This window comes from Marinococcus sp. LNHM4E3-1 (genome assembly GCF_056034405.1).
In genome coordinates this window covers 115,344-228,730 of record NZ_JBQLID010000002.1, presented here as the reverse complement: position 1 = coordinate 228,730, position 113,387 = coordinate 115,344, and the positions used below count along the sequence as shown (strand labels likewise).

The window sequence follows — 113,387 nt, the reverse complement described above, 5'->3', positions numbered from 1 at the left end:
TCTCCTGTTTTCGGTTCATCGAGTTCTGCTTCTGTATGCTGAATGGCGCCAGCTTGTTCACTGACTACCGCTGCTTGAATTTTCATTGTTATCCCTCCTGCTTGGTTCTTCCCGATAGAACGCAAAGGAAAACCGAGTCTAGAAGTGAACATTCATCCAATTTTTACCTTCCAAATACCTTGCCACAAGCATACTTGAAACGTTATCACCCGCAACGTTTACAGTTGTCGCAGGAGGATCAACAACAATCCCGATAGCAGTAATAATAGGCAGGGCTTCAATAGGCAGGCCGTAGAGCGTAATAATCATAATTTCTCCAATAAACCCTCCGCCGGGCACCCCGCTCATCACCATTCCGCTGAGCAGCGCAATGCCGATCGCAGTTAAATATGTATCTAACCCGGTAAATTCCATTTGAAAAACACCGAATACAAAAGCTATTTTTAATATAGCTGATAAGCAGGAACCATCCATATGTATGGTAGCTCCGATAGGAAGTATCGTTTCTCTTATATCTTTAGGTACTCCGGCATTTCTGGCTGCGTTTAAGTTCACCGGCAGAGATGCTACGCTGCTGGCTGTACCAAGTGAAGTTACCGCCGGTGCAAAGATATTTTTCCAAAAGCGGCTGAATCCCTGCTTTCCTCCGGCCACCCAGGCATAAAAAGAAAAACCAAGAATAAAATACAAAATAGCTACCGGGTAATAAACTGCTACTGCTTTAGCGTATTCTCCGATCAATTGTGGGCCGTATTCCCCTACCAGAGCTGCAAAATAAGCACCTAGCCCAATTGGGGCGTAATAAAGAACCAGAGCCACTATTTTCATAAATACTTCCGACCCGCTCTGTAAAAACCGTGCAAAGGGCTTTCCAGCTTCCCCCGATAAACCTGTAGCTACGCCGACAAGCATCGCAAAAACAATAAGAGCGAACATATTTTCAGTTGAAAAGATGTCTATAAAATCAGAAACTGTGAATGTCTCTACAAGCTGATCAGCAAACGAACCCTCTTCCTCCTGCTGAGATGGCTGCTCTTCGCTTACACTTACGTTTTCTGCAGGCGGAAAAACTACAACAGCCGCCAGCATAAGGCAGGAAGAAATAATGCCGGTTATTATAAAAACAATCATCATTGAACCCAGAATACGACCAAGCCGCTTCACCGAATCCATGACCGCTACGGCTGAAGCAATAGAAAAAAACACCAATGGTACTACAATAGTAAACATCATATTTAAAAATAAATCACCGAGAGGCTGAACCACCATGGCGTCTTCGCCCCAAATAAAACCCGCTATGCTTCCAATGATAATAGCAATAAGCATAATTACCGGAAACCGATATGCTTTCCAGGACCCCATGCTTTCACTTCCTTTCCTTTTAAACTTTAAGATAATAAATAATATTATTTATTATAAGGAAAGCTGAAGTGGAAAACTATGGAACTTTAAACATTTTTTATTTTTTTTAAAAAACAAACCATCCAGTGCTCGTCATCGTATCCTTCTTCTGTTTTCATCGCTTCTTTTTCTGTCGAAAAAACAGAAAATCCGCAGGCTTCGTACAGGCGGACCGCATGCTTATTTTTACTCACTACGGTTAACTGCACCTGTTCCACCCCGTCTTTATCTGCCTGCTTCAAAGCAGCCTCTACGAGCCTGCCTCCAAACCCGTATCCCCTGAACACTGGCTTTACATACATAGCGAGAATCGTCGCTTTATGCTGAAGCTTCTGCATTTGCATCGGGAGCAGAGTGATGACACCCGCAAGCTCGCTTCCGACTTCTATGCCCCATGTAAAAGACCGGCTTCCTTCCAGCCTTTCTTTATATTTTCTGACCAGGTCCGGGTTCTGTTTTTCCTCTTCCAGGGTGGAAGCAAAGGCCTCCGGGCTCTCCTCCAGGGCCTTCATCCGAAGCTCTGCGTATGCTTCAGCGTCTCCGCCTCCTAAGGCCTTCAATTCTGCTTCCTGCACTCCTCTCACCTCCCGTTCTCTTTTCCGAAGTCCTTCGCCGTAAAGTCTCCTCCTTTTTTCGGATGACTCCCTGCCTCTACTCCACCAGCGTAGTCTTCTGCATTCTCCCGTGGCTCGTAGCCAATCTCTTTTGCCCGTTTGTTTTCAAACCTTGCCCGGGTGTTATTTGAAATGCCGTAAACAATCAGATACTCAGGCACTGAGCACGTGAGCGCTGCTTCAAATAATCGCTCTGCATCACGGGGGCTGAACCAGTTTTCCAAATCGTGTTCGGATGCCGGCCGGTCCTGAAAATTACAGATGCGCACTCCAATGCCTTTTAAACCAAATTTGTCGTGATAATAACGACCGAGCGCTTCCCCGTAAGCCTTACTAACCCCGTAAAGTGTGTCAGGGCGCACTGGTGAGACTTCGTCCACCCATTCATCCGCCGGATAAAAGCCGACCGCATGGATGCTGCTTGCAAAAATCAACCGTTCCACGCCGGCCTCCGCCGCCGCCTCCATCACATGAAACGTACCTTTTATATTCGCCTGCTCAATGGATTCAAAGTCCACCTCAACCGGTATTCCTCCCAGATGTATGACCGCATCCACCCCTTGCATCAGATCGCGGACCTCTGCTTTATTCGTAATGTCCGCTTCCTTGAATGTTTCTTCGCTTGTTAAATCCTCCGGAGTTTTCGTGTCTGTCAGTACAAGATCAAAACGCTTTGACAGGTAGTTTCTCAGCACAGTGCCGATTGTACCCGCAGCTCCCGTAAGCAATACCTTCTTCATATGTAAGTCTCCCCTTTCATGTCATATTCTTTTATAAACCTTTTCCTTTTATTTGAAACCTATGGCAGGCACTTTTTTTGCTTTTCCTTTGTTTATTTTTTATCCTCAAGGAAAGACTTTATATAAAGAAGGGATACGTTATGGCTATCGAACACTTCCATTTAACGGCGGAGTGGCCCGGCGGCCGCAATGCCGTCGGCTCTATTGATGCCGGCCAATTGAAAACGAATATTTCCATTCCCGAAGAAATGGACGGCCCGGGCGTTGGCACTAATCCAGATGAAATGCTCTTGGGCGCCGCAGCTACATGCTACATCATCACACTCGGTGCCATGCTTGAACGGGCAGAGCTTCCGGTCGACTCCATGGCGCATACGAGCGAAGGCCGCGTAGATGTCACGAACGGCGTGTTTACGTATAAAGAAATTATCCATCGCCCGGTGATCACCCTCGAAGCCGGCGCTTCCGACAAACAGATGGAAAAAGCGCAGAAGCTGATTGAAAAAGCAGAAGCAGGCTGTATGATTTCCCGGGCCATCCAGGGGAACGTGGAGCTTACGCTCGAACCAACGCTCCGCCGCACAGATAAAGCCCGTACCTGAAAAGGCACGGGCTTTTTTATGCAAGCTCTCAGCACTGCTCGAGCAGATTGGTGAGTTCGTATACGACCAGCCGCTGATAGTCTGCGTCATCGCCGTATCTGGAAAAAATACTTTCGTATGCTGCCGAGCGTTCATCTGCGTACGTTTCATCATTTTCTGTCAGTCCGAGACTTTTGAAATGCTTCATCGGCTCCTGAATAAAAGCGGGCCTCGGTCCCCAGCTGAAATAAACCTTTCCGTGTTCATCAGAAACTACCACTTTTGGCACTGACGTGCCGCCAAGCGTCCGGAATTGATCGATAAAATCCGGGTGTTCCTCCTGAATAAACACTTCCACCGGAATACCTGCTTTCCGCATCACTTCCACGATTACCGGAAAGTTCCGGTGCACATCCCCGCACCAGTCGGATACAAGAATAGCACAGTGCAGATCATCCCGTGACTGCAGGGCGAGCAGCTTATCCTCCGGGTGATGCTTCCAGGAAAAAGCAGCCTGCCACGGCTCCATTTTCTCCCGGTACGTGGGGCGCATGTGTTCAACAAAATCATCTACGGCCAAACCACGGCCTGTTTTATCTGAAATATCAAATGCGGATGGCATAATTATCGTCCTCCTTGATAGTTCTCTACCTCAGCCGCCGTTTCTTTAAACAAATGTATTCTGGATGTAATTCATGCTTATCTGCACACTTTCAAGCGGCTTACGCCTCGAAGCGTCCTGCTCCACGATCTGCCAGGAAGCCCCGGCTTCCTCTGCTTTTTTCATAATCGCCTCAATATCCATTTTGCCTTCGCCCAGCTCAGCAAAAAACTCCTCGCCGTCGGCGGTCATATCTTTAATATGCACAAGCGAAAGCCGCTCCCTCAGCTGTTCCATCCAGGCAAAAGGGTCTTCCCCCGCCTTCTGCACCCAGTATGTATCAAGCTCTACCTGCACGTGCTCCGGTTTCATTTCCTCCAGCATCACTTCAAACGGCAGTCGCCCTTCGAGCGGAAGCAGTTCAAAATCATGGTTATGATACGAAAATGTGATCCCTTCCTTCCGGCATGCTTTTCCGATCCTGTTCAGCTCCTTTGCCGTCTGCTTATAAGCTTTCAGATTCGAACGTTTTTCTTCTTCGAGATATGGACACACAATGTGGCGGCACCCAAGCGCCAGATGCTTTTGTATTACGCTGTCCAGCTCATCCTGCAGCTGTTCGAGCGGTACATGGCTCGAGACTATCTGAAGGCCAATATTCTTCATTGTTCCCGCGAGCTCCTCCGTACCGAAGCCTCCGCTTTGACCGGCCAGCTCCACCGCTTTGTATCCCATGGTCCTCACCTGCTGAAGCGTTCCGATAAAATCCTCTTCAAGCTCATTTCGAAGCGTGTAAAGCTGCAGTGCGATGTTCATAGATTCATCTCCTTTTGGTAAACGTTTACATATAGTATATACGGTTTTGCCGCTCTATACAAAAAAGCCTCCGGAACAGAGTCCGGAGACCTTTCTCATTACGCTTTTTTTGCTTTGGATAAACCGTTTCTAAGGCCTGTCTTTTCACAGAACGACTCGTATTCCGTATTCCAGGCAGTATGCTCATTCGGGGAAAAAGCGTTTACCTTCACTGCTTCACGGATATACTTCCGCGCTTCGTGGCGGTCCTTGATTTTTCCGGCAGCGGTCAGCTGCACGGTAACATTACCGAGGGCACTCGCTTCCTTCGGCCCGACCCACACGTTACGCCCAAGCGCATTTGCTGTAAACTGGGAAAGATGTGTATTTTTTATCCCGCCACCGACCATATACAGCCCGGAAAATGACTGGCCGGAAAGCTGTTCCGTACGTTCGAGCACGTAACGGTATTTCATGGCCAGACTCTCCATAATGCACCGAACAATTTCCCCCTTCGTTTCAGGGATTTCTTGGCCGGTCTCCCGGCAGTAATGCTGGATTTGAGAAGGCATGTCTGCCGGATGCAAAAACTGGAGATCATCCGGATCGATAAATGACTGAAAGGCCGGGGCTTCTTCCATTTGGGCAAGCAGTGCTTCATGGGAAACATCCTCGCCGCGCCAGACACGCCGGCATTCTTCGAAAATCCACAGCCCCATAATGTTTTTCAGCAGCCGGAAGGTCCGCTCCACACCGCCTTCGTTGGTGAAATTCCATTCAAACGCTTCCGGAGTCGTAGCAGGCTCTTCAATCTCGGTGCCCATCAGCGACCATGTGCCGCAGCTCAAATAGGCAAAGGAGGAGGATTCAGCCGGAACTCCGGCTACCGCTGCCCCTGTATCATGTTCGGCGCTTGTGAAGACAGGTATTGCCGGCACCTGCAGCTCCTGCTGCAGATCCTCACGCAGCTCTCCCACCCGGGTACCCGGCATCACTACATCAGGCATCCACTCCCGCGGCACGCCGATAGCTTTTAACAGCTCCTCGTCCCAGTCCATTTTCCGGGGGTTAAACAGCTGGGTCGTGGTCGCATTTGTAAATTCACTTTTCATTTCTCCCGTTAAAAAGTAGCGAAGCAGGTCAGGGATCATTAAGAGCGTCCGCGTTTCCTTTAAAACTGGGGAATCGGCCTTCACCATCGCTTCAAGCTGATAAATAGTGTTAAATGGCAGAAACTGAATGCCGGTGCGTTCAAAAATAAATTTTTTGCCGAGACGCTCCGTTACCTGCTCCATTACTCCGTCTGTATGAGGATCGCGGTAATGATACGGGTGGCGCAAAAGTTCCCCGTCCTTCCCTACACAACCGAAGTCGACCGCCCAGCTGTCGATGGCGATGCTTTCAATGTCCTGGCGCTCCTCGTAAGCAGCACGAATGCCTTCTTTTAATTCATGAAAAATGCGGTAAATATCCCAGTGAAAACGGCCATTCACCCGCACCGGTTCATTTTTAAAGCGGTGCACATCCATGGTTTCAAGCCGTCCGGCTTCGATCCAGCCAAGCACAGCTCTTCCGCTGCCTGCCCCTAAATCGAACGCGAGTACACTCACCAGCTGGCACCACCTTTGCCGCGGGAGAGAATTTTTTCCCCATAGCCGCTGGCGTGATAAGCGTCCATCGGCTTCACCGAAGCTCCCGCTTCTTCGCGAAACGCTTCGAGCAGCGGTGTAACGTCGGCTTCAAAGGCAGACCGGATCGCGCGTTCAGCACCGAGAACGTCCTGCTTCTCCTGAGCGTTTCTCAGCTCCTCCAAATTCACCAGGCACGCCTTGGCATACATCGTCTGAACGTTTTCAATCGAACGGATCATGGCCGGGATTTTTGGTTCCAGGTTATGGCACTGGTCGAGCATATACGCGATGTTCTCTGCGTTTTGACGAACCGCTGGATCCGGGTCCTCTTCAGCCTGCACAATCTGCTGCAGAATTAAAAATACTTCATACGGGTCATGCGCGCCGACAATAAGATCATCATCTGCATACTTGCGGCTGTTAAAGTGAAAGCCGCCCAACTTCTGTTCGTCGAGCAGGTACGCCACAATGTGCTCGATATTAGTCGCCTGCGGATGGTGTCCGGTGTCCACCAGCACTTCCGCTTTGCTGCCAAGCTTGTTGGCTGCGTTAAATGCCATGCCCCAGTCTGCAAAATCAGTATGATAAAATCCCGGTTCGAAAAACTTGTATTCAATCAGCATGCGCATCGAATCGTCCAGTGCATCATACGTGCTTTTCAGTCCTTCAAGCATCCAGTTTTTCCGCTTTCGAAAGTCCGCCTGCCCCGGGTAGTTGGTACCATCGGCAAACCAGAGGCTTAACACATTGGAATCTACTTCCCGGGCAATGTCAATGCATTCAAGCAGATGATCGAGCGCCTTCCGGCGGATCGCCGGGTCCGTATTGGTTAAGCTGCCGAATTTATAATCGTCATCCTGAAACAGATTAGGATTCACAGCTCCAATACTCACGCCAAGACCTTCTGCGTGCGCTTTCAATTCCTTGTAATTATCTACTTTATCCCACGGAATATGAATCGCAACTGAAGGGCTTGACCCGGTGTGCTTATGCACCTGAGCGGCGTCCTCTAATTTTTCAAAAGGATCTCGCGGTATGCCTTCCTGCTGAAATACTTTAAAACGGGTGCCGGAATCTCCAAAACCCCAGGAAGGGGTTTCGACCTGCAGCTTCTGCAGCTTCTTTTTCACCGCTTCGAGGTCAATGCCCCTTGCCTGCTGCTGTTCTTCGAATAATGTATAATGACGATCACTCATGTGTTATCCTCCTATCTCTATTTCAAAAGCGGGACGCACCGAAGCCGTACCGCCGTCTGTCTTCTTTATTCAGGAGGGGCACGCCCGCCGGAGAGCGGCAGGCAGCTCCTTGTTTTCGTTTAGCGTGTAAAGGCCGCTGGTACACCGCCGTCTACGGTCAGCATGCATCCGGTCGTTTTTTCTGATTTTGATGAAGCAAAGAAAGCAATCGCTTCTGCAATATCCTCCGGATAAATATTAACCAGCAGCGTTGTACGTTTACGGTAATGTTCATCCAGTTCGTCAGCTTCAATACCGTAGGCCGCCGCCCGTTCTTCCTTCCACGAAGAGGTCCAGATTTTCGATCCCTGCAGCACTGCGTCCGGCAGAACAGAGTTCACACGGATACCGTACTCGCCGCCTTCTGCTGCGATGCAGCGTGCAAGGTGGGTTTCAAGCGCCTTTGCCGAGCTGTAGGCTGCCGCATTTTTTCCGGCATATACAGAGTTTTTAGACCCAACAAAGACCATATTCCCTCCGGCCCCCTGGGCTTTCATCTGAGTAAATGCTTCACGGGCCACCAGGAAGTAGCCGGTACCAAGCACGTCCATATTCAACTGCCACTGCTTCAGCGTCGTTTCGTCGAATGGGCTTGAAGAAGCCAGACCAGCGTTGTTCACGATGATATCCACGCCCCCGTACTGCAGAGCCGCTTCTTTAAAGGAAGCCGCGACAGCTTCTTCAGAGGTAACATCCATTGCTACAGCATAGGCTCTTTCTTCTCCGTATGCCTGCGTATATTCCTCCGCTTTTTCCTGCGCGCCCTCGGCATTTAAGTCGGCAATCACGACATGAGCACCGTCGCCTAGTAGTTCTCTGCAGGCTGCCGATCCGATACCGCCGGCTCCTCCGGTAATAAATGCCACCTGTCTCGAGAATTCTGCTTCCGGCGGAGCGAGAGAAAGCTTATACAGCTCAAGCGGCCAGTACTCCACGTTATAGGATTCATTTTCCGACAGGGAAACGAAAGAACCGAGAGCGGTGCTTCCTTTCATTACAGCAATCGCCCGGTGGTAGAGTGCTCCACTTACGTTAGCCATCCGCTTATCCTTGCCGGTATTGACCATACCTACGCCCGGAATTAAAATGACGCGCGGCGCCGGCTCAAACATCGTGTCGCCCTCATTTTTGTTTCTTTCAAAGTACTTGGTGTATTCCTGCTTGTATGTCTCGATGCCTGCTTTTACTTTTTCAACCAGAGCGTCTTCTCCCTCGGATGGCTTCCAGTCAACAAACAGAGGCGTTCGTTTCGTGTGCACGAGGTGATCCGGGCAGGCAGCTCCGACCTGGGAAAGCTCAGGTGCGTCTTTACTGTTCACAAATTCAAGCACTGCTTCGTCGTCCGAATAAGAAAGGATCATTTTTTTATGATCGCTCACTGCTCCGCGGATAACCGGCATTACTCCGGCAAGCAGTTCTTTGCGTTCTTCCTCCGGCAGCGCCTTTGTATGTTCGCCTCCAAACACCGTTTGCTGATTTTCCTGAGTTTTTACAATGTAGTCCTCTGCTTTCTGAATTACTTCGATGGTCTGATCGTAGCTTTCTTTCGATGTTTCTCCCCATGTGACCAAACCGTGTTTTTCCATCAGTACCATTTCTGCCTTCGGATTATTTTGTACGCCTTCGGCGATCATTTTGGATAGTGTAAAGCCCGGACGTACATACGGCACCCAGACAAACCGGTCCCCGAATATTTCCCGGGCAATATCCTTGCCATTGTCTGCGCAGCAGATACTGATAATGGCATCCGGATGCGTATGATCCACATGCTTAAAAGGCAGAAAAGCGTGGAGAAGCGTTTCAATGGATGAACGCGGATGGCCCGGGTCGATCATGCAGTGACGCAGGTAGGCTACCATTTCCTCGTCAGGCATTTCTTCGCGCTCCATTAACGGACGGATATCTTCCATACTCAAAGCGGTAAAGTGTTTTTCTTCCATGGTCGCAAGGTCCGAGCCGCTTCCCTTTACCCACATTACTTCAATGTCCCGGCCCCGGAAATCTTTTTCCGTGGTCTTCAAAGACGTATTTCCTCCGCCCCAGTTACATACCGAACGGTCCTGCCCCAACAGGTTGGAACGATAGCGAAGCTGTTCTACGCCGGTCTTGAACCTGGATGCTTCATTTTCATTCCAGAGGTTTTTCACCTTTTTAACGTTTGTAATCATTCTTCACCCTCCATTAATCTTCTTTAAGCGTTTTCATACACCTATCCTATCACAAACTACGGCAAAAACAAACATAAAACAAAATAAAACAAATAAAATCCACTATAATTTTCGTCGTTTTCACTTTCAATTTTTAAAACTTATTTTATTAGTAAAGCAGCCCTGCTTTACGCAGAACTGCTTTGCAAGCTGTCACTCCACCAGGCCGAACAGCCTTGGCAGGAACAAACTGATTTCTGGAATAAATGCCACTAAGACCAGTGCTGCCACAAGCGGCACATAGAACATCATCAGCTTTGGTATAATCTTTTCAATTGATACTTTGCTGACACTGCTGCCGATAAATAGTACAGTTCCGATTGGAGGCGTCGTAACCCCGATCGCAAGTGCCATTGCCATAATCATTCCAAAGTGTACCGGATGAATCCCCATCTCTGTGGCCACCGGGAACATAATTGGGGTGAAAATCAGCAGGGCTGGAGCGACGTCCATAAACGTGCCGACAACTAACAAAATTAAAAGCATAATAAGTAATAAAATAATGGTGTTATTGGTAACCGACAGCATCGCATTAGTGATCGACTGTGGAATTTCCGCATACGCAAGCACCCAGCTCATCGCCGTCGATGCACCGATCAAAAGCAGAATAATGCCCGAATAGGAAACAGTCTCTTTCAAAATCTTTGGAAAATCAGAAAGTGAAAGACTTCGGTAAATCAGGCAAAGCAGAAGTGCATAAAATACTGCTACCGCCGCACCTTCCGTTGCTGTGAATATTCCGCCGGCAATACCGCCGATGACGACTACAATCAAAAACAAACTAGGCACAGCCTGCCATACGATTTTTACTGCTTCACTGGCTCCCGTTTTATCAGCAACTGGATATTTCGCCCGCTTGGCAAGAATGTAAGCAACAATTATTAACAGTCCGACCATCAGGAGCCCCGGCAGATACCCGGCGATAAACAAAGCTCCGATCGACGTTCCGCCAGTTAACAGCGAATAAATAATCGGCATACCGCTTGGCGGGATAATCAGCCCGGTCGGTGCCGAAGCAATGTTAACCGCCGCAGAATAAGAAGAAGAATAGCCTTCTTTTTCCTGCTGAGGATGCATGATTCTTCCCATCGAGGCAGCCGCAGCGATCGCTGAGCCCGAAATAGCGCCAAACAGTGTGTTACCGATAATGTTCGTATGCGCAAGCGATCCGGACATCCTCCCGCCGATCAGCTTTGCCAGGTTAATCAGCCTAAGAGCAATACCACCATTGTTCATAATGCTTCCCGCAAGCATAAAGAATACAAGCGCGAGAAGCACGGTGCTGTCCACCCCGGTAATTAACTGCTGGGACACCGCAAGAAGCGACGCGTCCACGGATAAAATCAGCAGAGCCGCTGCGAATGTTGCGGCTGCGATACTTACCGCGATCGGTACGCCAATAAATAAGAATAGGAAAAACAATCCAAATAATATAACGCCAGTCCAAACAGCTACATCCATTTATGATCCCCCTTTTCTTCAATACGGGGCGTGTCCACTTCCCGGCGGTTCATCATGTTGTAAATTTGATAGAAAATAACGATGACCCCGCTTACCGGAAGTATGCCGTAAATCAATCCCATTGGAATTCTTAAAATAGGAGAAAGCTCCGCCATTGTTGCATTTGCAATCGTATAGCCGCCAATCACCAGAACAAACAATGCAAAACCGATGACAATCAGATCAATCAGCCACCGGAGCCCCAGGTGGGCTTTTCCGGTGATTTTGTCTCTTAAAAAGGAGATGGCCAAATGCTCGTCCTGACCAAATGCATACGCTCCTCCTAAAAAAGCGATCCAGATTAATGAAAAACGCAGTACTTCTTCTGTAATAATACTCGGATCTCCAAGTACAAATCTCGTAAATACCTGCCATATCGCTGCTACAGTCAGAAATATAACCAGGGCGCTTGTAATAACTAAAAGCACCATGTCGATACTCTTTTTTACTGCCTGCATGTTCCCCACCCCTTACCTGTCCACTTATTCTTCCATTGCTTCAATTTCACTGATCACGTTATCAACGTCCGGATTTTCCGATCGTCGTTCCTCAATAAGAGGCTCCACCTTTTCCCGGAATGGTTCCTGATCAGGATAAGAGAACTCCACGCCCATTTCCTCTTCCGCCTGCTGCATGCTTTCTTCAATCATGTCATCCCAGCGTTCGTTGTGCGTTTCCGTCGTTTCCTCCCCGGCTTCCTGAATGGCCGTACGTTCTTCCTCGCTTAACTCCTGCCATGTCTCATCACTCATAATGAGAAAGTCTGGTATACGTGTATGCTCATCAAACGAAAACTGTTTTGCCACTTCACCGTGATTGGCGTCGGTCAGGGCAATCGGACTGCTTTCTGCTCCGTCGATGACCCCTTGCTGCAGGGAAGTGTAAACTTCAGTTGCTGCTAATGGTGTCGGTGACGCACCGAGCATTTCCATCGTTTCAATCGAAGTAACGTTCGTCATCGTCCGGATTTTCAGCCCCTGGAGGTCCTCCGGGCTTTCTACTTTCGTATTCCGCGTATAAAAGCTCCGTGCCCCTGCATCGTAATAAGTGATGCCGCGAAGCTGGGCTTCCGATAAATCATTGTACATTTCATCAATTGTATCCGTTTCCATAAATGAGCGGAATTGTTCGTTACTCGAAAATATATACGGCAGACTGAAAACAGAGAACTGCTGATCAAAGCTTTCGACGACCCCACCGTTCACCTTGGCGAAATCAATCACTCCGTTCTGCACCAGCTCCATTACCTTCGTTTCCCCGCCAAGAACGCCCTCTGCGTAAATATCCACCTGTACGCTTCCGTCAGTCTTTTCTTCCACTTTATCGGCAAAGTCTTCAAGGCTTTGGTATACAGGACTTGCATCGTTGTGAATGTGTGCAAGTGTTAATGTTTGTGTTTCTTCTGCATTCGCTTCTGTTGCTTCTGAGGAATTACTTCCACTTCCACCGCAGCCCGCGAGTGTCAGCAGTGCCGAAGAAGTTAATGCTATCGTTCCGGCCCGTGCCCATTTCCACTTTTTCATATAAGAAACCCCTTTCTATTTTGTCAGCAAGGAAACATCTGATCTCTACTGCTTTGTTATTATTTTAAGCGCTTTCAAACTATAAGTCTTATTAAATTAAGAAATTCACTCCCGATTTCAGAACAAAACAAAGTAAGTATGCTTAAATTCATTAAAAAACAACTCTATTAGAGTTGTTTTTTCTTGGCTATTATATGTGCAATCGAAAGGTCGTAGAACTTTGAAATTGTTTTTCTGCCTTCAGATATGCAGTCGGTTTTACTAAATGAGCAAAATCCACCGGCAGCTGCTGGGTCTCGATGCAAATCCCGCGGTGCTTTTCTTTAGGTCCCGCTTCAAAATCCTGTTCAGGCACGTTGTTTGATGTATACACGACAGCTCCAGGGGCGCTTGTAATAATATCAAGCCGCCGTCCTGAAGCCTCATCCCATAGGCTTGCCTGCGGTTCTTTTTCTTCTTTGAGAATGAAGAAATGGTCAATGCCACCAGCTACATCACGCACCTGCTCATGGGAGCTGTCGATATGTTCGCCAAGCGGCTTACTTCCGTTTAGTTCAAAGGGCGTTCCTGCCGTTGGCAGCAGTTCCCCTGTAGGAATCAGCTCACTGTCAAGCTCCAGCACATCCGATGCGTGAACCTCAGCATACTGTTCTGTGACCGGAAGCTTGTTATTTCCACTCAGATTTATGTACATATGCTGGGTCGGACTGAACCAGGTATCGGTATCTGACTCTCCCTCGTATTCGACGGTAAAATCGCCGCCGGCCTCCACAGTATATGTGACAGATGCTTTCACGTTCCCGGGGTAGCCATCGGTGCCGTCTGTTCTGCTAATCGAAAGACGCACCCATGCCTGCTGTTCATTTTCGCCGGTGTCTGCTTCCCAGTAAACATTGCCAAAGCCGCCGTCTCCTCCGTGCAGATGATGCCTGCCTTCATTTCTAGTCAGGGCGTGCTTTCTGTCCGCTGCAGTCATCTGCCCTTCCTTGACGCGTCCGGCAACCGGACCGACGACTGCGCCAAGAAAAATACTGTCCCGCTCGTACTGTTCCGGTCCTGCATAGCTGAGCAGAATATTTTCTTCGATGCCGTTACGGTCCTTCGCCCATATCCGTTGAATTCTTGCTCCGAAGTTCAGCAATTCGACCCGTGGGCTTTTTCCTTTTTGGATTATCCATTTCCGCATTTTCTGGTGCTCTAGCTCTTCTTCCTGAATCATGCTTTTGTCCCCCTTATATAATGCATATTCAATACGGATAGCGGATGGGGTTAATGCTCATCATTTTCTTTCCCCGTGCCCAGGAGGCTGGAGTTTCCCCTGGAAGCTTCCGCTCAGCGTAGCAGGTTTCAAGCACCTCTGCGAGTCCCGGAACATACGTTAAACCGAGGGAGACGTCTACCTGTTTATCCTCCTCCGCAAATGCATAGCTTTCCGGAAATGCCTGATGCACGCTTTCGATGGTCAGCAGATGAGAGTAAGAGGCTTCCAGACCGCAGCGGATATCCTGGGAATCCCCAAGCACCGCATCGATACACACATCAAGTTTATGCATATGCTCACTCTCAGGATCATTATAGCTTTTTTCTGCCCCGCTGTGCCACAATGCTTTCATCGGGCTGCCCCATTCATAGGAAACTACCGCCTCCTCAAACTCCATATAAAAAGAGGGGTTCACTTCTTTTTCAACCGCATGTGAAGCGAAGAATGTCAGATCTACATCTTCATCAGTTACCGCCCGTAGTGCACAAGTATCAAATGTCTCAATCGGGTTGGCACGGTACACTTCCATCTCCAGCGTGTTTATTTTTGCGCTTTCGTTTTTCGTAATCCCAAGCACGTAAAATAAATTGTGCATAAAGTGAGCTGTCGCGTTATTTGCCACGCTGTCAAAAATCGGGGCGCCGCCTCCGCCAAGCTTTTTCCCCGCCCAGCTGGAGCGGCCGTAATAGGCATCGTTCCGCGGCCAGAGCACCAGGGCGCTTCCGTGCAGCGGCCGGCCGAATTTACCCGTCTGAATATCTTCCTTGAACTCGAGCACAGCGTCACTAAACGACCAGTTAAAGCCGACTGCTAAAAATTTTCCGGTTTCGTCGCGCACCCGGCGCATTTCTTCCGCTTCCTCCCAAGACGCCGACGCCGGTTTTTCGCAGAGCACGTGACTTCCCGCCCTCATTGCTGTCACTGCCTGGCCGGCATGAAGATGAATAGGTGTCGCAATTACTGCCAGTTCAGCTTCCTTTTCGGCGTAAAAAGCCTCAAGTGATTCATACACCGGGATGCCTGCTGCCTGAATATCCGGATAAAAGGAGCTGTTTTCCGGAAAAATGTCGACCACGCCTACGAGCCAGGAAAGGCGGTTTTGTTCTTTTAATGTCTGCAAATATAATTCCCCGTATCCTGCTGTTCCTGCCAGGACAATCCGGCATGACTGTTTCATTTTTACCACTCTCCTGCTACCGCTTAATCTGTACTGCCTGCTTTTGTGCCTTCAGGCTTAGCTCCGCCGCTTTAAACGCATGTTCCTGCGGCATGGCTGTAGCTGTTCCGCGCACAACGTCCTTTGCCAGCCGGAAAAAGTAAGGAAATCCCACTTTTCCTTCTACATCGTATTTTCTTTCACCGCCCTGATTAACCAGGTACAGCCGCTCGCCACGCGAGCTGTCTGTAAGGTCCACGTATTTTCTGAGCTCTATATACCCTTCTGTGCCCAGAATAATTGTCCGTCCATCCCCCCAGTTGCTCAGGCCGTCCGGGGTAAACCAGTCCACTCGAAAATAGTGTACCGCTCCGTTATCTCCCCGGAAATGGGCGTCGCCGTAATCCTCAAATTCCGGATGCTCCGGGTGCGCCATATTCGCTGCTGTACTGCTGAGCACCTCTGCGTCACGGGCACCGCTAAACCAGAGAAACTGTTCAATTTGGTGGCTCCCAATGTCGCATACAATGCCTCCGGTCGGCTCTTTCTGAAAAAACCATTCCGGGCGTGAATTTATATTCAGCCGGTGCGGCCCAGTGCCAAGTACCTGAATGACTTTCCCGATCGCCCCACTTTCAATCAGCTGTTCGGCAAAGCCGGCGCATTCCACCTGCAGCCGTTCGCTGTAAAAAACGGCCCAGTTTAGCCCTGTGGCTTTCGTTTTCTCCTCCGCCTGCTGCAGCTGTTCGAGGGTCGTAAACGGGGCCTTAGCGGAAAAGTAATGTTTGCCGTGATCCATCACCTTGAGGCCAAACGGTCCTCTTTCTGCAGGAATGGCGGCGCTTGCCACCAGATGCACCTCCCCGTCCTCCAGAATCTGTGAAAGTGATTCTGCAATTTTGACTTCCGGAAAACTCTGTTGAAATACACGTACCTTTTCCGGGTCATTGTCCCAGACCCATTTGATTTCCGCACCAGCGCTTTTCATTCCATGGCACATGGCATAAATATGACCGTGCTCAAGACCAGCAGCGGCCATCGTCAACGCTCCTTCTTCCACAGCACTCTCTTCGTGGTGCATCGGCTCAAAATTCGTGTGTTCAGACGGCTTCGACATTAAAATATCTCTCCTTCTACGCTGTAACATACGACAATAGCGGCAAGCCTTACGGCCCCGCTATTATCGGTTTAAACATAGATATGATAAGCTTCTTTCATCTGCTTTAAGGTTTGCTCCCCGGGCTGGTCCCAGATGGCCTGATTAATAATTTCCACTTCTATCGGTCCATTGTAGCCCTGTTTTTCAACCGCCTTGCGGATGCGTGGAATATCAATGACGCCTTCCCCCATCATACTGCGGCCCTTGAACATATCCGGCAGTGGCACACTCCAGTCCGACACGTGAAAGCCCAAAATAGTTTCACCGGCGCGTTCAATTTCACCGTACAAAAATGGATCCCACCAGACGTGGAATACGTCTACGACGACGCCAAGATGGCTGCTGCCCACCTGCCGTTGCAGCTGATTGGCCTCGCCAAGGGTAGTAATTACCGAACGGTCTGCCGCATACATAGGATGGAGCGGTTCAATACCAAGCTTTACCCCGTACTGCTCTGCAACTGGAAGGACTGCTTCAATTCCTTCGCGCACCCATTCCCTGCTCTGGATAAGATCTTTATCCGGAGAGGGCCCGCATACGAGAACCAATACGTCAGTTCCGAGTTCGGCAGCCTCTTCCACCGCCCGTTTATTGTCATCGATGCGCCGACTGCGTTCTTCCTTATCAGCGGCTGGAAACATTCCACCCCGGCAAACGCTTGAGACCTGCAGGCCATTGGCGTCGATAATTTTTTTACTTTCCTTTAAGCCTATTTCCTGTATTTTGTGCCGCCATACGGAAATCCAGGGGATGTCCTGGCTGGCGCATCCTTCGGCGGCCTCCTTCAGCGACCAGTTTTCCGTAGTGATCTGATTCAGGCTTAGACGATTCATATCAGGAGATGCCATTATTTATAAACCTCCTTTGCCTGAAGCCCGGCAAGCTCAAGTACCGGCTTCATGCGTGCTGCAGCAAGCTCCGGATCCCGGAAGACCCTGGCTTCGTCGGCCAGGCGGAATAATTCGCTGAAATGAAACACGGAGCGGGCACTTTCAGCACCGGCAATCATACGGAAGTGCGGCTGATGGCCATTCAAATAAGCCAGGAACACCACGCCGGTTTTATACGCAAATGTCGGGTGCTGAAAAATGTGACGGGCAAGCGGAACAGTCGGATCCATAATTTCGTGATATTTCTTCATATTACCTGCATCGAGTTCCTTCAGTGCAGACGCTGCTGCCGGGGCGATCGCATCAAAAATACCAAGCAGCGCATGGCTGTATCCCTGCTCGTCTCCTTCAATCAGACTCGGATAATTAAAGTCATCACCAGTATACATTCTAACGCTTTCCGGCAGCCTCCGACGCATCTCGATTTCTTTTTGATCATCCAGAAGCGAAATTTTGATGCCTTCGATTTTGTCTGCATGCGTATGAAGCACACGCAAGCACACTTCCATTGCTTCATCGACATTGTCTGAGCCCCAGTAGCCAGCAAGATTCGGATCAAACATATCTCCGAGCCAGTGCAATATTACCGGTTCCTTTACCTGCCCCAGAATTTTACCGTAGACGTATTCATAATCCTCTGCTGACGAGGCCGCTCTGGCAAGAGCCCGGCTGGCCATCATAATAATTTTGCTTCCGGCCTGCTCCACAAAGGAGCACTGCTCTTCGTATGCTTTCACCACGTCGTCAATGGTAACATCCGGCCCGGGCTCCAGATGATCGGTTCCGGCTCCGCTGGCCATGTTCCCGCCCACACTCTTAGCTTCCCGGACCGAGCGGGTGATCAGTTCTTTAGCGTCTTCCCAGACCAGACCCATGCCCCTTTGAGCGGTGTCCATCGCTTCTGCCACCGATAGACCGAGAGACCAAAGGTAATGGCGGTATTCCATCGTTTTATCCCAGTCAATTGCAGGATGGCGGACCGGATCGCTGCTTCCAAACGGATCCGCTGTTACGTGCACGGCGGAGTAAGCTACTCTGGAAGTGAATTCGTTTTTCGAAGGAGCCGACAGCGCTTCTGTCTGCCTCAATTCATACCGATACGTACTACCGTCTGCCTTCGGTAAATAAATATAGTTAGTCATCAGCTGCGCCTCCTTATATATTCAGCTCCGGTACATCCAGCCAGCGTCGCTCTTGAGATGACTGCAGGCCAAGATCGGCCAGCTGCATCCCTTTCGCTCCTTCAAGAAGATCCCACGGGAAAGCTTCGTCCTGATGAACGTGCTTTAAAAACATTTCCCACTGGATTTTAAACGCATTTTCAAACAGCTGGTTGTCCGGTACTTCTTCCCACTGATTCTGAAAATCGATCGTGTTTTCAAGGTCAGGATTCCATACAGGCTTTGGTGTATTCACCCGGTGCTGGGTCTTACAGTTTCTAAGACCGGCTACAGCGCTGCCTTCGGTCCCATCCACCTGAATTGTCAGCAGGTCATCACGGTCGACCCGCACTGCCCACGAGGAGTTGATTTGAGCTGTGATGCCGCCTTCAAGCTCCATCGTTGCATAGGCAGCGTCATCCGCCGTTGCTTTATACGTATTACCTTCCTCATCCACACGCTCCGGAATATGCGTTTTAACCGAAGCAGAAACCGATTGTACCGAGCCGAATAATTCATCAAGCACGTAGCGCCAGTGCGGGAACATGTCTACTACGATACCGCCGTCTTCTTCTTTTTTATAGTTCCAGGACGGGCGCTGGGACTCCTGCCAGCCGCCTTCAAATACCCAGTAGCCGAACTCCATGCGGACCGAGAGTATTTCCCCGAAAAATCCGGAATCGATCAGCCTTTTCAGCTTCAATACGCCCGGCAGAAAGAGCTTGTCCTGCACGACCCCGTTTTTAACTCCTGCTTCTTTAGCCAGACGAGCCAATTCAAGTGCACCTTCCATCGAAGTGGCTGTCGGTTTTTCACAGTAAATGTGTTTGCCGGCCTCAATCGCCCGTTTAATGCCTTCAGCACGTCTGGAAGTCGTCTGCGAATCAAAGTAAATAACATTATGTTCGTCTGCAAGTGCTTCATCCAGGCTGGTCGTCCATCGTGCAATACCATGCTCTTCCGCAAGCGCTTTCAATTTTTCTTCGTTTCTGCCTACTAAAATAGGGTCCGGCATGATGTATTCACCCTTATCAATCTCGACGCCTCCCTGTGCGCGGATAGCTGCAATCGAGCGGATAAGGTGCTGCCTCGTCCCCATTCTTCCGGTTACCCCGTTCATAATAATCCCAATAGTATGTTCTGCCATCTTGATCCTGCTCCTCTCTTAACTGATTACTACCCAGTCTAGAGAGAAATGTATGCGCTGTCTTATTAGTTGCAGACGTTCATTCTCAGATTCGGAAATGATTTAATCTTTATGAAGAAGTGTTTTTGCGATTTTTTTGTGTCGCCCTATACATATTCGGCGGGACGCCAACATGTTTTTTGAATAAACGATAGAACGTGGATAACGATTCGAACCCTACTTCAAAGCAGATTGATACTATGTCTTTATCGCTTTCCACAAGCAGCTGTTTGACCAGTCCGAGGCGGACCTCGGTCAAATACTGCATTGGTGTCCGTTCGTAGTATTCTTTGAAAATTGTCTGCATATACCGCTTACTCATTCCCATACGTAAAGCTATATCTTCCGCGCTTTCAATATCATAATAACGAGTCTCAATATATTGTCGAAGACGATCAACCCTCAGTTTATTCGTATCCCCCGGCCCATCTTCCTGATTGGAGCGGGCAAGCGTGCATAGGAGTTCAGCAATATGGATTTTAAGCGCCATCTGCCATAGCTGATCGCCGTGCGACTGCTCGTAAAGCATTTTTCGCATAATCTGCCGGAGCTCACTGCTGTCAATAGCGCTGAAGGACTGCACGCGGGCCTTCCCAAAAACGCTTGGAATCAGCTGCATACGCACGTCCTGGCTGAGTCCCCCGGCATCGAATTCGAGCACTAGCACTGTCATATGTGAATCCGCCCGGATAGAATGTTTTATACGCGGAGGAATAATAAGAAAGGAATCTGCTGTAATATCATATACCTCTCCATCCAGTTCACAAGCGCCATCACCATCGAGTACGTATAAAAGTTGATATGTTTCATGAGCATGAGTAGCGACCGTGTCTTTTTCTTTGTGCTTACTTTCATATAATGAAATTACTGCGTCTTTGTTTCCATTTTGCACACTTATCCCCATCCTATAAATTAATTAAGGAATAACATTTTACCTATATACTTTTTATCATATCACAACGATTCCAAGCTTGACCCTTTCATTCTTTCACAGTTTAAGCTTTAACTATTTAATTTACTTATTTTACACTAATAATTGAATTATGCATTTTCAAAACAAAAAACTTACTTGTATTAAAATTTTATAAAATCCGATTTTAATTATTTTAGAAAGAATTCACAAAGTTTTATCGTTTAAATAGCGCTCAATTTTAAGCATAAAAATACACCCTCACTGCTATAGTCAATCTAGCAGCCAGGGTGTAAAGATTACTTTTATTTTAGACTTTATACTCAATCGTATATAAGTGAAGGTAAATATGTCGACATTCCTGGCGTGAAGGTAATTACAAGCAACGCTATTATCATTACTATAATAAAAGGAAAAGTTCCATTTATAACAGTAGTAAGCGGCGTTTTTCCTACTCCAGCTGCCACGAATAAATTTAACCCAAAAGGTGGCGTAAGCATGCCGATCGCCAAATTAACGATCATTATGATACCAAAGTGAACGGGGTCTACTCCCAATTCCATTACTATCGGAAGGAAAAGTGGAGCCATTATAAGCACAGCTGCACTTGGGTCCATAAACATACCTACAATTAACAACACAGCAATAATAATTAACATAAGCATGATAGGATTTGAAGCAAAATTAAGTGCTTGGCTTGCAATTTGGTTAGGAATTTGTTCTATTGTCAGATACCAGCTGAAAACTTGGGCGCTTGCTATTACCAGCATTACCATTGAAGCAGTAATAACCGAACGTCTTGTAACCTGAAACAAAACGCGGATATTAAGTTCTCTGTATACAAAAAATCCTATAGCCATACTGTATACAATTGCCACTGCAGCTGCTTCGGTGGGGGTGAAAACTCCAAAGTATATGCCCCCGAGTACAATGATAGGCATGATTAGTCCCCAGAAAGCATCTATCGAAGCTTTTGCCACTTCTTTAAATGGAGCACGAGCATCTGGCACATGACCTTGATATTTAGCTATGATAAAGCTTACAATAATTAACACAAATCCAATGAATATCCCGGGTATAACCCCAGCAATAAATAATTCACTAATCGATACTTCTGCTATCACTCCATATACAAGAAGCGTAATACTTGGAGGTATGATAATACCAAGTGAGCCTGCTGCACAAATCAATCCAACTGCAAATTTAGTAGAATAATTTGCTTCTTTTAGAGAAGGAATCATAATCCCGCCTACCGCAGCCACCGTAGCTGGACTGGAGCCGGAAAGAGCAGCAAAAAACATCGAAGAAATCACGCCCGCAATAGGCAGTCCCCCAGTGGTCCAACCTACAATCTTTCTGGCCATATTGATGAGCCGTTTCGAGGTTCCTCCAGAGAGCATTAAATCGCCGGCAAAGATAAAGAAAGGAATCGCCATTAGAGTAAATGAATCTAGACCAGCAAACATATTACGGGCCACATTATCAAGGGATCCCCCAGAATCAATAATGGCATAAATGCTTGTTAAACCCAGCGCAGCTGCAATCGGCGTGCTGAGAAGCAGAAGAACTACAAAGAGAATAATCCCGATCATTTCGCGTCCTCCTGCCTCTGTTCGACATTTGTCCATCCCTTATGCAAGCGCTTGCCATCCCACCATATGTTTTGAGAGAATCTAATAATCATCAAAGAAGCTCCGACCGGGATTGCTAAGTAAGGAATGTACATGGGAATCTGCAGTGCCGGAGTGTAATTCGAAAATTGTATTACATTTTGTATTGTTTGCACACCTGAAATTAAAATTAATACACAAAAAACTATAGCCATTAGTGAAGCTGCGATTTCTAAAATTTTTTTAGCACGGAAAGGGACATAAGAAGTCAATACATCTACTTTAGCATGCGCTCTTTCACGAACAGCCATGCTGCTTCCCACAAAAATAAACCAAATGATTAAATACCTGGCCATTTCCTCCGACCACATAATTGAATAATTAAACACATAACGCATTACTACTTGAATAAAAATAAGAGCAGTTGCTATTAAAAGTGAGAAGAAACCAAAATATTCTTCTAAATGGTTAAGAGCCTTGTTAATTTTATTCATGAATCGCCCACCCTCACACATGACTTCAATACGATTATGAAGGAGAGACAGATCTCTCCTTCACTTTTTATTATTCTTCGACAGCATCCAATATTTCTTCGCCGCCTTCTACGGTTTCTACGTATTCATCATAAACGCCTTCGCTGGCTTCAATGAATTCTTCTTTTTCTGATTCTGTTAATTCTGAAATTTCAATGTTTGCTTCTTCCAGCGTTTGGCTATATTCTTCCTCCAGCTTTTCTGACTGTTCCCACTGCCATTCGGTAGTTTCTTGAGCTACTTCTTCTACTGTCTTCTGTAAATCTTCAGGTAATTCCTGAAAATATTGCTCGCTGATTACAAGTGGATAACTCATGTAACCATGCGAACTATAAGTCATGTAATCCTGCACTTCATAAAATTTTTGCGAAACGATATTTGATAACGGATTTTCCTGTCCATCCACTGTGCCCTGCTGTAAAGCTGGGTATAATTCAGAAAAGTCTACCGAAGTACCACCGGCTCCCCAGGCTTCAAACTGCGATTCTAAGAGGGGACTCTGAGAAACCCTCATAGACAGCCCGTCCATATCATCCAAACTTTCAATTGGACGCCTTGAATTCGTGAAGTGTTTGAATCCACCATCCCAGTATCCAAGAGCCCTTAAATCTGCTTCCTTCAGAGATTCGTTTAGTTTGTCTGCTAACTCTCCGTTCACTTGAGCTTTCGCATCATCCCTATCTGAAAATAAGTACGGTAAATCAAATACTTGAAATTCTGGAGCAAAGGAAGGCAAAACTCCTGTGAATGGTGCGTTCATCTGTAAAGTACCTGATTGCATCTGCTCAATTATTTCCCGGTCGCTTCCGAGCTGGGAATCTGGATGAATTTCTACTGCCATCCGTCCATCAGTTTCTTCTTCAAGCAATTCGCCGAAATGCTCAGCAGCCTCGCCCTTCGCCGTAGATGGACTAACCACGTGTGCAAATTCAATTACATATTCTGCATCTTCACTGGAAGAATTCTCATTTTCATTTCCCTCACTTCCACTATTACCGTTGTCACCATTGCTTTCTTCACTGCTTAAGCCACAACCTCCTGCCACCAGCACTGTACTTAACACAATTGAACTCATCCACCACTTTTTCATTTTGTTGCCCCCCTATTTATATCCCGATTCAATTTAAACTTTATTTCTTGTATTCACCATAATCGAAGCGCTTACATTTTTCTTCTCAATTCAAGTTTTTTATTCTCATTTTCAGAATAAGAAAGATTAGAATAACTCTTCACAATTATATTTAAAATAAAAGTTCCAGAGAGCTTTATCCACTCCCTGGAACTTTTCTACAGCACGTACTTACTCAGTGCACGCTGGACATCGAAAATATTATCATCGTTTCGAAAGGTCTTGGCTACGGGCTCTGCAGTGCTGCCCACCCATATTTTTAATTCACTGTCCAAATCAAACGTGCCGGCAGTTTCTACGCTGTAGTGGGTGATGCTCCGGTAAGGAATCGTGTGGTATTCCACCTTTTTCCCGGTGACTCCCTGCTTGTCGATCATAATCAGACGTTTGTTTGTAAATACCATTAAATCCCGATACAGTTTAAAAGCACTTTCTACCTGTTCGCCTGCCGTTAACCATTCCCGAAGTTCTTCCTCCACCTTTTTTGAATCCGCTTCAGAGGCGTTTCCCATCAGTGCATCAAACAATCCCATAGTACGATCGTCTCCTTTTCCAGTATGCATAAGATGAATAGATGCTGCACCTTTAGTGTATCACTTTCTGCGGGCAAGTTCCCGTGCCTGCCTGACCCTTCTGCTAAATGAATCGCCGCTGTAAACGAGGACACTTCCACGGTAAAGACGAACGCTGAACCAGGCCGCCGCTGCCACCAGAGCAAGAGTGAGGCCGATGCTCAGGCCCATCTGCCACCACGGAACGTCTAACGCATTCGTTCTCACAAACATTGTAAACGGAGTGAAAAAAGGAATGAAGGAACTCGCAGTCACGAAAATATTCCCCGGAGCAGCGAGTCCGAAGTTTGACAGAACAAACGCCCCTACGAGCAGGAATGTCAGCGGCTGACTGAAGTTCTGGACTTCTTCCGTTTTGGCTTCCATCGACCCGACCATTGCGTACAGCGTTCCGTAAAGGACGATGCCAAGAAGCAGGAACACGGCGGCATATATCCATGTGGAAACAGCGGCTCCGCCAGCCGAGCTGATAAGCGAAGTGATATCATCGAGCCCGGCCGCGTTCACATAAATTACGGCTGTTACCGCCACGAGGGCCATTTGGAAAAGCCAGATGGCTGATACTCCGAATGCCCGGCCGAACAAATGCTGAACCGGCGACGCACTCGAAATAAGAATTTCCATCACGCGCTGCTCTTTATCCTTGGCAATCTGCATCGCAATCATAATTCCGCACATCAACGAATAAATGTAAATCACAAAAACGACTGCGTAGGAAAGAAGATTGAACCCTTCTTCGGAGGAGGGTTCCCCGCTTCCTCCGGCCCCATCTGTACTTTCTGCAATTTGCACAGGCGAGGTAATATTTTGGACCTCTTCCCCTGTAATACCGAGTTCATGTGCGTATTGAGAGACATGCGCCTGCTGGATGCCAGCGGAAAGGGCGTCAGTCGTTTCTCCCGTCTCTTCATCGGTATACAAATTTCCATTATATCTGTTTCCGCTGTTTTCAAAGATCAGGTAGCCGTCTGTTTCCCCGTTTTCCCATGCATTTTCTGCCTGTGCTTCCTGTTCATAAGGCAGAAGCTCTATACCAGCCGCTTCCCCCGGAACCTGAAGAGAGTCACTGTCATTGACGACAGCCAGGCTGCTGATATCAGCTTCCCCGTCTCCAAAAAAGTCGATAATTCTGGGCAGACTCAGGGCAATAAGCACAACAAAGAGCATAACCGCCGTTGATACAATAAATGATTTTGCCCCTGCCCGTACCCGGAATGTATGAGCAAAGATTCTCCACGTATTACGCATCGCTTTCACCTATTTTCTCTTTGAAAATCTCTTCGAGCGACGGGGGCTCCATCCGGAAGATGCGTACGTCTCCATATGTAAAAAGCTGCTGTAGAATATCCTGGGATCTTGCTTTTGTGTCCGTATAGATGTGCATTTTTTCCCCGGCGGCACGCACCTCTCGGACCCCTTCCCACATCCTGACCTCTTCCGGCGGGCAGGAAGCTTCAGCGACAATCCGGTTATGATCCATGCGTTCCTTGATTTCCCCGAGGCGTCCGCTCAAAACATCTCTGCCTTTTTTAAGCATAACGAGCTTGTCGCAGATCTCTTCCACGTGCTCCATGCGATGACTCGAAAAAATGATAGTTACTCCGTCCCGGCGCAGGTTCTGAATGGCTTCCTTTAAGATATCTGTATTCACCGGATCGAGCCCGCTGAACGGTTCATCAAGGATAAGAAAATCTGGGCGGTGGACGAGTGCAGCGATCAGTTGAATTTTTTGCTGATTGCCCTTCGAGAGCGTGTTTAATTTCTGTTTCTTTTCCTTTTCAAGCTCAAACACTTCGAGCCAGTATGCCATCGAAGTCTTTGCTTCCTTCTTATTCATGTTTTTCAGGCCAGCCAGAAACTGCAGCTGCTCCACCTGTTCTTCCGCAAACAACCCCCGCTCTTCCGGCAGGTAGCCGACCTGCTCAAGCGGCAGATGATGGACTTTTTTGCCATTCCATTCCATTGTTCCGTCTGTACGCTCCATCAGACCGAGCAGCATACGGAAAGTAGTCGTTTTTCCAGCTCCGTTCTGACCAATCAAACCGAGACTTTCTCCGGGCTGAATGGAAAAAGAAAGCTCATCAACAGCCTGCTTTTCTAAAAACCGCTTCGATAAATGATTTACTTCAAGCATATACGACCTCCTCCGGGGTATGAAAACTTCTCTTCCATGATAAACAATATAACATCCATTTTATACCACAAATTCCCAAATAATCTTTTTCGAAGACAGACCCTGGCATTAAAAGGTTCGACAAAAAAAGCTTGTTCCCTTTGTGCTTGTTTATTGAAATTAAAGGTAAGCGCTTATCTTTCAGATGGAATTGGTTTATGATGGAAGCAGCTGTTTTTTACGCAAATGATTGATTTTTTACATAAGGATGATAGCTATGACCATTACAAAGCGTGATCACGCGCTGTTTTTAACTGCGGTTTTTTGTTTCTGGTTCGCGACCTATGTATACGTACCGGTATTTAGCCTGTATTTGGAAAACAGCAATTTCACCTACACCGCTATCGGTATTATTCTCGGTGCCTACGGGGCAACGCAGGTGCTATTGCGCTATCCACTCGGCATTCTTTCTGATGCTCTAAAGGGGCTGTTGAAAAAACTGCTGATTGTTGGATTTGTCAGCGGATTCGTCAGCGGCGTGCTGCTCGTCTTATCTGATTCTTTTGCAGCAGTTTTTACCGCCCGGCTGCTTGCCGGGGTGACCGCCTCGATGTGGGTAATGGCGACAATTATGTATTCCCGTTACTTTTCTCCTGACCAATCTTCGAGAGCGATGGGCATCCTGCAGCTTTTAACGGTTTTCACCCAGTTTATCAGCATGATGTTCAGCGGCTACCTGGCTGATTTATTCGGGTTTACAGCGCTGTTCTGGATTGCTGCAGTTTTTTCTCTTATCGGCATTGGATTTACGCTGTTCACAAAAGAAATTCCGGTACAAAGCAAAACCGGGCCGTTGAAAATTCGTTCTTTAATCAGCCGTACTCTTCGTCTGCATGACCTGCGCTGGATTACGTGCGCGAGCTTTATCGGTCATTCTATTATTTTCATGACCATTTTCGGCTTCACCCCGCTGTATGCTTCTTCGATAGGCGCTACCGAGCGGACGCTGGTTATTATTTTTATCGCCTTTTTTGTTCCACACCTTTTAGCTTCTCTGTTTTTATCTTTTTACACCGTGTCGGTCCGTATGCACAAGCCGCTCCTTTATGGCTCCTTTCTCACAGGGGCAGCAGCGCTTGTGTGGATGCCGTCGACCGCGTCTTTATGGGAGCTTAGCATGAACCAAGCAGTGCTTGGACTCGCCCTTGGAATTGTGCTTCCTCTGCTTTTGGGAATGGTTGTCCAGGTGAGCCCCGGTCCGCTGAAAGCGAGCGCGATGGGATTCTACCAGTCGTTTTACGCTGCCGGAATTCTGCTCGGTCCGGTTGTCGCAGGCTCTGTCGCCGAACAGCTCTCCCTTTCGAGTGTTTTTTATTTCGGTGCACTGCTTGCACTCGCTGGGCTTTTCATTACCCGATTGATCCGTTTTCATGTTCAGACAGACGGGGAAGGTTCCCCGGAATGAATAAAAAGCCGTTTCCTGCCCGGGAAACGGCTTTTTTCACCCTAAGAAGTACCCGGCCACCGCCGCCAAAATCCCCAGCGCATAGCTCCCAACTCCGTACAATAAAGCATTTATTCCTTCGCCCGCTTCTATTTTTTGAATGATTTCCATATTAAAGGTGGAAAACGTCGTAAAGGCGCCTAAAAAACCGATGCCAATGCCCGCTGTTTCTGTAATCCCCGCTTCACGGGCAACGATCAGGCCGAGAACAAACGACCCCGATACGTTCACAAACATCGTGCCAAATGGGACTACCCGGTGCCACCCGTTTTCTTTGGACCATGAAACTAGAGCGGCGCGGGCAGCAGCTCCAAAAGCTCCTCCAAGAGCGACAAGCAGCCATGTCATCAGCTTTTCCTCCTTCCTGCGCGGTAACCAATACCTGCAGTTACAAGTCCGCCTGCGGCACTGACCAAAACGTAAATTCCTGCTGCAAGCAACGCATCGTTTTCGATTAACTGAATGGTTTCCACACTGAACGTCGAAAAGGTGGTAAAAGCACCAATAACCCCCGTACCTACTACAGCCTCCCACATAGACGGCCATGCTTTCCGCTGTATAATTCTTGAGGTAAACCATCCAAGTAAAAAGCAGCCGGTAATGTTTGCAGCCATTGTTCCCCACGGAAATACACCGGGAGCCGCTGCAAATAACCGGTCTACAAGGTAACGCAACAGGCTGCCAACAGCCCCGCCAACGGCCATCCATACGTACAGTCTCATCTCTTTTCCCCCTTATTAACGCAAAAAATCCTGTCTGCGCACGTATCCCGTGGACAGACAGGAGTCATCAGCCCTTTTCAGAGCGGTTTCGGCGAACTCCATCGCCATCATTTCTGCACCAGTATACCATAATCTTACACTCAGGATTGATATTTTTATGAACAGGGAAAACAAAAATCAGGGGGCGTGGTCGCTATGTTTATTGTTTTTCAGTTTATTTTAGTTTTTCCTTTTCTGCTGCTGCTGTTCGTTGCTCTGATGATCGGTTTGAAAGAAGACATCCGTACCTTAACCTTTACCAGGCAGCAGGTAGAAGAAGACACCTCCGGCATCATGTTCGTCTTCCATGCATTCGAAAAAAGGGTATACGAATGGACAAACTCCCTATCCCCTCTCTGGCAGAACATTGTCCGCCGCCTCGTTTTTCTCGTCCTCGCTCTTCTTTGTGCAGGGTGCATCTATCTCATTTTATTTTAATACAGAAAGGATACTTATCATGAAACGATGGCTTCTTGCAGCAATTCTTCTTCCTGCCGGCATTCTGCATTTTACCTCACCGGAAAAATTCGAACGTATTCTGCCGCCAAAAGCCCCCTGGAGAAGGGCCGTAGTATATGGATCCGGAGCAGCAGAACTAGTTTTAGGCACAGCTTTTACAGTGCGGAAATGGAGTAAATACGCCGGCAGACCAGCAGCCATCTTTTTTATACTTATTTTTCCGGCTAATGTGTATATGGCTGTCAACAAGATTCCTCTGCGTCCAAACGGCAGAGCCTATCCGCTTTTATACTGGCTGCGTCTTCCTTTGCAGTTGCCGTTGGTCCAATGGACACTTGCATGCAGCAGAAATGAACGCTGATATAAAGAAGAAGCCGCCGTCTCCCAAAAGAAGAACGGCGGCTTTTCATTTACAGTTTTTTAGCCGTCGCCGAGCGGTCCCTCGGAGCAATGGCAGGTGGGAGTATCGGTTTGTTCTGCTTTCTTCGCATACGCCGGTAATACTTAAATATGGCGTAGCCTATCATCGCACCGATCGTATTCAAGATGATCGAATCAATATCAGCCACTCTCGTCGGGTAACCGATAATTAAGTTAATGCCAAACTCCATCAGCTGTATGGAAAAGGATAAAAGCGTACCAATGGCAAAAGCCCAGATAAAGTGAATGTCATCACTGATCAGTATGCCAAAAAAGATTGGCAGCAGCAGGTACAGCAAAATCTGCCCTCCTATTACCCCTAACCATGTGCCTTCCTGAAACGACTCTACAATCGTATAGAATGGTAGAAACTGATAATATTCCCCCAGCTGAAGGCCGGGGCCGAGCGTTCCTTCATAAGGTGCCGGAATCAATGTAAAACGAACAATCGTTGCCAGGTAGATCATAAATACCGCAGCCAGAATTTTTCTTCCTATCGGGTCATGGCTGCGCCGGAACCAGAAAAACAAAAATGTTATTACAATCAAAATCAAACCAATGGTGATCCATAAAAACGGATCAATAAACAGTCCTGTCATTCTTTCACTCCCCTCGTCTGACGTACAAAGAAATCCTTTTTATCCAATACCCGTAATTCGTCTGATATATGAGAAAACAACTAAATTTTTTCTTTGCATATCCATGACAATTCGGTGAACCGATTATTCTTCAAACAGCGGCTTGGTCTGCTCTACCACATATTCACTGCCGCCACGGTCCTCAACGTTTTGAATCATCGAAGTAATTAATAAGTCCTCCTCTTCATTATCGTACGCCACAAACCAGCCGTTTTCCGTACCTTCCTCTTCACCGGCCTGCTTCAGCTCCGCCGTGCCGGTTTTGCCTGAAATCGAAATATTTTCATTCACAGGCTCATACGCAGAGCCACGATCATCCTCCACGACGCCTTCAAGCCCTTCCTGAATCGTTGAAATGCCGCTTTCAGGTACAACGTTTTCCTCCCAGACTTCCCGCTCAGAAGAAGCGAGCAGCTGCGGGGCAAGCATGTCTCCCTCGTTCGTAAAGGCTGTAAATGCCGAAGCCAGATGAACCGGAGACATCTGCATCTGCCCCTGGCCGTAGCCGGTGTCAGCAAGCAGCACTTCAGAATCGAGACCGTCCGAAGCAATCGTCGACTCCCCTATTGGAAAATCATATGGAATCTCCTGATTAAAACCGAACCCTTCCAAACCAGTGGTGAAATCTTCTGCTCCAGTATTCAGCGCTGTGCGCGCAAAATAAATATTATCCGACGTAATTAACGCCTCGCGCAGGTTCACCTCACTCAATGCATCGTCCACCCGGGTCACTGAATAGCCGCCCCAGGAGCTGTCAGGCTGCCATTCAAGGCCTTCGATTGTCATTTCTTCATCCGGGGTAATGGCTTCATTACTCAGACCAATCGAAGCGGTAATAGGCTTCACCGTTGAACCAGGAGCGTACGTGCTGTTGAATTTAGCAGCACGCGGACGGTTCTCGCTGTCATTGAAATCATTCAGCTCATCTTCCGGCCAGCCGTAAATGTAATTGTTTGGGTTGTAGGAAGGGGCACTGACCAGTGCCAGCGTATCGCCGTTCCGCGGATTTAGTGCTGCCGTAGCTCCCACATCCTCCTCTATCTGCTCGTAGGCACGCTCCTGCAGCGACGTATCGATGGTCGTCTCCACATCTTCCCCGGCGACCGCTTCTTCCTCTGCAATCACGTCGTCCTCCGAAGTAGAGATCAGCATGCCCGGCTCACCGCGCAGCCGGTCTTCATACACATATTCAAGCCCGGCCTTGCCAATTTCGGACGACTGTGTATACGTGCCGCCCCGTTCTTCAAGCTCTTCTCCTGAGATATTTCCAGTATAGCCTGTTAAATGAGCAGCGGCCTCCTGTTCCGGATAATACCGCTGGTTTCCGACTTCAGAAAGCTGGACCCCTGGAAGATCCTCCACTGCTGACGCTGCTTCTTCATCATCAGGAGAGAGGGTCTTTACCGGCACCGAGCTCTCGTCTGAAACCCAGTCCTGCTCGAGCGCCCCGGTAATATCCTCTTCCGGCATATCCAGTTCTTCTGCAATAGTGGAAATGGTATCATCCTGCTCTTCTCCCATACTGCCAGGCACCAGACTTACTCTGGTCGTTTCCACATTCGTTGCAAGCGGATCACCGCCTTCCGCCAGAATTTCTCCGCGTTCCGGCTCCGTCCGTTCTACATTTACCGTTTCTTCCCATCCCAGTTCTTCAAATATGTACGAAGGAGACCAGTCCAGCTGCCATTCCTCTCCGTCGTCCTCTGTTTCTTCAAGCACCCAGGAAGCTTCCTTTTCAAAGGCAACATCGCCTGCACTCGTCGTCATGCTTACGGAGAAAGGGAGCGTTGTTTCTTCTTCCCCCTCAGCGTCTTCACCGGCCTCGCCGTTCTGAATATTCAGTTCTTCAGCATTTGTATCCTCGTAAATTGTTTCGTGCCGGTTAATAAACGTTTCCTCGTCAATCTGCTCGCGAGCCTCTGAGCTTAAATACCCGTACATTTCTTCGAAATTTTGGTTGTTCCATGCGTCTGTAAATTCCTGCATTTTGTCCTCCGCACTCTCGCGGTTATTGCAGGCACTGAGCCCTCCAAGGAGGACTATAGCGCCCGCTGCTACAGCCGTCTTTTTCATCTTTCCCCTCCGTTCTCCGTTTCTACAGCCATATTTTAACATAAGTCAGTTTCAGGCGCCGGGTTCGGCTACAGCTTATAGGAACGACTCCCCTTCCGAACACGGACAGCCCGTGCACCCTGCTTTCCGGCATACTCTTTTCTCTGTTTTCTCACTCTGGTTACATGAACCTGGTGAGCTAGAGCTATGACCGGACGAATAAACATCTGAAGGCTCCCGATCACAAACAGCCAGGTACCGTAAAATGTGGTCGTCTCTGAGAAAAATAAAAAGCTGCCGACTAAAAAAACGAGGGCAAGCAACAGGTCATTGATATGATAAATCAGCTGATATACTTTCGTCACACGCAGCTCATAGCCGCCAAATACAAGATCAATATTTTTTCCCAACGTTTTTCACTCCTTTTTTACTCCTTCTGATTCCCTCCCTCCCGCCTTCATAACATAAAAATCACCCGCCACAGCGCAGGTGATTAAATATAGAGCGAGAAAAACCATATAAAAGCAAGAAAACCTGTCAGTATAAATCCGTTACGAATAATTTTTGCCTGGCGTGCATTTTTATTTTCACTTCTGCTGAACCTTCCTCGTCGATGCACCCAGAAAAGCGTCAGATAAAAGATCAGACAGAAAATAACAACCGCTGGCATTAGTATGGACCGAAAGAAAAACTCTGCTTCCATTCCCAGTTCCTCCATGTGTGCCTTTTCTCTTACTATACTGCTAATACAGGGGCGGAAACAACCATGTACAGGCTGCAGGAAACTGGGAAATGAAATACTTTCTGTCATGCATAGCCTTCGGTTTTATATGGAGCGCCACCTGATTTTCGAGCTGCTTTCGGAGAAGTTCATACATCATCTGCGTTCTCGGCACCATGTAGGGTTCAATAAGCGGCTGCCCGCTCCCTTCCCACTCTCCCACATACAGATATACGTAATGGCGCAGGGTAAGAGAGAGTCTATCTTTAATAAAAGACCCCATCCCTTCATACCAGAGCGAAGCAGAAATCAGGCCAACCTTGTGGAAGACGTGGGGATACAGATCGGCAATATAAATTGACACAAGCCCTCCAAGTGAAGCTCCAATCAACCCGGTATGTGAAGCCTCTGTTCTCACCCGGTATTTTTCGTTAATATACGGACGGATGCCATTAGTCAGTATGTATGCGTATTCTGTACCGAGACCCTTAAAATCCGGATGGTGCAGAGAGAGCGCCTTTGAAGGCCACGGTGTGTATTCATGAATACGGCTTTTCGGTTCCACACCGACCATTACTACTGGCTGCATATATCCCGCTTCCATCAGAGCTTCCCACACACTGCCCGACTCCCGGAATAAATATGCCCCGTCCTGAACATAAATAACAGGATAACGCTTCTGTTTATTCCGGTGGTAATCCGGAGGCAGGTATACATATACATCGCGGTCCATAATCTGATGATGAGTGATTGTTCCTCTCATGACCTGCCCCCTTTCTGCTGCATTTTTCCAATTACTTCTTTTTTACCGGTGTCTTTTATCTCATTAGCAACAGGTTAATTGAAAAAGATTATCATTGTCAAATAAAGCGCACAAAGTTTACCACGCAGGCAAAAAGGGTATTTTATTTTATCTTGTATATTTAGCCAGTGAAGGAGGATTTGCTTAGAATGGGACATTATGTAGCTGTAGAAGAAGATGTGCATATCTATGTGGAGGATATCGGTGAAGGAACGCCGGTTGTTTTTATACACGGCTGGCCGGTCAATCACAAAATGTACGAATACCAGATCAATGAGCTGCCGAAGCACGGATACCGGTTTATCGGCATCGACCTCCGGGGATACGGCCAGTCCGACAAGCCGTGGAACGGGTATGATTACAATCAGATGGCTGATGATGTTAAGGGAGTCATTGACGCCATGGGGCTCGATAGCTTTGTCCTGGCCGGTTTTTCCATGGGAGGCCCGATAGCCCTTCGCTACATGGCCCGGCATCAGCAGCAGGGAGTTTCTAAACTGCTTCTGCTTGCGCCGGCGGCTCCAAGCTTCACGCAGCGGGAAAACTTTCCGTACGGCATGGAGAAAAAAGACGTGGATGGCATTATTGATAACCTGAACACCGACCGGCCGAAAATGCTCGAGGATTTCGGAGGTATGTTCTTTGGCAGTGACGATGTTTCTGATGTATTTAAAACCTGGTTCCACGGCCTGGGGATGGAAGCCGGCAGTTATTCGACGATCCATTCAGCAGAAGCCCTGCGGGATGAAGATTCCTTTGAGGATCTTTCTTCCATCACGGTCCCTGCCGAAAGCTTTCACGGAAAAAACGACCAGATCTGCCCGTATGAATTTTCCAGCGAGCTTCAGAAAGGAATCAAAGACCTGAAGGTCGTTCCTTTCGAAAACAGCGGCCATGGCCTTTTCGTAGATGAAAAAGAAAAGTTCAACCAGGAGCTGCTCCGTTTTCTCAAAGAGTAGTACAACGATCAAAGGACACGCAGGCAGCGTGTCCTTTTTCTATAATAAGTGACGCTCGAGGTATGACCGCAGCATTTCCGGAGGCTTTCCGGTGAGTCTCTCCACATCCGAAGTAACCTCTCCCATTAATCCCATCGAAGCCGCTTCATACAGAGAAGCGTTCACACTTCCAAAGCCGGAGCCGTCATCGTATGTCCGGGCAAATTCCTGAACCTCCATTGGTTCATAACGAATGCGTTCTCCTGTAATGTTAGAAAGCAGCTCACACAACTCTTCCATCGTATACGCCTGTATCCCGGTCAGCGTATAAACACCTTCGTGTCTTTCAGGTGCTGCAGCTGCAGCAGCTATAGCCTTAGCCAGATCCCTTCTCGAAATAAAGGAAATAGCTCCTCTTCCTGCAGGATAAGGAAGCCTTTTGGTCCGAACCAGTTCCTCCGTGTAAGAAATCAGCGGGTCGGCATACACTCCATTGCGAATAATCGTTCCGGCCATTCGGCTCATCGCAATACGCCGCACAGCATAGCCGAAAAATGGGCTCATATGGAAGGGGTTGTTCCAATGGTCTGCCGTGAATCCGATAAACACAAACTGCTTTACTCCAGCCTGTTCCGCCGCTTCAACAGAAGTCTTAAATTCTTTGATCCGCTGTTCGGATGGGTGCGTAATGCTCGGGATATAAAGCACAACATCCGCATTGTGAAAAGCCGCCGCCTGTTCGTCAAACGAATAGTAATCCATTTTTTCTATGTTAATATTCTGCTCTCTGAACACCCCTGCTTTTTCGGGACTCCGCACTCCCAGAGTCACCTGTTCCTTTGGGACAAGTTCAAGCAGTTCTTCCGTTACTTTTTCCCCGAGGTGTCCCGTGGCTCCCGTAATAACGTATTTCATACCTTCACCCTCTCAGCCGATTTTTTCTCCGGTCTTCGTTTCGTGATCTGTTTGCAGAAGAGTCACCCCTTCGTCCGTATAAACGCCCAAAATTAAGCATTCTGAAGTGAATGAAGCAATTTTCATTGGAGGAAGATTCACAATACCAATCACTTTTTTCCCTTCCAGGTCATTTATTTCATATAAATCTGTAATTTGAGCACTGGACTGCTTCACTCCCACTTCTTCTCCAAAGTCCACCCATGCCTTATACGCCGGCTTTTTCGCCTCTGGAAATTCTTTTATCTGTACAATCTTTCCTACTCTGATATCCAGGTCGTGAAAATTTTCAATAGAAGCCATCGAAATACCCTTCCTTTCTTTACTTTGATTATGTATCATCGTATCATAAGCGGTTATATTATTTGTAATATCCTGGTACATTTTCGGCTGGGAAACTCATTCGAGGTGAATTGACGTGCGGCGTTTTCTAACATTTTTGCTCGGAATTATTTTAGGTGCCGCCATGAATATACCTATTATCAGCATTGCCCGTTTTTCTGCTGAGTTATTTATCGGGCAGGGGTACTGGCTGATCGGCATCGGGGCATCGATTGTCCTGTGGCTTGTATTTAATCTTCCATTCATTCAATGGTTCGCTGCTTTTGCTGTGCGCTGGAGGTGGATGAACCGTATCGGCATTGGCCTGCTGATGATCGGTGTAGTCACTATGTTCCAGCTGAATAGCGGTGAACTGTTCTGGTATTACATAGAAATTGGAGTCATCATGGCCGCTTCCCTCTGTCTTTTGGTACAGATTATTTTCACTCCGAAGAAAAGACCCCCACATGTGAAGTCGTAAGCTTCCGGCAGATAGCCGGGAGTTTTTTAATGCTCGAACAGAGAACCAAAAATTGTCCGGAAGAGCCCCCGGGATTTCCCTGTCATGAACGTCTCACAATATATTTTTGCCTTCTTAGAAAAAATTGGATGATTGAATCCACACACAACGGGTATCATATATTCCGATGCCACTTATCATTTTAAAGTAACTAACGTTATGGCAGAAACAGCTTATAGAAAAAAGGAGCGATACACGTCATGACAGAACTTCAAGGTAAAACGTTTATTATTACAGGAGCAAGCAGCGGCATCGGCAGAGCAACTGCTAAAAAGCTCGTCGAAAACGGCGCTAACGTAGCACTTGCCGCCCGCCGTCTCGAACGCTTAAACGAAATTAAAGAAGAGCTTTCCGATCAGCCTGGCGAAATCATCGTCAAAGAGACTGATGTTACTTCCCGTGAACAGATGGAAGAGCTCGGACGTGAAGCAGTAAATCACTTTGGCAAAGTATACGGCCTCTTTAACAACGCCGGCCTAATGCCGCTTTCTTTATTGAAAAACCAAAAAGTGGATGAGTGGGACCAGATGGTGGATGTAAACATTAAAGGTGTCCTTTACGGCATCAATGCTATCCTTCCACACATGATTGAAAATAATGACGGCCACATTATTTCCACATCCTCTGTAGCTGCCCACCAAATCTTCCCTGGCAGTTCCGTCTACAGTGGTACGAAGTTTGCCGTGAAGGCTATCATGATGGGCTTAGAACAGGAAGTAGCCCAAACTAACATTCGTACGACTGCCATCTCTCCAGGCGTGGTTAATACAGAGCTGACTGAAACTATTACGGATAAAGAAGTAATGGAACAGTTCGATTCAGTACTGAACGTGCAGCAGCTGAATTCAGAAGATATTGCAGAAGCAGTATACTATGCACTTACCCAGCCGGCTCACGTGGACGTCAATGAAATTGTCGTTCGCCCGGTCGATCAGCCGTAAAATCATGAACGTATTTAAGCCTCTGCTCCGTATTCGGAAGCAGAGGCTTATTTTTTTCGCAGTCTTGCAGCCCCCACGCTCACGCCGGGGCTGACCATCACATGAGCGGGACGGCCGTCTGACTTCCCGAACCCACCGGCTGTAAGCAGTCCGTTTTCTTCTTCCATATACTCCCCGCGATACAGCTCCCACGGCTCGTGTAAGACGTCCCCGTACCATACCTGTCTGTTTTTGGCCGTGTAAAAACGGTACCTCTCAGCAAGCCAATTTTCGAGCGAGCCAGCTGCAGCCGGCAGCTGTTCTCCTGTCGCCCGGTACCTGGCACGAAAGCGGACGTTTCCCGATCTCCGGTGGTGATTCCAGTACGTCCAGCTTTGATGACGGCGGATTGAAAAGCGTGCCTGGTAGTACGGTATAGCAAAATTCCGTCGTGCTATCCAAACACCGAGCGGAGAGGCAGCATCTAAATTATAAAAGTAAATGCCCGGCACCCCGTCTACACGTACATACGTACGCAGGTTTAATTCCGGGAAGTTCAGGCCAGTCCAGACTGGCAGAAAAAACGGGCGGATATCGTGCATCGAAAACGAAACCACCCCTACATACGCCTTCCCCCGAAACGTATCTACGTCCATACGATCCGGCAGAGTGCGGGCCACTTCACCGGGGTCTTTTTCCCAATGTGCAAACAGGGCGTCTCTCCATTTCATCCGTATCAGCTGCGGCTCTTTCATCTCTTCCCCTCTCTCTTCCTTTTCGTTTTATTCCACCCAATATACTACGGTTTGTCGCTGCTTTAAACATAAGTGGCTTCAGCTGTACTATTTTTTCTGCTTCTTATTTTCCTCTCCAACAGGGTTTATGATACATTGAAGGAAGTTTATTCTTCGTAAAGGAGCTTATATATGGAAGACGCCAGAATGAAAATGTTCAGCAGCATGCTTTTAGCCATTTCTGCATTACTTGTTATCACCACTGATATTCTTCTGATTGTTACAGCCATAGTAGTGAGCGGCGGTATTTCGTTATACGTTTATGCCGGCCTTGTTATTACCGCTCTATGGGGCGTTGGCCTGGCGGCTCATTTTAAAGCCCAGAGCCGGATAAGCTTTCTTATCTTTTTTATTTTAACGGTGCTTCTGCTGATTAATCTGTTCAGTGGCATTTTAACGGGGCCGGCAGTAGAATTTTCATAATAAAAAAAGGCCGTTCGCGCGGCCTTTTTTTATTTCCCGGGAAATATTATTTTCTTCTTTTTTTAATGCCCCATAATGCTGCTAATATAAGCGAGACCACCGATACCGCGGTCATCCACCAGAAATAAGGCGGGTAGTACGTGAGAGAAAGGTTGTTTTCCCCTTCTTCAAGCGGAACGGCAGTAAACGCCCCGTTTGCTTTTTCAATTGGCACGCCTTCTCCGTTTACTTTAGCTCTCCAACCTTTTTCATAAGGAATTGGCATCACAGCGTACGCATCTCCTGTATCGTTTTCAATAACTGCGTCAACTTCATTACCGTTCACGTCTACATCCCTGGCGTTCTCCTCTGCTTGGGCGTTGGCCTCATTTAATTGTTCATACGTTTCTCCGTAAACGGCGAGGTCTTCAAGATGATATTCTCCTTCAGGCATCCGGATCTCTATGACGTTGTCCTCAGGATTTTCCACGCGGATTGTTAAATCATTTTCATCGGTGCGGTACAGCGAATCTCTTGCCTTGCGGGAGGTTTCAAATTCGTTTACGTTCATCCGGAAAAAACCAACGCCGGGCTCCTGGCGGAGGAGAAAATCCACGTAGTAATCCTCCACGTTTTCATTCTCCGGCACTGTAATATTGAGTCCGCCCTCTTCCCCATTTACCTTAAGCATTTCGTTCTCGTAGGTGCCATTTACAGCTTCAACATTTTCACTGGCAATGACAGACTCTTCCCTCGGAAATTCGGCCGCTTCGTCCGGATCCTCGAGGATTACGCCATTCAGCATGGCATGCTCTTTTTCAAGCGGTGCTGCTTCTTCCGCGTCTTCATAGGCGTATACCTGTCCTGTGGTCCGCACAAACGGCAGCACATTTTCATTCTGGTAAATAATATAGTCATCATTTCCTACAAACGGAGTAAACCCGTACGGTACATTTTCGTCCCCGTCCTTTTCAAACATCGCGTATTCCCCGCGCAGCAGGCTGTAAATGTTGGCCCTTCGCCCGAAGTCCGAATAACGGCTGATGCTCTCCCTGCCAAGATCGATCTGAAGGTCATTGTAATAAAACATAAGTATTTCTTCATTTAAAATACTTGAGTATGCCCCCGCCCCGTAAAAATCCAAATAAAGCGGCGTATTCGTGCGCTGTGGGTCCTTGATCCATGTAGTTCGGGACAGAGCGTCCGGGTCCTCCTGCGAGGCTTCATCCAGCAGTTCGATTTGATCTGCGTCCATGTACTCCTCACTCATGAGAAATTCCTGCGTCGTGCCGCTCATGCTTCCGCGTTCAAACAGTTTTTCGTACTGGTACTGGTTCGCGACCACCACGCTCGTAATAATGGCAAAAACGGCAGTAATGATTCTTTTGCCGCGTACATCCGTAACTGTTGTTACGATAAATGCCACCAGGGAAATGATGATCATACCAGGCGTCAGCCATCCGCTCCAGTGATCGATGGAAAAATCGGCATCCAATAAATAAAACAACACGTACATGCCTGTCGCAAAAATAAGCGAAGGCAAGAGCTCCCGCCAGTCGAGCTTGCGGATATGCTGAATACCTGCTGCCACTGCCCCGGCAAGTAAAAACGCAGCGATATACTCAAACCGGTTCCGCGGCGCGGAAAAACCGTTAAATACGCTCCCTATCAGCGGACTGTAATGAAATACGATAAATACAAGCGAAAGAACCGTAAACAGCACAAACCGCGGATCCTTATACAGCTGTTTCCAGACTGCAAACACTAAAAAGATGGTCGGCACAATGAGAAAACGGCTGTCAAGCAGAATATTGCTTGTATTATCAAACAATACGATCTCCTGTTCAAAGTCCGGCCGGTAATTGTTAAAGTAGCCGTAAATGCCGGCGAAAAAGCCGGTCAGGCCGATGCCGAATCCAAGCAGAGAGCTGCCCCCGAAATAAAGTATCTGTTTACCTATTTTTGTTTCTCCAGGTGTAAGTCTGATCAGCCACCTGGCCAATATATAAATACCGATAAAAATGAGTACGATATAGGAGAAGTAGAAGTTCGAAAAGACGGTAGCTGCGAGGGCAAAAATAAACAGCAGCGGTTTTTTCTCCCGAATAATTTTTTCCACGCCAAATACGAGCAGCGGGAGCCAGATAAAAGCATCCGCAAAAAATTCCCAAAATGCCGTGTGACGGAAATACATTACACACGTGGCATACAACAGGGCTCCTGTCATGGCAGGTACACGGTCGAGCTTCATGTAGCGAAAGCAGGCGTATGCTAAAAAGGAAACGAGTGTCATCCGGGCCATGCTGATAAAAATGACGGCCTCCGTCCAAAAAGCGGCGTCCGGCTCACGAATCAGCCCGACCAGCTCCAGCATATACACCACGGCCATCTGAAAATAAAAGAACAGGTTCGTTGAATAATAGTAACCCAGCTGGGTAAACATACTGCCGCCAAGTCCAAGCTGAAAGGAATAAAAAAATTCACCGCTCGTGAAATGGTCATACAGCAGCTGCTTAAACGGGCCCATCTGGTTCAGGCCGTCATTCGGCCCGGCCATGTACGTATCGTTGGTCCATTGGTATAAGAAAAATGCATGCGCCGCGATGACTGCCAGAATCACCGCTGCTATAACCCCCCATATATGCTTGTGCTTCAACATTCTCTCCCCACGCTATCTTTTTAGTATTTTCCCCGTGACAATGAAAGTGATTGGTATAGTAAAAATCACCGCTCCCAACGGGGCGATAGTACTGTTAATACTCAGCCATTCCACAAATATATATGCAAAAACGGATGAAGCCCCTACGTTTACTATCTGGGTCAGCGGAAATTGAAAAAACTTCTTCCATGTCGGCCTGACTTTGTAAGTAAAGTATGTATTTAAAAAGAAAGAAATGACAAAGCTGATAAAAAACCCGGTAATATGGGCGATCATATATGGTACCGAAAGCACCACGTGAAGCAGTAAGTAGGCGGCGTAATAGTTTAACGTATTCATACCGCCCACTAAAACAAATCTGGTAAACTCATTATTCAACTGTTTCATGCATCTCGCCTTTTCGTATTAGATTCCTGCACCAAATAGTGCGGGCGCCTTTTCGTTTCATAGTAAATGCGTCCGATATACTCCCCGAGCACGCCAAGGCTCATTAGCTGCACGCCCCCTAAAAACAGTATAGCGGAAATAGTCGTAAAATAACCCGGCACTTCTATTCCCATCCTCAGAATCTGCACAAACGTAATACCGATATAAACCAGCGCAAGCAGCATCACGACCAGGCCGGTATACAAACAGACACGCAGCGGACGGTTATTAAAGGAAATCATGCCGTCAACGCCGTAATTCAGCAGGCTCGAAAACGACCATTTGGTTTCGCCCTCCTGACGCTGAACATTTTCGTAGTAAACCGTTTTGGACGGAAAGCCGATCCATGAAAAAAGCCCCTTCGAAAAACGGTTGGCTTCACTCAGGGATAGCAGGGCGTCCAACGCCCGCCGGCTTAAGAGGCGGAAATCACCGACGCCGTCTTCAAGCTTCACATCCACCATTCTGTTAATAAATTTATAATACATCGATGCCATACCGGAACGGAACTTGGAATCTCCTTCCCGGTTCCGTTTTGCAATCACCTGATCATAGCCTTCTTCGTATCCTTCAATCAGTTCGAGAATCACCTCGGACGGATGCTGCAGGTCAGCGTCAATGATTACTACAGCGTCCCCGTCCGCATGATGCAGTCCGGCAATCAGTGCTGCTTCTTTTCCAAAATTACGGGTAAAAGAAACGTAGCTTACATTTTCATGCATCCCGGCAAGCTCTCTCATCTTTGTCAGTGTCCGGTCCGAGCTTCCATCATCTACATAAAGTGCCTCTATTTCATAGGGCAGATGCCCTAAATGGTTCTGCAGTGATTCATATACAGATACAATGTTGTCCTCTTCATTAAACGAAGGAATTACAATTGATATCTTTTTCATTCCATTTCCTCCCTGGCCCCTTCATCTCCCACTGTTTACACAGTACTTTCATATCGTACCCTTCTCTGTATCTTTTGTATCACTGTAGAGGGCTAAAAAAATCTCAAAAATTATGTGATGGACGCATATATTCTGCTTTCCGGGCGTAAAAAATAACATCCGGCCCGCCGCGTCCGGCATCCACCTCCTCTATCCATACATTATCAAAAACGGGTTTCAGACTGTTTTCAAAAGCCCTGGAATAAGAAGCACTCCAAAAAGCAGCAACTCCCCCGCGCCGGAGCGCGGCGTAAACCGTTTGAAGTCCTCCCGCCTCGTACATGTGATGGTTGTCTTCCCGGACAAGCCAGTCAGGGCCGTTATCTGTATCCATGCAAACAGCGTCCCAAAGGTTGTTTGTGCTTTTTTCCAGAAACACCTGAAGGTCTTCCTCTACGATTTGTGCTTTACTGTTTTCAAGAGCCCCTCCGTTCCATTCCAGAAAATACAGGCGGTTCCACTCAATAATGTTTTTCTCCAGTTCCACAACGGTTACATGAACCGTTTCTGCATGCTGCACCGCTTCGTGGAGTGAAAAACCGACACCAAGGCCTCCAATCAGCACCGACTCTGCTGAATAAGCATGATTCAGCGCTCCTTGCACCATCCGCCGCTCCGACTCTCCGTTGTGTGTCGCCATCAAAAATGTGCCGTTACTTATGACTTCATAATGCCGGCCGCGGCGCTGCAGCTGCAATTCTCCGCTTTGGCCCTGAACGTTTGCTATTATTTCTCTATTACTGTTCATTCAAGCTTACTCCTTTCCCGCCCGGCAAGTATATTTCATATTTGCAAAACCAGAAAAAAAAGGTACGATTAAAAAGTGTGCAGAATTTTATCACCTATGAAATTTTCATTTATTTTTGAATGATCTGTTTACTATTTCAGCAAAAGACCAGGAGGTTGTTTGTATGCTCGGCGCCATTGAAGCAGGAGGAACAAAATTTGTCTGTGCGGTCAGTGAAAACGGCCGTGACATAAAAGAACGCATTTCCATCCCGACTACGACACCTGATGAAACTATGCAGCAGGTGTACGATTTTTTCCGTGTTTTTTCTATCGAAGCTGTTGGTATTGGTTCTTTTGGTCCGATTGATATTAATACAAAAAATGATACATACGGCTATATCACCACAACGCCAAAAACAGCATGGCAAAACTTTAACATTCTCGGAGACGTACAAAAACACCTTGCTGTGCCGGCAGGCTTCACCACCGATGTTAATGCGGCGGCGCTCGGTGAATGGAAGCACGGTGCCGGCGCTGGAAAGACGAGCTGTCTGTATATGACAGTCGGCACCGGCATCGGTGTTGGTGCGGTTATTAACAACAATATTCTTGAAGGCCTGAACCATCCGGAAGCCGGGCACATTATGGTCCGCCGGCATCCTGAGGACCATTTCACCGGCACGTGCCCTTACCACAGTGACTGCCTTGAGGGACTTGCTTCAGGGCCCGCCGTGGAACAGCGCTGGGGAGAAAAGGGCAGCGCACTCACCTCCCGCCCGGAAGTATGGGACCTTGAAGCTTATTATCTTGCTCAGGCAATGATGAATTACATTCTGATTCTCACCCCCGAGCGGATTATTATCGGCGGCGGCGTGAGCAAACAGCCTTCCCTGCTCACAAAAGTACAGGAACAGACGCAGCAGCTTCTGCAGGGATACGTTCAGGACCCAATGATTACTCATAATATCGATCAATATATTGTTACTCCGGGGCTCCAGGACGGTGCGGGCATCACCGGCGGATTTGTGCTTGCTGCTCAGGCGCTCGAAGACGCCCCCAGCTAAAGGCAGACAGTTCCAGGACACAAATACTCGTTTATACTTCCTGTACGCAGGTTGAAAAAGAAAGGAAATCAACTGAGTGAAAAGACATGTCTTGCTACTGATTACCGGTTTACTCCTTATTCTGGTTGTACTCGGATGGAACAGCAGGCAAAATTCTCTTCCCGAGGTGGAAGCAAGCGAAGTCGTCGAACAGAACAGCCTTCACCCTGTTGTGGAGGAGCGAAAAAATGAATGGATCCAGCGTGCAGAACAGCAGGGAATCGAAGTTGTCGTAACGGACGAATACCGTTCGGTGGAAGAGCAGGATGCTTTATATGCCCAGGGCCGGACTTCACAGGGAGAAATTGTCACGCAGGCCCGAGGCGGAGAATCATATCATAATTACGGCCTTGCCGTTGATTTTGCTTTGCGTACACCGGACGGAGAGCTTGCCTGGGATATGGAACGCGATGACAACGGTAACGGAGAGGCAGACTGGACGGAAGCTGTGGAGATCGCTAAGGAGCTCGGCTTTAGCTGGGGCGGGGACTGGCTTGGTTTTAAAGACTACCCCCACCTTGAAATGACCTTCGGCCTGAGTCTAGAGGAGCTTCGTGCCGCTGAACAGCAGAATACGTAATTACCATCGTCCGGCTCGTTGGCCGGACGATTTTTCTGGTTGGACAGGTTAAGTTTCTGCCAATTTGTGGTATACAGCTGTATTACCCTATATCCTGAAAGGAGCCCTCTGTAATGACTAAAACCGCCCTGATCGTAGGAGCGACCGGCATCATAGGCACAGTATTTTAAAACATATTTCATCGCTCGAAGACTGGACCGCTGTAGGCATTTCCCGGCACCAGCCTGAAGACATCCACGGGGCCGATTATTACGTGGAGGCTGATCTCTTAAAGGAAGAAGAAATAATGCAGGCACTTCAGGATGTGCCTGCCGTCACTCATATTTTTTACGCAGCCTATCAGGATTATGATCCACTCTCCAAAGAACAGATCACAGTTAATACCAATATGCTCCAAAGCGCCGTCCAGGCCGTGGAAGCGACTTCCGACCGGCTCCAGCGTGTCGTATTGATGCAGGGAGCCAAAGTGTACGGTGCGCACATCAGCGCTTTTAAAACCCCGGCACGGGAAAACGACCCGCGCCATATGCCGCCGAACTTTTATTACAATCAGGAGGATTACCTGCGAAACCGCCAGAAAGGAAAAAGCTGGTCGTGGACAATTTTGCGTCCCGACGTGGTATGTGGCTATTCGGTAGGCACTCCCATGAATTTAAGCATGGTTATTGCTGTTTATGCCTCTATTTCTAAAGAACTCGGCCTCCCCCTTCGTTTTCCGGGAAAGGATGTTACCTACCGATCACTTGCCCAGGTGACCGACGCCGGCCTGCTCGCCCGCTGTTCCGTATGGGCTGCGCTGCATGAACCGTGTGCATTTGAGACGTTCAATATTACCAATGGTGACTTCTTTCGGTGGGAGCACATGTGGCCGGTCATCGCCGAGGAATTCCAAATGAACACCGGGCCCGTGCAAACAATTACACTTTCTGATTTCATGCCGCTGCAGCAGGATCTATGGGAGGAAATGCAGGAAAAATACAGTCTGCAGAATATTCCATTTGAGAAACTGGCCGCCTGGCCATTCGGTGATTTCATTTTCAATGTAGAGTATGATGTGATGTCTGATACTAATAAAGTAAAACAGTTTGGTTTTACTGAAGTCGTGAACAGTGATGACATGCTCCGGCAGCTGCTTCGTGAATTTCAGGAGCAGCGGCTGATCCCGGACTTCTCAGACTAAACTGCCGCTTGCCTGAAACCCCCATCCGGCAGAAGCTGGATGGGGGTTTCATCATTTGCCAATATGCTTGTGTACAAACGCCCTCATGTAATGCATCGCTTCCTGCCCGTCTTCCTCGAGCGGAAACTGATTGATAAATCCGTGAATGGTACCATCCACCCTGTGGTGATGCACCTCTGCATTTGCCTCTTTCAGCTGACGCGCCAGTTCCTCGCCTTCATCCCGAAGCACATCATATTCTGCCGTTATAATAAGAGTAGGAGGGTTTTCCCGCTTATCTTCATCCCGCATCGGTACAGCGAGCGGATCTCTGCGTTCATCCCAGGCCGCTAAGTAATGCGCCCAAAAGTCGCCTATATTTTTGGCCGTCAGGCCGTATCCCTCACTAAAACGATGATACGATACGTACGCCGGATCCTCCTCCCGGTTGTAAAAATCAGCGACAGGATACAGAAGCATCTGTCCTTCAAGGTATGTCTGCTCTCTTCGGAGCAGCGTAGAGGCTGCATAGACAATATTTCCTCCAGCGCTGTCACCGCACAGGTAAAACCGGTCCTCTGTATTCGGCCATTCCCGGTACTCGGAAAGCACCCAGCGAACAGCGTCCAGGCAGTCGTATACTCCTGACGGAAACGGGTGCTTCGGCGCAAGCCTGTAGTCCACCGCTACAACATACGCCTCCAGTTCGTTGGCAAGCACCCGGCAGAAGGTGTCATGAGTTTCAAGGCTCCCTACGGCAAATCCGCCGCCATGAAAAAAAATCACTACAGGAAGCGGCTCTTCAGATGCTGGTTTATATCTGCGCACGGTCAGGGTCCGTCCTTCTAAATCAATATCTTTATCCAAGACTTCAGCTACAGCAGGCCGTTCCGACGGAGCTAAGGTCATTTCGTTTCTTCGTCTGCGTTCATCGACTACTTCCTCCACCGTTTCCACCTCGAAAGAATTGTTCTGCTCCAAATATTTCTTTACATGGTCTCGAAGTTCCATGATTTCTGCCCCCTTCTTTCTATACAACCAATACCCTGAATTTTGATTACCTACCCCTTCTTCATTTTCGTATCCATTGACGATAACTGCCTGAAGTTATATAGTTACGCTAACATAATGACTATGGCTAAAGTAGGGGTAAATGTATGGAGCCTATTATTCAAGTGCACGATCTGCGAAAATCATTCAAAGACATGGAAGCAGTCAAAGGCATTCATTTTGATGTCGCGCAGGGCGAGATATTCGGCTTTCTCGGCCCGAACGGTGCAGGAAAAAGCACGACTATCAACATGATCTGCACGATGCTCGCTCCCACTTCCGGAAGCGTTACCATTAATGGATATGACGCATTTAAACAAAAAGCAAAAGTCCGTGAAAGCATTGGCATCATTTTTCAGGAAAATACACTCGACGAAAAATTAAGTGCTCTTGAAAACTTAAAGCTTCACTGCCGGTTTTACCGTGTGCCTAAAAATAAACGGGCAGAACGTATTCAGGAAGTGCTTGAAATTGTAGATCTGGTCGACAATCAAAAGAAAAAAGTAGAAGAATTCTCCGGCGGGATGAAACGAAGGCTTGAAATTGCCCGCGGCCTGCTGCACTATCCGAAGGTTCTTTTTTTGGACGAACCCACTGTCGGTCTTGACCCCCAGACGCGGGCCCATATTTGGGAGTATATTCTCCGCCTGAAGGAAAAGGAAAATATTACGATATTTCTTACCACCCATTACCTCGATGAGGCAGAAATCAGTCACCGTATCGCTATTATGGATAAAGGAACTATCATCGCCCTTGATACGCCGGAGCGCTTAAAGAAGCAGGTTGGCGGAGACGTCATTGAACTCGGCACCGAGGATAATGACACTGTCGCTAAGCAGCTGCAGGCAGCTATGCCGGAAGCCGAAATAAAACAGGAAGCAGGCATTCTGCGTATCCAGGTACCAAGCAGCGACCAGTTTATATCCACTTTTCTGCAGCAGATCCCCGTCCCTATTACGAGCCTGAACATACGCCGGCCCACGCTTAACGACGTATTTTTGTCTTATACAGGGCGAGATATTAAAGCCGGCCCCGCCTAAGAAAGGAGATCATACATATGGAAGGTATTTTTGCCATCTGGCAGCGGGATTTAATGAAATTCATCCGGGATCGCCCCCGTCTGCTTGGATCTTTTGCGATGCCTATTTTATTTTTAATTATTTTTGGCGGGGGCTTCAGCGGAACGATGGAAAATCTGGTGATGAATCAAACCTCTGAAATCGAAGATTTTAATTACCTTACGTTTATTTTTCCCGGGATTGTCGCCATGACCCTTTTAATGACTTCAATTTTCTCTTCTTTATCAGTTATCCAGGATAAAGAATTCGGCTATATGAAAGAAATTCTCGTGTCCCCGGTCTCCCGGGTGAACATTGCCATCGGTAAAATGCTCGGGGCCTCTACGGTTGCGTTTATGCAGGGCGTGCTGATGTTTATTTTAATCCCTGTTCTAGGCGTAACCTACGAATGGAGCAACGTACTGGCTGTGCTGCCAATTATGTTTCTGCTTTCCTGCACGCTCGCTTCCCTTGGCCTGCTGATAGCAAGCCTGCTTCGCTCAACGCAGGGGTTCCAGCTGATTGTGCAGGTACTCGTGTTTCCAATGGTGTTTCTTTCCGGAGCATTGTTTCCAGTAACGAATATGCCAGCCTGGATGGATATCCTTGTTAAGGTTAATCCTGTCACCTACGGCGTAGACGCTATGAAAAAAGTAATGACCGGCGCCGGAGATCTCCCGGTCGCCGCCCAGGATGCACTCGGACTGAGCCTGCAGCTGTTCGGGCGTACAGTAACAGTGGCAGAGGAACTGCTCTTTTTAATTATTTTCACTTCTATTCTGATCGCGCTTGCCACCATCAGCTTCCGCAGAGCCAATGCCTGAGCGGCGGCTTCACGTCTGTTCTATAAATTCCGTCACCAGCCGCTCTACAATATCCGGCTGCTCATGAACTACCCAATGCGTGGCATCGGATACAAAAATCAGCTCTCCGGCACGGCAGTATTCAAGACTTGTCCGGGCAGAGGCCTTCGATAAAAAGGCGTCTCCCACACCCCAGATAATCCGTACTGGCGGAGTCACGTGACTTGATTCCACAATATCCTTTGGCCCTTTTCTCATCCCTCTGTACCAGTTGATCATGGTTGTGGCCGCATTCGGCTGCGACCATGCTTCTTTATATTTTTCCAGATCCTCCCCGGTAAAAGCTCCGGGCCTGCTCGTTTTTACGAGTCCGTTGGCAAACTCCTCAAAGTCATTATAGGCAAGCAGCTTTTCCGGCAGTCTCGGAAGCTGAAAAAAAAGCATATACGAGCTTCTCAAAAGCTGCGTGGGATCTTTTTTCATGCTCGCCGGCATAGCAGGCAGGTGTGGAATATTGATAGCAATAAATTTCTCCACGTATTCCGGCCTTGAGGCTGCCGTGTACCACCCGACCGCTCCGCCCCAGTCGTGGCCGACGATCACTGCTTTTTCCCGTCCCAGTGCTTTGATGAGCTCTGTCACGTCATCACGCAGCTCGTCCAGGGCATAAGCTTCAATTTCAAGCGGCTTGCTGCTTTGATTGTATCCGCGCTGATCCGGCGCCGCCACCCGGTATCCACGTGCTGCAAGCGGTCCGATTAAATGTCTCCACTCATACCAAAACTCCGGAAAGCCATGCAGAAGCACCACAAGCGGTCCCTCCTCCGGCCCAGCCAGTGCCGTGTGTAAAGAAACGCCGTTTACCGTTATTGTCTCAAAGCTGATATTCTGCATACGTACTGCCCCCTAGTTGTTTTTCCTGAATAAAGCTTTTGATGAACTGCGTAACGAGCTCCGGTTGTTCATGATGTACCCAGTGCGTCGCTTCTTCAATAAAAACCCCGTTTCCATCGCTGCAGTATTTCAGGCTCTCTTTAGCAGCAGCGGTGCCCAAAAACCAATCATGCATACCCCAGATCATACGCACGGGCACATTGATAGTTTCTGTACTCATCGCTTCTGCCGGCCCGAATGGGATTGCCCGAAACCAATTGAACATGGCCGTTACGCTGCCGGGCTGAGACCAGGCAAATTGGTATGCGTCCAGGCCCCGCTCTGAAAACGCTCCGGGACAGCTCGTCACAGTCAGGTGAGCTTTCAATGCAGCGTATTGGAACATGGCAGCCGCTTTGTCAGGGAGGGCGGGAAGCTGGAAGGCCGCCATGTAATACCCTTTGAGCAAGTCCATTGGACGGGTGAGCATTGTCCTTGGCATAGCTGTTAAATGCGGCATATTAACAGGGATAAACAACGAAATGTATTCCGGACGGGTAAGTGCCATATACCAGCCTATTGCCCCGCCCCAGTCATGCCCGGCTATTACGGCTTTTTCTCTTTTGAAGTGAAAAATGAGGCCGATGATATCATCCCGGAGAGCGTCCATTGTATAGGATGCTGTTCCGGAGGGCTTGGCGCTCAGGTGATAGCCCCGCTGATCAGGTACCACAACAAAATAGCCCTCCTCCGCCAGGGCGAGCATCTGCTTTTCCCAGGCTCTCCAAAATTCCGGGAAGCCGTGCAGAAGGATAACCATTTCTCCGTCCTTTGGGCCCGCAGCAGCGACATGAAGACGAATGCCGTTCACATGTACATATTTAAATGATAGTTCTGCCATCAAAAACCTCCTTCACTCTATGAGTTTCTTTACCCGTAAACGCTTTGTTTCAATGGTGAAATTCTATATGCCGCTATAAATGACAACAGCACCTGTCCGTGTAGACAGGTGCCGTTGTTTTTACATTTGGGCAGTTGGACGTACGACAATTTCATTAACCGATACTTCCGCCGGTTCTTCAATCGCATACCGAATGGTGCGGGCAATGCTTTCTGAAGAGATCGCGTTTTTATACAGCTCATCTACGCGTTCTTTCACCTGATTATCCGATATCGTTTCAGTAAGCTCCGATTCCACAGCCCCAGGTGAAATAATGGTAGAGCGGATGTTGTTTTCCGGCGATTCTTCTTTACGAAGCCCCTCCGAAATAGCGCGCACAGCGTATTTCGTTCCGCTATAGACGGCACCACCCGGAGATACCTGATGGCCAGCTACTGAGGAAACATTAATAATGTGGCCTTCTTTTCTTTCTCTCATGTAGGGCAGCACGGCACCAATACCGTAAAGTACGCCTTTAATATTCACATCGATCATCTGATTCCAGTCTTCAAACTGCCGGTTCCGGAGCATCGAAAGCGGCATCAGCCCCGCATTGTTTACTATAACGTCAATTTGGCCGTACGTTTCATTGGCAAACCGGGCAAGTTCGTCCATCTGCTCCTGGGAGGTGACATCCACTACTTTATAGGCTGCAGTACCGCCGTTCTGTTCGATATCTTTCTGAAGCTGCTGGAGACGTTCCTCGCGGCGGGCAGCCAGCACTACTTTAGCTCCCTTAGCGGCTAATTCCTTAGCCGCTGCTTCACCGATACCGCTTGAAGCACCTGTCAGTATAACTACTTTTCCTTCAACCTCTGCCATGTTATTTCCTCCAATGCTTTTCTGAATTGATCACCTACTCTATATACCCGCCGCACTATAATCGTAACCTTTACCGTTACCTCTTAACTGCAGACATTATATGCGAGACGATTTCTCTTCATTTGGTCCATCAAAAAAAGCCCCCGTTTCCGGGAGCTTTTTCAGTTCCATTATTCTGCATGCCAGCGGACTAATAAAGCTGATTGTGCCAGACCGCCGCCAAATCCATAGATAAGCACGAGGTCACCTTTCTTCAGTCGGCCGTCCTTCTGTGCTTCCCGGAGAGACAACGGAATCGTAGCAGATGAGGTATTGCCGTAATATTCGAGGCTCGTCAGCGTCTTTTCCACTGGAATACCGGTACGTTCGCAAATCGACTCGATCATTCTCATGTTCGCGCTGTGCGGGGCAAACCAGTCGATGTCCTCAATCGTCACTCCTGCATCACTAAGAAGCTTGTCGATACCTTGAGGCACTGTCTTAACCGCCCATTTGTAAACTTCCCGTCCGTTCTGGACCACATAACCATCCGGATCCACTTCGTGGCCGCCAATCTGGTTGGACAAATCGGTGCAGTACAGGTACTCTCCTTTTTTTCCGTCCGAATCCGTGAGGGCCGCAAGAAAGGAGGGGCTGCTTTCGTCCGCTTCCACAAGAGCGGCACCGGCGCCGTCCCCGAACAAAATACATGTGGCACGGTCCGTGTAGTCTGTAATTTTGGAAAGTGTTTCAGCGCCGATCACCAGCACTTTACGGTGAAGACCGGAGGTAATCATACCATCTGCCACGTGCAGTCCGTAGGAAAAGCCCGCACAAGCAGCGTTTAAATCAAAAGCGCCTGCGCCGGAAATGCCAAGGCCGGCCTGCACGAGAGAGGCAACACTCGGCGTTTTATGGTCCGGCGTCAACGTGCACACAATAATCAAATCCACGTCGTCAATCGTCTTGCCGCTCACCTGCTGCAGCTCTTCCGCTGCTTTCAAACAGATCGTGCTGGTGAATTCGTCCTCTTCCGTGATTCTGCGTTCTTTGATGCCGGTGCGGGACGTAATCCACTCGTCGTTTGTTTCCACCATTTTTTCCAGATCATCATTCGTCAGTCGTTTTTCCGGAACAAAAGATCCTAATGCTGTAATTGAAGCTTTTGATTGTACCATCGGTATGTAACCCCCGTTTTATGTATAATTATCGCCAATTCGCTTTGATTTTCGTTGAATCCCATACTTAATTTATATTATCACAAAACCAAGGCTTATGCCTCCTTTCCTTTGTTCGCATCATGAGCCCATAACAGGAAAAACCCCTCCTTTTTTATAAGGAAGGGTTATCAGGCTATTTTTTCACTTCTGCCTGCTCGTGTTTTTGAATCAGATCTGCTGTCAGCTGTCCGGACAGTGTCACCATTGGTACACCACCGCCGGGATGCGTGGACCCTCCGGCAAAATACAAATTGTCATATATTCTGCTTTTCGCCGGCACTTTGAACCCGCCGTTCACTTTTTGATCAGAGGCTACGCCGTAAATCGAGCCTCCGTTAGCGCCGTAGAGTTCTTCAAGGCCTTCCGGAGTGAAACGGTATTCAAACTCGATCGACTCCCGCAGGCCGTCCAGTCCGTTTCGCTCTAATTTATTCAAAATTGTCTCCTGGTACTTATCCCAGTCAAAGGATTTTTTCTGCTTGGCATCCATCGGAGGTACATGCGTCAGGACGAACAGATTGTCTTTTCCTTCCGGCGCCTGGGTCTCATCCGACCGGGCGGAGATACCAATATACACTGTCGGGTCATCAGCTGGAACCTTTTCTTCGAATACCTGCTTGAATTCAAGCTCAGGATCCTCTGAAAAAAAGAAATTGTGATGGTGCAGACCGTCGAATTTTTTATTCACCCCGAGAAGCAGCACGACACCGGAAACAGTAGGAATAAACGTTTTGCTTAGCTTTTTGGATTCTTTTTTTGCCTTCGTTTCCGAAGGAGCAATCGTATTGTAGGCCGGAATTGCTTCAAGGTTCGAAACGACAACATCCGCCTCATACTTGTCTCCATCCTCTGTTTCCACACCAGTCACCCGGTCGTTTTCCACCAGCAGCTGGCTGACCGGGCTGTTCAGATGAATATCAACCCGGAGCTCCTGCATCAGGCGTTCCATACCCTCGGCAATTTTGTACATGCCGCCCTTCACATAATGGATGCCGAGCCCAAGCTGAACATAGACAAGCTGGTTTAAAATAGCTGGCGCTGCGTATGGATTGGATCCGACATACATAATGAAGAAGTTGAACATCTGCTCGAGGTATTTGTTGTCAAACTGTTTATGCGTCGCTTTGGCCACCGTATTCAACGGATCCATCTTCATTAAGTCACCCAGCGTGTGGTGACTTTTCAAATCCTTTAAATCTTCGATGCTGTATTTATAAAAGCTTTTCATGCATAATTCATACATTTCTTCTGTATAGGATAAAAATTCTGTTATTTTACGGCTAGGCTGATCCGTTACTTTCGCTGCCTCTTCAATCATGCCGGGCAGATCGCTCGTAACATTCAGTGATGTTCCGTCCTCGAAAAATGTTTTCCACTGCGGTTCAACCCGTTCTACCTGTATGTAGTCATCAAGGTAGCGGTTCGCGCTGTGGAACAGCTGTTCAAGCACCCATGGCATCGTCAGGATGGACGGTCCGGTGTCAAAGGTGAATCCTTTGCCGCTGCGGCGGTTTAATTTGCCGCCAAGATTTTCATTTTTCTCCAGTAACGTTACCTCATATCCATCCGTCTGCAGCCGGATAGCTGCGGACATGCCTCCAAGGCCTCCGCCAATGACAATTGCTTTTTTCTTCAAATAGCACACCTCCGTGAATTAGTACAAAAATGGAATTAGCCGGTTTCTCTGCCGGCACCATAAACGATACGTATCGCCGTGCGTTTGACGCAGCATTTCTTCTTCAATACGGATTCGGTAAAGAAGTGCCGGCACCATGACTCCTGTACTTATGACTGCTGCTCCGGGGCTATTCATGAATAAGCAAAAGCCAAGTACAATGAAAAATAAAGCGGTATAAAGCGGATGGCACAAACGACGGTACGGACCGCTGCTTACCAGGCGGTCCCCGTTTCTGACAGAAACGTCTCTGCTGAACTGGTCCCGCAAATGAAGAATTCCCCAATACCGAAGGCCAATACCGGCTCCGTACAGACAAAGCCCGGCAGCCTGCAGCCAAACTGAGGAGAGGCTGAGAAAACCAGTCTCGCCAAATACCACTGCTGTCCCCATCGACAAAATAATAGCCGCAAGTATCCAGCGGAACGAGCGTCGTTCAGTAAGCTCCGGCTCTTTTGAGGGAGCCTTCTGCCTGAATAAAAAAAATTCGGCGATCCAGAAGAAGGTGGCAACCACAAATATTGTATCAATCAGCACCATGGTTTTACCTTCTCCCTTCACGCCTCAGTTTCTTTTTACACTCGTTACCATTTCCCCCTTCTGCGCTGCCGCTAAACCAAAAGGCCCTTCCAGTTGTTCATTTACTTTTACGCCTGCACCGCCTTTTTAGTTACAGGCTTAGCTTTCATCAGCAGATCGACAATATGCACCGTATCAATTTCTTCTTCGAGACCTTCACGCTGTACCCCCAATTTCATCTGGAGCATACAGCCCGGGTTGGTCGTGACAATTCCCTCTGGGCGCTGCCGCTTAACGTCTTCCATTTTCACATCCAGAATATTCATTGCATCTTCGTGCTGCGTAATGTTATAGATGCCTGCCGAACCACAACAGAAGTCAGGCTGATCGAGCTCTCTAAGCGTTACCCCCGGCACTGAGCGGAGCAGCTGCAGCGGTGGTTCTTTTACCTTCTGCACATTCGTCATATGACAGGAAGGCTGATACGTATAGGTTTCCTCGACCTTTCCGGTAAACTCCAGGCCGTCAAGCTCCACCAGTACTTCTGTAATGTCTCTCACCTTCTCGGAGAAAGCTTTCGCCCGCTGCTCCCACTCCGGGTCGCCGGCGAACAGCTCCCCGTATTTATGGAGCTGGGCTCCGCAGCCCCCGGCGTTGTTTACGATATAATCAACTGGCTTTTCTTCAAAGGCCTGTATATTTTCCCTGGCAAGCGTGACAGCTTCAGGCTCTTTACCTGCATGGGCGTGCAGCGCTCCGCAGCAGGTCTGCGCCTCCGGAAGCTGCACTTCCGCTCCAGAAAGCCGGAGCAGCTCCATCGTTTTTTCATTTTGCTTAAAAAATACGCTGTCCATTACACACCCGGTGAAAAATGCGACCACTGCCTTCGCCGGGCCATCCGGGTGCAGACGATTTTTCCTTGCATGCCTCTCTTTAGGCGAGGGGGCCGATGGCAGCACCTGCTCAAATTTACCGAGATGAAGCGGTGCCGCAGACATTAAATTCAGCCCCCGTGCCGCTTTTTGCAGACCACTCACCTGGTACAGCCATGTTGCATTTCCAAGCTGATCCATCCATGCTCCAGAAGGAAAGAAGGAGTGAAATAAAAAATTTTCGGTCTTTTGCTGTATGAACGTTTTTTCTTCATATTCATCGATCACATGCTTCGCACTTTCAAACAGCTGGCCGTACTGTACATCAGTCGGGCAGACGGTCGTACACGCCATGCATCCCAGGCATTTGTCGATTGGCTGTTTTAAATCCTCCACTGATGCTTTTCCTTCTGCAACCATTTTGATTAAATTAATACGGCCGCGCGGGGAATGCGTCTCGCGCTCCATTGTTTCGTATGTCGGGCAGACAGGAAGACAGTAGCCGCACTGCACACAGTCAAAGGTCAAATCGTAGCGCAGCATGTCTTTTAGTGTATCAGCCATCACGCAGCACCAGCTTCTGCCCTTTTTCTGCGAATATTTTCCCCGGGTTCATAATGTTGTTTGGATCCCAGGCTTCTTTGATCCGTTTTAGCATTGATACTCCCACCTCTCCCATTTCCTGTTCCATAAAGGGGGCTTTCATCGTGCCAATACCGTGTTCTCCAGAAAGCGTGCCTCCAAGCTCCAGGGCTGCCCGGAAGATTTCCGCCACCGCTTTTTCAGCGCGTATCATTTCTTCTTCATCACGCTGGTCGCACATAATATCCGGATGCAGGTTGCCGTCCCCGATATGTCCAAACACGACGAGCTCCACCTGATAATCCTCTTTGATTTGCTTCAGCCGTTCCATCATTTCCGGGATCCGGCTTCTTGGCACTGTGGCATCTTCGGAAATTTTTGTCGGTTTGATCGTCGCAATTGCCGGCGACACAAGCTTTCTTGCACTCCACAGCTTCTGTGCTTCTTCATCGCTTTCGGCTGTAATGATTGGATCTGCTTTTAACTCCTCGAGAATGTGCTTCACCTGTTTGGCTTCTAATTTAATTGTCTCAGGATGGCCGTCGAGTTCGATCAAAAGCAGTGCTTCCGAGGCAGTGGGCAGACCTGACGGGCGGTACCGCTCAACGGCTTCAATGCAGGCCCGGTCCATAAATTCCATTTTTGCCGGAAGCACTCCTGAGGTGAGCGTTTTGGAGATAGCCTTCCCGGCTGTTGCCATGTCTGTAAAGGCAGCCATCATCGTTTGTACGGCCGGAGGCTTTGGCACCAGCTTGAGCGTCGCTTTTGTAATTACTCCAAGCGTCCCTTCGGAGCCGACGAGCAGCTTGGTTAAATCGTAACCGGTTACATTTTTAATGGTACGACCGCCTGTGTGCATCACCTCGCCCTCCGGGGTAACGATTTCAAGACCAATTACAAAATCCTTGGTTACTCCATACTTCAGCCCTCTCGGCCCCCCGGAATTCTCAGCCAGATTCCCACCAATTGTTGATACGTGGGCACTGCTTGGATCAGGCGGGTACATTAAACCGTAATTTTCGGCAGCCGTATGAATATCAGCCGTCAGCACACTCGGGGTGACGACCGCAATCAAGTCATCAGCGAAAACGTCAATTTCCCGGGGCCATTGCGCCATATCCAGCAGGATTCCCCCCTTAACCGGCAGCGGGCCACCGCTCAGACAGGTGCCCTGCCCCCTGGGCGTTACAGCCAGTCCGAACCGGTTGGCAATTTTCATGATCGTCTGTACTTCTTCGATCGTTTTAGGCTGTACAACCACCTCCGGCAGATGCTCGCCAAAAGAGGCATCAAAGCTGTAGCTGTAACGGTCGGCAAGCTCTGTAAATACCCGTTTATCACTTAAAAGAGCACGCAGCTGTTCTTCCCATTCATGCAATACAAGCAGCTCCTTTCTCCCTTCTCTTTAACAACTTATCATTATCGTACTCCCCCGCCCGGGTGAATGCAATATTCTGACAAAAGAAGGCCGGGACTGCCCGCAAGCAGTCTCCAGCCTTCACAGTTTCCCATTCAAGAACTGGGCTTCTCCCAGTCCGAAGCTCCAGTCCGCTTCTGTGTTATCAGTGATTGACACCATCACGTCCTCCGGAGCTATAGAACAGCGGTCCTGCAGGTTATTGGCAATTTTTTTATACAGCTGTTTTTTCTGCTCTGCTGTACGTGTTTTACTGATCACCTGAATAACTACAATATTATTTGTCCGTTCAAAGCCGAGCCCGGTATCTTCAATATACATTTCATACGGCTTATGCTGATTAATTATCTGATAGCGGTCTCGTTCCGGAACTTCAAAGCTTTCTACGACTGCATCATGTATGGCGTCTGCGACCAATTTTAATTCTTCTTCCGTGCGTCCCTCGATAACATCCATTCGTATTAACGGCATCGTAACCCTCCTTCAGGAAATTTCATTTTATTTTGACTTCAGAAGCTTTGCCTGCGCTGCCAAAAATATTCCTATGCTTTAAAACGTTCGCTTTGGCTCCCTTCATCTCGCCCTAATGCAGGTCAAATAGTTTTGATAGACTCTCTTCGAGGTGCACGTATCGTTTACCTGCACCGTTATCTTATTGAATGTCGATGCTCACTTTTTCGTTTGTGCAGCTGATACCGCTTTCACAAAATTATAAAAATATAGTTAAGCGCTTAACTAATTATAAACACATTCAACTGGCTATTCAATACTTCCCTGCATATAAAAAGACTCCGAAGGGGATCTTCGGAGTCCAGGCATTATTCTCTTGCCGATTTGTTAATATCTTCATCCATGTTTCCGGTAGATCCGATCGTTGGAAGATCGCTGTCGCTGTACTTGGAAGCATCGGTAGCGCTCTGATACTCTTTTGTTTTAGTATCATTATTATCGTCAGAACCTGCAACTTCGTCTTTAGCTTCTTTTACCTGGCTGCCGGCTTCTTTTAATTCTTCCCCGGCATCCTTTGCCGTGTCGCCTACGCCTTTCAACTCTTCGCCAGCTTCTTTCGCTGTCGATACTACTTCTTCTGAGTCATCCTTCACTTTTTGCACCTGGGCGATCAGATCTTTGCCGTAATTATTATATACCTCCTGAAGCTGGGTACCAATTGTTTTTGCCAGCTCTGTAGCGTTCTGGATACGTTCCATGAAGTCATCCTTATTCACTGCATCACTGTTTTTGGCATTTTCCTTGTACTGACTGGCCGTTTCTTTTGCCTCTGAAGACTTTTCCTTCACCGTGTCACGGGCTGAACGATTTAGAAATACTGCCCCGATCCCTGCAATGATTACAGAAGCTATAATAATTGGTAATTTACTGTTTTGCTGCTCTGGCATATGTTTCTCCCCTTTATTCTCAGTATCCTTCGTTAATAGAACCTATCTATTCCTTACCTTTATCTTTTCTTTAGTAAACGTGAATTTCTGCGGAAATGTACACTTATTCATACGCCCTGAGAAATGTTTAGCTTTTGGTTACAGGTGAAATATGAAAGAGTGTGCTGAAATTACAAAGGAGTGACGTTTAAATGGCAATGAATCGTGTAACACTTGGAAAATCTGAAGTCACTGTAAACCCTCTTGGCCTTGGAACCAACGCAGTAGGTGGACATAATATTTATCCTGACATGCTCGATGAGGAGCAGGGAAAAGCGTTAACCGCGACTGCCATCGATAACGGCGTGGCTCTCCTGGATACAGCTTTTATTTACGGACCGCGCCGTTCAGAAGAACTTGTCGGTGAAGTAGTAAAAGAAAAAAACGCCCGTGAAAAAGTAGTTATCGCGACAAAAGCAGCCCATAAATTTCTCGATAATGGGGACACTGTGATGGACAACTCTCCGGAATTTTTAAAACAATCCGTAGATGACGCACTCCGCCGCCTTCAAACGGATTATATTGATTTGTTTTATATTCATTTTCCGGATGAAGATACACCGAAAGATGAAGCCGTCGGTGCTCTGCAGGAAATGAAGGAAGCCGGAAAAATCCGTTCCATCGGCGTATCAAATTTCACTCTGGACCAGCTGAAGGAAGCAAATAAGAATGGGTATGTGGACGTAGTACAGTCCGAATATAACCTATTGAACCGTGAAGTGGAAAAAGACATTCTTCCATACACTGCAGAAAACAACATCACCTTCGTTCCTTATTTTCCACTTGAATCCGGGCTGTTAGCCGGAAAATATGATGAAAATACGACATTTAACGATATCCGTGCCCAAAAGCCTAATTTCCAGGGAGAAACATTCAAAGAAAATCTCCGTAAAGTCAATGAAGTGAAAAAAATCGCTGATCAAAAAGGCGAAGAAACAGCCCACGTCGTTCTCGCCTGGTATCTGCATCAGCCTTCGGTTGACGTTTTGATTCCAGGAGCCAAAACCTCTGATCAAGTAGTCAATAACCTGAAAACCTCCGATGTGGAACTGACGAAAGAAGAAGTAGAACACATCAGCAGTATTTTTTCATCAGGAAAGCTTTTCGAGAGTCGCCTCTCCGGCCACCCCGTCTGCAGTTAGTTCTTCATACTTCTGGAAAGCTTTCACCGACGAGGTGGTGACTGAACCGTAAACCCCGTCTGTTTTCCCGCTGTGAAACCCTTCCTGCTGGAGAGCCTCCTGAAGCTCCTCCACCTCTTCTCCCCGGTCTCCTGGATGCAGCGTTTCACTCCCCAGAGAGGCATCGGCCTGTGCAGGTACAAATAATAATAAAGCAGCGAGCATGAACGCTGATATTCCTCTTTTCATTACAATCCCACGCTTTCTATCGTCTGATCCTATTTTATTGTAAGCACGGGGCCCGGACAGAACAATGGCTATTACAGAGTTGTAAACAATACGTAACCCTCTGTTCATACGTGTAATTTTATAAACTTTCCCTGCCGGACTGAATTAGAGCACACCGTTTCTGCTGAACGGTGTGCTCTAAGTATAATTTAGAAGCTCCCGGCCCCGATGTAGCGCGGAGCCCAGTATGAATTACTCATGCTGCTGATGGTGACGCCTGTCGAGGATCCTGCGTGAATGAATTGATTATTTCCAATATATATTCCATTGTGCGAGGCTCCCGCTTTGTAGGTAGTGAAAAATACCATGTCGCCTACCTGCGGGCTTGACACTTTTTTACTCGCAGCATACTGCTGGGCCACCGTACGTGGAAGGCTCGTTCCATTTTGCCTGTATACATACTGGGTGAATCCGCTGCAATCGAACCCCCTTGTCGTCGTACCTCCCCATACATAAGGCACACCTATAAACTGTTTCGCTGCATTTATCAGTCCCGATACACTGCCTGAAGAGCCTGAGCTTACTTTTTCCGGAGAGGAGCTCGTGCCGCTTTTCACCGAAGAATCGCTTAATGCTTTCCATGTATTAGAACCAACGATGCCATCAGCGCTCAAACCAGCTGCCCGCTGCAGGGCCTTTACTGCCCCTGCTGTCTGCGGACCAAACTGGCCGTCCGCTGTGCCCGAAAGAAATCCTTTGCTTTTAAGCGTCTGCTGCATACTTTTTACATTGCTTCCCGTATCTCCCTGACGGAGCGTTTTAGATGAGGTGCCGGAAGAAGATGTATCCGGTTTGGCAGCACTTGAATTATTATTTTTATCCGAGGCTTTAAAGCTGCTTAACGCTTTGAACGTATTCGGGCCGGCTACACCGTCAACGCCGATCCCGGCTGCCTTTTGAAACGCAATGACTGAAGACTTCGTGGCCGGGCCGAACTCTCCGTCGAGCGATCCAGCATGAAAGCCTTTACTTTTCAATTTTGTCTGGAGATCCCGGACATCGCTTCCTGAAGCACCTGCCTTTAATACACTTGAAGATGAACTGGAGGAACTGCCAGTATCTTTCGAGCTTTTTTCGGGCGAAGCTTGGTTTTTGTTTAAGCTCATTTTGGAAAATGTATTCGATCCGGCTATACCATCAGAGGTGATACCCGCTGAACGCTGAAAGGCCTGCACGGATCCTGCGGTCGCCGGTCCGTATATCCCATCCACCGAACCGTTATGATAGCCATTTCCCTTTAACCAGTCCTGCAGTTCTTTAACTTCCGAACCCTTCGAGCCCTGACGTAGTGTTTGATCACCTAACGCAGCATCTGCTGCAGTCGGAGCTGCAAAAACTACTGTTGCCGCAGCAACAATCGCTGCTGGATATGCATATTTTTTCATACATTTTCGCTATAAACTTTTGTACCGCTGCTCTGAATAAGCGCAATGCGAAAAGCCCGAGCGAATCCACCCCCCATTTGATCATGTGCTGCGATGCCTGACTCTACTGTTGTGTATAAAGTAGTATATAAGTGCCAGGGGGCATAGACAATATACTCAATACATTTGTATTGAAACTGTAACATTGGGATAAATAATCATAATATGGAAATTTAAAGTGTCTTTAGTATCAAAATTAGTTAACTATCAAGGAATTTCATGATTAGCATGCTGCGAAGGCACATTTGAATTATTATTAAGTGCCTATTAGTTAATTCCTATTTTTCTTTTTCTGATGTTAAATATTCTTCCACTGCTTTTACTACCTCTTCCGTAGAAGCCCTGCCTCCAAGATCTTTCGTAACCGTTCCTTCTTTGATGACATATTCCATAGCGTTCATTAATGTTTGCGCTGCCTTGTTTTCTCCGAGATGCTCAAGCATCATTTGAGCTGTCCACAGCTGGCCGATTGGATTTGCCAGTCCCTGCCCTTCAATATCCGGGGCGGATCCATGCACCGGCTCAAACATAGATGGATATTTTCCATTTATATTAATATTGGCGGCCGGCGCAATACCAATGCTCCCCATCAAAGCGGCGCCAATGTCTGTCAAAATATCTCCGAATAAGTTGCTTCCGACAATAACATCCATTGTCTCCGGCTTGGTAACAAAGGCTGCTGCCAGAGCGTCAATGTGCTCTGCCCTGGTCTTTATTTCAGGATGGCTTTCCTTCACCTCGTTAAACACTTCATCCCAAAATGGCATCGAAAACACAATCCCATTGGATTTCGTTGCAGAAGTTACATGCCCGCTGCGGTCTTTTGCCAGCTGAAAGGCATATTCCATGGCTGCCTTTACTGCTTTTTTGGAAAATACGTTGTTTTGAATCGCAATTTCGTCTTCCCCTCTGTACATTCGTCCTCCGACTTCGCTGTACTCACCCTCGCTGTTCTCTCTGACCACCATTAGATTGAACTGGTTCGGATTCGCAAGCGGAGAAGCAAGCCCTTCAAACTGGCGGGACGGCCGAACATTGATCTGCTGCTCGAAGCCGCGGCGAATATTAATTAAAAGCCCCCACAGAGAAATATGATCCGGAACGAGATCCGGATGACCGACCGCTCCTAAAAACACGGCGTCAAAAACTTCAAGCTGCTCCAGCCCATCCTCTGGCATCATTCTTCCATGCTCAATATAGTAATCGCAGCTCCATGGAAATTCTGTGACACGAAGCTCAAAGTCTCCCTGCACTCTCTCAAGCGTTTTTAACACTCTCCATGCAGCCGGTACAACTTCTTTGCCTATTCCATCTCCTGCAATTGACGCAATCGTATATGTATTCATTTCTTCATCTCCTTTTTAGTGTATGCACTTTCATTTTTCCATTTCTTTATACGTTTGTCATCTTTTCTTTCTATGTCTACTTATGCTTTTAGTAGCAAATGCCTTTTTTGATTAAAAACAAACTTCTAATTTAGAAATTATTTCTAAATTCAGAAACGACATTCCTCCTATTACTTACATAGGACTTTTCAGCCATTCAAACGTAAAAAAGAGCCTTTTATCAGGCTCTTTCACGTACAAGATGAATAACATCTTTCCATGCTGCAGCGGCTGCTCCTGTTGGAGAGGACGCGCCTCCGGAAACGAGGAGCCTTCCCATCGTATCTGTGGAAAAAAGCACTGCTTTCTCGGCACCGTCAACGTTGAAAAAAGGATGCTCCACTGGAAGCAGCCTGGGTTCGATGGAAACCGTGGCTCCATCCGCTGTCTTTTGCGCTTTCCCAACTAGTTTCCACTTTGATTTCCCCTGCTCCGCCTGCTTCCATTCAGCCTCGGAGAGCTGGTCCAGACCACGCACCGCAATACTTTTCCAGGTTACTTCCTTCGCAAGGCAGGCTTTGGTCAGAAAATACATCTTCAGCGCCGTATCTTTTCCCCCGATGTCCTCAGAGGGGTCTGCCTCGGCTTTACCTTCCTTTTTTGCTGTTTCCCACGCCTCCTGCAGCGTAATATTTTCAGCCGCGATCCTTGTCGCAATCATATTGCTGGTTCCGTTCAGCAGTCCTTCGATTGTATGTATTTCCGCTCCGGCTAAGCTGTACAGAGCTGTGTCCACAGTCGGGAGAGCAGCAGCTGCCGCTCCGCTGTATTTTATTGATCTTCCGGACGCTTCAGCAAGCTCGTGCAGATCGTCCCAGGCATAGGCAAGCGCTCCTTTACTGACGCAGACCACGTCCACCCCATGCTTTAACGATGACTGTATGAGCGGCAGGCCCGATCCTCCGGTTAATATATCAGTTTCTGCTGCATCAATGAATATATCAGCCTGGCTGTCCGCCCACAGCTGGTCTACATTTCTTGGCGGCAGCGAGCCGTCATCCACACGGCCGGTTTCCTCTTTTACTTCCAGCAGTTGTTTTAGATCCAGTCCGCCGCTATGCACTACAGCCCCGCTTCGGTCGAGCACAGCAGTAATTTTTATATGTACCCCGTACATGCGCTCCCATTCTTTTTCTTTATTCATCAATACACGGACCGCTGCTTGTCCAACAGCCCCAAACCCGGATAAAACAATATTCATGCATTTTCGCCCTCCCCCTGGCTTTAAAGCCCAGATGACTTTATTATACTAGAGAATTTTTCAGTAATGAGCACCTTTTTTGAATAACAATACGCAGGAGGCGTATAATTTTCTATGACCCAATTACCAGCAGGACGTGTCATATAAAGGAGAGATTTTCATGCCAGCATTTAAAGATATGCCTCTTTCAGTATTAAATTTATCCCCGGTAAACGAAGGGGAAACAGCGGGAGATTCATTTGCAAAAAGCCTCGAGCTGACTCAGCATGCCGAAAAACTCGGCTACAACCGCTTATGGGTCGCTGAGCACCATAACATGGAAGGGATCGCGAGCTCGGCTACTTCTGTACTACTCAGCTACCTGGCCGGAGGAACGTCAAGCATCCGTCTTGGCTCGGGAGGTATTATGCTTCCGAACCACGCCCCGCTCGCGATTGCTGAACAGTTCGGCACACTCGAAAGCCTGTATCCGGGACGCATTGATTTAGGTCTCGGACGGGCGCCGGGGACAGATCAAACGACAGCTGCAGCCCTCCGCCGTCATGTAAACAGCGGAGAAGACTTTCCAGCCCGTCTTGAAGAGCTGCAGAGGTATTTCCAGGATCCAGCTAATATGGCCATCCCTCCGCAGGTAAAAGCCGTGCCGGGCGCAGGCCTGGATATTCCAATCTGGCTGCTTGGCTCCAGCGGATTCAGTGCCCAGCTTGCCGGACAGTTGGGGCTTCCGTATGCATTCGCCGGCCACTTTGCAGCCGAGAATATGAAAGCAGCCCTGCAGCTGTATTTGGATTCTTTCCAGCCGTCTGAGGTACTGGATGAACCCTATGCCATGACCGGGATCAATGTGATCGCCGGGGAAACAGATGAGGAAGCCGACTACCTTGGTACTACAATGAAACAGCAGTTTCTCAGCTTAATACGCAATCGTCCGGGGAAAATACAGCCACCGGTAGAAGATATGGACGCACTCTGGACGTCCCAGGAAAAAGCGATGATGGCACGCTGGGACGCCGGCACGATCCAGGGCGGACCAGAATCCGTACGCCAGCAGCTCGAAGATTTTTCTTCGAGCGTTCCGGTTCATGAAATTATGATCAGCGGCAGTGTGTACGATCAGACGAAACGCCTTCGTTCCTATGAGCTCATTAAAGAGGTACAAAAACAATCAACCGCCACTACAGCTTCGATTTAATAAAAAAGGCCGCGCCTGTTCGCTTTACGGCAACAGGTGCGGCCTTTTTTTATTTCGGGCGTTCAAGCGTAAACAATTCCCCAAGCTTGGAATAATCATTTCCTGCCAGACGTGCGACCGGCTTCAGCTTATCGGGAAGAATATAATTGTGTTCACTGTCATATACGCCCTCGGAAACATGGATACATATAATTTCTGCAAATATGACATCCTGAGTAATTTTTCCTTCAGCATTTTGAAGCGGTACGTGCTTATGCAGCCGGCATTCAAAGCGGATATTTGCTTCTTCGATACCCGGTACTTCCACCATTCTGCTCGGCACCGTATGTAGAACAGTGTGCTCGAGTTCATTTTCCTCCGGCGGGAGCGTGGCTGCTGTAATGTTTAAATCCTCTACAATACCTTCATCGCTTATGTGTACCACCAATTCCCCGCGATCTAAAATATTTTTTGCACTGTCCTTTGGTTTCCCTTCTTTTCTCGTAATAGATATCATTAATACCGGCGGGTCCGGACTTACCGCATTAAAAAAGCTGAACGGTGCTGCGTTTAATGTTTCGTCTTCTGCCATTGTGGTGACAAAGGCTATCGGGCGGGGGATGACCGAACCGGTCAATAGCTTATACACTTCTTTTACCGGCAGATCATCTGGATGCAGTTCATGCATAGTATACAGTCTCCTTTTTTCGAATATTTTATACGTATTCCCCGCCAGAGTCCATTTCAAAAGAACTGCCGGAAATAATTTCCCTTGGAATTTTGCATGCAGTTGGTATAATAAAACAGTGCGTCTAAAGGAGAGTATAAACATGATAGGAAAAATTGCCTCTACGGCTGTATATGTAGAAGATCAGCAGCGGGCAAAAGAATTTTGGACAGAAAAAATAGGATTTGAGGTCCGGCGCGAAGACCCGCTTGGGCCAAACGCGTACCGGCTCGAGGTAGCAGCCCCTGGAGCGGAAACAGCACTGGCTATCTACCCTAAATCCTACGTTATGAACTGGCAGGAGCTGAAGCCATCAATTGTTTTTGAATGCGACAACGTGCACGCCTCCTACCAGTGGATGAAAGCCCAAAATATTGTTTTTGATGAAGAACCAACAGAGATAAATGGAATTACTTATGCAAGCTTTCGCGATGAAGACGATAATGTGTTTCTGTTAAAAAGCTGACAAGCGCTGCCGATACGGCAGTGCTTGTTTTATGCTTCCTTCCAGTCATCAGCAGTCATACCGTACACATCGACATCCTCGTAGCGGCTCCATTTCCAGACGTCCTGGCGCAGCGTGCCTTCATAACGCATGCCGATTCGCTTTAACACTCCGGCCGAAGCCTGATTTTTACTCATAACAGGAGCTGTCAGCCGGTTCGTTTTTAATGTGTGGAAGCTGAAGTCGCGTACCAGCACCGCTGCTTCACTCATATAACCGTTCCCCCAGTAATCCGCCCCGAGCCAGTACCCAAGCTCGCCGCGGCGGTATTCAGGCTGCACGCGCACCGTAATGTTTCCCATTAATTCATCTTCATCTTTTTTAGTAACAGCAAACGGGAAACGGGAGCCTTCTTCCATCCAGGCTGGATGATGTCCGATCCACCACCGTGCATCTTCCTCTGTATACGGGTAGGGGAGCTCCAGGGTCGTTTTTGCAATACGGTAGTTGTTGGCAAGCTCTGCTAATACATCTATATCTTTTTCCGAAAAAGGCCTTAAAAGCAGCCGGCTGCTTTCTAGCTGCACGATGGTCCCTCCCTCTATGATTTTCTCATGGTCATCTCAGCCTGGCCCCGGTCAAAACGAAGGTTTGCAAATGCCCCGTTAATAAACGTCCACTGCGGGGGCATGTGGCCAATATCAGCGTCATACCAGACAGGAAGGCGGCCGCCGAACAGCTCCTTCAGGCTGTCCTCCATGGTAAAACCTTCTGTATCATTGTATCCTTCGGGCCGGCCCAGAAGTATGCCGGCAGCGTTGTCCAGCCACCCGGCCTGCTGCAGCTGCCAGAGGGAGCGGTGCATTTCTGCTGCATCCATGCCTGTAGATTCCAGGTACCAAATGACTTTTTCTGAACGCCACTCCTGTACCCGGTCCAGAGGAGTGCCGACAAGACGCGGGAGCGTATTCAGGCAACCGCCGAGCAGACGACCACTCAATTCATCCGTATTCGCCCCTTCAAGATGCTTCCAGGACGTCTTTGTATCGAGCACAAATCCTGAGCCGGGCTGCTCAAACGCCTTCTTCCAGGACGACTGATAATACGAGCTTGAGTGCTGATAAATGGCTTCGCCCAGCGGAGCTTTTAAAGCCCGTTCCCATTTTTTTGTCACGTCGTCCCAGATAGGCGCAGCCAGATCAAACAGATTCGTGCCATGAGCCGAAGCCGTTCCGGTCATCATCGTGTAGGCAAAGGCAAGTGTACTCGTATCAGAGTATCCTAGTATCCAGGTGGGCGGCAGTTCACGAAGCCATTCCCATTCCAGCAGGGGCAGAATATCTATAATTCTTTCCCCTCCCCACGGAGGCATCACTACTTGTACCTCCGGGTCTGCCAGTGCCATCATCAACTCCTCAGCTCTTTGAAAACGATCTGTACTTGCTGCCTTTTGCTGCCTCCAGGCCGTTTCTCCCACCCGTACGTGAAACCCTCTCGTACGGACTTTTTCTACTGCCTGCTGAAGCACCCCGTGTAAAGACGCAGGTACTCCGCTCGACGGAGCTGTTACATAAATGGTATCTCCCTTTTTTAGAGCTTCAGGGTACTTCATACTCCACCTGCTTTCTTTACCTGATTTTTTTCATAAGCACAGTGTGCCGCCATTTTTATTCAACAGAATATTGGGAAAAATTTTTAGCTGTGGTACAATAACCAAATATTATATTGAAGGTGGTCCTCATAAATGAAAGCTATTTTGCTGGGCCTTACAGCAGCCCTCTTTTTTTCTGTCACATTTGTTTTGAACCGTTCGATGGAGCTTTCCGGCGGCCACTGGACCTGGAGCGCGTCGCTTCGTTATTTTTTTATGCTGCCCATGCTTATCGCAATCGTCGGAGCACAGAAACGGCTTCGCCCCGTCTTTCATCATCTCCGCGCCCGTCCTTCCGAGTGGCTTCTTTGGAGCACAGTCGGTTTTGGACTCTTTTACGCCCCCATAGCCTTTTCCACCGTCTATGGTCCTGGCTGGCTTGTCGCCGCCACTTTTCAAATTACCATCATTGCCGGGTCGCTGCTTGTGCCTTTTTTACATAAAACATCCGGATCGAAGCAGCGCATCCCGCTCCAGAGCGTACTAATCTCTTTAGTGATTCTTGCGGGAGTGTTTATTATGCAGGCTGAACATGCTTCAGCGGTGCCGCTACTGAATGTCTGGCTCTGTGTTCTTCCCCTTCTGCTGGCTGCCTTTGCCTATCCGCTTGGCAACCGGAAAATGATGCACGTGGCCGGAAACGGACTCACTACTTTCCAGCGGGTGCTTGGCATGACTATTGCGAGCATGCCCTTTTGGATTATTTTAGCATTGTATGGAGCTTCCGTACACGGACTTCCCGGCAGGTCTCAGATTTCCCAGTCCTTCATCGTTGCTGTTTCCTCCGGAATCATTGCTACTGTCCTGTTTTTTTACGCCACAGAACTAGTGAAAAACGATACTGCTAAATTAGCTGGAGTCGAAGCGACTCAGTCTGGGGAAGTGCTGTTTGCCCTTATCGGTGAAATGCTTCTGCTTCATACAGCAGCACCTTCGGCCTTGACGTTCTCCGGCATTGCGCTCGTGCTCGCAGGCATGATTCTTCACAGCCTCCGCGCCGCCTTGGCAGCGAGGAAAATGAAAACTGCAGATATATAAGAAGCTCCGCCTGTTTCCAGGTGAAGCTTCTTTGTTTAATACAGCCTGATTTTTTTCAGATCAAAGGAAGGGATTAATTCTTCTTCCATCGCCCGTCCAAGCAGGGTTTCCACAGCGGCGTACCCGTCCTCACCAAGCTTGCGGGTGAATTCGTTAACATACAGCTCGATGTGGGACTGAGCCACCTCCGGTGACATCTCCTGAGCGTTTTCCATGACAAAATCACTTGATGCCTCCGGGTGCTCCCAGGCGTATTCCACAGAGCGCCGGGCATTATCTGCGAGCGCCTGCGTATCTAAATGGCGGCGGGCAATGATCGCTCCAAGCGGAATTGGGAATCCCGTGTCCCTTTCCCACCAGCTGCCCATATCCTCTACAAGCGACAGGCCATAATTATGGTACGTGAATCTGGCTTCATGAATGACAAGGCCGGCATCTATTTCGCCGTCCCGGACTGCCGGCATAATATCATCGAAAGGCATCACTTTAATTTCTCCAACACCTTCAGGAATCACTTTGGATGCCCATAAACGAAACAGCAGATAAGCTGTGGACCGTTCACTCGGAACCGCTACCGTTTTTCCGATCAAATGCTCGGGCGTTTTTTCGCCTTTTGTTAATACTAAAGGGCCGCAGCCGTACCCAAGGGCACCACCGCTCGGAAGAAGAGCATAATCTTCAAGCACCCACGGAAGAGCCGCGTAGGAAATTTTCATCACTTCCGGCCCTTCTTTGTTTGCAGCCCAATGGTTAGTGATATCAATGTCTGCAAATGTGACCTCCGGAGCTTCTGTATCTTTTAACAATCCATGCGTCCAGGCATGGAACACGAACGTGTCGTTCGGACACGGGGAAAAAGCTATTTTCATGATGATGTAACCTCCTGCAATATAAGTACAGCCGATCGCAGAGAATCCAGTGCTCCCGGTATGTTCCAGGCGTCCCTGTCTCTTGGCCCGACTTCATTTGATATGGCGCGTAATTCCATTACCGGAATTCCGAAATAGCTGGCGGCCACTGCCACGCCGTAGCCCTCCATTGCTTCTGCCGCAGCATCTTCATATAAAAACGCCCGCTGATTCACCGTTGCCTGTGTACCGGTTACGGTTGACACAGAAAGCACCGGGGCTTCAACAGCTGAAATCCCCTGTTCCGCAAGACGCCGGACTAACTCAGGCGTGTATTTTTTTTCTGCCTGGAAACGTGTCGGCCCCAGCCCAAGCTTTTCCAGCGGAGCAAATCCTTCCTCTGTTTCTGCCCCCATATCCGCGGCGACGATTTCGCTGGCTGCCACAATATCACCCAGCCAGGCTTTATCCGGAAATGCACCCGCAATACCGGCGTTTATAACTAGATCATAGTCTTGTTCAGCAAGCAGCAGCGATGTCCGGACACTCATCTGTGCTGCTCCGACACCGCCTACCTGCACCTCCCAGGCGTCTTCTGCCTCCACTGCTGCCTGCAGGGCTTCTTTTTCTGCCTCTACAGAAACCATTACCAGTACAGATGGTTTTTTCTCCATGCGCTTCCCTCCAAGCCATAATCAAGCTTCTGCTGCCCGCCTATAAAAAAGACACGAGCGCAGATGGCTCCTGTCATTTTATTATGAACCTTTTACCGCAAAATTTCCAGAAATGCGGTAACCACCGGCAGGGGAATTAACGCAGCTTCTCCCACTCCTCTTCGAGCATGCTCATCTCCACAAGAGACCAATAGGTGTTTCCTACAAGACGAAGATCCCGTTTTACCCCCTCGCGCTGAAAGCCGGCACGCTCATAGCAGCGCAAAGCGGAAGCGTTAAAATCAAAAACTCCGAGCGCCACCCGGTGCAGCTGCAATTCGTCAAAAGCGATCCGGCACACCTCCCGGACCATCCACTGCCCGAGACCCACACCGCGCATCGTTTCCTCTCCCACGAGCACCTTGCCTATCCGCCCGGAACGATCGTGGTAGTTAATGGCCCCAAGCGATATGTGACCGACGGGGACACCTGTCGTTTGATGCAGGGCAGTATAGACAAGCCGTTTAGGATTATCTCCCTCCTGCTGTCTGCGGTAATCATCGAGCTGCTCTGCATTCAGCGGGTATGTAAAAGCTTCTCCGCTCCACTGCTTTAAAAAATCGGCCGACGGCACCCACTCGATTAACCTGTCATAATGCTCCCGCTTAAAGGGTACCAGTTTCACCTCAGCAATCGCGTTATTCAATCCAGACACCTGCCCTGTGTTAATATTGTCTGTCTATCATATGCGATACAGATAACCGCCCGCAACCGTCTTCAAACAAAAAAACCGGCGCAGACAGCGCCGGTTTCACTTAAGATGCTTCTTCTTTATTTAAGGAGGCGAATACGTCTATCCCTTTAGCTTCGAGATATTCGATCGCTTTTCGCACAGGCAGCTTTCCGAGTCCGAATTCATGCTGAACCACTTCTTCGATTTCTTCAATCGACTGCAGATCTCTTTTTTCCGTAGTTCCGTCTGGATGATAAATGCGCATCCGGTTATTTTTCAGCGTAATGTTTCGCGTTGGCTGCCACATCTGCAGTCTCAACAGCGACATAAACATAGCGTCTTCCCGGTGGGAATGCTCTACCATATCGTTAAGATATTTCTGGCTTCTCGGCTGGTCAGCGTTAAATACCCACTGATCTTTTGTCAGCGTCCCTTTTATATATCGTTTAAATTCATACAACTGGTTTTCTTTATCCACCGGACTGATGACAATTTTTTCATCATGATACATATAAATATTCCGGTCGGACCTCTCCAGGCGCACCGGTGAAAAAATCGGTGCCGAAACGGCACAGTCCACGAGAATACGCTCGCCCTGCAGCCTGACAACAGTCGCAATGTGTTCCGGACCCATGTTAATGTTGTAAGCATCAAAGCCTAAATCCTGAAGTATAGCCGCCACCTTCTGATTAACGGTAAAACACGTTCCGCCGAACTTGTATTTTTCGAAATTATCGACAAAGCTCTGCGTGTCCGGCGTGTAATTTTTCCAGGAATTTTCCCGGTGGTATATTAGTTTGCTCGCATTTTCAAATGGAAAAGTAAACAAGTGAGCGTTCATAATTTTGGCCAGATAAGAAAAAGAAGGTTCCTCCACCGTCAAACGTAGGGATTTCAAATAGCGCTTCGTACTGCTTTTAACCATGTTCACCACTCCTATTTATCTGGATTATCTAAATATATCTTTTATTGTGTTCCTGCTTGGATTTTTATCATATCATTATTTTCTGAAAATTTCGAGTAATTAGAGGGTGATATAGAAATTACTTTGTCATATTTTCTATCATTACCCTTTCTTGTTTATATTATTCCTACGTATTTTTTCGATAAAACCTATTCAGAAGAAAAAATATGTTAAATAAATTCACATAAAATGAAAAAGAAGCCGTTTAACGACTTCTTTACTGCTTTGGCACACGTATTCCTAAAGCTGTTACAAAGCTGGCAGTGTAAATCAAAGCGAGAACACCGAAGGCCCATTCGACAGACACAGCCTGGCTTACTGCGGTGCTGAGCACCGGCCCGATACTGGCACCGATAAATAAAATAAATGTATACAGCGACGTTGCAACCCCTCTCACTTCAGCACCCACCTGGTTGATGAGCGCAATAATCGCAGGAACGATTAAACCAGCTCCGACCGTAAACAGTACGCTCCATGTTACAAGCAGCCATAAGCTGTCGGTCGCGATCATCAGCAAAAGTGAGAGCGCTCCGATACCGAGACCGGCGCGAAGGATAAACGGAGTGCCGACATGCCTGCTCCATTTCCCTGTGAAAAAAGCAACACTGATGCCTAGCAGCCCCGTGGCCCGGACGTATAAAATGTCGCCCTGGCTTAGTTGGAATGCGCTCTGCAGGTACTGCCCGAGCGAAGAATACATCCCCACAAAAACCATCAGCACCGAAAAAGTGACGATAAAGCAGAGCAGCAGGCTCTTGTTTCTGGCCGCCGTCTGCAACTGCGAGAAAAAAGACGGCTTACTGCCCGTTTTTCCTTTCGACGGATCTACCGGAAGCAGACGCCACATTAAAATAAAGGTGAGCACATACACAACACCGAGCAGCAAAAAGGCCCAGTGCCAGCTGGCTGCCTGAATGGCGGCACTGCTCCACGTCTGCCCGAAAATCCCGGCAATTAAAAAGCCGGCGCTGATAAACCCGATAACCGAACCTCTCTTAGCCGGTGCAAACATATCTCCAATGTAAGCGAGAGCCACTGGAGAAAATGAAGCCGCCGCGAGTCCCTGGAGAGCCCGGCCGATAAGCAGAGCAGAAAAGGTCGGCACCCAACCGATCAGCAGGGTGACAACAGCGAGCACAAGCAGACCCGTTACGATCGTACGTTTTCTCCCCGCCCGTTCCGATAACGGTCCGTACAGCAGGCAGCCAGCTGCAAAAAAGATGGAAAAAACACTCCCTGCCCAGGCAGCTTCCCCGGCAGAAATGCGAAATGCTTCCGAAAAAGTTGGTATCAGCGGTATTGTCATGTACAAACTCGACATCACAATCAGCCCTGACCAGAACAAAAGCCCGGTCGTCAATCGTTCGGAGCGGAGTTCACTTGTTTCGTACTGCATATGCTTTTCCTTCTTTCAAGTGATATTTTTCCATTTTGGAATTTCGTTTCATTTCTTCCGGCAAAAGGAATAGAAACGAAGAAATTAAAGGAGGTAAATACTATGTATGACGCGATCGTAATCGGGAGCGGTTCGGCGGGCATGACCGCTGCAGGAAACTTAAACGGAGCCGGATGGAATACAGCAATAGTGGATGAACGTCCCTACGGCGGCACCTGCGCCCTGCGTGGATGCGACCCGAAGAAGGTGCTCATCCATGCTTCAGAGGTTCTCGACCAGGCCCAGCGCCTGCAAGGCCTTGGTCTTGAAGGCAATTTATCCATCCACTGGGAAGATTTAATGAATTTCAAGCGCACGTTCGTCCAGGGCGTGCCGGAAACTATCGAACAAAGCTTAAAAGACAGCGGGATCGACACCCTGCACGGACGCGCCCGTTTTATCGACCGGGAAACGATAGAAGTAGGTGGCCGCCATATTAAGAGTAAAAAATTCGTGCTCGCCACCGGCGCAAGCCCTGCCACTCTTCCGATTAAAGGATCTGAACATATGCTCAGCAGCGATGATTTTCTCGAACTCGATCAGCTGCCATCAAGCATTGTTTTTATCGGGGGCGGTTATATTTCCTTTGAATTTGCCCACCTTGCCAAACGGGCGGGAGCCGATGTTCATATTCTACAGCGCGGAGATCGTGCATTGAAAGGATTTGATACTGAGCTTGTCCAAAAGCTCATTGACTACTCCGAATCGATCGGTGTGCATGTACACCTGCATACCGAAGCAGACGAAATACATCCCGAGAGTCAAGGCTATCAGGTTTATACGAATACAGAATACACCTTTTATGGCGATATTATCGTTCATGGCAGTGGCCGTACACCGAACGTACAAACGCTGGATCTGGAAAAAGCAGACGCTGCCTATAATAAAAAGCAGGGTGTGACTGTAAATGAATATCTGCAGAGCACGACCAATGAAAATATTTATGCTGCCGGCGACTGCGCCGATACAGCCGGCAGCCCGTTAACTCCATTAGCCGGCTTTGAGGCAGGCTGCGCATCCACCAACCTGCTCGAAAACAACAGTACGCCCATTCAATACGGACCGATCGCTTCTGCAGCATTCACCGTGCCCGGTTTAACAGCGGTAGGTCTGACAGGCGATGCTGCCTCCGCCCGCGGACTTTCTACAGTTACTGAAGACGTCAGCTCGTGGTTTACGTACAAGCATAAAAATGAAAAAACAGCTTTTGTAAAATTAATTATTGATAAAGAAAAAGATACCGTTGTTGGTGCCCACGCATTAAACAGCGATGCTGCCTCGTTCATTAACTATATGACGCTTGTCATCCAGCACGAAATCCCGGCGAGCTCTTTATCCCGGACGATGTTTGCTTACCCGACCAATGCTTCGGATCTTCAGTATTTCGTTTAGCTTTTCCTGGGAAAAAATACATGCCGGGCTTCAAAATGGTCATGACTGAGGTCGAGCAGCCCGTATGAGAACATCGCCGCTTTACGCTTATCTGTCGGTGACCCCGGGTTAAACATCAATGTTTTTCCAGCATACCGCAGGTAAGGAATATGGGAATGACCGAAAATAATAATATCCTTTTGGCCGGGGGCAAACGCTTCTCCGGCCCTTTTTTCAGTTGTCCCTTTTTCGCCGTGCCCGTGCACGATACCTATACGCCACCCTTCAAGCACGACTTCCTCCTTTTCATTCACGATATCTTTCATATCGTCTCCGTCCACATTTCCATATACTCCCGTAAGCGGAGCATACTGTCTTAAATCTTCCCACACGCCCGGGTCCTGCCAGTCTCCGGCATGAATAATATAATCAGCCTCTGCAAACTCCTTATAAAGCTCCTCCGGCCACTTTTTTGCCTTTTTCGGCATATGGGTATCGGCAATCACCAGTATTCTCATCCAATCCTCCTCATAAAAAAGAGCTCCGAGTTTCTCGGAGCCCCGTCTCTGTTATTCCGGATATTCCTGTGCCTCTGTGGAATTATCGGCTGGCGTATTCGGCTTGCGCACAATTGCCATAATGCCTGCCACCACGAGCAGGACAAAATGAACAATTGCAAACAAGCTGACTGCTATAAAGCCCGCAATCGCCGCAAGGAAAAACAAAATGCCGGAAGCGACAGAGCGTTTATTGCGCTTCAACAGAAAGACGCCTATCACCGCCAGGATTGTTGCGACCGCTGAAAAGATAATCAGGCTGATTCCCAGATTTGTAGCCTGCGCAGCCACCTCCTGAGCATTCAGCGTCTCTCCTGTTCCTTCCTCCTGAATCATCTGATTTGCTTCCTCTATCGCAGAGACGTCCACAAATAGAAAAATAATTCCTAAAACGATGCCGAGGCCGCTTAAAACAGCCGCAATAATTCCAAGCACTTTTTCTGCCGTACGTTTCACCATAGGCGCACACTCCTCTTCATTTACTTTCAGTTATTTTGTTCCCTGTCTATACCGGGATTCAAACAACCTTCGTTAACCGGTTACGCTGATTTCTCTTTTTTTGAACATCCACACCGCAAACCCCATAAAAATCAGCCAGTACACAATCAGGACGACAACGGAAAAACCAAGCGTCATACTCTCCACCGGCGGTCCACCACTTGTAAAGTACTGATTCAGGTTCGTGTTTGCAAACAGCAGGTACTTCGGCCAGTCGTAGGCAATAGCCAGAGTACTTGTTACACCGGCGCCCACTACGTATAACAGAACACTGATGGCAATCGCCATCGCTTCACTCCGGAAAATGGCTGAAATGGCAAAAGCCAGTGTCGCAAGCATGACAAAATTCACTGAGCCGGTCAGGTAATCGATCGCAAGGGCAAGCACCTGCGGCCGTTGTTCGACCTCTCCGTCCGTGTAGATTAACTGGGTGGAAGGTTCACCAAATCCAAAGAAAAGAGCTCCCAGGATAAATGAGGCCCCGAAAAGCAGAGCGAGCATTGCAATAGCATAAAGGATCACTGTGAGGTATTTGGACGTTAGTATCTTAATCCTGGACGGCGGGCGGACCAGCAGCAGCTTAATAGTCCCGCTTTTAAACTCAGAGGAAATGATCGTAGCCGCTACAATAATAACAAAAATACTCAGCAGATCGAGCAGCCCTGCGTTCGTGCTCATGAACGACCAGACGCTTTCCCCTGTCGCGCTCTGCGGCGGGAGATCATTTTGAATACGGTATTCGTCTTCCGCAATTCTCTGCTCGTAGAACTCCGCTGCAGCCCCGCTGTCCTCGAGCGCCTGCTGATCTTCTTCAATCCGTTGCTCCAGCTGAGCTTTCCACTGCTCTTCAGACGGTAGCTCTTCCGCTGACGGCTGATTAGTGAGGGAATAAATAAGAACACCTACCACTCCGAGCAGCAGAATCGCCGTCATCACCCATGTACTGATACGCCAGAACAGCTTCATCCATTCGTTTTGAATCAGGCGGATCATGAGGAGCCCTCCTTCGACGTTGCTTGAAGAAACCGGTCTTCGAGCGTTTGTTTGTCTTCTTTTGCTTCGTAAAGGTCAAATCCGGCTTCTATGACATAGCGCAGCAGGGCAGGGACATTCTCTTTTTCTATGTAGATCGTCAGCCGTTGGTCTGCTTCTTCTATTTTCAGATCCGGATAAGCTTCTTTCACCACCTGCATGGCAGCCTCCAGCTTCTGCGGACCTACATCAATCTGGTAAGGAAGCTGGCGCCCTTCTTCTTCTGAGACGCGCTGATCTTCAATGTTAATCAGCTTACCGTCCTGGATAATTGCGAAACGGTCGCACATCAGCTCCATTTCTGAGAGCAAATGGCTCGAAACAAGCACAGCAAGCCCTTCCTCCTCGGCAAGCCGGCGCAGGTAAGCCCGAACCATTCGAATCCCTTCCGGGTCCAGGCCGTTAGTTGGCTCATCCAGAATCAGCAGCTTCGGCCGGTGCAAAAGCGCCTGGGCGATACCGAGCCGCTGCTTCATTCCTAACGAAAACGTCCGCACTTTTTTCTTTTTCACATGCTCCAGCTTTACAAGTCCGAGCAGTTCGTCAATGCGTTCGTGATCCACCTTGCCATTCATCCTGGCAAAATGGACCAGATTCTTTTCCGCTGTTAGATGATTGTACATTTCCGGGTTTTCCACGATGGCTCCAACCTGTTTAATCGCCTTCGCGTATGATTTTTGGATGCTGTACCCGTCGATAAGAATATCTCCGGACGAAATAGGGGCTAGTCCGACCATCATACGGATCGTCGTCGTTTTTCCCGCGCCGTTCGGTCCAAGAAAGCCAAAAACCTCTCCCGGCTCGACAGAGAATTTCAGATCTTGAATGATCTGTTTACCGTGAATACGCTTATGTACATCATTCACTTCTAAAATCGATGACATGGTTTCCTCTCCTTACTTATAGGCATTCAACCCGTTCATTTTCCTATTTTTGGAATGTATATGTCAATGTTTTCTTTCGTTTTTACGTAATACATGTCCTGGCGTTTCAAAAAGCCGGCGTCCGCTGTATACGGTACCGGCTTTAAGGGAAGCTTTCTTATTTACTGAATGTCAGCTGTTTTTTCCATCTGCGGCTGATCAGCTTGAAATTTTGATACCACTTCCGCGCTTCCTGCTCCTCGAGGTCCCATTCAGCCCCCGCTGCAAGAAACAGCTCAACTGCATCCTTCCAGCTGCTCCATCCTGCAGCATCGCTGTGAAAAAGCAGATAACCATCCGGCCGTACGAGCATAGATTCCCCCGGCCCAATTAATTGCCTGAATTCCCTGCTTAAATGCCTTTCACTCCAGCATAAAATATCATCAGGCTGTCCCATCGTCGGTGTCGGCGCGACTAACGCAGGCTGTACCATGCTGCCAAAATACGGCGCGGACTTACGAATCCACCTCTTAATAAACGCATATTCCTTATCAATCCGGCTGCCGCTTGTGCGCATCACAAATAAAAATTTTCCTTCCTGCAAATGCTCATATAACCTGGTTTTACGGTTCTCAAAATCCGTTAATGCTGCATCAGGCACTCTGTCTCCTGGATGCAGTACGCCTTCACGCCTGAGCTCTTCCTTCAACGGCGGTGCCGACGCCCGGTATCTCACAGACAAATGCGACAGTCGGCGGATAAAGGCCTCCGGGAGCTGTTCAATCATCTCCACCATTTTCAGCGTTCGGTTTCTTGCCTGCACAGCAATCGGCTTTTGCACAGTCAGGCTTCGAACCGTCCAATCCGTCGTCCGGTTAACTTTTCTTGCGACTGGAAGCCGTTCAGTCTCATATGACTTAAGCAGTGTTTCCGGGCAGGCCCTTGCACATACCATTCCAAGCTTCCAGCTTAAATTAATGCTGTCCTGGATGCCTAGATTCACACTCTGGCTTGTCATCGGGTGATGAGCATGTGCCGCTTCACCGACTAAAAACACGTCCCCTGCCCGAAACTCTTTTGCCTGATGAAACACAGCCTGCTTCGACTGCACCGTCACCGCCTTTTGCATTGACAACGGGCGGCCAGTGATTTTTTGATAGAGCCCCCGCAGAGAAGCTTCCGTATTTTTAAGGCGGGCGTCTGGGTTGTCGCGGTCGATCATCATGATTCTTGCCTGGTGACCGGGAAGGTCTGCGGCAAACATAATTCCTTTTTTATTAAACATCATGGACGGAGCATTGTTTGTCATCCGCTGCTCTGTATTAATATCTGCCATTATTAATTCAGAGCCGCCCTCCATTTTGCATTTAATGGAAGCAAGCTCCCTGACAACACTTTCAATCCCGTCGGCCCCGACGACATAATCAGCAATTATCCGCTCCTCCATATTATTTTTTTCGATTAACGCTTCTGTTTTTAAACCATTCTGCTTCAGCTGCGTAATGCGCGTGCCCCATTCCACAGATGTTTTCACTAACGCACGCTGCAGGACACGCTGTACATCACAGTTAGCGAGCGACAATACATATGGATACAAAGATTCTTCTTTCAAAAAATCGAAGGAGGGAGTAAAAATCTTTTTTCCTTCGTAATTGAATTCCAGTGAATGATAGGGTATACCTATCTCCAGCAATGGCTTTGTCAGTTTAATGCTTTCTAGCATTTCCAGCGTCCGCGCATATAGAAGCAGTGCTTTTGGTTCGTGGGCAGGGGACTTTTTAGCTTCAAGCAGTCGGACATTTACATCATAGCGTTCCAAAGCCCGTGCCAGCACAAGTCCTTCGATGCTTGTACCGGCGATAATAATATTCGTATGACTCGTAACCATCTCTCCAGCCCCCATCCTCTTAAAGCTCTTTATGCACTGTAACCCGTTTTGGTTCATACCCGATTTTTTTATAGAAGGCTTCTGCTATATAATTCTGTGCCAAATAGTCCAGCTCAAGCCTATCTGCCCCGTAGTCCCGCGCAGCATATTCCGCCTCTTTCATTAAAAAAGCTCCGACGCCCTGGCCCTGGTGTTGATCCTTCACTACAATCTGGTAAATGTAGCCGTAGTGCGAGGGACGTTTAAAATCGCTGCCTTTTTCTTTGCGAAGCTCAAGCCAGACGTACCCCAGCGGCTCTTCGTCTTCGACAGCGATAAAAAACATGTGGCAGTCGTCAGCGAGCTTTTTTTCAAAATATGATTGAGCCGACGGCTGATCATAAGGGAAGAAAAGTTCAGGATGAAGGTTTACGTGCCATTCGTGCAGTGACTGATTTAACTGGCTGAGCAGCACCGGGTCTTCTGTTCTTTTAATGTACATAACCACGCCCCCTATTCAATATCCTGCGCATTCTTTTTCCTTTGATACCTTCTTGTCTTACTTTTCCATATCCTTCTACGGCCATTAAAAAGATTCTCCGGACATGAGCAATCCAGGATTTTTACACATCTTCCGAACGAAGCTGTATAATCATGTTACCATTATTATACAAATTTTTGCGCGTAATTTCGTTGTTCACGATATTTTATGTTAAAGTATAAAAGGTTTATGCTTTTAACCTCGTCTAGTAATGGGAGGACACAACATGTTTTCAATGGTCGCAATTGACTTGGACGGCACTCTTTTAAACAGCGAAAACCAATTAGATGACAAAACGATACAAACACTTGAAACAGCGGCCGGAAATGGCCTTGATATCGTTATTGCTACAGGCAGAGCCCACTTTGACGTATGGAATATACTTAAAAACACTTCTCTTCACCCGTGGGTGATTTCTGCGAACGGGGCTGCTGTTCATTCTCCCGCCCGTGAGTTGTATATCTCTGTGCCACTTCCAAAGGAGACAGGGATGGAAGTACTTTCATGGCTGCATCAGCACGAATTCTATTATGAAGCGTTTACAGAAAAAGCAATCTACACTCCCCACAACAGCCGGGAGCTGCTTCAAATCGAGCAGGACCGTATTAAAAGCGCCAATCCTCATGCAGATACAGCTTCCATGCAGAAGGCAGCGGAACGGCAGTACAGCCAAACTGGATTTTCTTTTATTGAAAGCTATCTCGATCTGCATGATATGAACGTTTCCCTGTATAATATTTTGGCGGTCTCTTTCATCGAAGAAAAGCGCCAGACAGGCATTGACCACTTTAAAAACCGGGAAGATTTAACCCTCGTTACTTCAGGTGATCATAATTTTGAGGTTGAACATACGGGAGCTTCGAAGGGGCTTGCGCTTGAAAGACTTGCTACAGAGCTTGCTGTACCGTTAAAAGATACTGCCGCCATCGGAGACAATTACAATGATATCAGTATGCTAAAAACAGCCGGCTATGCCGTCGCTATCGGAAACGCTGTGGATGAAGTCAAAACCATTAGCGACCATATTGTTGGCACAAACGACGAGCACGGCGTTGCGGAAGCTATTACATACATGCTGAATTCTTAAACGATGCATTTTTTCATCTGTCTTTATCATACCACGTGCTGAAACATTTTCGTCTTTCTTTTCAAAATATAAACAGAGGCGCTGAAACTTCACTGCATAAGCCGGGTTCCGAAGAATTTCTTTGGATCCCGGCTTTTTTCATAAAAAAATCCCGTGCCTGAAAAGGCACGGGTGCAAGTTGTGAGTGGATGATGCATAAAATTAAAATTGGTGATTGCGCAAACGGTGATACTGCTTACGCTTCTTCTTGCGGTACTTTATAGCCGAGTCCTTCTGCAATGCGGCGTCCGTAGTCTGGATCCGCTTTGTAGAAGATTTCTAATTGACGTTTAATAATTTCATCCTTGCGGACTGGTTTCATGTGGCCCACAAATGCATCAACGAGACGCTGCTTTTCGTCCTCGCTCATCATGCGGTACAGGTCGCCTGCCTGCGTGTAGTGATCGTCGTCAGGATAAGGTGTGCTTGCAACCTTGCCTTCTACATCAAACGGGCTGATTTCTGCTGCCGCGTCTTCAGTAGGACCACCGTAGCTGTTCGGTTCATAGTTTTTCGAACCGCCGCCGTTGTCATCTGTACGCATAAAGCCGTCACGCTGATAGTTGTTTGTCCCGCTTACTGGTTTGTTAACCGGAATCTGCTCATGGTTCGCCCCTACGCGGTAACGGTGAGCGTCGGAGTAAGAGAAAAGACGTCCCTGCAGCATTTTATCTGGAGAAGCCTCAATGCCAGGTACGAAGTGTCCCGGAGAAAACGCAGCCTGCTCTACTTCTGCGAAGTAGTTCTCAGGATTTTTGTTTAATGTCATACGGCCGACTTCAATACGTGGATAGTCTTCCTTCGACCAGATTTTAGTTACATCAAACGGATCCCATTTGTACGTGAGTGCTTCTTCATAAGGCATGATCTGTACATACAGTGTCCAGGAAGGATAATCTCCTGCTTCAATAGCATTGAATAGATCTTCTGTATGATAGTCCGGGTTTTCCCCAGCTATTTGATTTGCTGTTGGCTCGTCAAGGTTTTTAACGCCCTGATCACTGACAAAGTGGTATTTTACCCAGAATGCTTCTCCCTGGTCGTTGACCCACTTAAATGTGTGACTGCCGTAGCCATTCATGTGGCGCCACGTTGCCGGAATACCACGGTCACCGTGCAGATACGTGATCTGGTGCAGCGACTCTGGAGAAAGGGACCAGAAGTCAAATGCCATATCCGGATCTTTCAGGTGCGTCTGCGGGTCGCGTTTTTGTGTGTGGATGAAATCCGGGAATTTAATAGCGTCACGAATAAAGAAGATTGGCGTATTGTTACCTACGAGGTCGTAGTTACCTTCTTCTGTATAGAATTTCACGGAGAAACCGCGCGGGTCACGTACTGTGTCCGCTGAACCGGATTCGCCCGCCACTGTGGAAAAGCGGATGAACATTGGTGTTTCTTTGCCTTTTTCGCTTAAGAAATCAGCTTTGGTATATTTAGAAATTTCATCGTTTGTCACTTCAAATACACCATGAGCACCGCCGCCTTTTGCGTGAACGACACGCTCAGGAATGCGCTCGCGGTTAAAGTGAGCAAGTTTTTCTAAAAGGTGTACGTCCTGAATAAGAGTGGGACCTCTGGTGCCTGCTGTCAACGAGTTCTGGTTATCTCCTACTGGAGCACCTGAACCGGTTGTTTGTACATTTTTACGATCAGCCATGCTTTCATCACCTCTTAATTATTTTCATATTCCATATGATAACATATCCCACATAAAAATCAATATTATTTTATAACAATTTTAATCTGGGAAATAGCTTTTCAAACCTTTCACACCTTAAAAACAGCTTAAACCCTTCAAAAACCATTATTTCTATCGACTCAATTGAATATCTGCCTCTTCAATTGAAAATCACAGCGGCTCTCCGGCGTTCTGAGCAAAAGAGCAGGCCGATTCGTTTAGTAAACGTGCTCTTGCTCTTTTTATCGGCTTTATTTCAAAAATTCTCTGACTTCTTCTACGAATCGTTCATGCTCTTCAACGTTTATGCCGTGACCCGAATGTTCATATTCCACAAACCGGCACGAAGGAATCAGATCAGCTATTTCCCTCCCGTATTCCGGCGGATTCAGGCCGTCGTATTTTCCGCTGATCACAAGTGAGTCCGCTTCTACAAAAGGAAGCTGGTCCCGGAAGTCAAACCCCTTTAAAGCATCAGACGCTGCCTGCTCTTCTTCGGCATTCAGCTCGACAGCACGGTCTTCGATCTGCTTTGACCAATCCTGTACCTTGCCAATATCATGATAGATATACATCGAGGCTTTATTTAGTTTTTCACGGTGGGAAAGACCGCTCAGCTCGGCTTCATGCTCAGCAAACAAGCGCGCCGTGGAAGACGTTTTTCCATGTGCTTTCGGTGCTGTTAACACAAGTTTCGCCACTCTTTTTGGAGCTTCAACAGCTACACCCTGAGCTATATAGCTCCCCATTGAAACACCGACCAGGTGAGCTGATTCAATACTGAGCTCATCCATCATGTGCAGTACGTCCTGTATATGATCTTCCAATGTATATGCTTCAGGCTTGTCTGACCTGCCGTGCCCTCTCATATCAAGTGCTATAACGCGAAATTGGTCTTTCAACTGATCCATTTCACGTTCAAACATCGTGTGATCTCCAGTCAGTCCGTGCAGAAAAATAACAGGATATCCCTGGCCCGCTTCTTTATAATACAAAGTGACTTTGTCCGCACTGCTCATCGTCGACATCTCTTCCATCCCTTCTAAATATCACATTGGGAAAATTGTACCATAAGATATTTCCGGGGTGTTAGTTGAACGTTGCTCTAGTCAATCCTCGCTTGTGAAATACCCCTCATTTAACGCTTCATGCCACCAATGAGCAAAAATTTCTTCTGCAGCAGGGCTGCTGTTTTTCCATGTCTGTGCCCGGTTCTCCACGTCCTGCGGCCGGACACCGTTTTTTCTCCAGGAAGCTCCGTTGGTAAAAATATTCTGTCCCATAGCCTGCATCCGGTCAAGCGAACGGGCAAAGTCTGCCTCGGTACTCTTTTCCTTTTCAAATTCACGCCATCTTTCCATGTACCAACGCCCGAGCTCAGTCGGAAGCCTGCTTTTTATCTTTTCCGCTGCCTGCCATTCCCTTTCTTCCTGATCTTTTTTACCCTCTTCGTTATACGCAAACGTATCGCCGGCATATATTTCCACCAGGTCGTGTATCAACAGCATTTCCACTACTTTCGCAATGTCCATATCCGGATCAACCTCCCGATACAAAAGCAGGGCATACATGCATAAATGCCAGCTGTGCTCTGCGTCGTTCTCCCGGTCGCCATCCTTCTTTAATGAAGCACGCTGAATGGATTTCATTTCGTCAAACAGTTCCAGTGTTTCTAAAATAGAAAATAGCCTGGCATTCACGGCCCAACCTCCTTATACAACCTGTTTTCTTTCTTCAAACTATTGTACACTAACATTAGATGGAAAAAAGATACATTAAGGAAAGCGGGGAATGATCATTATGAATCCCAGGCAGCTGTCAGCTTTGCTTACTGCACCCCGAAAAACGTACCGGCAATTAAGCGATCATCCAAAGCTTCACTCCACCGCCCTTTGGATCGTTATCATTGCCGGAATGTCTCAGGCCTTTGCACAAAACACCCGGGAAACGGCACCGCTTGAAACGGATTCCGCTTTTTTTACGTTTCTGGCAGCAACCGGTATTATCGCCGCGTTCCTTATATTTCAAATTGTCACTTTTTACTTGAATGGACTGATCCTAAAGCTCGTTATTTTGATATTCCAGGGCAGTATGAACGCCCGGGAAGCCCGGACTATTTACGGACTCTCCCTTTTTCCGCAGGCTATCATTTTCCCCCTCATTTGTTTACTATACATCGGACAACTTGCGGGCAATGATGACACGGCTACGATGCTTACAGCCATCGCCGGGGTTCTCACAGCCGCTGCTTCTATTTGGACTATTGTCACCCAGGTGAATTTAATTTCCGCCGCTGCCGGCTTCTCCGGCGGTAAAGCGTTCGGGGCATTTGTAGTGTTTGCCCTGTTACTGACGCTTCTCATTTTTATTATAGTTATGCTTTTAGCTTTGATAGCTATTTTCTTCTTCGGCGTCTTCTCCAGTTAATCAACTAAAACAGCTGCGTTTTAAAATAGACGCAGCTGTTCGTAATTAACTGTTTTGTAAACCTTGCCACGACCTCCCGTTACTTCTCCCGGACCGTAAAATTCCGAAGCTGTAACTCCCAGAAGCCGGACAGGATCTCCCCCGGAGACCCCTTCCTCGAGTAAAAGACGCAGAGCCTCGAGGAGCTCCGCACGATCATTGCTCGGGTGCTCGAGCGTGGACCGGCGGGTTATCTGCTGAAAATCAGCAAATTTTATTTTCAGCACAATACATTTGGCTCTTATGCCGTCCTTTTTCAGCCTGGCCAGCACCTGATCAAGCAGCTCTTCAATGACTGGAAGCATATCCTGCACAAGCAGAAGGTCCTGCGAAAGCGTCGTCTCTTTTCCGAGCGATTTCCGCTCCCTTTCCGGATTCACCAGACGTTCGTCGATTCCCCGGGCCTGACGGTAAAAAACATGACCCTGCTTATGAAACAATTCCACGAGCCTTGCTTCGCTCAGCTGCTGCAGGTCTTCCCCGGTTGCGATGCCGAGTGAATCAAATTTTCGTTTGGTTACCTTTCCCACTCCGCGAAAATCACCAATGGAAAGAGCCTTTACGAAAGCATCCGCCCGGTCTGGAGTAATAACTGTCAGACCATCCGGCTTATCATAATCCGAAGCCGTCTTTGCAAGAAATTTATTATATGAAACACCGGCAGAGGCAGTGAGACCGGTCTTTTGATAAATTCTTTTCCGTATCTCTTTAGCTGCGAGCGTAGCGGACGGGAGGTTCCAGTGGTTTTCTGTCACATCGAGATAAGCCTCATCCAGGGAAAGAGGCTCCACCAAATCTGTGCAGTCATGAAAGATGGCCATAATTTCACGCGAAACCTCTCTGTATTTCTCCATGTTCCCTTTAATAAAAATGGCCTCCGGGCACCTTCGGTAGGCTTCGTAGGAAGACATAGCGGAATGAATACCGTACGGCCTCGCTTCGTAGGAGCATGTAGCCACGACACCTCTTGACCAGGGAGAACCTCCGACTACTAGAGGCTTGTTCCGTAAACGGGGCTGGTCGCGCTGTTCAATGGCTGCAAAAAAAGCGTCCATATCAATATGAATAATCTTCCGGAGCTTTTGTTCCTCCTGCTTCATTTCCTACGCCCCCTTATACGCGCAGTTTTCTGTTCCTTCTATTATAGCGGACAATACCTCTTTTCACAAACGTACGTTCTTATTCAATAGTATTCTACGGCCTGGCCCTCTGTCCTCTCCATTGCGTTCTCCGGCACTTTGGTATACTATCATAATCGTATAAATACAAAGGCGCCGCGGTACACCCACACCCGATTGGAGGAATATATATGAATTATGAAGTTCAGATTTTTACCCAGCCAAACTGCTCCTCCTGTGCTAAAGTAAAAGGCTGGTTTCAGGAAAACCGTATTTCTTTTATTGAAAAAGATATCGTCAATGACCCACAGGCGAACCAGGAGTTCGGTGCATTAAACGAAAAATTCGTTCCCATTACTATTATTGTTACGGACGACAAAAGATATCAGGTCGTCGGTCCAAATCTGAAAAAAATAAAAACGCTTGTTACTACCGTCGGAATATCCGGCCAAAGCAATTAATGCTAACGGCATTCAGCACTGGTTTTAAGCCAGTGCTTTTTTATATTTATTGAACAAGATCCTTTAGGCCCCGCTGTTCAAATAAAGATGCTTGCGGTTATGCCTCCCGGGGTAAATACCTATAACAGCAGGAATTTGCAGCGAAGGGAGGAAGATTCGTGCCTACAGTGCTTTTTATCGTAACGATAATTATTGCCGGAATGGTTTTAGCTTCTATTGGGTTCTATTTCCTTCGTAAATTTTACGACAAATTATGAAGAAGGACCGTTCACCGCGTGAACCGTCCTTCTTTTGGCATTTCAATATTTTTGTTTTTCGCAGCCAGTTTCTCCAGAAACAATGCTTCGTCTTTCGGTGCAATATGCTGATGACGATTTCCCTCCTGGTAAATCACCTTCAGCCTTTCCGGGGTTGCCCCCTTAATCCATCCGGGCACCTCTTCCACCCGTTGAATAGAGTCATAAGGAATACGCAGCCGGATTAAAAGAGAGGCGTGGACTGCCAGATGCTCTTCGTGCAATTCATATTTTGTGAAAAATACAATCTGTGTCACTAAAATGATAATAACCGCATCAATTACAGCTCTCAGGATGGTCCCCGGCCCTCCATCATACATAAACAGAGCCTGAAAAATAGAATACCCCAGCAGCACAATAGCTATGACCGCAAAGGCGGACAGCAGTCTGCTTCCTTTCGCTCGAAACACCATTATCCGGTCTCCTCTAGTTTTTTTTATCAGAACCGTTTGGTTTCAACCCGTACTTATAAACAATAGGCATAAGAACCATTAAAAGCATCGAATTCGTAAACAGCGGAAGAAAGATTTCGTGAGCTTCCATTACGACCCCGATAAATGAAACAATCAATACCGGCGCCGTTGCCACCAGTATGGTAATTAGTTCGCGTTTTGCACTCCACAGCTGTCTGCTGTCCGCTATTGATAAAATGAGCATCCAGTACACCATGAACGCAAGCGGCATCATGGCATCGATAAGAGGCTGATCCAGCACAAAAAAGAAGACCAGACGCACAGCCGATAGTATAGCTAAAATAACAATAATTAATTGACGAAATGACGACTCCAAGATGTATTCGCTCCCTATTCCCTGCTTTTTGCCGTTCTCGGCTTTACTGTAAACAACGCAAACCCCAGAATCATCCCTATTACATATTTCATCATGCTGTTCTTCCTTCCATTAAGGACGGAATTCCAGATAGACACCGTTTGGATCCTGCACAGTCTCCGTCTCTTCCGCTCCCTGAATAACTACTTTTTCAAGTTCGAAGGCACGCTTTTCCTCCCAGGCAGGCACTAGCGCTTCTGCACCCAGAACGGTCAGCCAGTCGTGTGAATCATAAGGCTCGGGACTGGTAATGAGGACAGACTGCACCTTCTCTTTTCCTCCAATAGGAAGCTCTTCCGCCCAATCAAGCTGAATCTTCGGCCCGGTAGGCGGCTGTAGGAAGGTTCTTCTTTCTTTTTTGTTGATCCCCCATCCATGTTCCTTTGCACGCCGAAGAATACCGGCATGTTCTTCCCCATTTACACGATAGCCAAAGTAGCCGAACGTATCCATTCTTCCTGCGCCAAAGGTGACCCTCACCTGGCCGAGACTCATTTCTATCATCCGGAACGTTAACCCTTTATGACGGAAGTCATCCCACCCAATCGGCGGATCATACCGTTTAATACGATAATCTTCCAGGGCAAAGCGCCCTACTACTTCAAATCCATGACTGCTGTAAAAAGCTTCTGTTTCTTCTACCTCTGTTGTCCAAAAATGGTAATGGAATAGTTCCACATTGTTCACCTCTACTGCCCTTCTGCAGGCTGACTGCACTCGTGCCGAAAATAGCAATTGTGTTCTGCTTCTATGGCTGGTTTGCTTTTTTGGGCGTCCCCTGATGGAAAACAAGCTCCCAGCTGGAGGCCGTCTTCCGCCATATGGAGCTGCGCAGCGAAGTCCCCAGCTCGCTCGTTACGGTATAGGTTGCCAGGTATAAATGCTCCGAAAGCGGTTTTGTTTTATAGTCAGCCACCGTTCTATTGACGGGGCGCTCCTCCTCTAAACCACAAATCACATCTTCCCGGGTAAAAATCCGGCCGGATGCTCCGATTTCCTGGAAATCCTCTGCCAGCAGCCGGCTCACTTCCACAGCCGACCGCCGGATACTTGGCTTTAGCAGGTCTTCCTCGAGCTGGCGTATGTCTTCCATCAGTCTTCACCCTCCTTATGTATGCGACCTGACCATACGTAAAAACCCGTATCTACATCAAATGATACGGGTTTTTCCACAGGTTTTTCAACTTTTATTCATTAAATTTCTAATTTACTTTATTTTGCGATTCTACTTTATCATGCAATTGGGAATTAGGTCCGGCTTGAAGCATATAACTGCCTCCATCATGACCTATTATATTCTTCACTTCTTTGGCAGTCTGAATAATTTTTTCAAGGTTGATACCAGTTGCTATCCCCATCTCCTCCAGCATATGCACTACATCCTCTGTAGGGACATTTCCAGTAGCTCCCGGCGCATAGGGACATCCCCCCAGCCCTGCTATTGAGCTGTCAAAACGACGTATTCCCTGCTCCATGCCCGCAGCCATATTAGCTAACGCAAGCCCTCTTGTGTTGTGCAAGTGCATCGAAAATGTCATATCGGGAAAAGCAGCCTGCAAATCCTGAAGCATATGATGTACCTGTTTAGGATTTGCCATACCGGTTGTATCTGCCAGGGACACTTCCTGAACATTCATTTGTTGATACCTCTTGAGTATTGGATATAATTGCTTTTCAGTTACTCTTCCTTCATACGGACAGCCAAAAGCTACTGAAATCGATCCACCAACGGTTACTTTTTCTTTTTCTGCCAGCTCTGCGATTGGTTCCAATTTTTTTTGAGCTTCTTCCACCGTAGCATTTGCATTCGACAAGCTATGGGAATCCGTCGCTGACAGCATCAGCTTCAACTTTTTAATGCCTGCGCCAATGGCTCGTTCTGCCCCTTTTACATTAGGCACTAATGCCCTCATTTTCATCGTGGATATGTCCTGGACAGCCTGTACCACCTCTTCAGCGTCTTTTAATTGTGGAATCGCTTTAGGATGCACAAAAGAGGTCACTTCCATGGAGGAAACCCCCGTTTCGGCTAACTTACGGATTATCTCTATTTTTTTCTCTGTAGGAATCCATTCATCTTCGGCCTGAAAACCATCCCGGGGAGCAACTTCACACAGTTCGATTGAGTCAGGGTATCTGGTCTCTGCCATTTAAATCACTCCTTCTTCTTTTAAGCTTTGAATATCCTCTTCAGACAACCCAAGACCTTCTCCCAGAATTTCTTCATTGTGCTCTCCCAAATCCGGGGCCCGGTGACGAATACTGCCAGGCGTTTTCGAAAATTTCGGTACTACTCCTGGAATCTTAACGCTGCCGAGGCGTGGATGTTCAATCTCCACAATATTTTCCCGGGCTTGATAGTGGGGGTCGTTGAAAATGTCTTCTATTGTATAAATAGGACTGACCGGCACACCATATTCATCCAACTTATCCATTAACTCTTTTTGGGTATGAATTTTTATCCAGCCCGAAACAATTTTTTGCACCTCATCGTCATGCTCGAGACGCACTGCGTTAGTATAATAACGATCATCCTCCAGCATATCTTTTCTGCCCATCGCTTCTGCAAGTCGGTCGAACGTAGAATCTGTGCTGCATACCAATACGACAAATTTATCGTCTTTGGTACCATACGTCCCTGCTGGGCTGGAATGACCGGACAGCCCCGGGCTGCGCTCGCGCACTTTATTATTCTGATCATACTCAGCTACCAGAAATTCCAGCATACGAAACATTGACTCGTATAAGCCCATATCAATCGACTGTCCTTCTCCGTCTTCGTTAACATCACGGTGGTAGAGAGCGCTTACAGTTGCCAGAGCAATATAAATCCCAGTAATGTAATCAAGCAGGGAATATGCAGGGCTTACCGGTGGACGGTCTGGGAAACCGGAAATGCCTGTATGTCCGCTGAAGGCCGTTCCTGGTGTTCCAAAACCAGCCTTTGAGCTGTAAGGGCCGGTCTGGCCGTATCCCGAAACCCGGGACAAAATAATTTCAGGGTTTTGCTTCTTCATTTCCTCGTAGCCAATCCCCCATTTTTCCAGCGTACCGGGACGGAAATTTTCTATAACTACATCGGATTTAGCAATTAACTTTTTTAATACTTCTTTTCCTTTTTCCGTACGGATATCAAGTGTTAATGATTTCTTATTCCGTGCAAGACCCGGCCAGCGCAGAGGTTCCTCGTCTTTCCAAGGCCCAACTGTACGAAGAGTGTCCCCTTTGCCAGGGATCTCCACCTTTGTCACTTCTGCACCAAAGTCAGCCAGCAGCGTAGCACCGAAAGGCGCCGCAATCATCGTTGATAAATCCAAAATTTTAATTCCTTCTAATGGCCCACTCATGTTCATTTTTAACTCCTCCTATTAGATCGATCTAATAAATTAAAAAAAATATAACCTAATTTTCCTTAATATTTATTTTCAGGTACTGCAAATGATTCCGCATGGATTTTTCGGCTTTTTTTCCTTCTCCATTTTTTATATGACGGAATATTTCTTCGTGTTCTTGTTGGGCTTGTTTATATCTTTCTTTATCTTCCATCATTTTACTGCGCATCTTATAGATCATTTCTAAATTCGATTTCATCATTGTTACAAAAACAAAGTTTCCAGAGGCTTCTGCTATCGAAAGATGAAAGCTTTTATCCACATTAGTGTCTATTTGAATCGATTTCATGTTTTTCTCTATTTCCTCAAGCTGTTCTAATGTCGCTCTTTCACTGGCTAACCGGGCAATATTAGGCTCAAGTGTTTCTCTTGCCTCAATGAAATGCAGAATCGCTGTTTGTTCCATTGCTTTTACAGGATCATAATTGAAGTCCTGCTGCTGATAAATACTTTGTAAATATCGGCCTCCCCCTATTCGGGAAACGATAATACCCTTTGATTCAAGAACGCGAAAAGCTTCTCTCAGAGACGTCCTGCTGCAGCACAGTCTTTCGGCAAGCATCCTTTCAGCCGGCAGTTTGTCGCCTGGAACCATAGTTCCTTCTTCTATCAGCCGCAACAGTTCTTCTTCAATAAACTCATACTTTCTTTTTTTAGTTTGGTTTTCGATTCTAACTCATACTCCCCGGAAAATATAATATTGGGCTAACCAATTCACTTAATTGTAAACGTTATCTTTTTATTAGTCAATAAAAACCGGCTTTCGCCGGTTCATTTATTTATTAGACTTCAAAGGAGCTTCCATACTTTTAATCAATTCAATTGACACCTGACCTGGAGCTGAACTTCCCTTCCCAATGCCGAAAGTAAATAAAGAGCCTGTTTTCCATCCGGCGAGTCTGGTTATTGCTCCGTCAGAGCCCATAGCCATAGTAATCACCGGAATAGCAAGTTCATCATTTGTTTTCTCTGTCACCTGCAAAACAGCTAAGACGTCAGTCATATTATTGGGCATCACTGCCAGCTTAGCTATGTCTGCTTTGTTATTACTCGCTTTATGAAGCTTAGCCAGCATTTCCTCTTCATTAGGAGTTTGATGAAAGTTGTGAAAAGATAATATTAATTTCACATTGTTTTTCGCCGCATTTTTTTGAACCTCTTCGATATACTCCTGATTATTTTCTAATTCATAATCTATGAAATCTATGTGGCGGGTAGCACAGACTTTTTTCATCAACTCAATTTTATCATTTTCATTTAATTCAATTTTTTGTCCACCCTCGTGTATAGAACGAATCGTGAACAACAAAGGAACCTCTCCAATTTCTTTTCTTACCTGTTCAAGGACCTCTAATACTTTTTTAAAGTCACCAATATCTTCAAAAAAATCTGCCCGCCATTCAATCAGATCTGGTTCTTTTTGAATAATGTGCTTTGTTTCGTCAAGCAGCTCGTTTTCACTTATTCCTATAAGCGGAACACATACACATGGACGTTCGTTTGTTAACAACGTATTTCTCACTTTTAATTCTTTCACCATAGAAACCCCCTTCTTCTATTGTCCATTGTAGCCGATTGTAATTTTCATTACTATCAATGCCCGCACAATTTAAACAAGCCGGAGTGTCTGCTAGCTGCACTCCGGCTGAATTATTAACCCGGGAATCACTCTGTACCATTCCCTGCATATTAGCTTTCGCCGCTAAAAACAGTATTTTTGACGTATTGTTTAGCAGTTTGCAAGCATTTTTTTGCGTGATTTTCATACCCCAATTCTTTTGCCCGCCGGCTATGGGGAATTTCCAGAGAATACGGTACATTGGGCGTATTCCGGAGCAGCCCGGAAATATCTGCGGCACCTTCACCAACATACGGTCTTTCTTCCCGGAGAATCCTTGTCATTTCCTCTTGAGAAGAAGGCTCGACTCCCGGTGCATCACATAAATGCATGTAATGGAACCACTCTCTTGGCAAACCGCTTAATTCTTCCGCTTTATCTCCTGCTCTATAAAAGTGATGGGCATCAATCATCAGACCCGCATTTTTCTTATCTGCTTTTTTTAATATCTCTACCGTTTCTGAAAGGTTCGTTATGCTGGCTATCGGAACATATTCCAAATCTACAGTTAAATTGTACTGATTTGCGAGGTCACATATCTTTGAAAACTGCTCTAGGGCAAAGTCTTCGTCATCTACCCATATACTGCTTAATACATGCTTGCCACCAAGTTCAGCTGCGACTTCAAAGGCCGGTTCGTAATTTTTATAATCAATGCCTTTATCCACTTTCGCCAATTCGATATCCAACAGTTCGAGGCCTGTTTCCTGTAAAGCTTTTTTAGTCTTTTTGTCCATTTCCCGATTGTTGGCTAAATCGTAGTTTTTCTCATCGGGCAGCCCCATATAGATAGGACGCATACTAACATAATCAAAACCGGCTTTTGCAGCTAAATATGTCAGTTCTGGCGGGCTATATTCTAAAGCTGTTAAATGTGCTAAAGAGAACTTCGGCTCCATATTATGCCTCCTACATTAAATTAGATCGATCTAATTTATAGTTCAAACACCCTCATGGTGAACTTTTTTTCCAGGCGAATAGATATCCATGATGTTCCAGTGTCCATCTGTCGGTACCGGCTCGTTAATCATAGCAACATCAATGACTATAGGCTTTTCACTGGCCAAAGCTTCCTCCAGAGCCGGTTTGAATTCTTCCGCTTTTTCAATTTTAATTCCTTCTATCCCGTATCCCCGGGCTATTGCTGCATAATCCGGCGTGTAGCTTTCGCCATCCCGCTCGAAAACGGTTCCGTAGGTAGTGCCAAAGTGTGCCTTTTCCAATCCTGCTATCGTTCCGTATGAAGAATTGTTCATTACTACCCATACCACCGGAATATTCTCTTCCACTGCTGTAGCCATAAGTGCAGGGTTTTGACCAAATCCTCCGTCTCCTACGAGAGAAATAACTTTTTTATCCGGAGCTGCCACCTTCGCTCCTAACGCTGCTGGTGCACCGAAGCCCATCGTGGCGTAACCTCCTGGGGTTAATACCGAACCTGCTTCATAAATTGGGAACTGTTGGCCCATGCCGTTTTTGTTCCAGCCTACATCTGTAGTAATATAAGCATCTTTAGGTACCACGTTTCTCACTTCAGCTAAAATCCGCTGAGGGACCATTGGGAAACGATCATCCTCTACGAGCTTTTGATTAGCTTCGTTAAACGAACGTTTATACTCTTTAATCTCTTTTTTCAATTCGGCGTTTTCTTTACCTTCCGGCAGTTCTTCCTTCGCTGCTTTAATTAATGCCTGCAATGCTTGTTTGAGATCAGCTACTGCCCCAATCTCCACCGGGTAGTTGCGACCGATTTCTGAAGAATCAATATCGATGTGTATCAATTTTGTTGGAGGAAACTGGAACGTATACTCTCCCTCCCAGGAACTGCTGTCAGCTTCAGCAAACCTTGTGCCAAGAGCCATTATCCAATCTGCATTTCTAGTTTTCTCATTAATAAATTGTGTTCCCCAGAATCCGGTCATGCCAAGTGTTAAATCGTCATCGTCTGACATAGCGCCTTTACCCATCAAAGAATGAGAAACTGGCAGGCCTAAATGATTGGCAAACTCCCGGAGTTCATCTGAGGCATCGGCTAGCATGATGCCGCCGCCAACGTGGAGCAACGGCTGTTCTGCCTGGATTAGCTTCTGCACAATTTCTCTTGCTGTATCTTCATCCAAAGAAGGCTTCTGGAGTTTTTTCGTATGGCGTTTTTGCTGTTCAAATAAAGACTCCTCAATTTCTTTAGAAAACATATCCATCGGTACAGACACTAAAACCGGACCAGGATTGCCGCTTTCTGCCAATTGGAAAGCTTTTTCCATAATTTCCGGGAGCAGATCCTCGCGATCTACTCTCCAGGCTCTTTTAACAAATGGACGGTAAACTTCATATTGAGAAGCATCGGCATGCATATTCATTTCCTGGTGCGGATGCTTACCATAGTAATGAGAAGGTACATCTCCTGCAATAACAACCATTGGAATCGAATCCAGAGCAGCATTTGCTACTCCGGTAGAGGCGTTGGTAAGTCCTGGCCCTACGTGGCTTAATAAAACAGAAGTCTCGTTCTTCGCACGGGCATAGCCGTCTGCCATATGAGCAGCAATTTGTTCATGGCGAACATTCACGAATTTCACCGACGTTTTCTCGAGTTCAGCCAGTACTGCGATATTTGTATGTCCGCATAAGCCAAATACGTGTTCAACTCCGCGGGTTTCCAGATATTTAGCTAACAGATTAGAAACTAATTTTTTCATTTTATTTTTCCTCCCCGAATTGAAGAATTATTTTCCCTTGTTTTCCTGAAAGAGCTTCGTCATAAGCCTGCTGATAGTCATGAAAAGGAAATATTTTAGAAATCACCGGTTCTACGTTCAAGGCTGAGGCTTTGAGATACTCCATCGTTTGCGTAAAATCATCAGGCACATTATAAATAATGGAGCCGTACAGGGTTATTTCTTTACGCACAAGTGTTGTAACGGACAATTGTGCTTCAGGAGTCATGCCTACGCAAACGATCTCACCCCCCGGCTTAACAATATCTATGCTTTGTTCAAACGACGACTTCGTCCCTGCCGCTTCGATAACAATATCGAAATAACTGTTTTTAACCTCTTCGGGATAGTTTACTTTTACCGATTCATAATTACTTTTTACTTTCCGAAGCTTGTCTTCGTTTATGTCAACAGCACTGACATTTCCGCCCAGATAATCAGCTAAAGCAAGTGCGAGCATTCCTTCTGTTCCACAGCCTATGACAGCTACCTTTTTCTTTTCATTTACTGTCACTTTTTTTAAAGCATGAACAATTACTGCCAGAGGCTCAATCAGTATCGCCCGTTTATCAGTAATGCCGGGGTCTACAGGCATGACATATTTACTGTCAATGACTACTTCCTCCGCAAATCCACCGTCCGCATTGATTCCAAGAGATTTTTTATATGGGCAGATATTGGTTTTCCCCTGCAGACAATATTCGCATTCTCCGCAATACGTATTAGGCTGTACGATTACACGTTCTCCTGTGGAGTAAGGACTTGTCGTTCCTGTTTCTTCAATAATTCCTAAAATTTCGTGCCCGGGGCGAACCGGATAATCAGCGTGCGGTAGTTTACCGTTATACACACTAAGATCCGAACCACAGATACCTCCGTAAATAATTTTCAGGCGCACATCATTTTCATTTAAAATCTCTTGATCATTTTCTACTATTTTTAGCCGGGAAGGACTCTCCAGTGTTAAACCATTCATATTTGCACCTCCACTCCATATCTTCTTTATTCATTGGCAGGCAGACGCAGGACCACCATCTTCATTTCAGTCATTTCTTCTATGGCAAACCTTGGGCCTTCTCTTCCAATACCACTGTTTTTCACGCCGCCGTATGGCCAGTGATCCAGCCGGAAGTTCGAGGTCCCATTGATAATTACGCCGCCCGCTTCAATTTGATGGGCCACTTTATAAGCAAGATCGATATTTTTAGTAAACACCCCTGTTTGAAGACCAAATTCAGAGTCGTTAGACCAGGTGATCGCTTCATCGATATCGTCATAAGGAATAACGCTTATGAGCGGTCCGAAAACTTCTTCACACACCACTTTATCTTCATGCTTAGGATTCAACAGCACAGTTGGAGTGATCGTAGCCCCGTCCTGCACTCCCCCTGTTAAAAGTTCAGCCCCTCCATCTACAGCTTCATCTATCCAGGATTTCACCCGGTTTGCTGCATTTTCATCTACAAGAGAGCCTATATCAGTGGCAGCGTCCAAAGGATCCCCTAATTGAAGCTGTTCCACGTTCGTTTTTAGTGCTTCTGAAAATTCATTCATTGCCGAACGGTGCACATAAATACGCTGCACTGAAATACAGCTTTGACCCGAGTTACTATTACCGGTTTTAGCACTCATTTTTGCGGCTTCCTGAATGTCAGCGTCATGATGGACTATCGTAGCAGCATTGCCTCCAAGTTCAAGTAGAACCTTTTTCATTCCCGCTGTATCACAAATATTTCTACTCGCTTTGGTCCCTCCCGTGAAGGAAATAACATTCACCCGATTATCCTGCACAATTTTCTGCCCAATTTCGACGCCGCCTAAAAGCATATGAACCGCATTTCCCGGAAGCCCCGCCCGCAGCATCAAATCTAACAACGCTGTAGCGATCAACGCTGTCTGGGGAGCGGGCTTTAAAATAGTGACATTTCCCCCGGCGAACGCTGGGCCAATTTTATGACAGACGAGGTTGAGCGGAGCGTTAAATGGCGTAATAGCGGCGATGACTCCTACCGGAACCCGGTACGTGGATGCCATGGCCGTCGTTCCACGTTCTGATGCGTCCCCTGGTATAGTTTCCCCGTGTAGCCGTTTCGCTTCTTCCCCTGAAAGTTCCAGCGTTTCAATCGAGCGGGAAACTTCATCTCTAGTATTTTTAAGAGGCTTGCCCAGTTCTTCAGCAATTAGTTTGGCGAACGTTTCCTTCTCTTCTTCAAGCAGTAGTGCAGCTGCTTTTAAAATTTTCGCCCGCTTACCAGAAGGAATAGACTCAATTGCTTTTTTGTCTTTATAAGCTGCCTGGAGAGCTTTTTCAACATCTTCGAGGCTTGCGGTATATTGGCTTCCAATACTTTTTCCATTGTAAGGGTTATAAATCGTTTCTTTTGTAGTTTCATTCTTCAACCAATGGTTTTCAATAAAAGGCTGAGCTAATAATTCCTGCATCCCTTTCACCTCGTTTTATTAGATCGATCTAATAAACATTCATTTAAAAACAGCTTTCGCTGTTAGTATAGATCGATCTAAAATTATAATTTGTAAACGTTATCATTATGATACGATAGATATATTAAAACATCAACCATTTTTTTAGCTTAAAAGGGGATCTACTCATGCGCCTTGTCATTTATTCACTATTAGTGATTCTTCATATTGCCTTTCAATTTGTTGATATACCGGGCGAAGTTATTATTTTAGGCGTTCTTGCCAATATTGTTATTTTGCTTTCATTTTTCTATGCCCGAGGTTTATTTTTTTATTCCGGACTCATTTTCTACACTATTGGTATACTGTTGTTTATATTAAATGACCTCTCCTTAAATGCTTATTTTTCCTCATTTACGACGATGATGAGTATTCTCGCATTTTTTTACATGCTTCCTTTTTTAAATTCCTTGATACAGGTGGGCAAATACGATAGAAATCTCCGAAAATTTATTGAGCAGGGCGTTAAAAACATAAAGCATTTATATAAGCGGAGTTTCTTTGTTTGCCATGTGCTTGGATTATTTTTAAACATAGCTACTTTTTCTGTTTTGATGCGTACACTTGATGGCACTTTTAAAAATACCTCGAAACGTGTAAAAAGCAAGTTCTATACCCAAAACTTGCTGCGAGCTTACGCCTTGTGCCTGGCATGGAGCCCGCTGGAAATTATGGTGATTACAGCTTTAAACATAACTGGCCAGGAATATATTCATGTATTTCCAGCCATTGCTTCCATTGTGATGGTCGTAATCGTATTTGATATTGCTGCTTCATCTCTTAAATTTCCTTCTGTTACTTTTCCTCAGAACCAGGAAAGTTCTTCCTCCGCTTCTCTCATCAGGCGAAAAATTTTTAGTTTAATACTTTTGCTGGCTCTGTTGGTTTCCTGTGTAAGTATTACAAGCGGATGGACTGGTTATGATTACTTGTTTACTTTAGTTTTATTCATTGCTCCTGTATCTTTTTTTTGGTCAATGATTATTCGAAGGCTGCGAAGATATACCATTTTTGCCGTAAAACAATGGCAGAACCGCACCAAAGGCATGGCCAATTTCTTTTTTATGTTTTTAAGTGCCGGTTTATTTGTTCAGATGCTTGCAGAAACTCCTGTTTTTGATACGTTGCAGTACGCCTTTACCGCTCTGCATGACCAGGTATTTTATTTCTATTTGGCGATAGGCATTTATTTCATCGTTTCAAGCTTTGTAGGCTTTCACCCGCTGGTTTCGGTAATTCTCCTCTCAGAAATTATCGCCCCCTCCCTGCCGGATTTAAGCCCTGTACCTTTAGCTTTAGTATTAATAGTGAGCAGCTTAAGTCCGGTTATGTACAGTCCCTTTAATATTTCGGTTTCCCTGGTGGGAAACTATTTAAATGTGAACCCTTACCGATTAGGCCTGTGGAACCTGCCGTTTGCTTCGGGCTATATTCTTTTCACTATCGTCATCGCTTACTGCTTACAGCTGTTTATATGATATAGTTGTAAGTGACAGCAAACATGTATTATAATCGCGGTACATTTTAAAACGAATTCAATACAAATGAAAGAGTGCAGATATTATGACAGAGCGATCTTTACGAGAAAAAAGCATAGTGTTCATCGGCTTTATGGGAGTGGGTAAAACTACTGTCGGAAGACTAGTCGCTAAGAAGCTTTACAGAAGCTTTGTTGATATCGACGAAGAAATAGAAAAGGAATATGGCATGCCTGTTCCTGAAGTATTTAAATTAATCGGCGAACCCGCTTTTCGTGAGAAGGAAAAAGAGTTGGTCCGCAAGTATTCCACACAAAGCTTAAAGGTGATTTCTTTAGGCGGGGGTGCTTTCATGCAGGAAGAAATCCGCAACCTCTGCCTAAACAACTGCACTGTCTTTTATTTAGATATGTCCTGGGACTCCTGGAAGGAAAGGCTGCACCTCATAATGGGCAACCGGCCGGTTCTGCAGGGAAAGAGCATCGAGGAAATAGAAGAATTATTTTATAAGCGGCAGGGCACTTACGCCGATCATAATTCTAAAATCACCATCGATCAGCTGCCGGCGGAAGATGTAGCTGATTATTTAACAGACTCACTAAAAATGGCCTGGGATATGTACGATTAAACGACTTCTCCATGAGAAGCCGTTTTTTTATTTTGGGAGTGGAAATGTTGATTTTCTCACGATTAATTCTGGTTCAAGAATAATCCTTTTCCTGTCTCTTTCATCGCTTTCAAGCTGTTCTTTCAATAAGGCAGCTGCCCGGGCTCCTATTTCTTTTGGGTAGGAGGAAACTGTGGTTAAAGCAGGATAGGAAAGGGCCTCCGCTTCCGGCACGTCATCAAAACCTACTACTGCTACATCTTTACCTGGAGTTTTCCCCTGGTTCCTAAGTTCTTCAAGTACACCAAAAGCTACTGTGTCATTAAAGCAAAAAACCGCAGTAGGCTGTTTACCCTTATTGAATATGCTTTTAATTGCATGTACGCCTCCATTTCGATCTGTTGTTCCTGCTTCAATTAAAGAGGTATCAAGTTCTTTACCCCATTCTTTATAGGCTTTCATGTATCCATTTTCTCTATCCTTCCAGGCCAGTGACTCTGCTCCTCCCCCTACAAAAGCAATCTTTCTATGGCCTTCCTCGAGCAAATGTTTTGTAGCCAGGTAAGCCCCGCGCTCATAATCAACTCCAACGTAGTCGCTTACCAAACCATCAATTTCCCGAACTGCTAAAACCAACGGAAGCTGCCATTTATTCAGAGAATCGATATCAGTCATGGAAGTATCTGAAACCGGGCATAATATAACGCCTCCTACACGATTCTCCATCATTGTAGAAAGAAGCTTCCGCTGTTTTTCTTCAGAATCAAATGTTGTTCCAAGCAGGATTGTATATCCTTCTTTTTCCAGCGTTTCATGCACTCCTACTAAAAGCTCTGAATAAAATGGGTTTGAAATATCTGTAATAATTAAGCCTATAGTAGTTGACCGCTGCTCTCTTAAGTTTGCTGCTACCCGGTCGTAAACATAGCCTAATTCTTCCATGGATTGAAGAACTTTTTCTCTTGTTGGTTTAGATATACTCGGACTGTTCCGGACAATCAAAGAAGCCGTAGCCCGCGATACTCCCGCATGTTCTGCCACCTGCTTTAATGTGACTCGTTTTTTGTTCAATGCCTTCACCCTCTTACATCCGTCATTAACAATCTAACTATTATAATGAAGCAGGTGCTGAATACCTGTCAATTCAGCACCTGCTTCATTAGTAAAGGAAGGCAGGAAAACCTGCCTTCCTTTTACGATAAATACTCTTCTACGGCGTCCAGGGCTTTTTCTTTATCTTCACCTTCTGCTAAAAGATAAACTCTTTCCCCATTTTCCAAACGAGTTGACACAAGCCCTAAAAAGCTTTTCAAATTAATTTCCTGTACGTTACCTTCTGATGCTTTTCTTAAATAAACCTCCGCTTTGAACGGCTGCAGCAAATTACTTAATTCACTGATAGTCTGCTTGCTGTCAATGTTTACAATAACTTCTCTCATTATTTTGCTCCTTTACTCTCCGAGGAATACTGTGGTCAGCTGTGGAATAAAGATAATAATCATCAACGTTGCCAGCATGGCAACGAAAAACGGTAAGACCGCTTTGGATAATGACTGCATTGAAAGACCTGATATTCCTGAGCCTACAAATAAATTCACTCCTAAAGGCGGTGTAATAAAGCCAATCGCCAGATTGACGACCATAATAATACCGAAATGCACCGGATCGTAACCAATTTCTGTCGCGATAGGAAGCAATAGCGGGGTTAGTATAATGATGGCGGCCAGAGTATCCATGAAACAGCCAATAATCAATAAAATCAGGGTGATAAGTAAAATAATAACTATAGTGTTATTAGATATACCCAGTAAGAAGTCAGCGATCTGGCCTGGTATTTGTGCGATAGTCATCAATTGGCCAAAAGCAGTAGCTGCTCCTACAATGATCAACACTGTAGCTGTAGTCAAGGCTGCATCAGCCATTACTTTAGGCATGTCTTTGATTTTCAATTCTTTATATAAGAACATTCCTGCAATAATACCATAAATGGCAGCTACCGCTGCAGCTTCTGTGGGAGTGAAAATACCACCGTATATTCCTCCGAGTATAATGATTGGAATTAAAAGAGCCCACTTGGCATCCCAAACTGACCTGCCAAACTCTTTTATGTCAAAGGGAACACCATTCCCCACGTACCCTTGTTTTTTGGAATAGTAAAAGGCATAGACCATTAAACCGGCTGCTACCACAATGCCCGGGATAATCCCCCCTATAAATAAGTCTCCTACCGAAGCTCCACCAGTAACACCGTACATTACCATTGGGATACTTGGAGGGATGATTACCCCTAAAGAACCAGCTGCAGCTACTAACGCAGTAGCAAATTTTTTATCATATCCCATTCGTACCATTGAGGGGATCATGATTCCTCCAATAGCTGCTACAGTGGCAGGCCCCGAACCGGAAATAGCCGCAAAAAACATGCAGGTGATAATTGTGGCCATGGCAAAGCCACCGGTTTTATTACCAACAAGTGTTTCGGCTACATGAAAAAGCCGCGCAGACACACCGCCTTTACTCATAACCTCTCCGGCCAGGATAAAAAACGGAACTGCCATTATGGCAAAGGAATCCACAGAAGTTATTAGTGATTGAGCAAGAAATTCTGGAGGCAGCACCTGGGTGCTTATTAGCACAATCAATGAAGCAATCGCCAATGCTATTCCGATCGGTACACTTAACGCCAGCAGGACTGCAAAGCTTCCAAAAAGTACTGTAGCTGTCATACTCCCTCTCCTTTCTTTTTATACTGACCTGATGCGGATCGTTGCTCTGGCATTGCCTCTTCCTCTTCTATACCATAGTTATCCATCATACGGTCACTTATGATTTCTCTTTCGTCTACATTGTGTCCCTTCAGATACTTTATTTGTTTAATAATCTGCTGCATAATACGAACAGCCGTAAGCAGCATCCCTACAGGAGCAGCCAGATATACCGCTCCCATTGGAGCACCTAATGAAGGCGAGAGCTGCCCCCACCCAAATATTTGAAAGGAAATGCCTAAACCGTATACTGCAATACTTACTGCAAAAAGCAAAAAGATGATATTTGATACCATGTTGAGTACAACTTTTCCTTTTTCCTTTAACAACAGCAATACAACATCTACTTTAATATGACGCTGTTTCTTTACTCCATAGCTTACTCCTACAAAAACCAGCCATATGAAGCAATACCGCGCCAGTTCCTCCGACCAGCCAAGCGAACTCCCCAGGATAAACCTCATGAAAATTTGAACACCAATTATTCCAAGCATTACTGTACTTAGAACTATTAGTAGAACTTCTTCGATATGGCGGTCCAGCCATTTGACTATTTTCATCCTGCTTCACCTCCTGCTCTGTTAATTTCCAGCTTCTTCAGCCCGGTTTCTAATACGATCCAATTCTTCACTTCCGTGCTCTTCCGTAAAGGTGTCATATACCGGCTGGGCTGCTTCTGCAAAATTCTCTCTTTCACTATCCGATAATTCAGTCACCGTCACTCCCTGCTCTTCCAGAAAATCAATTCCTTCTTCGCTTTCTTCTTCATTCAAATCTCTTTGATATTCCTTTGCTTCGTCCGCCGCTTCCTCCACTATCGTTTTTTCTTCATCGGACAGTGAATCCCAAAAAGGCTTACTAAGGGCGAACAAGCTCGCATTATACACGTGATTAGTTTCCGTTAAATATGGCTGCACCTCATAAAAGTTGTCATTCACTACGTTTCCTACCGGGTTTTCCTGGCCATCTACCGTTCCCTGCTCCAGCCCTACGTAAAGCTCTGTGTAACTCATCGGTGTCGGATTCGCTCCGAGTTCACTCCAAAGCTGCAGGTGCAGATCATTTTCCAATGTCCGGATATCAAGCCCCTGTACATCTTCCAAAGAATCGATTTCGCGTTGACTGTTTGTTAATTGCCTGAAACCATTTTCCCAATAGTTAAGTCCAACGAGGTTCTGCTCCGGTAATTCTTCCAGTAGACCCTCCCCGATAGAACTATCCAGCGTTTCATGAGCTGTTTCACGGTCCTCGAATAAATAAGGCAGATCAAAAAGATTAAAAATAGGTGCAAACTGCGCTACCGGTCCAGTAGAGACCGTGGTTCCCTGAATTGTATTGAGCTGCATGCCCTCCAATACCTGCCGGTCGCCCCCAAGCACTCCACTCGGATAAACTTCAACGTCTATTTCGCCATTAGTTTCTTCTTCCACAATTTCTTGAAACTCATATAATCCCTGTGTTAACGATCTGTCTTCTGAAGTTGCTACAGCCAATCTCATTTTTTTTGGCTCATCACTTTGATTTCCAGAAACTTCTGGAGAACAGCCGGAAATTAAAAATGCTCCAGCGGCCACAGTTAAACCTAACCCCATTTTCTTCACATTTACGCCTCCCCATATTAGTAAGCGCATACATTATCGCCTTTTTATTAGATCGATCCAATAAGTAGATCGATCTAACTAATTAACAACAGTCTACAGGAAGCGCTTTCAAATTTCAATGCAAAATTTTATCAAATGTTTTTTCATATGTTTTGCAGCAATTAGAAAGATAAAAAACACCAACATCCTTAAATGCTGGTGTTTTCATATTATTCATCTGCATCAATCGTATTATCACGCTGCAGCTTCCACTCTTTAAAGTCATCGAGGTCTTTTTGTACCTGCTTGAACACAAACGAAATAACCGCTGCGTCATCAATCAGGCCGCCCGGGAGAAAGTCCGGAATCAAATCGATGGGAGAAACGAAATAGATCAGTCCTGCAATGATGGCTACAATCGATTTGTAGGGCGCATGCTGGTACTCTTTTTTCCACCAGGCACGAAGCATTTCAAGCATCAGCTGCAGCTCCTGCCACACGTTTTTCAGCGGACTCTGGTTTTCGTCCGCTTTTTCTCTTGCCTGCCGCAGCAGTTTTTCCGTTTCTTTTGGGTCTTTCGCATATTTTTTCGCCCGCGGATTCAGGCGCTTTAATCGGTCCTTCAACGTTGATTCGTCAATGTTTTTCTTCTTTAAAAAGCTCCGCCGCTTTTTATCTTTTGCCATGTGCCCAGCTCCTTTATTAATTAATACAGCTATGTACCGCTTCTCCGGAGAAAAACAGACGCCCCGGAAAAGCTTTCACGCAGGACAGGATCTGTTATTCCAGACGATCCCTGTCCCGCTGCTTGATTTCTTTTCGGTATTCTTCCATTTCTTCCTTCGACGGGAGTGTTCTTGCTTTCATGTTATATTCCATCCGAAGCTTCGGTGCGTTTTCGTCTTTTCCAAACGTGCGTTCTTCTGTACGCTGAACCTGCGACTTGTCCTGATTCTGCAGGTCCCGTACCAGCTGGCCGATGTCTTTAGACAGGTCACGGAAAATCACGTGCGTTCACCTCACTTTTCGGCTTTGTTTTTATTCTGTGCTGTAGCCTGCTGCTCTTCGCTTTCAGTCTGCTGCTTTTCTTCAAGCTGTTCCACCCGTTCAAGCAGCCGCTGATTTTCTTCTTCGAGCCCTTTTGCCTTGGACGAATAATGCGGGTCTGTTTCCCACCAGTCGATGCCCATTTCTTTTGCTTTATCTACCGAGGCAACGACCAGGCGGATTTTAATGGTCAGCAGTTCCACATCCGCAATATTTACTTTAATGTCTCCAGCAATGACGACACCTTTATCCAATACTGTCTCCAGAATGTCAACAAGGCCGCCGGACGGTCTCTCCATGTGATCGGGTGCTGATCGTTGTACAGGTTGTTCAGCCATAATATATTCCCTTCTTTCAAGCCTATTTTGAAGCTTACAGTAAGTTCCCTAAAGGTCCAAGATCAATGTTCAGATCTTCCGCTGTAAGGCCAAAGATTTCCTTCATTTCTTCCATTTTATCTTCCAGCTGCATGAGCGCTACACCAAGCTGCTCGACTTGTTCCTCTGTTAAATCTCCGCCTTCAACTCTGCGCATTGCCTGGCGTTCCACCAGCTCACGCAGCAGCTCCACCACCGTCATCACCAGCTGGGTGAGCCCTTCTTCTGCTTTGTCGGGATCCAGTGATATGCGTCCGGTCGGCTGCTGGGCTTGTGTTACTTGCGGGTTACTATTTTCCATCTGTGTTCGGCCTCCTTTATTCGACTTGGGAAGGTTCTGAAGAATTAGAAACAAATTCTTTCTGCGTCTTCAATTCCGACTGTCGCAGGGTTTCGACAGAAGCGATCAGTACGCGTAAATCCAAATAAACAAGATCTATCCCTGCAATGGATATCGTTACATCGCCCTGAAGTACGACCCCTTTATCTAGTACGGAGTCCAAGACATCGAGCAGGGAAACTTCCCGGTTTTTAAGAGTGTCCTGGGGCATTTTGCTCCCTCCTGTCTGTCAGGCCTGAGAAATGAAATGCCGGCCACGGGCCTGTACACTCTAAATCCATTCCGGTCTCTTCTGCTTCTTCTTTTGCCTGGCGCTGTTCAATTAATTGAATAAACGCCTCCCGGTCTTTCGAGTGAATCAGGTATACGGCGTTCCAAGCCATTTCTTTTTCCCGGTCTGTGACACGCTTTTCCCAATTCTTTTTTATTTCTGTGCCTTCGCTCCAGGCAGCTAACTCATCATGAAACGATTGGCAGTGCTTCTCAATTTGCTCGTCTGCCTGCGCTTCAATGAACTGGTCCATTTTCTTTTTCTCAAAAAAGCGCCGGCCAGCCGGCATCGCTTCAAGCTCTGCTTCTTTCGCCTGAATTTCCTCGCTGTTCTGCACGACGGCTTCAGTGAACAATTGCTGATCAGCGTAAGTTTTGACGTTCCATTCTTCTTTGCCTTCCAAATAAGAAAGCTGAGCCGTTACGCTCTCCTGGTATTTTTCAATCATTTCCGCAAGATTTGCTTCCTGCTCGAAAATCGTGCCGAATTTTAACGGGATCGTGGTATAGCGATCATGCAGCTGGTTCATCGTTTCATGATGGTGAAAGGCTTTAGCCTGCAGCCATTCCATTTTTTCTACATTCTTCTGCAGTTGTTCCTGGGAAAATTCTTCTTCCGGAACATGAGTAACTACTGCAGTGATACTGCCATGTTCAATAAAGCTGATATTATTGTCCGGCTCCATACCTTCCATCGGCTCCATAGGATCTTCCTCATATTCGCTGGTGGGAATCAAGGCATACAAATACAAAAGAGCCGGAGCGCCCGAGTTTGTCTGCACTGCCGGTTCACTCCTTTAATCCTTTTCCTCTAACTCTTCCCGTAATTCTTCCTGTTCAATCTGCTTCGCTCTGCGATACCGCTGCAGCAGCTCTTCCTCCTGCTCTGTGAAGGCATCCTCAGAAATTTCTTCCATTTCGTACATGATCTGCAGATTGGCCAGTTTCTTTTGAATCTGGCGGACGTCAAAATATTCCTTATCCGCCTCTTCCTTTACTTTTTTACCAGCCCAGACGACAGTATCAAGCGGCCAGGTAAATAATTTATGAATCATACGCTGTTCCCCGCTTTTATTTTCAGGTCAATAAAGTTGTAGGCCGGCCACGGGCCCGTATACTTGAAATCAGCGTGTTCATTCCATTCATTAAAAATCTCGTTTACTTTTGCATCAAAAGCTTCTTCGTTTTCCTTATCTATTAAAAAAGCGGCATTCAACAGCATCCGCTCATTGATTACTTCGTTACTTTTAGCTGCATTGGCAATCTCTGCGAGCGGCTGAAAAACCTCTTCCTCAAAGCGCTCGTGCAGCCTGATCATGAATTTTTGCGCTGATTCTCCGAGCTGCATACGCTCGTAATAGCTGGCGTTTTTGCCTTTCGTATCCGTTTTTTTGCGCAGGTCTTCCATTCCCGGTTCCTGGCGGATTTGTTCATTCAGCCATTCTTTCTTTCCGATGATTTTAAGTCCAACTTCCATTTTGCCGCGGATTTTCGGAAAAATTTCTTCAAACTGATCCTGCAGCTTTTCCATTAGAGCAAAGACTTCTTTCTGGTCCTCAAGGACGTTCCCAAAACTCATCGGAATGACATCGTATTCTTCCATTACTCTGGCCACTGTATCTTGATGAGCCCGCAGGTTTTTCCTCGTTGGATCATAAATCTGCATCGGAGCTTCCGCTACCACCATCGCTTCCTGCCCGCGCTGGAGGGTATAGATTTTTCGCTCTTTTCCCTCGAGTTCCACGGTGCCGAAGGTAGGCTTTTCAGTAGTTTCAATAACTCCAAACATATAAATTCCCACGGTTACTTGCCTCCTAGACCTTTTTCAACTCTTCCTTCATTCTTTTTTGTGCTTCGCTGACATCTTCTCCCTGAATATTTTCCAGGAAATAATGCCCCATCACATCAAAAAACAATTGTTGAAAATCGTCATTTTTTACATCTATTTTAACATCATGCTCCGAGCTTAACATCGCAGTCATAACAGCGAGCCGGAAGCTTGGGACATGCGTATCGTTTTCCCTGCTCGTGGATTTCGCCCAATCCAGTGCTTTAATAATGGTTTCAGCTTCTTTTTCACTGATGGAAGCTCTTTCTGTCAGGATAGAAACCTGGGCTTCCTTATTCGGATCCTCCACCGGAATTGTAATCATTCTATCAAGGAGAGCATCCTGGGATTTATGCACACCGGCATATTCTTCCGGATTGCTTGTGAAAATTGCTTTAAAATTCGAGTGCACGGTAATAAAGCTTTCGTTACGCTGAGTGCCGTAAAGCGGCAGTATACCTTCTTCAAGTACGGAAAGGAATAAATTGTTTGTAGACGGCAGCGAACGCGTAAATTCATCGTAAATGAGCGTGTGGCCATTTTTTACTGCTTCAAGCAGACGGCCGGTGCTCCACCGTTCTGTAATATGGTCTTCGCGTTTATACACTTTCCGGACGTAATTATCGATTAATTTGTCACTGGTATAACCGATTCTTCCGCCGAGAAGGTCCGTATTCGAGAGGCTTTCATTCCCGTTTAACAGCGTGACAGGCTGGTTAAACCGGCGTGCAAGCTGAAACGAAAGGGTGGTTTTACCTACTCCGGCTGCACCTGTAAAGTGTACAGGATATCCAGAGGTTAAATACTTTTCGGAACGTTCTAAAATCGACTGCATTTCTTCAGTTTCTACGATTTGATCAATCGTACGGATCTTTTGCTGCTTTGACTGTTGTTGTTCTTCAGAGGTCGTTTGCTTCGAATTCGCTGTGGCAGGAGCATTGATCTTTTTTGACTGCCCTCTGCTCTGAGAGCTCCCTTTTTGCTGATTCGTTCTGGAGCTCCCCGATGTGTTGGATGACTTTTTCTGAGTCTGCTGCTTTCTTTCGTTAGTAGTCGCCATATTTTTTACCTCTCTTTTTTCTCAAAAGGAGTACTTCTCGGACGAGTGTTCATCCTTTGATAGGAAGTTATTTTTTGATCCTTGTTCATCGTGGCTTCATAAATCCCAATCAGCTGGTCTCTTCCGTATTTTTGCGTATACTCTTTTTCTTCTACTAGTTCTACTTCAATGTTCCAGCCGTCTCCCGCGTCCATAATAGCCGTGATACGGACTGGTGAGTTCATCGTTTCTTCGAAAAATGAACGGATGGTTTCAAACATATCACTTTTAATAGGGGCAAATGATGCCTCGTCTGACTCTTCCTGTTGAGCTGCTTCTTCATCGGCTTCTTTTTTTGTCTGTTTGGTTTTGGCTGTATTTTTCTTGCTGGCGGTCGTGGTATTATTCACTTCGTCACTTTCTCCTTTATCGTCCGTTTTTTCGTTCTGTCCGGATGATTTCTCTGAAGTTTCACTCGAAGAACCTGATTTCGCCGGGCCTTTAATCTGCTCTTTCGGCTGCTCTTCTCCTTCTTCTTCAGAGGAGAAAGGTTTATACGAGCCGCTTTTGCTGGTTTTCAGTTCCTGGCCCTGGTTCTCTTCAGTAGTTTCTTTTGATTTTGTCGTTGATTGTTTGGCCGCCATGGATACCTATCTCCTTTCTGCCGTTTCAACGTGAGCACTTCTCGGTCTCAGATTCACTCGCTCAAACGATCCTACCTGCTGATTGTTGTTAAGCTTCACTTCATAGACACCCAGAAGCTGGTCATGTCCGTACTTCTGCATATACTCATCTTCTTCGATAACTTCCACTTCTGCAAACCAGCCGTACTCTTCTTCGGAAACCGAAGTAATTCGAAATGGAGGTTTTAAATTTTCTTCAAAAAAATCGTTCAGTGATTTCATTACTTCCTTCATAGTGGTCCCCGCTTTCTTCTTCCAATAGAAATATATCCCGCCATGCAGTCATACGCATGACGGGATTAGAGAAATTTAAGCAAAGTTTAACTGCCCGGCACGCTCATTAGAGTCTGCATCTTCATCGATTTCGCCCTGGACATCGTCGCGGAGCAGTCCGACTGCTTCAGCGTAACGGAGCCAAGTGTCAACACTTGCAATAACGATACGTGCTTCAATTGTGATTAGTTCAATTCCTACCACAGAAATGCGGGCGTACAGGTCGATAACGATACCTTTGTCGAGTATACGGTCAATAACCTCTGCCAAGCTGGAAGAATCTGTACTTTTTTCAATTGTTGCCATAATCTTTCACTCCTTAATCATAATGCTTAATATTTTCTGTTCCTTTAATGGCACTGATGCCTTTGATGTCATCGTAGCTTTTCAGCTTCGATTCCTTGTAGCTCTTGATGTCAGATAAGCCTTTTAGTTCGCTTATACCCTTAATATCATCAACGCCCTTGACCTCATCATAGCTTCTTAACCTGGACTCGCTGTAAGTCTTGATGTTCGACGGTCCCTTGATGTCTTCCATTCCCTTTAGATCGCTTAAGCCTTTTTCGGGCAGCGATCGAAGGATTTTACCGCCCCCTTTCCCGGACTTATTGGAGCCGCCCTGGACGTTGTCCTGCAGCTGCCCTGTAGCTTCACCCAGTTTTTCCTGGGCTTCCTGGCCTTTTTCTTTAGCCTGCTCTACAGCTTGCTGCAATTTTTCCTGGGCTTCTTCCCCTTTTCCTTCCAGTGCCTTCTTTGTTTCCTCTACTTTTTCCTGCGCATGTTCTTTTGCCAGACGGGCGCTCTCCAGGGTATTGAAAAACTTTTTGCCCATATAGGCTGCAGCTACGGCATTGGCAGCCTGAGGGTTATTTTTCACCCCTTTTGTAGCTGTTTTTACCAGTTCTTCTTTAGCATTGCCCTGAATCATGTTTTTCGTTGTTTCTACAGGGTTCAAGTCAGAGATTTCTTCTGCGGTGTCTTTAATAGGCTCAATGAACGTATCTTCTGTCTGCTCATCAAGGAATTCTTTCGTTTTATTAAAGGAAACCCATTTAGCAGCTTTTTGGCCACTGCTTTTCACCTTGTCCAAAAATGATTCATCATCCTCGGAGCTCTTTTCTTCATCAGTGGATTGCTTCCCGGATGATTTATCATCGGATGCTGCTTCTTTGGAATAAGAAGAAAAGTGCGTTTTTTTCCAGGCTTCGTCCGGTACGGAGAACGTTTTTCTTACCTTTGGCTTTGAGCCATCGACATATTTTCCGCCTTCAGTTAATAAAATCTTTTTTGCCATAATTTGGTCTCCTCAAACCGAAGCATTATTTATTTCCATCTACCCGCTTATAGGAGGTCACCTCTAAATGATCATCTACCTGCACCTGATACGTTTCTTTTTTAGACTTTCTGCCTTCTTTATTCAACGCTTCGATTTCTACCAGCCAGTGGCCCTCCTGTTTTTCCGTAGAAGTAATCCGCTGTGGCTCGGCTACATAGTTTTTAAAGAAATCGTTCACGGTATCCATTACGTCCGTCAGGCTGTGGTTCATTTTACTTCC

The 113,387-nt window shown here is 46.9% G+C and carries 125 protein-coding genes and 1 riboswitch (2 of these 126 cut by a window edge); of the genes, 23 read left to right on the top strand and 102 right to left on the bottom strand.

Features of this window, described 5'->3' with window-relative positions:
* The 4 genes from ACTRXI_RS03245 to ACTRXI_RS03230 all read right to left on the bottom strand — a co-directional run.
* Positions 1–86: the 5' end (the start) of an NAD(P)-dependent alcohol dehydrogenase gene (locus ACTRXI_RS03245; RefSeq protein ID WP_474261054.1), read on the bottom strand. The gene continues 1,006 nt to the left of window position 1, outside the view; 86 of the gene's 1,092 nt are visible here — the first part of the coding sequence; the start codon lies at positions 84–86; the stop codon falls past the left edge of the window.
* Positions 87–138: 52 nt separating this feature from the next.
* A complete protein-coding gene (locus ACTRXI_RS03240) occupies positions 139–1,362 on the bottom strand; it encodes a dicarboxylate/amino acid:cation symporter (RefSeq protein WP_474261053.1) in 1,224 nt (407 codons plus the stop codon).
* Between the two features lie 86 nt (positions 1,363–1,448).
* Positions 1,449–1,976 (bottom strand): N-acetyltransferase family protein, encoded by a 528-nt coding sequence (locus tag ACTRXI_RS03235; RefSeq protein WP_474261052.1) that lies wholly within the window; start codon positions 1,974–1,976, stop codon positions 1,449–1,451.
* Between the two features lie 5 nt (positions 1,977–1,981).
* The gene (locus ACTRXI_RS03230; RefSeq protein WP_474261051.1) at positions 1,982–2,755 is read right to left on the bottom strand and encodes an NAD-dependent epimerase/dehydratase family protein; all 774 of its coding nucleotides are present in this window, start codon (positions 2,753–2,755) and stop codon (positions 1,982–1,984) included.
* A gap of 140 nt (positions 2,756–2,895) precedes the next feature.
* On the opposite strand from ACTRXI_RS03230, the gene ACTRXI_RS03225 reads away from it, so the two are divergent.
* Positions 2,896–3,357 (top strand): OsmC family protein, encoded by a 462-nt coding sequence (locus ACTRXI_RS03225; protein ID WP_474261050.1) that lies wholly within the window; start codon positions 2,896–2,898, stop codon positions 3,355–3,357.
* Positions 3,358–3,385: 28 nt separating this feature from the next.
* Here ACTRXI_RS03225 and ACTRXI_RS03220 read toward each other — a convergent pair whose 3' ends face one another.
* The 21 genes from ACTRXI_RS03220 to ACTRXI_RS03120 form a co-directional block, all read right to left on the bottom strand.
* On the bottom strand, positions 3,386–3,958 hold the full coding sequence (locus tag ACTRXI_RS03220; RefSeq protein ID WP_474261049.1) for a thioredoxin family protein: 573 nt from the start codon (positions 3,956–3,958) through the stop codon (positions 3,386–3,388).
* Positions 3,959–4,003: 45 nt separating this feature from the next.
* Entirely contained in the window at positions 4,004–4,753 is a 750-nt protein-coding gene (locus tag ACTRXI_RS03215) for a sugar phosphate isomerase/epimerase family protein (protein WP_474261048.1), read from the bottom strand.
* Positions 4,754–4,851: 98 nt separating this feature from the next.
* The gene (locus tag ACTRXI_RS03210) at positions 4,852–6,342 is read right to left on the bottom strand and encodes a rhamnulokinase (protein WP_474261047.1); all 1,491 of its coding nucleotides are present in this window, start codon (positions 6,340–6,342) and stop codon (positions 4,852–4,854) included.
* A complete protein-coding gene (rhaI, locus tag ACTRXI_RS03205) occupies positions 6,339–7,559 on the bottom strand; it encodes an L-rhamnose isomerase (RefSeq protein ID WP_474261046.1) in 1,221 nt (406 codons plus the stop codon). The genes ACTRXI_RS03210 and rhaI overlap by 4 nt, the downstream gene beginning before the upstream one ends.
* A 119-nt stretch (positions 7,560–7,678) precedes the next feature.
* The gene (locus ACTRXI_RS03200; protein WP_474261045.1) at positions 7,679–9,766 is read right to left on the bottom strand and encodes a bifunctional aldolase/short-chain dehydrogenase; all 2,088 of its coding nucleotides are present in this window, start codon (positions 9,764–9,766) and stop codon (positions 7,679–7,681) included.
* 192 nt (positions 9,767–9,958) lie between these two features.
* Positions 9,959–11,266 carry a TRAP transporter large permease gene (locus ACTRXI_RS03195; protein ID WP_474261044.1) on the bottom strand — a complete coding sequence of 436 codons (1,308 nt, stop codon included), beginning with the start codon at positions 11,264–11,266 and terminating at the stop codon, positions 9,959–9,961.
* A complete protein-coding gene (locus ACTRXI_RS03190) occupies positions 11,257–11,763 on the bottom strand; it encodes a TRAP transporter small permease (RefSeq protein ID WP_474261043.1) in 507 nt (168 codons plus the stop codon). Before ACTRXI_RS03190 ends, ACTRXI_RS03195 begins: the two co-directional genes overlap by 10 nt.
* A gap of 24 nt (positions 11,764–11,787) precedes the next feature.
* Complete coding sequence (locus tag ACTRXI_RS03185) at positions 11,788–12,828, bottom strand: TRAP transporter substrate-binding protein (protein WP_474261042.1); 1,041 nt, start codon at positions 12,826–12,828, stop codon at positions 11,788–11,790.
* A 190-nt stretch (positions 12,829–13,018) separates the two neighbouring features.
* Positions 13,019–14,047 (bottom strand): aldose epimerase family protein, encoded by a 1,029-nt coding sequence (locus ACTRXI_RS03180; protein ID WP_474261041.1) that lies wholly within the window; start codon positions 14,045–14,047, stop codon positions 13,019–13,021.
* 28 nt (positions 14,048–14,075) lie between these two features.
* Positions 14,076–15,266 (bottom strand): Gfo/Idh/MocA family protein, encoded by a 1,191-nt coding sequence (locus tag ACTRXI_RS03175; protein ID WP_474261040.1) that lies wholly within the window; start codon positions 15,264–15,266, stop codon positions 14,076–14,078.
* Positions 15,267–15,282: 16 nt separating this feature from the next.
* Positions 15,283–16,362 carry a Gfo/Idh/MocA family protein gene (locus tag ACTRXI_RS03170; protein WP_474261039.1) on the bottom strand — a complete coding sequence of 360 codons (1,080 nt, stop codon included), beginning with the start codon at positions 16,360–16,362 and terminating at the stop codon, positions 15,283–15,285.
* A gap of 71 nt (positions 16,363–16,433) precedes the next feature.
* The gene (locus tag ACTRXI_RS03165) at positions 16,434–17,252 is read right to left on the bottom strand and encodes a sugar phosphate isomerase/epimerase family protein (RefSeq protein WP_474261038.1); all 819 of its coding nucleotides are present in this window, start codon (positions 17,250–17,252) and stop codon (positions 16,434–16,436) included.
* The gene (locus ACTRXI_RS03160; RefSeq protein WP_474261037.1) at positions 17,252–18,436 is read right to left on the bottom strand and encodes a dihydrodipicolinate synthase family protein; all 1,185 of its coding nucleotides are present in this window, start codon (positions 18,434–18,436) and stop codon (positions 17,252–17,254) included. The genes ACTRXI_RS03165 and ACTRXI_RS03160 overlap by 1 nt, the downstream gene beginning before the upstream one ends.
* A gap of 13 nt (positions 18,437–18,449) precedes the next feature.
* Complete coding sequence (locus ACTRXI_RS03155; RefSeq protein WP_474261036.1) at positions 18,450–19,601, bottom strand: Gfo/Idh/MocA family protein; 1,152 nt, start codon at positions 19,599–19,601, stop codon at positions 18,450–18,452.
* 109 nt (positions 19,602–19,710) lie between these two features.
* Entirely contained in the window at positions 19,711–20,532 is an 822-nt protein-coding gene (locus ACTRXI_RS03150) for a helix-turn-helix domain-containing protein (RefSeq protein ID WP_474261035.1), read from the bottom strand.
* Positions 20,533–20,873: 341 nt separating this feature from the next.
* On the bottom strand, positions 20,874–22,142 hold the full coding sequence (locus ACTRXI_RS03145) for a TRAP transporter large permease (protein WP_474261034.1): 1,269 nt from the start codon (positions 22,140–22,142) through the stop codon (positions 20,874–20,876).
* Positions 22,139–22,654, bottom strand: coding sequence for a TRAP transporter small permease (locus ACTRXI_RS03140; RefSeq protein ID WP_474261033.1), 516 nt, complete (start codon positions 22,652–22,654; stop codon positions 22,139–22,141). The genes ACTRXI_RS03145 and ACTRXI_RS03140 overlap by 4 nt, the downstream gene beginning before the upstream one ends.
* 70 nt (positions 22,655–22,724) lie before the next feature.
* On the bottom strand, positions 22,725–23,783 hold the full coding sequence (locus ACTRXI_RS03135; RefSeq protein ID WP_474261032.1) for a TRAP transporter substrate-binding protein: 1,059 nt from the start codon (positions 23,781–23,783) through the stop codon (positions 22,725–22,727).
* A 197-nt stretch (positions 23,784–23,980) separates the two neighbouring features.
* Positions 23,981–24,355, bottom strand: coding sequence for a PH domain-containing protein (locus ACTRXI_RS03130; RefSeq protein ID WP_474261031.1), 375 nt, complete (start codon positions 24,353–24,355; stop codon positions 23,981–23,983).
* A 60-nt stretch (positions 24,356–24,415) separates the two neighbouring features.
* The gene (locus tag ACTRXI_RS03125) at positions 24,416–25,642 is read right to left on the bottom strand and encodes an ABC transporter permease (protein ID WP_474261143.1); all 1,227 of its coding nucleotides are present in this window, start codon (positions 25,640–25,642) and stop codon (positions 24,416–24,418) included.
* Positions 25,635–26,528, bottom strand: a complete 894-nt coding sequence (locus ACTRXI_RS03120; RefSeq protein WP_474261030.1) for an ABC transporter ATP-binding protein — start codon at positions 26,526–26,528, stop codon at positions 25,635–25,637. The genes ACTRXI_RS03125 and ACTRXI_RS03120 overlap by 8 nt, the downstream gene beginning before the upstream one ends.
* Before the next feature lie 256 nt (positions 26,529–26,784).
* On the opposite strand from ACTRXI_RS03120, the gene ACTRXI_RS03115 reads away from it, so the two are divergent.
* Positions 26,785–27,972, top strand: a complete 1,188-nt coding sequence (locus ACTRXI_RS03115; protein ID WP_474261029.1) for an MFS transporter — start codon at positions 26,785–26,787, stop codon at positions 27,970–27,972.
* 36 nt (positions 27,973–28,008) lie between these two features.
* On the opposite strand, the gene ACTRXI_RS03110 is transcribed toward ACTRXI_RS03115, so the two are convergent.
* The gene (locus ACTRXI_RS03110; protein ID WP_474261028.1) at positions 28,009–28,359 is read right to left on the bottom strand and encodes a fluoride efflux transporter FluC; all 351 of its coding nucleotides are present in this window, start codon (positions 28,357–28,359) and stop codon (positions 28,009–28,011) included.
* Entirely contained in the window at positions 28,359–28,733 is a 375-nt protein-coding gene (gene crcB / locus ACTRXI_RS03105) for a fluoride efflux transporter CrcB (RefSeq protein WP_474261027.1), read from the bottom strand. The genes ACTRXI_RS03110 and crcB overlap by 1 nt, the downstream gene beginning before the upstream one ends.
* A gap of 51 nt (positions 28,734–28,784) precedes the next feature.
* A riboswitch (Fluoride riboswitch) is annotated at positions 28,785–28,848 on the bottom strand.
* An 80-nt stretch (positions 28,849–28,928) separates the two neighbouring features.
* On the opposite strand from crcB, the gene ACTRXI_RS03100 reads away from it, so the two are divergent.
* Positions 28,929–29,210: a hypothetical protein gene (locus ACTRXI_RS03100; protein WP_474261026.1), complete on the top strand. Its 282-nt coding sequence runs from the start codon at positions 28,929–28,931 to the stop codon at positions 29,208–29,210.
* A gap of 19 nt (positions 29,211–29,229) precedes the next feature.
* Entirely contained in the window at positions 29,230–29,592 is a 363-nt protein-coding gene (locus ACTRXI_RS03095; RefSeq protein ID WP_474261025.1) for a DoxX family protein, read from the top strand.
* Positions 29,593–29,641: 49 nt separating this feature from the next.
* On the opposite strand, the gene ACTRXI_RS03090 is transcribed toward ACTRXI_RS03095, so the two are convergent.
* From ACTRXI_RS03090 to ACTRXI_RS03075, 4 genes are all read right to left on the bottom strand, one after another.
* Positions 29,642–30,250: a VanZ family protein gene (locus tag ACTRXI_RS03090; RefSeq protein WP_474261023.1), complete on the bottom strand. Its 609-nt coding sequence runs from the start codon at positions 30,248–30,250 to the stop codon at positions 29,642–29,644.
* Positions 30,251–30,373: 123 nt separating this feature from the next.
* The gene (locus tag ACTRXI_RS03085) at positions 30,374–32,362 is read right to left on the bottom strand and encodes a penicillin-binding transpeptidase domain-containing protein (protein WP_474261022.1); all 1,989 of its coding nucleotides are present in this window, start codon (positions 32,360–32,362) and stop codon (positions 30,374–30,376) included.
* Positions 32,363–32,430: 68 nt separating this feature from the next.
* Entirely contained in the window at positions 32,431–32,751 is a 321-nt protein-coding gene (locus ACTRXI_RS03080) for a YrhK family protein (protein ID WP_474261021.1), read from the bottom strand.
* Between the two features lie 333 nt (positions 32,752–33,084).
* Positions 33,085–33,825 (bottom strand): alpha/beta hydrolase, encoded by a 741-nt coding sequence (locus ACTRXI_RS03075; RefSeq protein ID WP_474261020.1) that lies wholly within the window; start codon positions 33,823–33,825, stop codon positions 33,085–33,087.
* Positions 33,826–34,013: 188 nt separating this feature from the next.
* Between ACTRXI_RS03075 and ACTRXI_RS03070 the strand changes: the two genes are divergently transcribed.
* Positions 34,014–34,823, top strand: a complete 810-nt coding sequence (locus ACTRXI_RS03070; RefSeq protein ID WP_474261019.1) for an alpha/beta fold hydrolase — start codon at positions 34,014–34,016, stop codon at positions 34,821–34,823.
* A gap of 39 nt (positions 34,824–34,862) precedes the next feature.
* On the opposite strand, the gene ACTRXI_RS03065 is transcribed toward ACTRXI_RS03070, so the two are convergent.
* Entirely contained in the window at positions 34,863–35,717 is an 855-nt protein-coding gene (locus ACTRXI_RS03065) for an NmrA family NAD(P)-binding protein (RefSeq protein WP_474261018.1), read from the bottom strand.
* Between the two features lie 12 nt (positions 35,718–35,729).
* Positions 35,730–36,059 carry a tRNA-binding protein gene (locus tag ACTRXI_RS03060; protein WP_474261017.1) on the bottom strand — a complete coding sequence of 110 codons (330 nt, stop codon included), beginning with the start codon at positions 36,057–36,059 and terminating at the stop codon, positions 35,730–35,732.
* 115 nt (positions 36,060–36,174) lie between these two features.
* On the opposite strand from ACTRXI_RS03060, the gene ACTRXI_RS03055 reads away from it, so the two are divergent.
* Positions 36,175–36,558, top strand: a complete 384-nt coding sequence (locus ACTRXI_RS03055; protein ID WP_091613831.1) for a hypothetical protein — start codon at positions 36,175–36,177, stop codon at positions 36,556–36,558.
* Positions 36,559–36,797: 239 nt separating this feature from the next.
* On the top strand, positions 36,798–37,538 hold the full coding sequence (locus ACTRXI_RS03050) for an SDR family oxidoreductase (protein WP_022793291.1): 741 nt from the start codon (positions 36,798–36,800) through the stop codon (positions 37,536–37,538).
* A gap of 47 nt (positions 37,539–37,585) precedes the next feature.
* Here the strand turns inward: ACTRXI_RS03050 and ACTRXI_RS03045 are convergent, their stop codons facing one another.
* A complete protein-coding gene (locus ACTRXI_RS03045; protein WP_474261016.1) occupies positions 37,586–38,272 on the bottom strand; it encodes a YqjF family protein in 687 nt (228 codons plus the stop codon).
* A gap of 171 nt (positions 38,273–38,443) precedes the next feature.
* Here ACTRXI_RS03045 and ACTRXI_RS03040 point away from each other — a divergent pair, with 171 nt between their 5' ends.
* Positions 38,444–38,734, top strand: coding sequence for a hypothetical protein (locus ACTRXI_RS03040; protein WP_474261015.1), 291 nt, complete (start codon positions 38,444–38,446; stop codon positions 38,732–38,734).
* Positions 38,735–38,780: 46 nt separating this feature from the next.
* Here ACTRXI_RS03040 and ACTRXI_RS03035 read toward each other — a convergent pair whose 3' ends face one another.
* From ACTRXI_RS03035 to ACTRXI_RS03020, 4 genes are all read right to left on the bottom strand, one after another.
* Complete coding sequence (locus ACTRXI_RS03035; RefSeq protein WP_474261014.1) at positions 38,781–41,369, bottom strand: YfhO family protein; 2,589 nt, start codon at positions 41,367–41,369, stop codon at positions 38,781–38,783.
* A gap of 15 nt (positions 41,370–41,384) precedes the next feature.
* Positions 41,385–41,759, bottom strand: a complete 375-nt coding sequence (locus tag ACTRXI_RS03030; protein WP_474261013.1) for a GtrA family protein — start codon at positions 41,757–41,759, stop codon at positions 41,385–41,387.
* Complete coding sequence (locus ACTRXI_RS03025) at positions 41,756–42,691, bottom strand: glycosyltransferase family 2 protein (protein WP_474261012.1); 936 nt, start codon at positions 42,689–42,691, stop codon at positions 41,756–41,758. The genes ACTRXI_RS03030 and ACTRXI_RS03025 overlap by 4 nt, the downstream gene beginning before the upstream one ends.
* 103 nt (positions 42,692–42,794) lie before the next feature.
* Complete coding sequence (locus ACTRXI_RS03020; protein WP_474261011.1) at positions 42,795–43,478, bottom strand: spermidine synthase; 684 nt, start codon at positions 43,476–43,478, stop codon at positions 42,795–42,797.
* Positions 43,479–43,641: 163 nt separating this feature from the next.
* On the opposite strand from ACTRXI_RS03020, the gene ACTRXI_RS03015 reads away from it, so the two are divergent.
* The 3 genes from ACTRXI_RS03015 to ACTRXI_RS03005 all read left to right on the top strand — a co-directional run bounded on the left by ACTRXI_RS03015 (position 43,642) and on the right by ACTRXI_RS03005 (position 46,322).
* On the top strand, positions 43,642–44,523 hold the full coding sequence (locus ACTRXI_RS03015) for an ROK family protein (protein WP_474261010.1): 882 nt from the start codon (positions 43,642–43,644) through the stop codon (positions 44,521–44,523).
* Between the two features lie 76 nt (positions 44,524–44,599).
* Positions 44,600–45,142 (top strand): M15 family metallopeptidase, encoded by a 543-nt coding sequence (locus tag ACTRXI_RS03010; protein ID WP_474261009.1) that lies wholly within the window; start codon positions 44,600–44,602, stop codon positions 45,140–45,142.
* A gap of 253 nt (positions 45,143–45,395) precedes the next feature.
* Positions 45,396–46,322, top strand: a complete 927-nt coding sequence (locus ACTRXI_RS03005) for an SDR family oxidoreductase (protein ID WP_474261008.1) — start codon at positions 45,396–45,398, stop codon at positions 46,320–46,322.
* A gap of 51 nt (positions 46,323–46,373) precedes the next feature.
* On the opposite strand, the gene ACTRXI_RS03000 is transcribed toward ACTRXI_RS03005, so the two are convergent.
* Positions 46,374–47,312: an alpha/beta hydrolase gene (locus tag ACTRXI_RS03000; protein WP_474261007.1), complete on the bottom strand. Its 939-nt coding sequence runs from the start codon at positions 47,310–47,312 to the stop codon at positions 46,374–46,376.
* A 146-nt stretch (positions 47,313–47,458) separates the two neighbouring features.
* Here ACTRXI_RS03000 and ACTRXI_RS02995 point away from each other — a divergent pair, with 146 nt between their 5' ends.
* Together ACTRXI_RS02995 and ACTRXI_RS02990 are read left to right on the top strand one after the other, a co-directional pair.
* Positions 47,459–48,391, top strand: coding sequence for an ATP-binding cassette domain-containing protein (locus ACTRXI_RS02995; protein WP_474261006.1), 933 nt, complete (start codon positions 47,459–47,461; stop codon positions 48,389–48,391).
* Positions 48,392–48,408: 17 nt separating this feature from the next.
* Positions 48,409–49,233 (top strand): ABC transporter permease, encoded by an 825-nt coding sequence (locus ACTRXI_RS02990; RefSeq protein ID WP_474261005.1) that lies wholly within the window; start codon positions 48,409–48,411, stop codon positions 49,231–49,233.
* 9 nt (positions 49,234–49,242) lie between these two features.
* Here the strand turns inward: ACTRXI_RS02990 and ACTRXI_RS02985 are convergent, their stop codons facing one another.
* From ACTRXI_RS02985 to ACTRXI_RS02940, 10 genes are all read right to left on the bottom strand, one after another.
* Positions 49,243–50,106: an alpha/beta fold hydrolase gene (locus ACTRXI_RS02985; protein WP_474261004.1), complete on the bottom strand. Its 864-nt coding sequence runs from the start codon at positions 50,104–50,106 to the stop codon at positions 49,243–49,245.
* Positions 50,087–50,986: an alpha/beta fold hydrolase gene (locus ACTRXI_RS02980; protein ID WP_474261003.1), complete on the bottom strand. Its 900-nt coding sequence runs from the start codon at positions 50,984–50,986 to the stop codon at positions 50,087–50,089. Before ACTRXI_RS02980 ends, ACTRXI_RS02985 begins: the two co-directional genes overlap by 20 nt.
* A 120-nt stretch (positions 50,987–51,106) precedes the next feature.
* Entirely contained in the window at positions 51,107–51,847 is a 741-nt protein-coding gene (locus ACTRXI_RS02975; RefSeq protein ID WP_474261002.1) for an SDR family oxidoreductase, read from the bottom strand.
* Between the two features lie 170 nt (positions 51,848–52,017).
* Positions 52,018–53,004 (bottom strand): beta-ketoacyl-ACP synthase 3, encoded by a 987-nt coding sequence (locus tag ACTRXI_RS02970; protein ID WP_474261001.1) that lies wholly within the window; start codon positions 53,002–53,004, stop codon positions 52,018–52,020.
* 175 nt (positions 53,005–53,179) lie between these two features.
* A complete protein-coding gene (locus ACTRXI_RS02965) occupies positions 53,180–54,682 on the bottom strand; it encodes a phytoene desaturase family protein (protein WP_474261000.1) in 1,503 nt (500 codons plus the stop codon).
* Between the two features lie 18 nt (positions 54,683–54,700).
* Positions 54,701–55,261: a methyltransferase family protein gene (locus ACTRXI_RS02960; protein ID WP_474260999.1), complete on the bottom strand. Its 561-nt coding sequence runs from the start codon at positions 55,259–55,261 to the stop codon at positions 54,701–54,703.
* 107 nt (positions 55,262–55,368) lie between these two features.
* Positions 55,369–56,676: a (Fe-S)-binding protein gene (locus ACTRXI_RS02955; RefSeq protein WP_474260998.1), complete on the bottom strand. Its 1,308-nt coding sequence runs from the start codon at positions 56,674–56,676 to the stop codon at positions 55,369–55,371.
* Positions 56,669–58,072, bottom strand: coding sequence for an FAD-binding oxidoreductase (locus ACTRXI_RS02950; RefSeq protein ID WP_474260997.1), 1,404 nt, complete (start codon positions 58,070–58,072; stop codon positions 56,669–56,671). The genes ACTRXI_RS02955 and ACTRXI_RS02950 overlap by 8 nt, the downstream gene beginning before the upstream one ends.
* Before the next feature lie 120 nt (positions 58,073–58,192).
* On the bottom strand, positions 58,193–58,582 hold the full coding sequence (locus ACTRXI_RS02945; RefSeq protein ID WP_474260996.1) for a tautomerase family protein: 390 nt from the start codon (positions 58,580–58,582) through the stop codon (positions 58,193–58,195).
* 347 nt (positions 58,583–58,929) lie between these two features.
* Complete coding sequence (locus tag ACTRXI_RS02940; RefSeq protein ID WP_474260995.1) at positions 58,930–59,508, bottom strand: hypothetical protein; 579 nt, start codon at positions 59,506–59,508, stop codon at positions 58,930–58,932.
* Between the two features lie 197 nt (positions 59,509–59,705).
* On the opposite strand from ACTRXI_RS02940, the gene ACTRXI_RS02935 reads away from it, so the two are divergent.
* Entirely contained in the window at positions 59,706–60,689 is a 984-nt protein-coding gene (locus tag ACTRXI_RS02935; RefSeq protein ID WP_474261142.1) for an aldo/keto reductase, read from the top strand.
* On the opposite strand, the gene ACTRXI_RS02930 is transcribed toward ACTRXI_RS02935, so the two are convergent.
* The 4 genes from ACTRXI_RS02930 to ACTRXI_RS02915 all read right to left on the bottom strand — a co-directional run bounded on the left by ACTRXI_RS02930 (position 60,639) and on the right by ACTRXI_RS02915 (position 64,966).
* A complete protein-coding gene (locus ACTRXI_RS02930) occupies positions 60,639–60,917 on the bottom strand; it encodes a peptidoglycan-binding domain-containing protein (protein WP_474260994.1) in 279 nt (92 codons plus the stop codon). The two genes, ACTRXI_RS02935 and ACTRXI_RS02930, sit on opposite strands and share 51 nt — an antisense overlap.
* A 188-nt stretch (positions 60,918–61,105) precedes the next feature.
* Complete coding sequence (locus tag ACTRXI_RS02925) at positions 61,106–62,341, bottom strand: C40 family peptidase (protein WP_474260993.1); 1,236 nt, start codon at positions 62,339–62,341, stop codon at positions 61,106–61,108.
* A 317-nt stretch (positions 62,342–62,658) separates the two neighbouring features.
* On the bottom strand, positions 62,659–63,726 hold the full coding sequence (locus ACTRXI_RS02920; RefSeq protein WP_474260992.1) for a tartrate dehydrogenase: 1,068 nt from the start codon (positions 63,724–63,726) through the stop codon (positions 62,659–62,661).
* A 220-nt stretch (positions 63,727–63,946) separates the two neighbouring features.
* Positions 63,947–64,966 (bottom strand): hypothetical protein, encoded by a 1,020-nt coding sequence (locus ACTRXI_RS02915; protein WP_474260991.1) that lies wholly within the window; start codon positions 64,964–64,966, stop codon positions 63,947–63,949.
* A 160-nt stretch (positions 64,967–65,126) separates the two neighbouring features.
* On the opposite strand from ACTRXI_RS02915, the gene ACTRXI_RS02910 reads away from it, so the two are divergent.
* On the top strand, positions 65,127–66,158 hold the full coding sequence (locus ACTRXI_RS02910) for an LLM class flavin-dependent oxidoreductase (RefSeq protein WP_474260990.1): 1,032 nt from the start codon (positions 65,127–65,129) through the stop codon (positions 66,156–66,158).
* A gap of 49 nt (positions 66,159–66,207) precedes the next feature.
* On the opposite strand, the gene ACTRXI_RS02905 is transcribed toward ACTRXI_RS02910, so the two are convergent.
* Positions 66,208–66,825 (bottom strand): flavin reductase family protein, encoded by a 618-nt coding sequence (locus tag ACTRXI_RS02905; protein WP_474260989.1) that lies wholly within the window; start codon positions 66,823–66,825, stop codon positions 66,208–66,210.
* A 142-nt stretch (positions 66,826–66,967) separates the two neighbouring features.
* On the opposite strand from ACTRXI_RS02905, the gene ACTRXI_RS02900 reads away from it, so the two are divergent.
* Positions 66,968–67,330, top strand: coding sequence for a VOC family protein (locus ACTRXI_RS02900; RefSeq protein WP_474260988.1), 363 nt, complete (start codon positions 66,968–66,970; stop codon positions 67,328–67,330).
* Positions 67,331–67,359: 29 nt separating this feature from the next.
* Here the strand turns inward: ACTRXI_RS02900 and ACTRXI_RS02895 are convergent, their stop codons facing one another.
* Entirely contained in the window at positions 67,360–67,896 is a 537-nt protein-coding gene (locus ACTRXI_RS02895) for a GNAT family N-acetyltransferase (protein WP_474260987.1), read from the bottom strand.
* Positions 67,897–67,910: 14 nt separating this feature from the next.
* The gene (locus tag ACTRXI_RS02890) at positions 67,911–68,921 is read right to left on the bottom strand and encodes a S66 family peptidase (RefSeq protein WP_474260986.1); all 1,011 of its coding nucleotides are present in this window, start codon (positions 68,919–68,921) and stop codon (positions 67,911–67,913) included.
* Positions 68,922–69,053: 132 nt separating this feature from the next.
* On the opposite strand from ACTRXI_RS02890, the gene ACTRXI_RS02885 reads away from it, so the two are divergent.
* A complete protein-coding gene (locus ACTRXI_RS02885; protein WP_474260985.1) occupies positions 69,054–69,998 on the top strand; it encodes a DMT family transporter in 945 nt (314 codons plus the stop codon).
* A gap of 35 nt (positions 69,999–70,033) precedes the next feature.
* Here ACTRXI_RS02885 and ACTRXI_RS02880 read toward each other — a convergent pair whose 3' ends face one another.
* The 5 genes from ACTRXI_RS02880 to ACTRXI_RS02860 all read right to left on the bottom strand — a co-directional run bounded on the left by ACTRXI_RS02880 (position 70,034) and on the right by ACTRXI_RS02860 (position 74,592).
* Positions 70,034–70,867: a 1,4-dihydroxy-6-naphthoate synthase gene (locus tag ACTRXI_RS02880; RefSeq protein ID WP_474260984.1), complete on the bottom strand. Its 834-nt coding sequence runs from the start codon at positions 70,865–70,867 to the stop codon at positions 70,034–70,036.
* Entirely contained in the window at positions 70,864–71,520 is a 657-nt protein-coding gene (locus tag ACTRXI_RS02875) for a futalosine hydrolase (RefSeq protein ID WP_474260983.1), read from the bottom strand. The genes ACTRXI_RS02880 and ACTRXI_RS02875 overlap by 4 nt, the downstream gene beginning before the upstream one ends.
* Positions 71,521–71,656: 136 nt before the next feature.
* Positions 71,657–72,205: a GNAT family N-acetyltransferase gene (locus ACTRXI_RS02870; protein ID WP_474260982.1), complete on the bottom strand. Its 549-nt coding sequence runs from the start codon at positions 72,203–72,205 to the stop codon at positions 71,657–71,659.
* Positions 72,206–72,314: 109 nt separating this feature from the next.
* On the bottom strand, positions 72,315–73,157 hold the full coding sequence (locus ACTRXI_RS02865) for an arylamine N-acetyltransferase (RefSeq protein WP_474260981.1): 843 nt from the start codon (positions 73,155–73,157) through the stop codon (positions 72,315–72,317).
* A gap of 256 nt (positions 73,158–73,413) precedes the next feature.
* Complete coding sequence (locus ACTRXI_RS02860; protein ID WP_474260980.1) at positions 73,414–74,592, bottom strand: MFS transporter; 1,179 nt, start codon at positions 74,590–74,592, stop codon at positions 73,414–73,416.
* Between the two features lie 102 nt (positions 74,593–74,694).
* Here ACTRXI_RS02860 and ACTRXI_RS02855 point away from each other — a divergent pair, with 102 nt between their 5' ends.
* Positions 74,695–76,023 (top strand): dihydrolipoyl dehydrogenase family protein, encoded by a 1,329-nt coding sequence (locus ACTRXI_RS02855; RefSeq protein WP_474260979.1) that lies wholly within the window; start codon positions 74,695–74,697, stop codon positions 76,021–76,023.
* Here the strand turns inward: ACTRXI_RS02855 and ACTRXI_RS02850 are convergent.
* From ACTRXI_RS02850 to ACTRXI_RS02825, 6 genes are all read right to left on the bottom strand, one after another.
* Positions 76,020–76,520: a metallophosphoesterase family protein gene (locus ACTRXI_RS02850; protein WP_474260978.1), complete on the bottom strand. Its 501-nt coding sequence runs from the start codon at positions 76,518–76,520 to the stop codon at positions 76,020–76,022. The genes ACTRXI_RS02855 and ACTRXI_RS02850 overlap by 4 nt on opposite strands.
* A 51-nt stretch (positions 76,521–76,571) precedes the next feature.
* A complete protein-coding gene (locus ACTRXI_RS02845; protein WP_474260977.1) occupies positions 76,572–77,018 on the bottom strand; it encodes a DUF4064 domain-containing protein in 447 nt (148 codons plus the stop codon).
* Positions 77,019–77,090: 72 nt separating this feature from the next.
* Entirely contained in the window at positions 77,091–78,050 is a 960-nt protein-coding gene (locus ACTRXI_RS02840) for an ABC transporter permease (protein WP_474260976.1), read from the bottom strand.
* Positions 78,047–78,973, bottom strand: coding sequence for an ABC transporter ATP-binding protein (locus ACTRXI_RS02835; protein ID WP_474260975.1), 927 nt, complete (start codon positions 78,971–78,973; stop codon positions 78,047–78,049). The genes ACTRXI_RS02840 and ACTRXI_RS02835 overlap by 4 nt, the downstream gene beginning before the upstream one ends.
* A 157-nt stretch (positions 78,974–79,130) precedes the next feature.
* A complete protein-coding gene (locus ACTRXI_RS02830) occupies positions 79,131–80,840 on the bottom strand; it encodes an FAD-dependent oxidoreductase (RefSeq protein ID WP_474260974.1) in 1,710 nt (569 codons plus the stop codon).
* Positions 80,841–80,859: 19 nt separating this feature from the next.
* Positions 80,860–81,321 carry a GNAT family N-acetyltransferase gene (locus ACTRXI_RS02825; RefSeq protein WP_474260973.1) on the bottom strand — a complete coding sequence of 154 codons (462 nt, stop codon included), beginning with the start codon at positions 81,319–81,321 and terminating at the stop codon, positions 80,860–80,862.
* A 265-nt stretch (positions 81,322–81,586) separates the two neighbouring features.
* Here ACTRXI_RS02825 and ACTRXI_RS02820 point away from each other — a divergent pair, with 265 nt between their 5' ends.
* Positions 81,587–82,447, top strand: coding sequence for a Cof-type HAD-IIB family hydrolase (locus ACTRXI_RS02820; protein ID WP_474260972.1), 861 nt, complete (start codon positions 81,587–81,589; stop codon positions 82,445–82,447).
* A gap of 235 nt (positions 82,448–82,682) precedes the next feature.
* On the opposite strand, the gene ACTRXI_RS02815 is transcribed toward ACTRXI_RS02820, so the two are convergent.
* From ACTRXI_RS02815 to ACTRXI_RS02805, 3 genes are all read right to left on the bottom strand, one after another.
* On the bottom strand, positions 82,683–84,146 hold the full coding sequence (locus ACTRXI_RS02815) for a catalase (RefSeq protein WP_474260971.1): 1,464 nt from the start codon (positions 84,144–84,146) through the stop codon (positions 82,683–82,685).
* A gap of 272 nt (positions 84,147–84,418) precedes the next feature.
* A complete protein-coding gene (locus tag ACTRXI_RS02810) occupies positions 84,419–85,195 on the bottom strand; it encodes an alpha/beta fold hydrolase (RefSeq protein ID WP_474260970.1) in 777 nt (258 codons plus the stop codon).
* Positions 85,196–85,276: 81 nt separating this feature from the next.
* A complete protein-coding gene (locus ACTRXI_RS02805) occupies positions 85,277–85,867 on the bottom strand; it encodes an HD domain-containing protein (RefSeq protein WP_474260969.1) in 591 nt (196 codons plus the stop codon).
* A 91-nt stretch (positions 85,868–85,958) separates the two neighbouring features.
* Between ACTRXI_RS02805 and ACTRXI_RS02800 the strand changes: the two genes are divergently transcribed.
* Positions 85,959–86,594, top strand: a complete 636-nt coding sequence (locus ACTRXI_RS02800; protein ID WP_474260968.1) for a YIP1 family protein — start codon at positions 85,959–85,961, stop codon at positions 86,592–86,594.
* Between the two features lie 20 nt (positions 86,595–86,614).
* Here ACTRXI_RS02800 and dinB read toward each other — a convergent pair whose 3' ends face one another.
* A complete protein-coding gene (gene dinB, locus ACTRXI_RS02795) occupies positions 86,615–87,733 on the bottom strand; it encodes a DNA polymerase IV (RefSeq protein WP_474260967.1) in 1,119 nt (372 codons plus the stop codon).
* Positions 87,734–87,942: 209 nt separating this feature from the next.
* Here dinB and ACTRXI_RS02790 point away from each other — a divergent pair, with 209 nt between their 5' ends.
* A complete protein-coding gene (locus ACTRXI_RS02790) occupies positions 87,943–88,212 on the top strand; it encodes a glutaredoxin family protein (protein WP_474260966.1) in 270 nt (89 codons plus the stop codon).
* Positions 88,213–88,480: 268 nt separating this feature from the next.
* Here the strand turns inward: ACTRXI_RS02790 and ACTRXI_RS02785 are convergent, their stop codons facing one another.
* The 12 genes from ACTRXI_RS02785 to ACTRXI_RS02730 form a co-directional block, all read right to left on the bottom strand.
* Complete coding sequence (locus ACTRXI_RS02785) at positions 88,481–88,921, bottom strand: PH domain-containing protein (RefSeq protein ID WP_474260965.1); 441 nt, start codon at positions 88,919–88,921, stop codon at positions 88,481–88,483.
* 13 nt (positions 88,922–88,934) lie between these two features.
* A complete protein-coding gene (locus ACTRXI_RS02780; RefSeq protein ID WP_474260964.1) occupies positions 88,935–89,297 on the bottom strand; it encodes a hypothetical protein in 363 nt (120 codons plus the stop codon).
* 111 nt (positions 89,298–89,408) lie between these two features.
* Positions 89,409–90,023: a hypothetical protein gene (locus tag ACTRXI_RS02775; protein ID WP_474260963.1), complete on the bottom strand. Its 615-nt coding sequence runs from the start codon at positions 90,021–90,023 to the stop codon at positions 89,409–89,411.
* 61 nt (positions 90,024–90,084) lie between these two features.
* Positions 90,085–90,429 carry a nuclear transport factor 2 family protein gene (locus ACTRXI_RS02770; RefSeq protein ID WP_474260961.1) on the bottom strand — a complete coding sequence of 115 codons (345 nt, stop codon included), beginning with the start codon at positions 90,427–90,429 and terminating at the stop codon, positions 90,085–90,087.
* A 109-nt stretch (positions 90,430–90,538) separates the two neighbouring features.
* A complete protein-coding gene (locus tag ACTRXI_RS02765) occupies positions 90,539–91,486 on the bottom strand; it encodes a hydroxymethylglutaryl-CoA lyase (protein ID WP_474260960.1) in 948 nt (315 codons plus the stop codon).
* Positions 91,487–92,689 (bottom strand): CaiB/BaiF CoA transferase family protein, encoded by a 1,203-nt coding sequence (locus ACTRXI_RS02760; RefSeq protein ID WP_474260959.1) that lies wholly within the window; start codon positions 92,687–92,689, stop codon positions 91,487–91,489. It lies immediately after the preceding gene.
* A gap of 49 nt (positions 92,690–92,738) precedes the next feature.
* Positions 92,739–93,362 carry a FadR/GntR family transcriptional regulator gene (locus ACTRXI_RS02755; protein WP_474261141.1) on the bottom strand — a complete coding sequence of 208 codons (624 nt, stop codon included), beginning with the start codon at positions 93,360–93,362 and terminating at the stop codon, positions 92,739–92,741.
* Positions 93,363–93,503: 141 nt separating this feature from the next.
* Positions 93,504–94,268, bottom strand: coding sequence for a type I 3-dehydroquinate dehydratase (gene aroD / locus ACTRXI_RS02750; RefSeq protein ID WP_474260958.1), 765 nt, complete (start codon positions 94,266–94,268; stop codon positions 93,504–93,506).
* A 149-nt stretch (positions 94,269–94,417) separates the two neighbouring features.
* Positions 94,418–95,245, bottom strand: coding sequence for a sugar phosphate isomerase/epimerase family protein (locus tag ACTRXI_RS02745; protein WP_474260957.1), 828 nt, complete (start codon positions 95,243–95,245; stop codon positions 94,418–94,420).
* 42 nt (positions 95,246–95,287) lie between these two features.
* The gene (locus ACTRXI_RS02740) at positions 95,288–97,045 is read right to left on the bottom strand and encodes a thiamine pyrophosphate-binding protein (protein WP_474260956.1); all 1,758 of its coding nucleotides are present in this window, start codon (positions 97,043–97,045) and stop codon (positions 95,288–95,290) included.
* A 1-nt stretch (position 97,046) separates the two neighbouring features.
* Positions 97,047–98,039 carry a zinc-dependent alcohol dehydrogenase gene (locus ACTRXI_RS02735; RefSeq protein ID WP_474260955.1) on the bottom strand — a complete coding sequence of 331 codons (993 nt, stop codon included), beginning with the start codon at positions 98,037–98,039 and terminating at the stop codon, positions 97,047–97,049.
* A 26-nt stretch (positions 98,040–98,065) separates the two neighbouring features.
* Complete coding sequence (locus ACTRXI_RS02730) at positions 98,066–99,505, bottom strand: aldehyde dehydrogenase family protein (RefSeq protein WP_474260954.1); 1,440 nt, start codon at positions 99,503–99,505, stop codon at positions 98,066–98,068.
* 167 nt (positions 99,506–99,672) lie between these two features.
* On the opposite strand from ACTRXI_RS02730, the gene ACTRXI_RS02725 reads away from it, so the two are divergent.
* Together ACTRXI_RS02725 and ACTRXI_RS02720 are read left to right on the top strand one after the other, a co-directional pair.
* Positions 99,673–101,022, top strand: coding sequence for a hypothetical protein (locus tag ACTRXI_RS02725; RefSeq protein WP_474260953.1), 1,350 nt, complete (start codon positions 99,673–99,675; stop codon positions 101,020–101,022).
* A gap of 85 nt (positions 101,023–101,107) precedes the next feature.
* Entirely contained in the window at positions 101,108–101,650 is a 543-nt protein-coding gene (locus tag ACTRXI_RS02720; protein WP_322526678.1) for a shikimate kinase, read from the top strand.
* Positions 101,651–101,677: 27 nt separating this feature from the next.
* On the opposite strand, the gene ACTRXI_RS02715 is transcribed toward ACTRXI_RS02720, so the two are convergent.
* The 19 genes from ACTRXI_RS02715 to ACTRXI_RS02625 all read right to left on the bottom strand — a co-directional run.
* The gene (locus ACTRXI_RS02715; protein ID WP_474260952.1) at positions 101,678–102,709 is read right to left on the bottom strand and encodes a LacI family DNA-binding transcriptional regulator; all 1,032 of its coding nucleotides are present in this window, start codon (positions 102,707–102,709) and stop codon (positions 101,678–101,680) included.
* Between the two features lie 113 nt (positions 102,710–102,822).
* Complete coding sequence (locus ACTRXI_RS02710) at positions 102,823–103,068, bottom strand: HPr family phosphocarrier protein (protein WP_322526676.1); 246 nt, start codon at positions 103,066–103,068, stop codon at positions 102,823–102,825.
* A 12-nt stretch (positions 103,069–103,080) separates the two neighbouring features.
* A complete protein-coding gene (locus tag ACTRXI_RS02705; RefSeq protein WP_474260951.1) occupies positions 103,081–104,355 on the bottom strand; it encodes a TRAP transporter large permease in 1,275 nt (424 codons plus the stop codon).
* Complete coding sequence (locus ACTRXI_RS02700) at positions 104,352–104,954, bottom strand: TRAP transporter small permease (protein WP_474260949.1); 603 nt, start codon at positions 104,952–104,954, stop codon at positions 104,352–104,354. The genes ACTRXI_RS02705 and ACTRXI_RS02700 overlap by 4 nt, the downstream gene beginning before the upstream one ends.
* Positions 104,955–104,975: 21 nt before the next feature.
* Positions 104,976–105,986 (bottom strand): TRAP transporter substrate-binding protein, encoded by a 1,011-nt coding sequence (locus ACTRXI_RS02695; protein ID WP_474261140.1) that lies wholly within the window; start codon positions 105,984–105,986, stop codon positions 104,976–104,978.
* A gap of 218 nt (positions 105,987–106,204) precedes the next feature.
* The gene (locus ACTRXI_RS02690; protein ID WP_462867864.1) at positions 106,205–106,660 is read right to left on the bottom strand and encodes a YkvA family protein; all 456 of its coding nucleotides are present in this window, start codon (positions 106,658–106,660) and stop codon (positions 106,205–106,207) included.
* A 94-nt stretch (positions 106,661–106,754) separates the two neighbouring features.
* Positions 106,755–106,982 (bottom strand): hypothetical protein, encoded by a 228-nt coding sequence (locus tag ACTRXI_RS02685; protein WP_298784765.1) that lies wholly within the window; start codon positions 106,980–106,982, stop codon positions 106,755–106,757.
* An 11-nt stretch (positions 106,983–106,993) separates the two neighbouring features.
* Positions 106,994–107,320 (bottom strand): gas vesicle protein, encoded by a 327-nt coding sequence (locus tag ACTRXI_RS02680; RefSeq protein WP_474261139.1) that lies wholly within the window; start codon positions 107,318–107,320, stop codon positions 106,994–106,996.
* A gap of 73 nt (positions 107,321–107,393) precedes the next feature.
* Positions 107,394–107,699: a gas vesicle protein K gene (locus tag ACTRXI_RS02675; RefSeq protein WP_474260948.1), complete on the bottom strand. Its 306-nt coding sequence runs from the start codon at positions 107,697–107,699 to the stop codon at positions 107,394–107,396.
* Positions 107,700–107,715: 16 nt separating this feature from the next.
* The gene (locus ACTRXI_RS02670; protein WP_319630721.1) at positions 107,716–107,949 is read right to left on the bottom strand and encodes a gas vesicle protein; all 234 of its coding nucleotides are present in this window, start codon (positions 107,947–107,949) and stop codon (positions 107,716–107,718) included.
* Positions 107,930–108,790 carry a GvpL/GvpF family gas vesicle protein gene (locus ACTRXI_RS02665; RefSeq protein ID WP_474260947.1) on the bottom strand — a complete coding sequence of 287 codons (861 nt, stop codon included), beginning with the start codon at positions 108,788–108,790 and terminating at the stop codon, positions 107,930–107,932. The genes ACTRXI_RS02670 and ACTRXI_RS02665 overlap by 20 nt, the downstream gene beginning before the upstream one ends.
* 15 nt (positions 108,791–108,805) lie before the next feature.
* Entirely contained in the window at positions 108,806–109,063 is a 258-nt protein-coding gene (locus ACTRXI_RS02660) for a gas vesicle protein GvpG (RefSeq protein ID WP_079475234.1), read from the bottom strand.
* The gene (locus ACTRXI_RS02655) at positions 109,060–109,809 is read right to left on the bottom strand and encodes a GvpL/GvpF family gas vesicle protein (protein ID WP_322526667.1); all 750 of its coding nucleotides are present in this window, start codon (positions 109,807–109,809) and stop codon (positions 109,060–109,062) included. The genes ACTRXI_RS02660 and ACTRXI_RS02655 overlap by 4 nt, the downstream gene beginning before the upstream one ends.
* A 13-nt stretch (positions 109,810–109,822) precedes the next feature.
* On the bottom strand, positions 109,823–110,896 hold the full coding sequence (gene gvpN, locus ACTRXI_RS02650) for a gas vesicle protein GvpN (RefSeq protein WP_474260946.1): 1,074 nt from the start codon (positions 110,894–110,896) through the stop codon (positions 109,823–109,825).
* Positions 110,897–110,901: 5 nt separating this feature from the next.
* The gene (locus ACTRXI_RS02645) at positions 110,902–111,519 is read right to left on the bottom strand and encodes a gas vesicle protein GvpO (RefSeq protein ID WP_474260945.1); all 618 of its coding nucleotides are present in this window, start codon (positions 111,517–111,519) and stop codon (positions 110,902–110,904) included.
* A 6-nt stretch (positions 111,520–111,525) separates the two neighbouring features.
* Positions 111,526–111,828, bottom strand: coding sequence for a gas vesicle protein GvpO (gene gvpO / locus ACTRXI_RS02640; RefSeq protein WP_474261138.1), 303 nt, complete (start codon positions 111,826–111,828; stop codon positions 111,526–111,528).
* A gap of 39 nt (positions 111,829–111,867) precedes the next feature.
* Positions 111,868–112,137, bottom strand: coding sequence for a gas vesicle structural protein GvpA (gene gvpA, locus ACTRXI_RS02635; protein ID WP_022794406.1), 270 nt, complete (start codon positions 112,135–112,137; stop codon positions 111,868–111,870).
* A 13-nt stretch (positions 112,138–112,150) separates the two neighbouring features.
* Positions 112,151–113,125 (bottom strand): hypothetical protein, encoded by a 975-nt coding sequence (locus tag ACTRXI_RS02630; protein ID WP_474260944.1) that lies wholly within the window; start codon positions 113,123–113,125, stop codon positions 112,151–112,153.
* Between the two features lie 25 nt (positions 113,126–113,150).
* Positions 113,151–113,387, bottom strand: partial view of a hypothetical protein gene (locus tag ACTRXI_RS02625; protein WP_474260943.1) — the final stretch only. Its footprint extends 759 nt past the window's final position; only the last 237 of its 996 coding nucleotides appear in the window; the start codon falls outside the window, past its right edge — the gene reads right to left on this strand; it ends in the stop codon at positions 113,151–113,153.

Coding starts and splice junctions, on each gene's coding strand:
- ACTRXI_RS02975 (WP_474261002.1), bottom strand. CDS start 51,847: ATGGCAGAGGTTGAAGGAAAAGTAGTTATACTGACAGGTGCTTCAAGC.
- ACTRXI_RS02815 (WP_474260971.1), bottom strand. CDS start 84,146: ATGGCTGATCGTAAAAATGTACAAACAACCGGTTCAGGTGCTCCAGTA.
- ACTRXI_RS02855 (WP_474260979.1), top strand. CDS start 74,695: ATGTATGACGCGATCGTAATCGGGAGCGGTTCGGCGGGCATGACCGCT.
- ACTRXI_RS03125 (WP_474261143.1), bottom strand. CDS start 25,642: ATGCGTAATACGTGGAGAATCTTTGCTCATACATTCCGGGTACGGGCA.
- ACTRXI_RS02840 (WP_474260976.1), bottom strand. CDS start 78,050: ATGATCCGCCTGATTCAAAACGAATGGATGAAGCTGTTCTGGCGTATC.
- ACTRXI_RS02860 (WP_474260980.1), bottom strand. CDS start 74,592: ATGCAGTACGAAACAAGTGAACTCCGCTCCGAACGATTGACGACCGGG.
- dinB (WP_474260967.1), bottom strand. CDS start 87,733: ATGAAGCAGGAGGAACAAAAGCTCCGGAAGATTATTCATATTGATATG.
- ACTRXI_RS03215 (WP_474261048.1), bottom strand. CDS start 4,753: ATGAACATCGCACTGCAGCTTTACACGCTTCGAAATGAGCTTGAAGAG.
- ACTRXI_RS02660 (WP_079475234.1), bottom strand. CDS start 109,063: ATGATTCATAAATTATTTACCTGGCCGCTTGATACTGTCGTCTGGGCT.
- ACTRXI_RS03065 (WP_474261018.1), bottom strand. CDS start 35,717: ATGAAATACGTTATTACGGGAGCCACGGGACACCTCGGGGAAAAAGTA.
- ACTRXI_RS02765 (WP_474260960.1), bottom strand. CDS start 91,486: ATGGCAGAGACCAGATACCCTGACTCAATCGAACTGTGTGAAGTTGCT.
- ACTRXI_RS03025 (WP_474261012.1), bottom strand. CDS start 42,691: ATGAAAAAGATATCAATTGTAATTCCTTCGTTTAATGAAGAGGACAAC.
- ACTRXI_RS02845 (WP_474260977.1), bottom strand. CDS start 77,018: ATGGTGAAACGTACGGCAGAAAAAGTGCTTGGAATTATTGCGGCTGTT.
- ACTRXI_RS02920 (WP_474260992.1), bottom strand. CDS start 63,726: ATGAATACATATACGATTGCGTCAATTGCAGGAGATGGAATAGGCAAA.
- ACTRXI_RS02850 (WP_474260978.1), bottom strand. CDS start 76,520: ATGAGAATACTGGTGATTGCCGATACCCATATGCCGAAAAAGGCAAAA.
- ACTRXI_RS03195 (WP_474261044.1), bottom strand. CDS start 11,266: ATGGATGTAGCTGTTTGGACTGGCGTTATATTATTTGGATTGTTTTTC.
- ACTRXI_RS03230 (WP_474261051.1), bottom strand. CDS start 2,755: ATGAAGAAGGTATTGCTTACGGGAGCTGCGGGTACAATCGGCACTGTG.
- ACTRXI_RS02700 (WP_474260949.1), bottom strand. CDS start 104,954: ATGAAAATAGTCAAATGGCTGGACCGCCATATCGAAGAAGTTCTACTA.
- ACTRXI_RS03070 (WP_474261019.1), top strand. CDS start 34,014: ATGGGACATTATGTAGCTGTAGAAGAAGATGTGCATATCTATGTGGAG.
- ACTRXI_RS02645 (WP_474260945.1), bottom strand. CDS start 111,519: ATGGCGGCCAAACAATCAACGACAAAATCAAAAGAAACTACTGAAGAG.
- ACTRXI_RS02930 (WP_474260994.1), bottom strand. CDS start 60,917: ATGAAAAGAGGAATATCAGCGTTCATGCTCGCTGCTTTATTATTATTT.
- ACTRXI_RS02760 (WP_474260959.1), bottom strand. CDS start 92,689: ATGAACATGAGTGGGCCATTAGAAGGAATTAAAATTTTGGATTTATCA.
- ACTRXI_RS03075 (WP_474261020.1), bottom strand. CDS start 33,825: ATGAGAGGAACAATCACTCATCATCAGATTATGGACCGCGATGTATAT.
- ACTRXI_RS03100 (WP_474261026.1), top strand. CDS start 28,929: ATGTTTATTGTTTTTCAGTTTATTTTAGTTTTTCCTTTTCTGCTGCTG.
- ACTRXI_RS02670 (WP_319630721.1), bottom strand. CDS start 107,949: ATGCCCCAGGACACTCTTAAAAACCGGGAAGTTTCCCTGCTCGATGTC.
- ACTRXI_RS03165 (WP_474261038.1), bottom strand. CDS start 17,252: ATGGCATCTCCTGATATGAATCGTCTAAGCCTGAATCAGATCACTACG.
- ACTRXI_RS03130 (WP_474261031.1), bottom strand. CDS start 24,355: ATGGGATTGTTTGATGCACTGATGGGAAACGCCTCTGAAGCGGATTCA.
- ACTRXI_RS02910 (WP_474260990.1), top strand. CDS start 65,127: ATGCCAGCATTTAAAGATATGCCTCTTTCAGTATTAAATTTATCCCCG.
- ACTRXI_RS03030 (WP_474261013.1), bottom strand. CDS start 41,759: ATGAAACAGTTGAATAATGAGTTTACCAGATTTGTTTTAGTGGGCGGT.
- ACTRXI_RS03200 (WP_474261045.1), bottom strand. CDS start 9,766: ATGATTACAAACGTTAAAAAGGTGAAAAACCTCTGGAATGAAAATGAA.
- ACTRXI_RS02730 (WP_474260954.1), bottom strand. CDS start 99,505: ATGCAGGAATTATTAGCTCAGCCTTTTATTGAAAACCATTGGTTGAAG.
- ACTRXI_RS03040 (WP_474261015.1), top strand. CDS start 38,444: ATGGAAGACGCCAGAATGAAAATGTTCAGCAGCATGCTTTTAGCCATT.
- ACTRXI_RS03145 (WP_474261034.1), bottom strand. CDS start 22,142: ATGATCGGGATTATTCTCTTTGTAGTTCTTCTGCTTCTCAGCACGCCG.
- ACTRXI_RS02790 (WP_474260966.1), top strand. CDS start 87,943: ATGAATTATGAAGTTCAGATTTTTACCCAGCCAAACTGCTCCTCCTGT.
- ACTRXI_RS02905 (WP_474260989.1), bottom strand. CDS start 66,825: ATGCATGAACTGCATCCAGATGATCTGCCGGTAAAAGAAGTGTATAAG.
- ACTRXI_RS02990 (WP_474261005.1), top strand. CDS start 48,409: ATGGAAGGTATTTTTGCCATCTGGCAGCGGGATTTAATGAAATTCATC.
- ACTRXI_RS03120 (WP_474261030.1), bottom strand. CDS start 26,528: ATGCTTGAAGTAAATCATTTATCGAAGCGGTTTTTAGAAAAGCAGGCT.
- ACTRXI_RS03155 (WP_474261036.1), bottom strand. CDS start 19,601: ATGGCAGAACATACTATTGGGATTATTATGAACGGGGTAACCGGAAGA.
- ACTRXI_RS03240 (WP_474261053.1), bottom strand. CDS start 1,362: ATGGGGTCCTGGAAAGCATATCGGTTTCCGGTAATTATGCTTATTGCT.
- ACTRXI_RS03180 (WP_474261041.1), bottom strand. CDS start 14,047: ATGATTCAGGAAGAAGAGCTAGAGCACCAGAAAATGCGGAAATGGATA.
- ACTRXI_RS02725 (WP_474260953.1), top strand. CDS start 99,673: ATGCGCCTTGTCATTTATTCACTATTAGTGATTCTTCATATTGCCTTT.
- ACTRXI_RS03175 (WP_474261040.1), bottom strand. CDS start 15,266: ATGAAACAGTCATGCCGGATTGTCCTGGCAGGAACAGCAGGATACGGG.
- ACTRXI_RS02900 (WP_474260988.1), top strand. CDS start 66,968: ATGATAGGAAAAATTGCCTCTACGGCTGTATATGTAGAAGATCAGCAG.
- ACTRXI_RS02885 (WP_474260985.1), top strand. CDS start 69,054: ATGAAAGCTATTTTGCTGGGCCTTACAGCAGCCCTCTTTTTTTCTGTC.
- ACTRXI_RS02935 (WP_474261142.1), top strand. CDS start 59,706: ATGAATCGTGTAACACTTGGAAAATCTGAAGTCACTGTAAACCCTCTT.
- ACTRXI_RS03085 (WP_474261022.1), bottom strand. CDS start 32,362: ATGAAAAAGACGGCTGTAGCAGCGGGCGCTATAGTCCTCCTTGGAGGG.
- aroD (WP_474260958.1), bottom strand. CDS start 94,268: ATGGTGAAAGAATTAAAAGTGAGAAATACGTTGTTAACAAACGAACGT.
- ACTRXI_RS02940 (WP_474260995.1), bottom strand. CDS start 59,508: ATGCCAGAGCAGCAAAACAGTAAATTACCAATTATTATAGCTTCTGTA.
- ACTRXI_RS03140 (WP_474261033.1), bottom strand. CDS start 22,654: ATGAATAAAATTAACAAGGCTCTTAACCATTTAGAAGAATATTTTGGT.
- ACTRXI_RS03115 (WP_474261029.1), top strand. CDS start 26,785: ATGACCATTACAAAGCGTGATCACGCGCTGTTTTTAACTGCGGTTTTT.
- ACTRXI_RS02735 (WP_474260955.1), bottom strand. CDS start 98,039: ATGAATGGTTTAACACTGGAGAGTCCTTCCCGGCTAAAAATAGTAGAA.
- rhaI (WP_474261046.1), bottom strand. CDS start 7,559: ATGAGTGATCGTCATTATACATTATTCGAAGAACAGCAGCAGGCAAGG.
- ACTRXI_RS02630 (WP_474260944.1), bottom strand. CDS start 113,125: ATGGCAAAAAAGATTTTATTAACTGAAGGCGGAAAATATGTCGATGGC.
- ACTRXI_RS03050 (WP_022793291.1), top strand. CDS start 36,798: ATGACAGAACTTCAAGGTAAAACGTTTATTATTACAGGAGCAAGCAGC.
- ACTRXI_RS02800 (WP_474260968.1), top strand. CDS start 85,959: ATGATCATTATGAATCCCAGGCAGCTGTCAGCTTTGCTTACTGCACCC.
- ACTRXI_RS02770 (WP_474260961.1), bottom strand. CDS start 90,429: ATGGAAGACATACGCCAGCTCGAGGAAGACCTGCTAAAGCCAAGTATC.
- ACTRXI_RS02875 (WP_474260983.1), bottom strand. CDS start 71,520: ATGGAGAAAAAACCATCTGTACTGGTAATGGTTTCTGTAGAGGCAGAA.
- ACTRXI_RS02675 (WP_474260948.1), bottom strand. CDS start 107,699: ATGGAAAATAGTAACCCGCAAGTAACACAAGCCCAGCAGCCGACCGGA.
- ACTRXI_RS02745 (WP_474260957.1), bottom strand. CDS start 95,245: ATGGAGCCGAAGTTCTCTTTAGCACATTTAACAGCTTTAGAATATAGC.
- ACTRXI_RS03160 (WP_474261037.1), bottom strand. CDS start 18,436: ATGACTAACTATATTTATTTACCGAAGGCAGACGGTAGTACGTATCGG.
- ACTRXI_RS02945 (WP_474260996.1), bottom strand. CDS start 58,582: ATGCCGTTAATACGAATGGATGTTATCGAGGGACGCACGGAAGAAGAA.
- ACTRXI_RS02830 (WP_474260974.1), bottom strand. CDS start 80,840: ATGGTTACGAGTCATACGAATATTATTATCGCCGGTACAAGCATCGAA.
- ACTRXI_RS02695 (WP_474261140.1), bottom strand. CDS start 105,986: ATGGGGTTAGGTTTAACTGTGGCCGCTGGAGCATTTTTAATTTCCGGC.
- ACTRXI_RS02680 (WP_474261139.1), bottom strand. CDS start 107,320: ATGGAGAGACCGTCCGGCGGCCTTGTTGACATTCTGGAGACAGTATTG.
- ACTRXI_RS02915 (WP_474260991.1), bottom strand. CDS start 64,966: ATGAATATTGTTTTATCCGGGTTTGGGGCTGTTGGACAAGCAGCGGTC.
- ACTRXI_RS03220 (WP_474261049.1), bottom strand. CDS start 3,958: ATGCCATCCGCATTTGATATTTCAGATAAAACAGGCCGTGGTTTGGCC.
- ACTRXI_RS02880 (WP_474260984.1), bottom strand. CDS start 70,867: ATGAAAATAGCTTTTTCCCCGTGTCCGAACGACACGTTCGTGTTCCAT.
- gvpN (WP_474260946.1), bottom strand. CDS start 110,896: ATGGCGACTACTAACGAAAGAAAGCAGCAGACTCAGAAAAAGTCATCC.
- ACTRXI_RS02980 (WP_474261003.1), bottom strand. CDS start 50,986: ATGGCAGAACTATCATTTAAATATGTACATGTGAACGGCATTCGTCTT.
- ACTRXI_RS02925 (WP_474260993.1), bottom strand. CDS start 62,341: ATGAAAAAATATGCATATCCAGCAGCGATTGTTGCTGCGGCAACAGTA.
- ACTRXI_RS02810 (WP_474260970.1), bottom strand. CDS start 85,195: ATGTCGACGATGAGCAGTGCGGACAAAGTCACTTTGTATTATAAAGAA.
- ACTRXI_RS02710 (WP_322526676.1), bottom strand. CDS start 103,068: ATGAGAGAAGTTATTGTAAACATTGACAGCAAGCAGACTATCAGTGAA.
- ACTRXI_RS02970 (WP_474261001.1), bottom strand. CDS start 53,004: ATGGTACAATCAAAAGCTTCAATTACAGCATTAGGATCTTTTGTTCCG.
- ACTRXI_RS02835 (WP_474260975.1), bottom strand. CDS start 78,973: ATGTCATCGATTTTAGAAGTGAATGATGTACATAAGCGTATTCACGGT.
- ACTRXI_RS02705 (WP_474260951.1), bottom strand. CDS start 104,355: ATGACAGCTACAGTACTTTTTGGAAGCTTTGCAGTCCTGCTGGCGTTA.
- ACTRXI_RS02720 (WP_322526678.1), top strand. CDS start 101,108: ATGACAGAGCGATCTTTACGAGAAAAAAGCATAGTGTTCATCGGCTTT.
- ACTRXI_RS02785 (WP_474260965.1), bottom strand. CDS start 88,921: ATGGTGTTTCGAGCGAAAGGAAGCAGACTGCTGTCCGCCTTTGCGGTC.
- ACTRXI_RS03185 (WP_474261042.1), bottom strand. CDS start 12,828: ATGAAAAAGTGGAAATGGGCACGGGCCGGAACGATAGCATTAACTTCT.
- ACTRXI_RS02865 (WP_474260981.1), bottom strand. CDS start 73,157: ATGGTTAAAAGCAGTACGAAGCGCTATTTGAAATCCCTACGTTTGACG.
- ACTRXI_RS03090 (WP_474261023.1), bottom strand. CDS start 30,250: ATGACAGGACTGTTTATTGATCCGTTTTTATGGATCACCATTGGTTTG.
- ACTRXI_RS02890 (WP_474260986.1), bottom strand. CDS start 68,921: ATGAAGTACCCTGAAGCTCTAAAAAAGGGAGATACCATTTATGTAACA.
- ACTRXI_RS03060 (WP_474261017.1), bottom strand. CDS start 36,059: ATGGCTTCTATTGAAAATTTTCACGACCTGGATATCAGAGTAGGAAAG.
- gvpA (WP_022794406.1), bottom strand. CDS start 112,137: ATGGCAACAATTGAAAAAAGTACAGATTCTTCCAGCTTGGCAGAGGTT.
- ACTRXI_RS03170 (WP_474261039.1), bottom strand. CDS start 16,362: ATGTCGAAGCCGTCTGAACACACGAATTTTGAGCCGATGCACCACGAA.
- ACTRXI_RS03020 (WP_474261011.1), bottom strand. CDS start 43,478: ATGAACAGTAATAGAGAAATAATAGCAAACGTTCAGGGCCAAAGCGGA.
- ACTRXI_RS02690 (WP_462867864.1), bottom strand. CDS start 106,660: ATGGCAAAAGATAAAAAGCGGCGGAGCTTTTTAAAGAAGAAAAACATT.
- ACTRXI_RS02825 (WP_474260973.1), bottom strand. CDS start 81,321: ATGTACATTAAAAGAACAGAAGACCCGGTGCTGCTCAGCCAGTTAAAT.
- ACTRXI_RS02960 (WP_474260999.1), bottom strand. CDS start 55,261: ATGGTGCTGATTGATACAATATTTGTGGTTGCCACCTTCTTCTGGATC.
- ACTRXI_RS02820 (WP_474260972.1), top strand. CDS start 81,587: ATGTTTTCAATGGTCGCAATTGACTTGGACGGCACTCTTTTAAACAGC.
- ACTRXI_RS02955 (WP_474260998.1), bottom strand. CDS start 56,676: ATGGCTGATACACTAAAAGACATGCTGCGCTACGATTTGACCTTTGAC.
- ACTRXI_RS03190 (WP_474261043.1), bottom strand. CDS start 11,763: ATGCAGGCAGTAAAAAAGAGTATCGACATGGTGCTTTTAGTTATTACA.
- ACTRXI_RS03095 (WP_474261025.1), top strand. CDS start 29,230: ATGAAACGATGGCTTCTTGCAGCAATTCTTCTTCCTGCCGGCATTCTG.
- ACTRXI_RS03000 (WP_474261007.1), bottom strand. CDS start 47,312: ATGGAACTTCGAGACCATGTAAAGAAATATTTGGAGCAGAACAATTCT.
- ACTRXI_RS03135 (WP_474261032.1), bottom strand. CDS start 23,783: ATGAAAAAGTGGTGGATGAGTTCAATTGTGTTAAGTACAGTGCTGGTG.
- crcB (WP_474261027.1), bottom strand. CDS start 28,733: ATGAGACTGTACGTATGGATGGCCGTTGGCGGGGCTGTTGGCAGCCTG.
- ACTRXI_RS02985 (WP_474261004.1), bottom strand. CDS start 50,106: ATGCAGAATATCAGCTTTGAGACAATAACGGTAAACGGCGTTTCTTTA.
- ACTRXI_RS03015 (WP_474261010.1), top strand. CDS start 43,642: ATGCTCGGCGCCATTGAAGCAGGAGGAACAAAATTTGTCTGTGCGGTC.
- ACTRXI_RS03225 (WP_474261050.1), top strand. CDS start 2,896: ATGGCTATCGAACACTTCCATTTAACGGCGGAGTGGCCCGGCGGCCGC.
- ACTRXI_RS03110 (WP_474261028.1), bottom strand. CDS start 28,359: ATGACATGGCTGCTTGTCGCTCTTGGAGGAGCTTTTGGAGCTGCTGCC.
- ACTRXI_RS03045 (WP_474261016.1), bottom strand. CDS start 38,272: ATGAAAGAGCCGCAGCTGATACGGATGAAATGGAGAGACGCCCTGTTT.
- ACTRXI_RS02740 (WP_474260956.1), bottom strand. CDS start 97,045: ATGAAAAAATTAGTTTCTAATCTGTTAGCTAAATATCTGGAAACCCGC.
- ACTRXI_RS02995 (WP_474261006.1), top strand. CDS start 47,459: ATGGAGCCTATTATTCAAGTGCACGATCTGCGAAAATCATTCAAAGAC.